Origin of the sequence: Streptomyces sp. cf386, from assembly GCF_900103585.1 — a bacterium.
GTDB lineage: Bacteria > Actinomycetota > Actinomycetes > Streptomycetales > Streptomycetaceae > Streptomyces.
The window spans coordinates 57,672-159,315 of the sequence record NZ_FNHV01000022.1; the positions used below are offsets into that span (position 1 = coordinate 57,672).

A 101,644-nucleotide genomic window follows, 5' to 3' on the forward strand; every position below is an offset into this window, starting at 1 on the left:
CCCTGGCCGCCTTCCTGACGGCCCTTCACCGGCCCGCTCCGGAGGGGGCGCCCGCCGGTCGGGGGCGCGGCGGTTCCCTGGCCGACTGCGCCGAGGGGTTCGCCAAGCAGCTCGCCTCGGCCGTCGAACAGGGACTGATCCCCGACCCGGACGCCGTCCGCGCGGTCTGGGAGGACGCCGTCGCAGCGCCCGAGTGGACGGGCCCGGCCGTATGGCTCCACTGCGACCTGCATCCAGCCAACGTCGTCACCGCGGACGGCACCTTCTGCGGGGTGATCGACTTCGGCGACCTGTGCGCGGGCGATCCGGCCTGCGATCTCGCCGCCGCCTGGATCCTGCTGCCGGACGGCGTGGTGGACCGCTTCCACGCCGCCTACCGTCCGGCCCCCGACGCCGCGACCCTGCGGCGCGCCCGCGGCTGGGCGTTGGGGCGCGCCCTCAGCGGCCTTCTCATCGGAGAGGCGGGTGTACGGGGCCTCCCCGGAGGGAAGCCCAGCTGGGGTCCACCGGCCCGGGCTTCCCTGCAGCGCCTCACCGGCTAAGGGGTGCCTGCACGGCGGCGTTGCGAACCAACCTCAGCTCGGTCGACGGCCGCTGGCGCACCTCCTGCAGCGTCCAGCCGTACTCACCGGAGCGCTGCGCCGCATGACCGGCGCCCACGGCACGGTACTTGCGCACGGGAATGTCCATGTCCCGCTGGTTCGGATCGGCCGAGAACTTGGTGAGCTTGGCCTCGAGACGTGCCTGGTAGAAAGCGGCGTCGCCTTCGTGGCCGAGCTCGGGCAACGTGACGAACCAACGGGGCCAGATCGGGATGACCCTGAACACCGCGTCCATCAGCTTCAGATATCCCTTCTCCACGCCGGGTATCAGGCTGAGCAGTTCGATCACGAAGCCGAAGGCCAGGAGAACGAGGAAGAGCGCCAAGCACAACAGCCAGTGCACCGGCGCGTACACCGTGGTGAGCAGGAACTGGCACGTCAGGCGAGTGGTGCCGCGGACGGGCAGGGGTTCCCAGGACGGGTCGCGGTGCATGGGCTTCTCTCAGGTGTGGGGGGACAGAGGGACACGGGCCAGGTGGATCATGGCGGCCGATCACATTGTGCAATGCGCCGCCGACCGGACCGTATTCAGCACTGCCTCCCCCCACCACGCCACCACCCGCGCCACATCCACCGTCAGCCGATCGGCGCGTACAGCACCCCCAGCTTGTCGATCTCGTCGCCCGCCCGCCCCGTGAAGCCGACGATCTGCCAACCGGACGGTGCCGTGAAGGTCTTCGCGTCCGACGTCGCCGTGCCGGAGGCCAGCGTGCGGCCCTTGTCCGTCGTGAACGACGCCGAGAAGATCCGCGTACGGCCGTCTTTCTGACCCTGCGTCAGCTTTAGGGCGGTGAGGTGCTCGCCGGAGGCCAGGGTCAGGGACGTCGCCGTGCCGCCCGTGCCGCCGTGGGTGAGGGTCGTGCCGCCGTCGTGGGCGAGGGAGACCGCGTCGAGGCGGGAGCCGCCGCGCAGGGTGAGCGTGCGGGGCGCGGAGGTGGCCGGGAGGTCGTCGGCGTCGTTGAAGGCGGTGCCGTGCGGGCCGCCGAAGAAGTCGCTCGCCCTCAGGGAGAAGTTGAGGGTGTAGGAGAAGTCGACCGTGTGCGGGAAGTGGTCGGAGAGGTGCTCGCCGTCCTCGCGGAGGAACTTGGCCCAGTCGTTGTTGTAGCGGGTGGCGTTCAGGGTCAGCAGCTTGCTGCCGCGGTAGAGGACCTTGTCCACGACCTCGCAGTCGTTGGTCGGCGCGGTCGCGTCGCAGAGCAGCGCGTCGCCGCCCGCCGCCGGGGGCGTACCGCCCTTGACGAGCTGCACCCAGGCGTCCGTGAGGCCGTTCTCGCCTACGAGGGTGCGGATGTTGTCGCCGGTGCGGGTGTAGCGGGTGTTGGTGTCGCCCATGACGATCACCGCGTTGCCGGCCGAGTTGGCCTGGATGAAGTCCGAGAGCTGCTCGACGTTGGCGCGGCGGGCGGCGAGCGCGGCGTCGTCGGAGTCGGCGTTGGTGTGGACGTTGTAGAGGTCCACGAACACGCCCTCGGCCAGCCGCACCCGGGCCAGCGTGAAGCCCTTCGGCGTCAGGCAGTTGGTGCCGGTGCAGTCGTTCCACTTCACCCGCTCGAAGTCCTCGAAGGCATGGTCCGAGAGGGTGTTGAGGCCGTCGCCGATGCCCGCACCGCCGCTGGTCGCCGTGCGGTACGGGTGGGTGTCGTTGGCGTACAGCGAGGCGTGGTAGTTGAAGTCCTCCTGGACGTTGACGATGTCGTACGGGGCCAGGCGCTGCCCGATGAGCGGCGTGTTGGTCTCGGGGTCGCTGTCGCCGAGGCCGAGGGGGAGGCCGGCGATGTTGTACGTCAGGACGTTGAAGGTGCCGGAGGTGGCGGCCGTCGCGGACGGGGCCGCGGCGGTGGTGAGGCCGGTGAGGGCCAGCGCGGCTGCCGCGAGGGTGCCGATCAGTCTTCTCATGGTGGGGGTGTCTCCGCTGGGGGTGAGGAACGAGAAGGTGAGCGTTGCTCAGGTTCGATGTCAACCAGGGTGACGTACAAGGGCGGTTGAGGAAACAGTGAGAGACGTGGCGATCCGCCGTGTCCGGGGCACCCGGTGGCCACGCGGCGCTCGTTCAACGTTCATGTTTCGCCTTGATCCTCCACAGACGGCGCAGAAGCGCCGGAGCGGGCGGCCACAGACGGCAGCCGTCAGGCAGCCGTGGAAGGCAGCGGCAATGGGGAGGCGTTCATGGGACACGGGCACGCGCACGGCCATCACCACCACGGACACGGGCACAGCCACGGTCACTTGCACGGAGACGACCACTCGCACGACGCGCAGGCGTCCGGTGCCCTGCCCGCCGCCTTCGACACCTCCGTCCCCGACGAGGCCCTGACCCCCGAACAGCAGTCGCGCCGCACGCTGCTGCGCCGGGCTGGCCTGCTGGGCGCCGGACTGGCCGCCGGCGGCGTCGTCGCCCCGACCGCGGCCGCCACCACCTCCACCGCGTCCCCCGCCTCCGGCGGCCGCAGGGCGAACGGCTTCCTGTGGCTGGCCGGCGACCACCACATCCACACCCAGTACAGCAGCGACGGCAAGTACCGCGTCGTCGACCAGGTCCGCCAGGGCGCCAAGCACGGCATGGACTGGCTGGTCATCACCGACCACGGCAGCACCACCCACGCCAAGATAGGCGTCGACAAGGTCAACCCGGACATCAAGGCGGCCCGCGCCGCCTACGAGGACACCCTCGTCTTCCAGGGCCTGGAGTGGAACATCCCGGGCGCCGAGCACGGCACCGTCTTCGTGCACCCCGGCACGAACGAGGTCTCGGTCCTCAAGCAGTTCGAGACCGACTACGACGGCAGCGTGAAGGGCGCCTCCGACTCCACGCCCACCAACGAGGCACTGGCCATCGCGGGCCTGAACTTCCTTGCCGCACAGGTGGAGCGCCGCAAGGTCAAGGACGCGCTGATGCTCGCCAACCACCCGGCGCGGCGCGGCGTCGACTCCCCGCACGAGATCCGCGGCTGGCGTGACGCGAGCCCGACGCGGCAGATCGCCGTCGGCTTCGAGGGCGCTCCCGGTCACCAGGCCGCGGGCCTCCCCGCACCCCTCGGCATGGCCCGCGCCCGCGGCATCTACGACAACAACCCCAGCGCCAACTCCTTCGCCGGCTACCCGCTGGAGAGCTACCGGACCTGGGGCGGCTTCGACTGGATGACCGCCACCGTCGGCGGCCTGTGGGACAGCCTCCTCGCCGAGGGCAAGCCGTGGTGGATCACCGCCAACTCCGACTCCCACCAGGTGTACGCCGACACGGCCGTGCGCGGCACCGGCGGCGACTTCAACACCGACGGCCGCTACCCCGACCCGGTCTACGGCGGCCAGATCGACATCACCCAGGGCGACTACTGGCCCGGCCAGTACAGCCGTACGCACGTCGGTGCCGACGGTTTCTCGTACGCCGCCGTCATGGACGGCATCCGCGCGGGCCGCATCTGGGTCGACCACGGCGGGCTCATCAGCGGCCTCGACGCGCGCGTCACCGGCGGTCGCCGCTGGGCCACGCTCGGCGGAGCCCTGCACGTCAGGAAGGGCACGAACGTCACGCTGACGGTCGACGTGGCGATGGCCGGCGGCCCCAACTGGGCCGGTTTCGTGCCGAAGTTGGCCCGCGTCGACGTCATCCAGGGCGACGTCACCGGCCCGGTCACCGACAAGGACACCTTCATCGCGCCGACGGCCAGGGTGGTCAAGTCGTACGAGGTGAACAAGTCGACCGGCACGGTCCGCCTCACCTACGACCTCGGCAGGGTCGACCACCCGGTCTACGTCCGCCTGCGCGGCACGGACGGCAACCGGACGGCCCCCGGCGCGATGGGCGCCGCCGCCGACCCGGCCGGCCCGGCCATCGACGTCGTCGGCGACGCCGACCCGTGGCGCGACCTGTGGTTCTACTCCAACCCGGTGTGGGTCCTGCCCTCGTGACGCCGTACGACCTGACGGTGGACGCGGATGTCCGGGACCTCCGCACGGCCGATCATCTGCTCCACACCCTGGCGGCCGAACTGGCCCTCTCCGAGGGCGTGTTCGGGTGCACGCATCTGGTGAGGGGAGACCGCCCGAGGGTCCTCGTCTCCCTTCGTCTCCCGTCGGAGCCGCTCCTGCGTACCGCCCAGGAGCGGCTCACGGCCGGAGGTCACCAGGTGTCACCCGGGGTGCCGGACGCGGAGGGCAGGGCGGTGATCTACCCGGGCGTCGCGACGCTGACCGGCGCGGTGACCATCGCGGACGTGGTGTCCGGTTCGGCCATCGACCGCGTGGCGGTCCTGGGCATGTCCGGCCCACCGGCGCCGGACGCCGCCCTGGTGACGGGCGACCATGTTCGCCCACAGTGGCAGAACGGCGAACTGGTGCTGACCACCATGCCCGCCGTGGGCGGCACCCTCGTCCCCTTCGAGGTGCCGAATCCGACGCCGTGTTGCGCGGACCACTGATTCAGGCCGCCGGATTGAGCCCGTTCGACAACCCGGTGTAGGCGGGCTTCGCACCGTAGCTCTCGTTGTACGGCAGGGCTGCCCCGTACCCGCTGAAAGTCCCCGGCACCCACGAGTACTTGTCCGTCAGACCCCACGCGGTGACGCCCGCGCAGCGCGGCACACCCAGGCAGTTCTCGCTGGCCGTCTTGTAGTCCGTCGACTGCTGGGCGAGTTCGGCGGTGGAGGCGGGCAGGGGGATGCGGACGTCGAGTTCGGTGAGGGAGACCTCCAGGCCGAGGTCGGAGAAGCGCTTGAGGTTCCCCTTCATCGAGGATGGCAGCCCGCCGACGACGAAGTGCGACTGGAAGCCGATGCCGTGCAACGGGACGCCCTGGGCGAGGAGTTGCTTCGCGAGGTTGTACAAGGCGTCGCTCTTCGCGTTGTCCGCCTCGATGTTGTAGTCGTTGATGTAGAGCTTCGCGTTCGGGTCCGCCGCGTGTGCCCAGCGCAGGGCATTGGCGATATGGCCGGTGCCGAGCTTGTCCTGCCACAGCGAACTGCGCATCGAGCCGTCCTCGTTGAACGCCTCGTTGACGACGTCCCAGGCGTAGATCTTCCCCTTGTGGCGGCCGACGGTCGTGTCGATGTGCTTCTTCAGGAGCGTGTTCAGCTCGGACGCCGAGAAGTTGCCGTTCTTCAGCCAGGACGGCAGCTGCGCGTACCAGACGAGGGTGTGGCCCCGTACACCCTGGTTGTGCGCGGCGGCGTGGCTGACCAGGCGGTCTGCCGCCGCCCAGTTGTAGCTGTTCCGGCTCGGCTCCAGCGCGTCCCACTTCATCGCGTTCTCCGCCGTCACCGAGTTGAACTCCCGGTCCAGGACGGCGGTGTACGCCGACTCGCTCTGCAACGGCCCGTCGGCGACCGCCGCGCCGATCCGCACACCGCGTCCGTCGGCGTACCCGCGCAGGGTCGTCGCGGCCGAGGCGTCCGGGGTGAACTGGGGGACGGCGACGACCGCGGTCGCGACGAGGGCGCCCACGGCGGCGAGGGGGAGGGGGCGGAAGAGGCGTCGGCGGCGGTGGGCGCGAGGGGTGGGGGACACGGCTCCTCCTGGGGGTGGGGGGACGCGGGTGCGGGTGCGTTCTTTCTGGGTCGCCGCCAACGTCCTTAAGGTTGCCGGGGAATCGCGGCGCATTGGTGGTGTCGAGTCGACGGGGGGACGATGACGTACGAGGCACAACGCGAGGGTGATGCCGACAGCGGGACGCCTCGCGAGCAACCGCCCGGCCGCCCCTCGCGCCCGCTCTGGCGGCAACGGGACTTCGGTGTCTTCTGGGCCGCGCAGACCCTCTCCGTCCTCGGCGACTCCTTCGCGCTGATCGCCCTGCCCCTCCTGGTGCTGGAAGCGACCGGCTCGCTGGCCCGCATGGGCCTGCTGACGGCGGTCGGCGGGGCCGCCTCGGTCGTCGCGGCCGTGTTCGCCGGGGCCGTCGTGGACCGGGTCGACCGGCGCAGGCTGCTCATCGTGTGCGACCTCGTGCGGATGGCGCTGTACGGACTCGTCCCGTTGGTCTGGCTGTTCGGACCGCAGATCTGGCTGCTCTACGTGGTCCTGCCGCTGTGCGAGGCCGTCGGCATGCTGTTCGCCGTCGGCTACGTCACCGTCGTGCGCGGCCTGGTCGGCACCGACCAACTCACCGAGGCCAACGGCAGGCTGAACGCGACCGCCGCGGCGGCCGGTGTGCTCGGGCCGCTGTGTGCCGGCCTGGTCGCCGCCTGGTCCGGCCCGGCCGCGGCCGTCGGCGTGGACGCGGCCAGCTTCGGTGTCTCCGCCGCCTGTCTGGTCTTCGTACGGCTGCGGGGGCGCCCGGCGAAGTCGGCACAACGGTCGGGACTGTGGCGGGACCTGCGCACCGGCATCGCCTTCCTCCGCGGTCACCCGGTGCTGCGCGCCCTGACGGCCCTGCTGTTCGTCTTCAGCTTCCTCACCCTCGGCCTGAACGACCTGGTCATCTACCACCTCAAGCACGACCTCGGCCACGACGACGGCACGGTCGGCACCGTCATGGCCGTCGGCGCACTCGGCACCATCACCGGCGCCCTGCTGGTGGCCCGGGTCCGCCGCAGGCTCGGCTTCGGACCGACCTGGACCGGTGCGGTCGCGATGTGCGGGCTGTCCTTCGCCGGACTCGGCTGGGCCCGGGACGTCCCTGCCGTCGCGGCCCTGAGCGCGTGCTTCCTGGCCTGCGTCGCCATGGCGGGCACCTGCTCCATGTCCCTGCGCCAGGAGGTGACCCCGGAACCCCTGCTGGGCCGGGTCACCTCCGCCTTCTGGACCCTCCACTACTCGGCGGCCCCGATCGGCGCGGCCGTCCTCACCTGGGCCGCGGACCGGCACGGCACGGCCCCGGTGAGCCTGGTCGCGGGCGGCTGCTGCGTACTGATCGCAGCCGCCGCGCTCTTCACCCCGATCCGGAGCTCGGGCCACCGGCCCTGACGTGACCGACTCCCACGCCGACCCGTCCGATCACGTCATCCGTTCACTCCCGTGTAGTGCCGCAACGCCCACCGCCACACCACCCGCGACGCCAGATACCCGGCGACGCCGAGCAGCGGAGAGGCCGCCGCCAGCCAGTACGGCACGCCGATGTCGTGGTCGTGGCCGGTCAGTACGGCGGTCGGGAGGTAGGCGACGAAGGCGAGGGGAAGGGCGTACGTCAGGAAGCCGCCCACCGCCCGAGGCAGGACGTTCAGCGGGTAGCTGCCGAACGTGCCGAGCAGCTCCTCCAGCCAGCGGCTCCAGTAGTCGGCGGCCGGGAACCGCAGGCAGGCGCCGGCGATCGCGGTGAACAGGGCCGCCTCCAGCAGCATGCCGCCGATGATCGCGGCGATCAGATACGAGATCCGGCCCGCCGTCCAGTCCAGGTGACTGCGGCTGAGCGCGCCCACCATCAGGCCCGCCGCGACCGTCAGATCGCCGATCGCGTTGGTCGGGAAGTAGGCGAGCTGGACCTGGCGGTGCACCGGCATGGGGCGGAGGAGGTAGACGTCGATCCTGCCCTCCTGGACCTGCCGGCCGATGAAGTGCATCCGTCCCAGGAACAGCACGAACAGCCCGTGCGCGAGCATCCGGATCGCCGGGATGAGGAGGACGTCCGAGCTGTCCCAGCCGCCCATCCCGGTGAACCGCGCCAGCAGCACCGTCGCGAACACGATCACCGACACCTGCCAGATCGCGCCGATCGCGATGTTCAGCAGGAACTCCGCGCGGTACTCCATCGCGGCCCGGATGTTGAGCAGCGAGATGCGCCACACGATGCGCAGGGACTTCGCGGTCTTCGACGACATCTCAGCCTCCCTGCGAGATCACGCGCCGCGCGGCCCGCCGCCACACCCACCGGGTGAACAGCGCCAGCACGACGACCCACGCGGCCTGAATGGCCAACTGGACGCCCGCGTCGGACAATTCGATGCGGCCGACGTAGATCGACAGCGGCACGCTCAGCGTCGCCTGGAACGGCAGGAAGCCGCTCAGCGTGATGAACCAGTCCGGGAAGAACCACAGCGGCGCGTACACCCCGGACAGCAGGTTGTGCGCGAAGATCAGGATCAGCATCGCGGAGTTGTTGCGGAGGGTGAAGAAGCACAGCTGGTCGAGGGTGAGCATGACGTAGTACAGGACCCACTGGCCGAGCAGCATGCTCACCGCGAACACCGCGGCCACGGCCGCCGACTCGGGCGGTTCCACGACTCCCGCCACCAGGCACACCGTGTATCCGCCGAGCGCCCACGCCAGCCCGTACAGCTGCTCGCCGAGGGCGCGCAGGGCGTAGTAGCGCTGGGGCGGCAGCGGGCGCAGATACCAGTAGACGATCGTGCCGAAGTGCATGTGCTGCAGCACGGTGTCCCGGCCCGCGTACTGGTCCAACTCGCGTAGGCGGGAGGCGAGTACGGCCAGCATGGCGTACGTGACCGCCTGGTCGCGGCTCAGTCCGGCGGTGGTGCCCGTCTGGGCGTACAGGCCGCGCCACAGCGACGCCACCAGGACCACCTGTACGGTCAGCCGCAGCAGGACGGCCGTCATCCGGGGTGGTGTGTGCAACTCGCCGAGCGGCGTGACGCGGGCGGCGCGCCAGCCTTGCAGTACGGCGGCCATCTCAGGCCCCTTCCCGCGCCGGCTCGGCATGCGCGTACGCGGCCCGCATCACGTCCTCGAGGTCCGCCTCGTCGAGGGCGAGGTCCGTCACCTCGTACCGCTCGATGACCTGCTTGAGCGCCTGGTGCACGGTCGGCGCGTCGGGGCCGTCCGGCCCGAAGACCGCCTGTGGGCCCTCCCGCCGCAGCAGCGCGATGCCCGGCAGGGCGCCGACCTCGGTGTGCGGGTCGGCGAGCGTCACCCGCACCTGCCAGGTCGAGCCGAACTCGCGGCGGATCTCGTCGAGGGTGCCGTCCAGGACGAGGCGCCCGTGGTTGATCAGCACGACCCGCTCGGCGAGCCGCTCGACCTCCGTCATGTCGTGGGTGGTGAGCAGGACCGTACGGCCGCGCTGCTCCACCTGGTGCCGCAGGAACTCCCGCACCTGCTCCTTCACCACCACGTCCATGCCGATGGTCGGCTCGTCGAGGAAGACGACCGGCGGGTCGTGCAGCAGCGCGGCGGCCAGGTCGGAGCGGACGCGCTGGCCGAGGGAGAGGTGGCGGACCCGGGTGTCCCAGAAGGAGGAGAGGTCGAGGAGGTCGTCGAACTCCTTGAGGCGGGCGGCGTGTTCGGCCTTCGGCACCTCGTAGATGTCGCGCAGGATCGCGAACGACTCCCGCACCGGGAGGTCCCACCACAGCTGGGTGCGCTGCCCGAACACGGTGCCGATGTTGCGGGCGTTGCGCTCGCGCTCCTCGTACGGCACCACACCCGCGACCCGGGCCTCGCCCGCGCTGGGCGTGAGGATGCCGGTGAGCATCTTGATGGTGGTGGACTTGCCGGCGCCGTTCGGGCCGAGCAGGGCGAGGAGTTCGCCGGGGGCGACGGAGAAGGTCACGTCACAGACGGCGTGCTTGGCGACGCGCTCGGGGTTGACGAGAGAGCGCAGTGCGCCCGCGAAGCCGGGGCGGCGGGTCGTGGTGTGGAAGGTTCGGGACAGACCGCGAACCTCGATATTGCCATTCAAGCGACATCAACTCCCTTGATATAAACGCAAGTTGCGGCCGGTCGGCATCTCTGCCGACCGGCCGCTGGTGGCTCTCCGACGGTGTCGGAAAGTCGATCAATCGGTCTCGGCGATCGAGAACACGAACGAGAACTCCGTCGGCTCCGGCTTCAGGAAGTACTGCGGCAGCGGACCCGGACCGCAGGACTGCGAGCCGATGCCGTGCTGGCCGTGGTCGAGGTTGACCCAGACCGTGTCTCCCGGAGTGAGGTCGGTCAGGTGCCGGGCGGCGTCCAGCTGCTCGTTGGTCCAGCGGCGGGCGCTGAACCAGAACTCCGGGGCGCCGTCGATCCTCAGCCCGCCGAGCTCCACCCAGCGGACGTCGGCACGGGCGCCGTTCTCCTGCGGGCGGACGTACGGCGTCTGGAGTTCCTCGATGCTCGCGTCCCACTGAAGGTGCTTCGCCGCGGCCTTGGTGTCCGGGTACGCCTCGCCGCCACTGCCGTACCAGACCGCGGAGTCGGTGCCCTCCGCGGGCAGCCCGAAGCGGACGCCGAGTCGGGGCAGCGGCACCTTCCAGTCGCCCTCGGGGACAACCGAGACGGTGAGCCGCAGTCGCGTGCCGTCGGACGTCCACCGGTACACGGTGCGCAGGCCCACCTCGCGGGCGGCGGGCGCCACCCGGGTCCGGACGATCAGCGCGTCGCCGTCCGACTCCACGCCCTCGATCCGGTGCCGCATGCGGTGCAGGCCCAGCTGCCGCCACAGCACGCCCCACCGGGTGTCGTCCTGCCAGGACGCACCCTCGTCGTTGTCGGTGGTGGCGCGCCACACATCCAGGCGCAGGCCGGTGACGTCCACCCCGCCGACGGACTGCAGGGCACCGCTGCGGGCGTCGAACGTGGCCGGGCCGAGCGTGATCCGGTCGCCGTCGGCCGTGGGCCCGGCACCGGTGGCGGCCGGGAGGGGAGCGCGCGGCGTGATCGTCCGCTGCGCCCACGCCACCTCATGGCCCTTGCCCGCCCAAGGGGTGTCCTCGGCGAGCAGCGCGCGGACCGTCCACTGGACCTCGTCGCCGTTGCCGTCGGGTGCGGACGCCGGCAGCTTGACCTCCGCCGACTCGCCCGGTGCGAGCGGCGGCACGGCGAGCGTGTGCGCGCCGGTGGGGAATCCGTCCACTTGGTACGAGAACTCGAACCGAAGGTGCGAGAGATCGCCGAAGTCGTACGCGTTCGTCACGCGCACCGTGCCGTCGGCGCCGTCACCCTCGATCCGGACCGGCTCGATCACCTTCTTGTACTCGACGAGCCCCGGCGACGGCGTCCGGTCCGGGAAGATCAGCCCGTCGCAGACGAAGTTGCCGTCGTGCAGCTCCTCGCCGAAGTCACCGCCGTAGGCGTAGCCCAGCTCGGCGTGCTTGACGCCGTGGTCGATCCACTCCCAGATGAAGCCGCCCTGGAGCCGCTCGTGCCGCTCGAAGATCTGCTGGTAGTCCGCGATCCCGCCCGGTCCGTTGCCCATCGCGTGGCCGTACTCGCACTGGATGAAGGGCAGCTCGCGCCGCTTGTGCGTGCCGCCGTCCAGGTGCTGGCCGATGCGGTCGACCTCCTCGTGGGAGGCGTACATCCGCGAGTAGACGTCGGTGTCCCGGCAGTCCCAGTCGCCCTCGTAGTGCACCAGCCGCGAGGAGTCCCGGCCGTGGATCCACTCGGCCATCGCGGTCAGGCCACGTCCGGTGCCGGCCTCGTTGCCGAGGGACCAGAAGACGATCGACGGGTGGTTCTTGTCGCGCTCGACCATGCGGGCCGCGCGGTCCAGCAGGGCCGGGGTCCAGCGGTCGTCGTCGACGGGGTTGTCGCGCCAGGCCTGCTCGGTGAAGCCGTGGGTCTCCAGGTCGCACTCGTCGATGACCCACAGGCCGTACTCGTCGCACAGGTCGAGGAAGGCCGGGTGCGGCGGGTAGTGCGAGGTGCGCACCGCGTTGAGGTTGTGCCGCTTCATCAGCAGCACGTCCTCGCGCATGGTCTCCAGGTCGAGGGCGCGGCCCTTCTCGGGGTGCCACTCGTGCCGGTTGACGCCCTTGAAGAGGATCGCCTTGCCGTTGACCTTGATCAGGCCGTCTTCGAGGACGACGGTACGGAAACCGATGCGCAGCGGCACGCGCTCGCCCGCCGTGACCAGCTCGCCGTCGTACAGCTTCGGCGTCTCCGCCGACCACGGCTCCACCGCGACCGTCACCGGCTCGCCGGTTGCGACATCGATGTCGAGAGCGGGCACGGACACCCGCCCGTCGACGTCGGAGTCGACGCGCAGGGTGCCCTCGCCCGTGCCGTGGTCGTAGGAGGCGTGCACGAAGAAGTCGCCCGCGCTGCCCGTCGGGCGGTGCAGCAGGGTGACGTCACGGAAGATGCCGGGCAGCCACCACTGGTCCTGGTCCTCCAGGTAGGAGCCCGCCGACCACTGGTGCACCCGGACGGCGAGCACGTTGCCGGCCGGCTTCAGCAGCTCGCCGACCGTGAACTCGTGGGCCAGCCGGGAGCCCTTGAACTCGCCGAGCTCCGTGCCGTTCAGCCAGACGCGGGCGCAGGACTCGACGCCGTCGAAGCGGATGGCCGCCCCGCCGTCCGCCGGCCAGTCCGCCGGCAGGTCGAAGACGCGCAGATGGTCACCGGTGGGGTTCTCCGTCGGGACGTGCGGCGGGTCCACCGGGAACGGGTAGAGGTGGTTGGTGTAGATCGGCGAACCGAACGCGCCGTCGCCCTGCAGGACCCAGTGGCCGGGGACCGTGACCTCGGCCCAGGGGCTGCCGTCGTACCCCTCCGCGGCGAAGGAGTCGTCCTCGGCGTCGGCCGTCGCGGACAGCCGGAAGCGCCAGCTGCCGTTCAGGGACAGGGACTTCGCGTCCGAGGTGGCGTACCAGGCGCGGGGCGGGAGGGCCCCGCGGCCCGGGGAGACGTCCTCTACGTAGTCGACGGGCGGGGTGGTGCGGAAAGACATCGGTCTCCTTGCTCAGCCCTTGATGCCGGTCTGCGCGATCCCCTGGACCAGCCAGCGCTGGAGGAAGAGGAACACGAACACCAGGGGCAGGATGGAAATGGCCGTGGCCATGAAGATCAGGTGGTAGTTGACGGTCTGGTTCGTCATGTACGACGAGAGCGCGACCTGGACCGTCCAGGCGCTCGGGTCCTGGCCGATGACCAGCGGCCACAGGAAGGCGTTCCAGCCGTTGATGAAGGTGATCGTGGCGATCGCCGCGAAGAAGTTGAGCGAGTTCGGCACGACGACACGCCAGTACGCACCCCAGTAGCCGAGCCCGTCCACGCGTGCCGCCTCCTCCAGTTCTTTCGGGAACCCGAGGAAGTACTGCCGGAACAGGAAGCACGTGAAACCACTGAACAGGCCCGGAATGATGAGACCTCGGTAACTGTCCACCCAGCCGAGCGACGACACGAGGACGAAGCTGGGCACGAAGGTGACGGCCGTGGGAACCATCAGGGTCGCCAGGACGGCGTAGAACACCTTGTTGGCGTGCTTGTACGGGATCCGGGCCAGGCCGTAGCCGGCCATCGAGCAGATCAGCAGGATGCCCGCCGTGTGGAGGACGGCGACGACCACGGAGTTCCACAGGGACTGCGCGAAGTCGACCGTGACGTCGTCGAACGGCTCGGTGATGTTGCCCCACTGGATGGAGGTGGGGAACCACTTCCACTCCTCGCCCGTGATCTCCTGGTCCGTCATCAGCGCGTTGCGGACGATCAGGTAGAAGGGGACGAGGAAGAGGAGCGCGGCGACGCCGGTCGCGATGTACAGACCGGTGTTGCCCATGACGCCGCCGCGCCTGGCCTTGGCCTTCGCCGGCTTCGTGACCTTCCCGAGGTCGGGTGCAGTGGTGGTCACTTGGACTCCTCACCCCTTCCGAAGCCCATGATCTTGCCCTGGAACAGCGTGACGATGCAGATCAGGAGGGTCAGGACGACCGCGCCCGCGCTGCCCGCGCCGTAGTTCTGGTTCTCGCCGAGGGCCATCTTGTAGAGCTCGACCAGCGGGGGCTGGCCCCAGGTGGCCTTGGGGAGCAGATTGAAGAACTCGTCGAAGGCCTGGTAGGCGGCGATCAGCAGGAGCAGGATCACCGCGGTCGACGTGGCCCGCAGCTGGGGCAGTGTGATGTACCGGAAGGTCTGCCAGCCCGACTTGGCTCCGTCGATGGCGGCGGCCTCGTACAGCTCCCGCGGGATGTTCTGGAGTGCGGCCAGGAACAGGATCATGTAGAAGCCCGACTGGAGCCACAGGCGTACGGTCACGATGACCAGCCAGTACCAGGGCGGATCCGGGTTCGCCAGCCAGGCGATGTTGTCGATGCCGAACCAGCCGATGACCGTGTTCATCAGACCGAAGCGGACGCCGTTGAAGATGGACATCTTCCAGATCAGCGCGGCGGCGACATAGCTGACCGCGGTCGGCAGGAAGAACACCGACCGGAAGAACGCCCGCATGAACCGCAGCCGGTTGACCAGCAGTGCGAGGCCCAGCGACATGGCCCAGGTGGCCGGCACGATGAACGCGGCGAACACGGTGAAGGTGACGAGGGAGTTCCTGAAGTCGGCGTCCGTCAGGATCTGCTTGTAGTTGTCGAAGCCGACGAACTCGCTCGGTGTGACGGTGAAGCGTGCCTCGAAGAAGCTGAGATAGATGCTCCAGCCGATGGGCACGAAGACGAAGATCACCAGGCCGATCAGGAACGGACCGGTGAAGAGCCAGAAGTTGAAGGTGCTGTTCGCCCTGAGGCCCCGCCGCGGCCGGTCCTTGGAGACCTTGGCCGAGGCGGGGTTCTTGGCGACCCCGCGTGTGGTGGTGGTCGACATGTCGAGATCCGTCCGGCGGTCTATCCGAAGAGCTTCTTGAGCTCGGCGTCGACCTTCTTCTCGCAGGCGTCGAGTGCGGCCTTCGGGTCACCGTCCTTGCGGACGGTGTTGGCGATCACGTCCCAGAACGCGGCGATCATGGCCTGGGTCCAGCCGATGTTGTCGAAGTGACCGAACTCGTTGAAGAGCTTGACGCCCTCGGCCGGCAGGCCGGACTTCAGCTTGGTCGCGGACTCGGCGAGGGACGTGCGCGGCGGGATGTGGAAGCCGTAGGAGGTGGCGAAGTCCTCCTGGTACTTCTTCTGCTCGATCCACAGCCACTTGACGTATTCCTTGGCCGCTTCGACGTTCTTGCCCTTGGCGTTGACGAACATCGACCAGCCGCCGTTGTAGACCGACTGCTTGCCGGCGGAACCGACCTTCGGGAAGGGGAAGATGCCGATGTCGTCGCCGAGCGCCTGCTGCATGGCCGGCATGGCCCACATGCCGCACCACTGGATCGCGGTCAGGCCCTGGATCAGGGCCGACGGGTCCCACGAGTCGGCGGGGGCGTCGAGGAGCAGGTTGCCGCTGGTGAAGAGACCGCGCAGCTGCGTCAGGCCGTCGGCGACGGCGTCGGTGTTGAAGGCGGGCTTGTTGTCCGCGGTGAGGGTGTCGGCGCCGGCCGACCAGATCAGCGGGCGGTCCACCGAGGTCAGGTCGTTGCCGAGGAAGATGCCCTTGACCTTGCTGGTGGTCAGCTTGTCGGCGGCCTCGATCAGCTCTTCCAGCGTGGTCGGAACCTCGACCTTCGCCTTCTCGAACAGCGAGGGCCGGTAGAAGAGGAACTGCGGGTCGTCGATCATCCGGACGCCGTATATCTTGCCGTCGACCGTGTGCGACTTGATGTCGGCCGGATTGAAGTCGTCCTTGACCGGCTCGATGATGTCGGTCAGGTCCGCCACCTGACCGCTCTTGACCATCTGGATCTGCGGGTGGAACTCGAAGACGTCGGGCGCGTTGTCGGTGAGCAGCGCGGCGAACAGCTTCTGCTCGAAGTTGTTGCCGGTGATCCACTGCGTGGTCACGTCGGCCTTGTCGTAGGCCTTCGCGTACTTCTTGACGGCCTGCTCGACACCGGCCTCGCCGTACGCGTGGAAGTACTGGACGAGTCCGTCGCCCGAACCACCCCCGCTCCGCCCGGTGTTGCTCCCGCACGCGGCCAGTCCGCCGGCGGCGGCCAGACCCAGCGCGGCCCGCAGTGCGGTACGGCGGTCGAAGTTCCTGCTGCTCAATGCCGACATGCTGACGTCCTTGTCTCGAGTGCGGCTGCGCCCTGCGCCGAAGGCTGGAGCGGCTCAGCGCCAGTTGGCTCAAAAGGGGTTGCGGTGCGGGACGTTAACCTTCGGCTAAGGCTTCGGCAAGGGGTTGGACGAAGTCTGCACGAAGCGTTGCGCGACGTTCGGAATACCGGACGTAACGGGGCCGCGTCCCTGTCCGCCGTCATGCGGGTGGTGCGGTACGACTCCTTGCGTGGGCGGTGCGTTTCGCCGTCCTGTGCCCCACCGACGCGGTCTTCTGGCCGACCGACTGCAGCGCTCCCTCCAGCGCGAACGTCGCCGCGCCCAGGCAGACCGGGTCGGTGGGGATGGGGGAGAGGACGATCCGGGTGGCGGCCAGGGGCCGCCTGAGCGCGTGCCGGGCGACGGCCTCGCGCACCTCGTGCAGCAGCGGTTCGCCGAGGGTCGCGGCGACCCAGCTGCTCAGCACGACGACTTCGGGGTTGAACAGGTTCACCAGGTCGGCGATGCCCGCACCCAGATAGCGGGCGGTGTCCCGGACCACCTTGAGCGCCACCGGATCGTGCGCGGCGACCCCACGGGCCAGGGCGTCGATCGTGGCCGTCTGGTCCTCCGGGTGCAGCAGGGCGCTGTCGGCGGCCAGCTCCCGAAGGTTCACCATGATCCCGGGCGCGCCGACGTACGTCTCCACGCAGCCGTGGTTGCCGCAGTGGCAGAGCCTCCCGTCCAGCACGAGCGTCGTATGGCCCCACTCGCCGGCGCTGTTGCTCACCCCCCGGTGCAGCCCGCCGCCGAGCACGAGCCCGGCGCCCACACCGGTGCCGAGGTTGACCACCACGGCGTCCCCGCTGCCGCGCACGGCACCGAACCACAGCTCGGCCACCGCGCTGGCGCGCAACGGGTTGTCCATGTACAGGGGGTAGGCGATGTGCTCGGCGAGCAGGGCCAGCAGCGGCACGTCGTGCCAGTCCCAGTTGGGCGCGTACTCGGAGACGCCGGTGTCCCGGTCCACCTGCCCCGGCACGCTCACCCCGACGCCGAGCACCCGGGCGCCCTCCACACCGGCCTGCGCGACCACCGACCCGACGGCGGCGGCGACATGGCCGACGACCTGCTCGGGGCGGCTCTCGCCGGGGCGCATGTCCTCGTCGGCGCGGGCCAGGACGTTCAGTGCGAGATCGAACAGCTCGACGCGGACGTACGTCTCCGCGATGTCGACGCCGATCAGCGCCCCGCCGGACGCGTTCACGGCCACCAGCCCCCGCGGGCGGCCCCCGGCCGAGTCCTCGAACCCGACCTCCGTGATCATCCGGAGGTCGAGCAGCTCGCCCACGAGGGTGGCGACCGTGGCGAGACTGAGGCCGGTGGCGCCCGCCAGCTCCTGCCGGGAGGTGGGCGACGTGGCGATGATCTGGCGCAGCACCTCGTAGCGGTTCGCGGTGCGGATGTCACGTGATGTGCGCTTCACCGGGCGTGCCCCCGTCCCTTCGGGTCCAGGCCGGGTCGACGTCGGCACCGGCGCGGCGCAAGGCTATGGCGTGCGCCGCCTTTCGACAAGGGGTTAGGAAAGGGGCTGTAGAAAGTCTTTCCCCTGGAAGGACCCGGTGTGGGGGTACTGGCAAGTATCAGCCGTCGAGGACGTCCCGCACAAACACGTTGGCGAACTTCCCCGCCGGGTCCAGTTCCCGCGCCAGCGCCCGGAAGTCGGCCAGCCGCGGAAACCGCCCGCGCAGCACCTCCGCCGGCACCGCGAACACCTTCCCCCAGTGCGGGCGCGGCGCGAAGGCGTCCAGCGTGTCCTCCAGCAGCCGCACCACCGGCAGAACGGCCGCGGTGTCCTCGATCCAGGTGAAGTGCAGCGCCACGGTGTCCTGCCCGTAGGAGGGGCTGAGCCACTGTTCGTCGGCGGCGACCCTGCGCACCTCGCAGGTCTGCAGCACGGGGGCGACCGTCTCCCGGATCCCGTCGACGGCCCGCAGCGCCTCCACGGCGTACCGGCTCGCCAGCAGATACTCCGACTGCAGCTCGGCCCCGCTGCTCGGCGTGAACTCCGCCCGGAAGTGCGGCAGCCGCTGGTGCCACGGCCCCGGCACCCCGAACTGCTCGGTGCAGTTGACCGCGGGCATCCCCGGCACCGGGTGCAGCTTCTCGGTGGCGGGCGCGGCCCACGGGAAGTCGGGCAGCGGCTGGTCGGTGCGCCGCTTGAGCCACACCTGCCGGAAGCCGGGTTCGCGCCAGTCGGTGAAGAGGCTGACGCTGTACGCCGACGCCATCACCGTCTCGAACGCCGCCAAGTCCAGTCCGTCCAGGGGGAGTTCGGTGAAGAGGTGCTGCTCGACGTCGAAGGACGGCTCCAGGTCGAGGGTGAGCGCCGTGACGACACCGAGGGCGCCCAGCGACGTGACGGCGCCGCCGAACCGCGGGTCGTCCCGGCCGACGGTCACCACCGAGCCGTCCGCCGTGACCAGCTCCACCTCCCGCACGGACGTGGCCAGCGAGCCGTTGCCGACCCCCGACCCGTGGGTGCCGGTGGCGACCGAGCCGGCCACCGAAATGTGCGGCAGGGAAGCCATGTTGGGCAGCGCCAGGCCGTGCGCGTACACCGCGCGGGCGAGTTCGGCGTACCGTACGCCGCCCGACACCCGGACCGTACGGGCCTCGCGGTCCACGTCGATCGCCGGCGGCAGGGCGGCGATCGACAGCAGGACGCCCTCGGGGCCCGGCTCGGCGATCTCATTGAAGGAGTGCCCGCTGCCCAGCACCCGCACCCTCTCGCTCCCGGCCACCAGGGCGCGGATCGCGTCGAGCGAGTACGGCCGATGCAACTCCTTGGCGGAGTAGGTGATGTTGCCCGCCCAGTTGGTGATCGTCTCGGTCATCCTTGCCGTCCTTCAAGGTGAGTGCGTGTGCGTTGACCCTCTCATCTGCGGCTGCCTACGGTAGAGACCGCTTTCTCACTTCGCAGAGCCGGAGGCCACGTCCTTGACCCAGCGGCCGCACGCCATGTTCGCCATGTCCGCCGAGAACGTGCCGCAGGTCTTCCCGCCGGAGGTGCTGGCACGGCTGCGGGAGTCGGTGGACATCGACCCCGGCCTGGTGGCCGAGGACTTCACGGACCCTCGCCTCGCGGACGTCCTCGCCCGCACCGAGATCCTCGTCACCGGCTGGGGCTGCCCCCGCCTCGACGCCTCCGTCCTCGACGCCGCCCCGAAGCTGCGGGCGGTCCTGCACTCGGCCGGCTCGGTCAAGGGCCTCGCCACCCCCGAGCTGTGGCGGCGCGGCATCGTGGTGAGCTCGGCGGCGGTGGCCAACGCCGTACCCGTCGCCGAGTACACCCTCGCCATGATCCTGCTCGCCGGGAAGGACCTGTTCGCGGCCCGCGACCGCCTGCGCACCGAGCGCGCCTTCCCCGGCTGGGGCCTCGTCCCCGGCATCGGCAACCACGGCCGCCGGGTCGGAGTGATCGGGGCCTCGCGCATCGGTCGCAAGGTGATCGAGCTGCTGCGCCCCTTCGACCTGGTCGTCGGCCTGACCGACCCATACGTCGACGAGGCGGGCGCCACCGCACTCGGCGTACCGCTCCTCCCGCTGGACGACCTCCTGCGCACCTCGGACATCGTGACGATCCACGCCCCCGAGACCCCCGAGACCCGCCACCTCATCGGCCCCCGCGAGCTGGCCCTGATGCCCGACGGGGCGGTCCTGATCAACACCGCGCGCGGCCGCCTGCTCGACCACGACGCCCTGATCGCCGAACTCCGCACCGCCCGCCTCTCCGCGATCCTCGACGTCACCGACCCCGAGCCCCTGCCCGCCGACTCACCTCTGTACGACCTGCCGGGTGCCTTCGTCACCCCGCATCTGGCGGGCTCCCAGGGCAATGAGGCCGCCCGCCTGGGGGTCGCGGTGGTGGCGGAGGCGGAACGGCTGGTGGCGGGTGGGGAGGTGGCGTACGGGGTCGATCCCGCGGTGCTGGGGCGGGAGGCATGAGTCGCGGCGAGGACCCGCGTCGGTGCGCGGCGGGCTGACCGGCGGTCGCGGGGCACTGCCGGTCCCTCAAGAGGGCACCGGTCGGCCCAAGAGGCACCGATTGCCCCGGGCGGTCGCCCCATATCCGGCGCGCGGCGCTTCAACGGCTCGCCGGCCGCCGTGGACGGCGCACCCCCGTACGTCCGCCGGGGCCTCGTGGTCGTCGGAACGCCCCGCCTGCCGGTGCGGGCGCGGACGGACGGGAACTCGATCGACAGCGACCCGGGGGACATGGGCCCGAAGCCACCCCCACGACCACCCCGTACTCCCTCTCACGCCTCGCCACGACCGCCCGAAGGGGACCCGGCGCCGCTCACGCCCGGGCGGGGGCATACCGTGAGGAGTCGTACGCCAGAGAGCCTGTGTCATGTCCCCGACCGGGCGTGGAACATGACACAGGCTCTGAGCCGGGAGGAGATTACGGATGGGCAGCCGCACCGCACTGGTCGAGGATCTGATGGAGCGATTCCCGCACGTACCGCGGGAAGCCGTCTTCAAGGAGGATCTGCTCCGGGGTGGGGTGGCCTTCGATCCATCAGCCCTCAGTGACAACGAGGACGGCGAGGTCAAGCCGAAGTCGTACTTCATCTTCTCCTTCGACCACGGCACCCTGCCCGAGCTGGGCGAGGCCGCGCTGCGGCGACCGCCGGAGGAGATCATCCTGACCGGCGGGCCGTACGACCTGCGGCGCACCGTCGTCTCGGTGCGGGTGAACCCGGCGTCGCCGTATCGCGTCGCCGCCGATGACGACGGGGTCCTCGGCCTCTACCTCGACGGCAAGCGGATCGCCGACGTCGGTGTGCCGCCGATGCCGGAGTACTACCGGCACACCCTCGCCAACGGGAAGTCGGTCATGGAGGTCGCCCCGACCATCCAGTGGGGCTACCTCATCTACCTCACCGTCTTCCGGGTCTGCCAGTACTTCGGCGCCAAGGAGGAGTGCCAGTACTGCGACATCAACCACAACTGGCGCCAGCACAAGGCCGCCGGGCGCCCGTACACCGGGGTGAAGGACGTCGAGGAGGTCCTGGAGGCCCTGGAGATCATCGACCGGTACGACACGGCGAAGGCCTCCACCGCCTACACCCTCACCGGCGGTGCCATCACCAAGACGGTCTCCGGACGCGACGAGGCCGACTTCTACGGCCACTACGCCAAGGCCATCGAGGAGCGCTTCCCGGGCCGCTGGATCGGCAAGGTCGTCGCCCAGGCGCTGCCGCGCGACGACGTGCAGCGCTTCAAGGACTACGGCGTGCAGATCTACCACCCCAACTACGAGGTGTGGGACGAGTACCTCTTCAAGATGTACTGCCCTGGCAAGGAGCGTTACGTCGGCCGCGACGAGTGGCACAAGCGGATCCTCGACTCGGCGGAGATCTTCGGCGCACGCAACGTCATTCCCAACTTCGTGGCGGGCGTGGAGATGGCGGAGCCCTTCGGCTTCACGACCGTCGACGAGGCCATCGCGTCCACCACCGAGGGCCTGCGCTTCTTCATGTCCCAAGGCATCACGCCCCGGTTCACCACCTGGTGCCCCGAGCCGACGACCCCGCTCGGCAAGGCCAACCCGCAGGGCGCGCCGCTGGAGTACCACATCCGCCTGCTGGAGGCGTACCGCGCCACCATGGACGAGTTCGGCCTGTCTTCGCCCCCCGGCTACGGCCAGCCCGGTCCCGGCCGCGCGGTGTTCTCCGTCAGCTCCTTCATGGACAGCCTCCCGGCGGACGAGTCCGCGACGGTACAGACGGATTGAGACGGATTGAGACGGACTGAATTGGAGGATCGAAGGCACGGGTGAGACGGACGGGGCTCGCGTCCGTACAAGTGGCTGGAGTCGCGGGGGCGCGACGGTCTGTCATGACATCTGAACACAGCGCTTGTCAGTTGTGTTGAAGACGTGAAAAGCTCATGCCCTGCCGCGAGGTTCCCCCCAACTCCATTGCCGATATGGCGAGTTGACCTCGCACATGGATGCAGGAGTCTCATGCCCGACCTGCCGACCCCCCAGGACGCCACCGAGGCCGCGCTGTTCTCCGAGTGCTGGGACGCCGTGCTGTCTTACGCCGATCTGTGCACGGCCGGCTCCTCCGCGGCCGGCCAGCTGGCCGCGGAGGCGTTCTCGTCCGGCATACGCGAGGCCCGCGAGGCCGAGACCGTGACCTTCAGGAGCGCGGGCCGCCGCCCGGCCCGTCTACCCCGGATCCCTCTCCTCCTGACCGCCGTACGTACCACGGCGGCGGCGTGGGAGGAGGCGGGCCAGGGCCACAAGCTTGACCCAGACCTGCGCCTGTGGCTCAACTCCGACAAGGCCGCCCGCTACACCGGACCCCCGCTCCAGCGCCCGATCGCGCTGCGCGCACTGCGCGACATGCAGGAACCGGACGCCGCGCTGCTGTGGCTGGCCGAGGTGGAGGCGTTGCCGCTGTCCGTCGTGGCCCGCCGGCTCGGCCTCGACCCGGACGCCGTGTCCGAGGAACTCGCCCAGGTCCGGGGCCTGTTCAGGGACCGCAGCCAGCGCAACCACCTCGACACGCCGATGGACGCGCGCTGCCGCAGCTATGCCCGCCTCCTCGACGCCGTCACCCGCTCGACGGGCGCCGACACCCCGGACGACCTCTCCCGTCACCTCGCCACCTGCGTGCAGTGCGCCGAGGCCGCCGCCTGTCTGCGCCTGCACGGCGGCGGACTGCCCGGTGCCCTCGCCGGAGGTGTGATCGGCTGGGGCGGCCTCGCCTACCTGGAGCGCCGCCGCCGGGCCGCCGAGGTGCGCCTCGGCGCCGGACGCCCCGACCGGGGGGACTTGGACGCGGGCCCGCCGAACCCCGGGGCGCACAAGGCGCGCGTCGTGCGCAACGGCCTCCTCGTCGCCGCCGTCCTCGTCTCCGCGCTCGCCCTCGCGGTGTCGGTGATGCCCGCCGGCTCCACCGGCGACGGCGCCCCCGCGGGCGGTGACCCCGCCGACCGGCAGCCGGTCGCCGGCCCCGGCTTCACCGCACCGGTGACGTCCGCCACGCAGCCCGCGTCGGACTCGCCGGAACCGTCACAGACCACCCCGGGCGAGAAGTCCCCCGAGCCGAAGAACCCCGACCCGGAGCCCCAGGGCACCACGTCGTCCAAGGCCGAGGAGGACGCCCCGGACCCGTCCCCGAGCGAACCGTCGACCTGCAGCGTCCGGTACGACCTCGTCAACGAATGGCCCGACGGCTTCCAGGCCACCGTCACCGTCACCACCGAACAGGCCCTCGACGGCTGGCGCGTCGCCTGGTCCTTCCGCGACGGCCAGGAGGTCGGCCAGATGTGGGACGCGAGCTTCGCCCAGAACGGCTCCCGGATCACCGCCAAGGCCGCCGAATACAACAGGACGGTCCCCGCGGACGGCAAGCTCTCCTTCGGGTTCATCGCCTCTTGGGAGGGCGAGAACTCGGCGGCGTACGACTTCGCGGTGAACGGGCGCGACTGCGCGACGGCCGATACGGGTCAGTTCGACTGAGCGGTCGCGACCGCCAGGCGGACGTAGCGTGCAAGTTCGTCATCAGTGACGGGTGATCCCACGACAATGCGCACCGGTGGGGCGTCCGGATCTTCTCGGGGCACCTCGATGACGACTGAAGAAGAGACCGGTGGATAGGGAAGATCACTTCGTACCTCGCGCCACTGTCGCCATGCCCATCGGAGAAAACCGACAGCGGCGTCGGTCACGATGCCTACACCGATGGCCGCGATCAGCTCTATCCCCGTCTCGTGCTCGACAGCGAGCAGGTTCAGTTCTCCGTTGCTCACGTCCCAAGCCCGGTGTAACTCGCCGTGGCCCGGTCGTGAGGCATCTCGTGTCTCTATGCCGCCTATCTGTACGGCGTGCCAGTTGCCGAGGAGGTGAGTGAAGAACTGTGGGTAGCCGGCGTTCGAGTCGCTCAACAGGTTTCCGTGGGGATCGAGGGAAGCGAACTTGATGCGCAGGGGCGCTGCCTGCTCAAGCTTCCGTGCCTCGTCGAGAGTGATCATCAGGCCTCCTGGGACAGGACGAGCGCGCTGTACGGCCCGAGCCCGACCGTCCCGGAGCAGGGCAGGTCGTCACGCCCCGGCCCGTCCGCCGAGAGGTCGCCGTTCGACCCGGTCATCGGGGGAGCGTAGGGGTCGGTCCGCCACAGGTGGGCGCCGTCCGCCGCCGTGATCACGTACTTGTACTCATCACCCGGCTTCACCCCGGGCACGTCCGCGTACCAGTATCCGCCGTCCTCGTACGGCATGGATCCCATTCCGGGGCGGTGGGAAGGAGCCGACGTATGCGTATCGCTCATCACTGCCTCCGTTCGGAGAGCCGAAGTTCCGTCAGAAGCCGGAGAAGACACGTCGGAACAGGTCCGTGGCCTCGTCGGCCCAGCCGAGGACACCCAGGGTCGAGTCCAGGTTTCCCGGCGGCAGGTTGATCAGGGTGTCGTTGCGGATGAGGCGGTCGAAGTCGACGAGCACCGGGTCCTGGCGCGGGGTGCGTCCGTCGGGCCGGAAGAACCGGACACCGGCCAGCCGCATCACACTGATCAGTGCCTGGGCGAGGATGCCGTACCCGACCGTCGTCGGATGGACCCCGTCGAGCGAGAACAGGCCGCCGTCCACGCGCCGTTCTCCCTCGCCGGCGAGGAAGTGGGAGTTCGGCGGCGGGGTCAGCGCCCGCAGTGCCGGCGGCAACTCGTACGGCCGCCACCAGTCCGGACAGGCGGACGGGTCCTCGGCGTACCGGCGGGACGCGAGTCGGTCCAGCAGGCCGCAGGTTTCCAGCAGATACCAGTCCTTGCCCGTCCGCCGGGCGTTGCGGACCTCCGCGGTGATCGCGTCGTTGTACTCGTCGATGGCGTCGTCGACCTGCCGCGCCTGGTCACCGGTGATGTGCGGGTCCTGTCCGGGGTCGAAGTCGTCGTCGCCGATCCACGGGCGGGTGTAGTACGGGAAGTACCGCGAACCCCGCGCGGTCTTGCCCTGCACGCCGCGCGCGATCGGCGCGATGGTGACGTGCGGGACCGTGCACCAGATGACATGCCGCGCCTTGATCCCGGCGACCTCGGCCGCCACCTTGCGCAGTTCGGCCTCGAAGTGCTGTGGGCGCCAGACGGTGAAGGGCCCCTTGCGGGACAGGTCGTCGTAGCCGTCCTCGCTCCAGACCACCCTGAGTTCTGTCACGGCCCGCAGGGCGTTGTTCGCGCCGAGGAAGACGACCAGCGTCTCGATCCCGTGCTCGGAGCCGGTGCCGTCGGTCTCCTCCCCGAGCCGGGTTGCCGCGCCCAGTTGGGTCAGGGACCTTGCCGCCGGGGGCTGGGTGGGCAGTACCCGAAGGGCGGCGCGCTCGCCGGCGTTCTGGACGATCTGCTTGACCAGGTCGTCCTTCGGCACGTCGATGCTCTTACGGCACTCGTCCGCGGACTTCGAGAGCGCGTCCCGCAGATCCCACCCGAACACCGCGAGGTTGTGCATGATGGCGGTGGTCGAGGGGACGGTGAGGCCGTCCCCCCGCTCGTTGTAGTCCTCCACCTGGTCCATGAGCCTGCGGACCCGGAACAGCGCGAACGGCACCTCCCACAGGTCCACGGTCCGCCCGTAGCGGTCCTCCAGGTCACGCAGAAGCAGCTCGATGTTGAACGGCAGCCCGCCGAAGCCCTCGTAGAGGGGGTACCGGAACTTCTCGACGCACCCCAACTCGTACGCGACGATCGCCGGATACGACAGACCGGTAGAGAAGATCGCTCCGCTCTGGAAACCCTGCGTCAGGGAATCCCCTATCGCGACCAGACGGTGCTTCGGCTCTCCCTGCCAGTCGTTGTGCAGCTCGACCCCCACCCTGGGGTCGGTCTCGGGCGCCCGTGGCCCCTGGCGGCGTACGGAGTCGGCCATGATTCCCCCTGGCCCGTCGCGGCGCACCGACCGTGCCCTCGCGGGGCTTGTTCCTGCGTAGCGCAGCTCGGCGCGAGGCGGCACATCCCGGACCAGAGATACGCAAAACTCGGTGCCTCGCCGCGGTAAAAAATGGCTGGCCGTGCTCTGGAGCCTGTCGCTAGGGTGTCCATTGATCCGGTAGCGGCTGGTGGCCGCTGTTGTTCGCCGAGCATGGACTGGGAGGTGTGACCGATGGCTGTCGTTGCGATGGGCGCTGCCCGCATCCAGAAGTTCATCAAGTCCACCTCCGTGGCTTCCGGCTGACCTCACCTGATCTCTCCGCGTCCTGCGACGCGGCTGCCGGTGCCGCCCTTGTGAAGGGTCACCCGTTGACTTCCACCTCTGTTTCCGCGTTGGCTCCCTATGGCTGGGACTCGGCCTGGGCCGACGCGTTCACCCCGTACGACGCCGAGGGGTTGCTGCCCGGGCGCGTCGTGCGGGTCGACCGTGGGCAGTGTGACGTCATCACCGCCGACGGTGTCGTACGAGCCGACACGGCCTTCGTCACCCCGCACGATCCGCTGCGCGTCGTGTGCACCGGGGACTGGGTCGCCGTCGAACCCGCGGGCAATCCGCGTTATGTACGGGAGTATCTGCCGCGCCGTACCGCCTTCGTACGCTCCACCTCCTCCAAGCGGTCCGAGGGGCAGATCCTCGCCGCCAACGTCGATCACGCCATCGTCGCCGTGTCGCTGGCCGTCGAACTCGACCTCGGTCGGATCGAGCGGTTCCTCGCGCTGGCCTGGGAGTCGGGGGCGCAGCCCGTCGTGGTCCTCACCAAGGCCGACCTCGTGCCGGACGCGGTGACGTTGTCGCATCTCGTCCAGGATGTCGAGACCACGGCGCCTGGGGTGCCCGTGCTCGCGGTCAGCGCTGTGGACGGGGACGGGCTCGATGTGCTCGTCGCGCTCGTGTCCGGCGGTACGTCCGTGCTGCTCGGGCAGTCCGGCGCGGGCAAGTCGACGCTCGCGAACGCGCTGCTCGGCGAGGACGTCATGGAGGTCCAGGCCGCGCGTGACGTCGACGGCAAGGGGCGTCATACGACCACCACACGCAATCTGCTCGCCCTGCCCGGGGGCGGGGTCCTGATCGACACCCCGGGGCTGCGCGGCGTCGGGCTCTGGGATGCCGGGGCGGGCGTCGGCCAGGTCTTCTCGGAGATCGAGGAGCTGGCCGAGCGGTGCCGCTTCCAGGACTGCGCGCACGAGGCCGAGCCGGGGTGCGCCGTGCTGGCCGCGATCGACGCCGGTGAGCTGCCGGTACGGCGGCTGGAGAGCTACCGCAAGCTGGTGCGGGAGAACCAGTGGATCGTGGCCAAGACGGATGCGAGGGTCCGTGCGGAGCTCAGGCGGGACTGGAAGCGGAAGGGGGCGGAAGGGCGCGCGGCGATGGAGGCGAAGCGGGGGCGTTGGCGATAAGGGTTCCGGAGTCTGCGTGGCCGTATCTGGGGGCTGCCGCCCCCAGACCCCCGCTTCGGCCCTGAACGGGCCTCGTCCTCAATCGCCGGACGGGCGGGCCGGCCAGTGCCATGTCCGTTTTCCGCTAGCCGTACCCCTCGCTCACGGCGGACACTGGACACCGTGATGGACCAAGACACCAGGTACGAGGCGGTCCGCAGCCGGGACGGTCGTTTCGACGGCGAGTTCTTCTTCGCCGTCGAGACGACCGGCATCTACTGCCGCCCCAGCTGCCCGGCGGTCACCCCGAAGCGGCACAACGTGCGGTTCTTCCCGACCGCCGCCGCCGCGCAGGGCTCGGGATTCCGGGCCTGCCGACGGTGTCGGCCGGATGCCGTGCCGGGGTCCGCCGAGTGGAATGTGCGGGCCGATGCGGTGGGGCGGGCGATGCGGCTGATCGGCGACGGGATCGTCGACCGGGAGGGCGTCGCCGGGCTCGCCGCGCGGCTCGGCTACAGCGCCCGGCAGGTGCAGCGGCAGCTCACCGCCGAGCTGGGCGCCGGGCCGGTGGCGCTCGCCCGTGCCCAGCGGGCGCACACCGCGCGGGTGCTTCTGCAGACCACCGAGCTGCCGATCACCGAGATCGCGTTCGCCTCCGGGTTCGCCAGCGTGCGCCAGTTCAACGACACGATCCGGGACGTGTACGCGTCGACGCCGAGCGAGCTGCGGGCCGCCGCCGTACCGAAGGGCGGCCGAGGCGCCCGGCGTGCGGGCACTCCGTCGGCCGGGATACCGCTGCGGCTGGCGTATCGGGGCCCGTATCAGAGCGGCGCCGTCTTCGAGCTGCTGGAGCGCGAGGCCGTGCCCGGAGTGGAGGTGGTGACCGGGCTGCCGGGACGTCGGACCTACCGGCGCACCCTCCGCCTTCCCCACGGCACCGGAATCGTCGCCGTCGACGAGCGGACCGGTGCCTTCAGGGCGCAGGGCGGCGCCCACCCGGGCGGCTGGCTCGACGCCCGGCTCCACCTCACCGACCCCCGCGACCTGACCACCGCCGTCCACCGGCTGCGGCGCCTCTTCGACCTCGACGCCGATCCGTACGCCGTCGACGAGCGGCTCGGCGTCGATGCCCGGCTCGGGCCGATGGTCGCCGCCTGGCCGGGGCTGCGCTCGCCCGGTGCCGCCGACCCGGAGGAGCTGGCGGTTCGGGAGCTGGTCGGTCCGGCGGAGGCGGAGCGGCTGGTGGTGCGGTACGGCAAGGCGCTCGACTCGCCCTGCGGCAGCCTCACCCATCTGTTCCCCGAACCGGCGGTCCTCGCCGAGGCCGAGCCCGACGGCCCCCTGGGCGCGCTCGCCGCCGCCCTCGCCGACGGTGCCGTACGACTGGACCCGGGGGCGGAGCGGGACGCCGCGCAGGACGCGCTGCTCGGTCTGCCCGGGCTGGACGCCCGTACCGTCGCCGTCATCCGCACCCGTGCCCTCGGCGACCCGGATGTCGCCCCGCCCGGCGTCGAAGTCCCCGACAGCTGGCGCCCCTGGCGCTCCTACGCATGGCAACACCTGCGCGCAGCAGGGGAGTTGGAGTAAGCATGACCTCCCTGACCACCACCCACTGGACCGAGCTCGACAGCCCGCTCGGCCGCATCCTCCTCACCGCCGACCCGACGACCGGCGCCCTGACCTCCCTCTCCGTGCCGGGACAGAAAGGCGGCCGCACCGTCCAGGACGGCTGGCGCCACGACCCCGCGCTCTTCCACGCGGCCGAGGAACAGCTCGCCGCCTACTTCGCCGGTGAACTCAAGGAGTTCCAGCTGGAGTTGCACAGCGAGGGGAGCGAGTTCCGGGAGCGGGTCTGGGCCGCCCTCGGCACCGTTCCGTACGGGGCGACGACCACGTACGGCGAGATCGCCGCGCGGATCGGTGCGTCCCGCGCCGCCGTTCGGGCCGTGGGCGGCGCGATCGGCGCCAACCCGCTACTGGTCCTCCGTCCGTGCCATCGCGTGATCGGCGCCGACGGGTCACTGACCGGGTTCGCGGGCGGCCTCGAACGCAAGGTGCGGCTGCTCACGCTGGAGGGGGCGATTCAGGGCACCGGGTGACCCACCGCGGATGGATGCGGATGACCTCCTTCGAGGTACTGCGCGTGTGCGACCGGACGGGCCGGGATGCGGAGGTGCTGTCGTGGCACACGCTCCCCGTGCCGCCGGGGCCACATCGCGAAGATCTCCATTGCGAAGCACTGGCAGCGCCTGGGCCGGCGCCTGGTGCTGCGGCGCCATGCGGGGGACGGGGGACTTCCACTGGACGACGACCGGCCAGTCACCCGAAGCCCAGCGCTTCCTGCCGATCCTCGCCCGCGGGACCGGCGCGGCCTTCACACAGCGCGAGCCCGTCTGCGGCCATATGAAAGCCGCCGCCCACGGCCACCCGAAACCGCGGTTCGAGCGCCACTGATACGCCGGACAAGCCCTTCGGGGTCCGGGCTATGGCTCGGCCCTCGAAGTTCAACGCCGCGCCACAGCCCCGGTCGGGCTACGGCGGGCTCCGCATCACGGACTGTTACTGGCGTGGCTCGCGGTTAGCGTCTCTGCGGCGGCCGGACTGAAGACTCCTTGCCGCAGTGACATGCGTGCGTGGGCGGGCGAGACGTGCGTGGCTCTCCCGCGCCGACCGTTGCCGCGGTCGGCGACCAACAGCGCGCACACGCTCGGTGGCACCCGCCTCGTCCGCCTCGTCCCCCGGAAGTCTCCGCGGACCACCATGACGATCGTGGCAGCGATGGCACTCACGGACACGGCCAGTCCGCCCAGGCTGGTGATCGCGCCGGTCGCCCAGTGCCACAGGTCCACGATCCAGGAGAACGGACCGTTGTCGGTGGGTGGCGCTGCCACGTCGACGCGCGCCGTCACGGGCGGCTTCTCGATGAGCACCAGGCTGCTCTCGCGGAAGTAGGCGGTCACGGTGAGAGCAATGCTGACCTTCCCGGGACGCTGCGCCCTCACGTCCCACACCCAGGTTGCCTCGTCGCTTGCAGAAAGGACGTTCTGGCGTTCCGACGACAGCGGCATGCACCGCACCCCCGCGCCCGCACAGTGCCGTTTCACCCCGATCTGACCACCAGCACTCACCGGGGTCTCAGCCTCGCCGGGCCTGGTCCCGCGCCAACTGCCCAGGACGTCGACTCGGAACAAGCGCGGCTCAGTACCTGCCACAAGCCCCAAGGATCTGACATCCGTGTAGACCAACTGGCCCTCAAAGAGCTGCTGGCGGGCCCTGTTGATCTCCTCGGCGTAGCTCTTCTGATCTCCCAGCCCGCCACTGCGGTACACACGGAACACGCCAAAGGAAAGGGCGACCATGACGAGCACCGGCGCGGGCACGGCGCCATGTACGACGCGTTGAACCGCGGGAACGTCGATGTGTCCCGGCTGCGGCAGGTGCTGGCCGGTCTGCCCATGCCGCAGGCCGCCGACGGGCGCTTGGTCCTCGCGGTCGACATCAGCCACTGGCTCCGCCCGGACGCGCCGACCAGCGCCGACCGCTTGTTCTGCCACGTCTACGGCCGCAGCGGCCGGTCCTCGGAGCAATTCGTGCCCGGCTGGCCGTACTCCCTTCTTTGCCGCCCTCGAATCAGGCCGGACGTCCTGGTGCCAACTCCTGGACGCTGTCCGCCTGGGGCCGGCCGACGACGTCGCCGAGGTCACCGCCGCGCAGGTCCGCCGGGTGGTCACGGACCTCCTTGAGAGGGGGCGGTGGCACGTCGGCGACCGCGACATCCTGGTCGTCTTCGACGCCGGATACGACGCCCCGCGCATGGCCCACCTTCTGCGCGGGCTGCCGGCGGAGGCGCTCGGACCGGGTGATGCGCAAGCCGGTCCCGGTACCGTGGACCTCGCCGCCGCAGGGCGGGCACCCGCCGAAGCACGGCAAGGAGTTCCGCTTCACCAAGCCGGAGACCTGGGGCGCTCCGGACGCGGCGACGACGCAGGTCACCGACAGGTATGGCACCGCCCGCGCGATGGCCTGGAACCGCATCCACCCGAGGCTGACCACCCGCTCCGCGTGGATCGACCACACCGGTGAACTCCCGTTCATCGAGGGCACGTTGATCCGCCTTCAGGTCGACCGCCTGCCCGGCGGCAATGACCCGCTGCCCGTCTGGTTGTGGTCCTCCGTCACCGGCCTGACCGGCGAGGGCGTCGACGTGCGCTGGCAGGCGTTCCTGAGGAGGTTCGACCTGGAGCACACCTTCCGGCTGATGAAGCAAACCCTCGGATGGACCCGACCGAAGCTCCGCACCCCCGAGGCCGGCGACCGCTGGACGTGGCTCGTGATCGCCGCCCACACCCAACTCCGGCTCACCCGCGAAGCCACGGCGGATCTCCGCCGCCCCTGGGGGAGGCCGGCCGAGCCCGCACGGCTTACCCCAGCCCGAGTCCGCCGGGGGTTTCGGAACCTCCGTCCGCACCTCGCCTGTCCGGCCCGTGCACCGAAACCCTCAACACCCGGACCGGGAAGGCCACTTGGCTCCAGGAATCGCCGCCCGGCGACCCGCTGTGACGTCGGGAAAACGACCAGGCGACCCGAGAGCATCATCGAGCGCGACAGCCTCAGAGGTTAAAAGACAAGCTGAGAAGCTGTGTCAGAACCGGTGATCTGTGACGGTCCATGACTGGTTGACCGGTCGGTGGAGCCGGGCGTCGCAGGTCCTGTGGGGGCCGGAATCGGCCATGCCGGCTCGGAGTCTGGTGATGTTGGTACGCGGTCGAGGGTCAGTGTCGGCCTGTTACGGCGTGCCGGTGGATCGCCGCCGTGAGCGTCGTGGCGGGACCCGTCAGGCTGCCGTGGACGAGTTCGGTGCGCTGGACGAGGTGGGGAGTCGAGAGCGGGACACCGGTCACATCGGGTTCGCCCTCTCGGTGGTGTTGCACGGCGGACGCGGGAAGCAGGGCGAGCCCGGCGCCGGCCGCGACGAGGGCTAGGAGACCGCGCAGATCGGTGCCGTCGCAGCGGAGGCTGGAGTGGAACCCGTCGGTGCGTGCGAGGGCCCGCAGCCGGTCCAGCGGTGTGGCGACGTCCGGTGCGTCGATCCAGACAGCGTCAACGAGATCCTCCAGACGGAGCCAGCTACGGCTTGCCAGGGGGTGCGTGCCGGGCAGGGCCACAGCGACGGATTCTTCGGTCAGGGCGACCGTGGTGAGCGGACCGCTGTCGAGCAGGCGGAGCGGGTCGCTGGCGGCGGTGACTCCGTCGACGAGACCAAGGTCCGCGTCGCCGTTGGCGACGGCCTCGAGGACACCATCACGGCCCATGGTTCTCACGACGATCGTCAATCGCGGCATCGAGCGCTGCAGTTCGGTGAGTCTGGCGATGGTGTGCCGGACGTCGGCGAGCGGCGACGCCCCGAGGGTCAGACGGGCCGGCGGTTCGCCTGACAGGCGCTGGACGTCGGTCCGGGCGGCGTTGAGACGCAGCAGGATCGGCGTGGCGTGCTCCAGCAGGCGCTGCCCGGCCTCGGTCGGGATGACCGGGCGACGATGCAGCAGTTGCACCCCGAGGTCCTTCTCCAACGCGGCGACCTGCTGGGAAACCGCGGACTGGGTGTAGCCGAGGTCGCATGCGGCGTCGGAGAAAGACCCTTTACGGGCTACCGCCACGAAAGTGCGCAGGAGGTTGACGTCCATGACTATAAGTATCTCTGATACTTCAACGACGATTTCTCGTTGGACTAATAACTGCGGCCTGCGCACGATGAGCCCATGGAGAGCAACGACGAGACACATACGGCGAAGGTGGCACTCGTGGGCGACCGGTCGCCGCACGTACGGTCCCACACGCGGATACCCCTCCTGCTGGAAGCCCTGCGGCAGCGGGACGGAATTGCCTTGGACGCCTACTGGGTACCGACCGAGGAGGCGCACGCCACCAGGCTGGACCAGTTCGACGGCATCTGGCTGCTGCCCGGCAGCCCGTATCGCAGCGAGACCGGCGCGCTCCAGGCGGCCCGTACCGCCCGGGAAAACGGCATCGCCTACCTCGGTACCTGCGGTGGGTTTCAACACACACTGCTGGAGTTCGCGCGCAACGTCTGCGGGCTCACCACCGCCGGGCACGCCGAGAACACTCCGAACGCAGAGAGCCCGCTGATCGCACCCCTGGCCTGCTCCCTCGTCGGGCACGAGGGCATGGTCAGCATCACCCCGGGCTCGGCGGCCGAACGTATCCTCGGCGTGGACCGGACCGTGGAGCGCTACCACTGCGGGTACGGGCTCAATCCCCAGTACCTGGATGTCCTGTCCGCGCACGGCATGCGGTTCACCGGTCACGACGGCCCCGAGGTGCGCATCGCCGAACTACCAGGACATCCCTTCTTCCTGAGCACGCTCTTCCAACCCGAACTCGCCATCGATGACGGGCGGCGTCATCCGATCGTGCGCGCCTTCGCCTACGCCGCCGTCGCACACGCTGTGGGCGGGGCCGTGCCTGTCACAACCGGCAGAGGGTAAGGCGATGCGACCAGGAACGCTGGCCGCGATCGGCAACACGCCGCTCGTGGAACTGCAGCATCTCGCGCCCTCCACCGGTGCCCGGGTGCTGGTGAAGCTCGAATACCTCAACCCAACTGGCGCCATGAAAGACCGGCTGGCGTTGGCGATGGTCGAGGGAGCCGAACGTGACGGCAGGCTCATGCCGGGGATGACGATCGTCGAGTACACCGGCGGCAGCACCGGCCCGGGGCTCGCGCTGGTCTGCGCGGTCAAGGGGTACCGGCTCAAAATCGTCACGTCGGCCTGCTTCAGCGACGAGCCGCGGCGGCTGATGCGGGCACTCGGCGCCGACGTGGAGGTGCTCGACGCCGCCATCGCACCCGGTACGGTCACGCCGGCCGACATCGACGCGATGCGTGTCCGCGCGGCCGACCTCGCCCAACAACCGGGCCACTACTTCACCGACCAGTTCAACAACCCGTATGTGGTCGCCGGTCTGCGCGACGGACTCGGCATGGAGATCCTGAACCAGAGCGCGCACCTGCCAGTGACAGCGTTCTGCACCGGTATCGGCAGTGGCGCGTCCCTGCTCGGTGTGGCAGCAGCGATCCGTCGACGCGACCCGCGCACCCGAATCGTCGGCTTGGAGCCGGCCGGATCGCCAGGTATCACCGCCGGCACCCAGGGCGTCTTCGCGATGCAGGGCTGGAGTGGCTTCGCCCCACCGCTGTTCGACATTGACGCCGTCGACGCGGTCGACATCGTCAGCGACGACGACGCGTTTGCGACAACGTCCCGCCTGGCCGAGGAGGAAGGCATCTTCACCGGTGTCTCAGGCGGTGCCAACGTCCATGGGGCGGTGCGCCTCGCGGCCCAGCTGCCGCGAGAGACAGCCGTCGTCACGCTGGCACCCGACTCCGGCTACAAGTACCTGGGTAGCGGCCTCTTCGGTTAAGCCAGTCGTCAACGGGTGCAGTTTCTCAGCTCTCCCTTGGCGAGACTGGCTGAGCCGGCAACTTGAACCTCTGGCTGCGCTTCTGGCGGTGGTCTCCTACGGTGTCGTCACGACCTTGGGGTGGCGATGGGCTCGTTGTCCGAGATGGACCGCCGCACTCCCGGCGGCGGAAAGGCGACCGTCATGTACGCCCGCGACAAGCGCCACGCCGGCAACGGTCCCAAGCAGGCAATGAGCCTTTTCAGCGTTGCCGCTCCAGGGTGAGAACCGCTGCCGCGATTGACGTCATTCGATTCGGGCTGCACCGGGACCTGCGGAAGATCCGCCACGGCCATGGCGTGGAATGTCTCGGGAGCCCCGGTCACCCAGTCGCGGGGGGCCTTGTTCCCGGAAGACATCCATGGCCTGTTCATCACTTGGAGTGCGGCCTGGCAGGCGATCGCGAGCTTGTCCGTTCGCGTGGCAAGGCCGCGCCACTGCCCCAGGCGATTGATGCACCGCTCGACGGTGTTCCGCTGCTTGTATGCCTCGGCATCGAAACCGGACGGACGGCCGCCTCGGCGTCCCTGTCGCTGGCGGTGGCCGATCTGGTCGGACGGCTGTGGGATGACCGCGCGGATGCCCCGGTGCCGCAGGTGGCCGCGGATGGCACGGGAGGAACACGCGCGGTCGGTCAGGGCAACCAGTGGCCGGGTCCGTGGCCTGCCCACGTCGCCTCGGGGCACGTGGGTGCGGGGCATCACCGTCTCGAAGGCGGGTACGTCACCAGCCTGGCCCGCGGTGACGGTGAAAGCTAAAGGCCGTGCTCCGGCAGCGTGCTGGTGAGCCCGGACGACGGTGGAGTCCATCGGCACCGTCCAGTCGATGTCGTCGTCGGCGTCCGCGCTGCCAGGACGGCGGCGAGGATCATCTCCCAGGTGCCGTCGACGGCCCATCTGATCGGCCGTTTGCGGGCGGTCTGGAACGAGCCGGGCTTGTCGGGGAGGTCCCGCCAGGGTGAGTTGGTGCGGTACTTCCACGTGATGGCCTCAAGGGCGCGGCGGTGGTCGGCCCAACGCCGTCCGCGGACTGGATCTGCCGGCATCAGCGGCTCGATCCGGTCCCACATCGCATCGGTGATCACTAACCGGACAGGCGCATCCGATCAACTGACCAACCCATCGGAGGGACACGCGCTAGGTCCGTCGGCCTACTCCGTGCGCGGCAGCCCCCACGGGGGTGCCTCCGCGTTCGGCCGCACCGGGGCGATCCTCAGGTCCGGGCGGTCGCCGCGCGCGGTGATCAGGGCCGACCGGCCCTTCGGCAGGGCTATGCGGATCGCCCCCTCGTCGGTGTCGGAGTGCCGCAGTGGCCGGCCTCGGTCGTCCCGCACCTCGACCGGTCCGGTGATGCCGTGCCGTACGACGCAGGGGGCGCCCGCCTCGCTGGTGAGCCGCACCCAGCGGGTGGCCCCGCCCTCGCGGACCGCCGACAGCAGGAAGGCGCCCTGCGTGCGGAAGTCCTGCACCGTCAGGTCGGCCCAGGCGGCGGGGAGGGCCGGGAAGACGCGGATCACTCCGCCCCAGGACTGGCAGACCATGTCGTGCAGGGACTGGGCCGCCGACAGCGGGGTCTCGATGACCGGGCCCGACTCCTGGTACATGGTGTTGGGCTGGACGAAGCGGGACATCAGCTCGCCCAGGTACCTCAGCGCGTCCTCGCCCTTGCCGAGCAGCGCCGACATCGACGCCGCGCCGGTGAAGGTGTAGCCCTGCAGGGCACCTTCGAAGCCCACCCAGTGGGCCAACGACCGCTCGATCAGGGCGCGTTCGTCGGGCGTGCGGCCGGTCAGCTCGTACAGGGGGTACACCGCGAGCAGGTGCGAGTAGTGGCGGTGGGACTTCGCGAAGGGGATGTCCGCGCCGATCATGAAGCCGTTCGCGTCGGTCGGGTACGGCGCCCGCCTGGCCAGCACCTCGCGCCAGCGCGGCGCCGACTCGTCGTCGATGCCGAGGAGTTCGGCCGAGTCGAGGAGCGTGCGGCAGCCCCAGGTCAGCAGCATCAGGTCGTAGTTGCAGTCCCGTGAGTTGCCGCCGTACTCCGGGGAGAAGGTGGCCGGGAGGTGGAGTCGGCCGTCCGGGCCGGGCTCCAGGAAGTGCAGGTAGTAGGCGATCGCCTTGCGGAGCAGGGGGAAGAGGACGTCCCTGAGGATCGACTCGTCCATCGTGTGGCGGTAGCTGAGCCAGACGTTGTGCAGTGCCCAGGTGAGGTTGCCGACCTCGGGGGTCGGCGGATCCTGGCCGGGGATGCCGACGCCGTAGCCCATGAGGGTGCTGGTGGCGCCGTTGACCAGTTGGGGATCCGTGGTGCGCGGGATGCCGAGGGAGTCGGCGCGGTACGGGGCCGCCGTCTCCTTGGCCAGGTTGTCCCGGAACTCGCCGAGCGACCGGGTGATCGCGTCGAGTTCGAGATGGTTGGAGCCGTGGATCAGCCAGTACTCCAGCTGGGCGTTGAGGTTCCACCAGGTGTTGGGCCAGGGCGTGGGCTCCAGCCAGGGGCCGCAGGTCGCCATCACCGGGGCGTCGCGGCGGGCGGCGGAGGCGGTCTTGTAGAGCTGGATCCAGTAGAAGCGCTGGAGGCGGGCGTCGGGGACGGAGAGGAAGCTCTTGCGGTAGTAGGCGTGCCACCAGGCACGGTGCGTCAGCGCCAGGGCGGAGTAGGGGAGCGGACTCGCGCTGCGTACGGCCCTGAGCGCCCGGTCCAGCGCCGTCGTCCCCGGGTGCGAGTGCGCGACATGGACGTACAGCGTCCGCGCCGCGCCCCGGCGTCGCTCCCGCCACGCCGTCACGTGCTGCCCGCCCGCCAGCAGCGGCTGTACGGCGGCTGACACTCCGTCGTACTCGGCGACCTCGGCGGGTGGATTGCCCCGGTAGCCGTCGGGGAGCGGTTTGAAGGCCGCGCGGGGGCTGATCGCGTCCGCCGGGTGGAACACCCACCGGAAGCCGCGCTCACCCGCGCTCGGGGTGACCTCGATGGCGAGGACCGAGCGGTCGGTGTGGACCAGGGCGCGCAGGGCGAGCGTGCCCCGGTCCGTGGTGAGCGTGCCGGTCAGTTCGGCGTCCCGCAGGCCGAGCCGCCAGTCCAGGCCGGTGATCGTGCCCACCGGCTCCAGCGTGAAGTGGCCGATCGGGAGGCGGGCCAGCCCGAAGAGCGAGCCGTACTCGGGGCGGTGGTCCTGCACCTCGGAGTGCTGGACGTTGAAGCGGACGGCGCTCGTCTCGGCGCCCGGCTCGGCGTAGATGCCGGAACCGAGGAAGCCGTTGCCGAGGAAGGGGCCCTCGTACCAGGTCGTGGGCATGCGCTGCCAGACGAGGTCGGCGTCGGCGAGGACGGTGCGCCAAGGGTCGGAACGGGCGTCGTAGGTGGCCTTGCCGTCGGTTTCGGGGTCGGCCGCGCTTGCCTGGGCGGGGAGCCCGCCGGTGAGGAGGGTCCCGCCGAGAGCGGATCCGGTGGCGAGCACGGTACGTCTGGACGGGCTGGGCATTGCGCCTCCATCTGCACGGCGATTCATCGGAGCTATCTCGCGACGCAACGTAGAGAAGGGGTGTCGAACCGTCAATACAGCAGGAGAGACCCGATGTATCAGCCCCAGATCACCGCACCCAACCACGCCCCCGCGATCAGCTCGCAGGTGAACAGCTCCGTCAGCACGCTCGACCCGCCCGACCGCATCGCCGTCCGCAGCGCGGCCATCGCCTCGCCGTGGCGGCCGAGGCGGAGGCGTTCCTCGATGTAGATGCCGGCCATGAAGCCGGGGATCGCGCCCAGGACGGGGATCAGGAAGAAGCCGAAGAAGGATCCCGCTCCGGCGTACGCCGCCATACGACGGCTCGCCCAGCTCGGGCGCAGCCGGCGGGGCGGCAGTGCCCAGCGCACCACCTGGGCGAGGAACAGCGCGACGGTGGCCCCCACGAGCACCCCCCACGCGACCGGCTGGGGGTCCTTCAGCGCCCACCACATGATCGCCGCCCACACCAGCCACGACCCCGGCACCCCGGGCACCAGTACTCCGCACAGGCCGAGCAGGAGGACCAGGCCGACCAGCAGGAGGTCCCACACTCCCATCTGACCAGAGTGCCGGAGCCGACGAGAACGCGCAGATCAGCGATCACGCCGTCGGCGCATCCCCGTCATCCCCGATATCCGTGCTATCCCCGTTACCCCGCTATCCCCGTCACCCTTGTCGCTCCCGGGCCACCCACCCCCGCTCGTACGCGTGCCACCCCAGCTGCAGCCGAGTCGTCACCCCGGTCAGCTCCATCAGCCGCTTCACCCGGCGCTGCACGGTCCTGAGGCCCAGGTCCAGCTGCTTGGCCACGCTCGCGTCGGTCAGGCCGGCCAGCAGCAGGGAGAGCACCTCCAGGTCGGTCTCGTCGGGCCCGTCCGGCTGCTGCTCGGTGACGCCGGACGTGCCGAGCCGTACCGGCAGAGCCTCCCGCCACACCGACTCGAACAGCCCGGAGAGCAGCTCCAGGAGCCCGCTCGCGTGGACGACCAGCGCGGCCGGCTCCGAGGTGTGCGAGGTGAGCGGCACGAGGGCGAGGGTGCGGTCGGCGATCACCAGCTTGGTCGGGACCTGGTCCACGACCCGTACCTGCTCCTCGCGGCCGAGCGCGGCGGACAGCTCGGTGATGCCGTGCGGCTGGTCCAGGACGGAGCGCTCCAGGACCACCCGGTAGCGCACGCCGCGGTCGGCGGCCTGCTCCTCCGCGTCGTTCTCCATGCCGGTGACGGCGACGGGGCTGCCGGTGACCAGCGCGCACACCTCCTCGCTCGCCCCGAGCTGGAGCTGCAGAAACCGCTGCGACACCGCGGCCGCCCCGATCACCACCTCGACCAGGTCGTGCACGGCGGGCTCGCCGGCCCCCGCCCGGTACTCCTCGGCGAGCATCGCGGCGGCCAGCTCCGCCTTCTCCAGCTCGTGCCGCTGCTGGGTGAGCAGCGCGCCCAGCGCCACCCCGGGCGGTGCGGCGACCCAGCGGCCGGGGCGCGCGGAGGACTGGGCCGCGAGCCCGTGCCGCTCCAGTCGGCGCAGGGCGCGCTCGGTGTCGTACTCGCCGAGCGTCAGCCGCCGCGCGAGATCCGGAATGTCGGCGGCGCCCACGGACACCAGGGCCCGGTACGCGGACTCGTGCGTCTCGTCGAGACCAATCGCTCCCAGCATCGGGCCGCGCCCCTCCCCAAGTCGAACACCGGTGTCCGGTCCGTGGCGGAAAACGGCCACGGCGTAAAACCGCCTCTACACATCATCGTCGCACCACCCGTCACTCTGCCAAGGTGTCGCCACCGCAGCATCAACCAACGCCCGCTTTGCCCGACTTGGGCCTTCTTGGCCTGCGCTTTCGCGCCGCCGGGCAGACGGCAGCACGGGAAGAGACGATCTTGGGGAGAGCGATACCGCGTACGGCGCTGGGCGCGGCGACCGCCGCCATCCTGGCCGTGACGACAGCCGTACCCACGCACACGGCAACCGCCGCATCCACGCACGCGGCGACCGCCGTACCCGCACCCGGGGCCACCCCCGACACCGGCGCCGGATCCGTCGTCACCCTCGTCACCGGTGACCGCGTCCTCGTCACCCGGGACGGGGCGGTCGCCCTGCCCGGCGCGGACGGCACGACGCCGTTCACCCAGACCCGCCGGTCCGGCGACGACCTGTACGTCTACCCCGAGGCCGCGGTCGAGGCGATCGCCGACGGCCGGGTCGACGAGGAGCTCTTCAACGTGACCGGCCTGGTCCGCCAGGGCTACGACGACGCGCACCGCCGCACGCTCCCGCTGATCGCGACCTACGACCGCTCCGTCGCCCGAGCCGTCCCGCCCACCCCGCGCGGCGCCGAACGCGGCCTCGTTCTCGACCCGATCGACGCGGTCGCCCTGGAGGCCGACAAGAAGAAGGCCGCCGACTTCTGGGCGGATCTCACCAACCCCCGTTCCCGCGCGGCCGGCGACCTGAAGAAGCTGTGGCTCGACGCCAAGGTCGAGGCCACCCTCGACCGCTCGACCCGCCAGGTGCACGCCCCCGAGGCCTGGGCCGCCGGATACGACGGCAAGGGCACCAAGGTCGCCGTCCTGGACACCGGCGTCGACGCCGAACACCCCGACCTCAAGGGCCGTATCACCGCGTCGAAGAACTTCACCGACTCCCCGGACGACGTGGACCACGACGGCCACGGCACCCACACCACCTCCACCGTCGGCGGCACGGGCGCCGCGAGCGACGGCAGGAAGAAGGGCGTCGCCCCCGGCGCCGACCTCCTCAACGCCAAGGTCCTCAACGACTACGGCTCCGGCGAGACCTCGTGGATCATCGCCGGCATGCAGTGGGCCGTCGACCAGGGCGCCGACGTCGTCTCGATGAGCCTCGGCAACCCGGCCCGCACCGACTGCACGGACCCGATGGCCCAGGCGACGGAGGAGCTGGCCCGGGCCGGCGAGGACACGCTCTTCGTCATCGCGGCGGGCAACACCGGACCCGGCAACAACACGGTCTCGTCCCCGGGTTGCGCCCCGAGCGTCCTCACCGTCGGCGCCGTCGACCGCGACGACTCCACGGCCTCCTTCTCCAGCCGCGGCCCGGCGTACGGCTCGCACACCCTCAAGCCGGAGATCGCCGCACCGGGCGTCGGCATCTCCGCGGCGCAGGCCGGCGGGCGCGGCGTGTACGCGTACCGAGCCATGAGCGGTACGTCGATGGCGACCCCGCATGTCGCGGGTGCGGCGGCCATCGTCAAGCAGCGCCACCCCGACTGGAGCGCCCGGCGGATCAAGGCGGCCCTCGTCGCCTCCGCCGACCCGGACGTCCCCGGCGACGTGCGCGAGACGGGCGGCGGGCGCCTCGACGTGGGCGCCGCGATCGGACAGAAGGTGCTGGGCGCACCCGCGCTCCAGGCCGGCGCCTTCGCCTGGCCGCAGGACGCGAGCGACCGCACGACGGTCGCCGTGCCCTACACCAACACCACGGACAGGGCGGTGGAGTTGAACCTGACGGTGCCCGCCGTCACCGGCAACGACGGCTCCACCGTCCGCTCCACCGTCGCCCGGCTCGACGCCCGCTCGGTCACCGTCCCGGCGGGCGCGACGGTCGAGGTCCCGCTGCGGATCGACCCGACGGCCACGCTTCTGCGGGCCCAGTACGGCGACATCACCGGGCGCGTCCTCGCCACGGCCGACGGCGGCGTGACCGTCTCCACGCCCTTCGCGCTGTACGTCCAGCCCGAGACCGTCACCCTGCGCGTCAAGCTGATCGACCGTCTCGGCAAGCCCGCCGACGGAGCCTCCTCCGTCGACCTGATCGGCACCGACGACGCGACCGGCGAGCGCCGCTTCAACGGAGGCGCAGGCGATCAGACGTACCGGGTCCGCCCCGGCGCATACTTCCTGTCCAGCTTCGTCACGACCCCCGAGGCCGAGGGCGCGCTCCTCGACTCCCTCACCTACCTCGGCCGTCCGCAGCTGGGGATCCGCGACGACACGACCGTCGTCCTCGACGCCCGCAAGGCCCACCGCCTGTCCCTCCGCACGGACCGGCCGACCGAACTCCGGGGCGCCACCCTCGGGTTCGCCCGCAGCTGGGACGACACCTGGCTGCACGCGGGCACCGCGGCCGGCGGACGCGAGCTGCGCGGCTACTACACCTCCGTCACGGGCGGGGCGAGCGACGGGGACTTCGAGTTCGACAGCTTCTGGCGCGCGGCGGCCCCACAGATCACCGAACTCGCGGTGGCGGGCGGCCGCTCCCTGCACCCGACCACCGCCTCCTTCAGCTCGGCCAACCTCGACGGCACGGGCCGGGCGCCGCTCTTCGACGCCAAGTCCGGTACGGAGGAGGAACTGTCGGGAGCGGCCGGAAAGATCGCGCTCGTCGGGATCCCGGACGGCGGGAGCGCGTACGAGGTCGCGACGCGTGCGAAGGCGGCGGGCGCCGTGGCGGTCCTCGTCCACCGTGACGCCCCGGGCCGCTGGTACCCGTCGGCCGGTTTCACCGGCGGCCCGCTGCCGGTGCTCGCCGTCCCGGCGGACGAGGCAGCGGCGCTGCTCGGGGCCGGGGACGTGACCCTGCGCTGGAAGGCCACCGCCAACAGCCCGTACGTCTACAACCTCGCCTTCCCGGAGAGCGGCCCGATCGGCGGCGACCGCACCTACCGCGTCCGGGACCGGGACCTGGCGGCGACGACGGCGACGTACCGCTCGATGGCGTCCGCCGCCACCGACCACATCGACTTGACGTCCATGACCCGTCCGAACGGCCTGACCGGCTACTTCGGCGCACTGGAGACGGTCCCCGCGCCCTTCCGGCGCACCGAGTACCACTCGCCGGGCACCACCGGCTGGGAGCACGAGGTGTCCAGCAGCTTCCCGTGGGGCGAGTTCATGATCGACCCCATGCGGACGTACGAGAAGGGGGAGCGGCGGACCGAGGAGTGGTACGGCGGTGTCCTCGTGCCGACGGCCCCGCTCGACGACAGCGGCCGCCCGGCCCTCGCCGCCGAACGGCAGGGCAACCTGATCGGCGTGGCGCCCGGCTTCTGGGGCGACGGCCAACACCAGGGCGTGCAGGGGAGCTTCGGTGACATCGGCAGCATGACGCTGCGGCGGGGCGGCGAGACGATCGGCCAAAGCCCCTATCCGTTCGGGGTGTTCACGGTCCCGGCAGAGGAGTCGACGTACGAACTCACCCTCGACACCGCGAAGATCGGCCCTCCGTCCCGCGCCTGGAATCGCTCGACGAGCACGACGACGACCTGGTCCTTCCGCTCGGCCGCGGCCGAGGACACGTACTCGCAGGGCATACCGCTGCTGTTCCCGCGGTACACGCTGCCTGAGGACGGCCTGAAGACCCTCCCCGCAAAGGACGGTCAGGCGATCACCCTCACGGCGACGGGGCATGCGGGCTACGAGCCCGGCAAACTGACCGAAGCCGGGCTCGCCTACTCGTACGACGATGGCGCGACCTGGACCGAGGCGCGCACGGAACGGCAGGACGACGGGAGCTGGAAGGCGGTCGTGAACCACAGCGGAACGACAGGAAAGCCGGTCACACTCAAGGCCGTCCTGACCGACGCCAACGGCACTTCGGTCACCCAGATGGTGACCCGGGCCTACGACGTGCGCTGACGCGCGCGAAGGGGATCGGGGCCCGGGTCACACAGCAGTCGCCGGGCGGCTCTCCCGTGGGGGGTGGGGCTGCCCGGCGACATGTATCGCCTCTTGGGGTCGGATTTTCCGGATGCCCCGTTTTCATCCGGCCCGAGCGGTGGACAATTGGGGGCATGAGCCAGCAGGGGGGAAGGCCCACCGGTCACGAGGACGACTGGTGGGGGCAGCTGTACGGCGACTACGCCGAGGACACCGGCCCTACGGCCGCGCCCGACTCACTGGACGACCGGTTCGCCTCGGCGGCGGGGGTGTCGGGGAAGGGGCCCGCGCTTCCGTCGCCGCGGACGGGCGCGGACGCCGTGGAGGTTCCGTCGACCTTCCCGGCGGGCCTGCCGAAGCCGCCGGGATTCACGGTGGAGGCGCCGCCCCCGCAGCGCGCGGCGCCGCCGCATGACGTCGACGAGCCCCGCACCGCGACCCAGGTCGACGTCCCCACCCTCCCTCCGCCCTCCCTCGACTACGTGGGCAGCGGCCCGCCCACCTACGCCCCCGAACCCACCGCACTCCCACCCGCGGACCCGGACGACCTCGACGACCTGGTCGCCGACACCGTCCTGGACGGCGCGCACTACGGCGCCTGCACCCTGCGCGCCGTCTCCACACGCGGCGACTCCGCCCGCTACCGGGGCGAACCCCGCCGCGACTCCCTCCTCACCGCCCGCTTCGGCACCGGCGACCACGCCCTGATCCTCGTGGCGATGGCAACCGGCGCCCGCGCCACCCCGAACGCGCACCGCGCCGCCACCGAGGCCTGCCACTGGATCGGCCGGGCCGTCGGACGCAGCCACCCGAGGCTCGCCGAGGACATAAGGGCCGCGCGGCGCGGCGACCTGAAGTCCGGCCTGCACCGCCTCACCGACCGCAGCCTCGGCAAACTCCGCGCCAGCGCCGCGGAACAGGGCATCGAGCCGGAGGAGTACGCGGCGACCCTGCGCTGTCTGCTGCTCCCCGCCGACCCCGAGTGCCGTACGCGCGTCTTCTTCGGCATGGGAGGGGGCGGACTCTTCCGCCTGCGGAACGGCGAGTGGCAGGACATCGAGCCCCGCGTCACCGATGCCACCGGCGAACCCGTCCTAGGCTTCGGCTCCTTGCCGGCCGAGACCCCCGAGGGCGACCGCCTCACCATGGACCTCGGCATCACCACACCCCCGAGCCCCTACGACCCGGCCCTGGAGGAGCCCCGCGAGCCCTTCCGCTTCCGCGCCTCGGTGGCCCGCCCGGGCGACACCCTCCTCATGTGCACGGGCGGCCTCGCCGACCCCCTGCGCGGCGAACCCGAACTCGCCGCCCACCTGACCGGCCGCTGGTCCGACCCCCAACCACCCGGCCTCGCCGAGTTCCTGGCCGACACCCAGGTCCGCGTGAAGGGCTACGCCGACGACCGTACGGCGGCCGCGGTGTGGGAGGCGTGACGGGGCGCGCCTAGCTGTAAGCCCTCCATGCACGGGCCGAGGTGTCGTACTCGTAGCGCGGCAGCCCCTTGATGCCCGTCGTGCGGAACGGGCGGCCGTGGTCGTCGATGCGGACCGTGCCGGTACGGCCCTGCGAGGACCAGTCGAGTTCGAGGTACCAGTCACAGGTGCAACCGGTCGTCTGCGCGTCGACCACCAGCACCTCAGGGTCCTCGGCGGACACGCGGTACGGCAGCCGCATCGCCGGGATGGTGACGCCCGAGTCGTTGCCGTCGACCGGGCGGGCGATGGGCCGGTCCTTGTCCAGGTCGACGTCGAAGTAGCGGGGCGTCAGCGCGCCACCGCAGCCGTTGTTCATGGCGTACGAGTTGCCCTCAAGGGGCGCCGAGCGGCCCACGACGCGCACCCGGAGCGCCTCCAGGACGACGGCCGTCGACGTCCGCCCCTGCACGCTGATCTCTACCATCGTCTGCCGGCCGTGCACCGCGCTCTGGCTCGCCGCCCAGACTGCGGCGTCCTGCGGGACCGGCGGCGGGGGCACCTGCTGCGGGGACTTGGCGGTGACGTAGTCATGGCCGCAGCCCGCGTTCCAGACATGGGAGTCGGCGCTCCAGGTGAGGGGAACGCCGGACGAGGGCTGCTTGTCGTCGGCTTCCTTCGGGGGCTGTCCGGCGGTCTCGGTGGGCTTCGCCGAAGACTCCTTCGACGTGCCGACCGAGGGCGAGGGCGAGGGATTGGTGGGGGAGGCGTTCGGGGACTTGGCCGACTTCGGGCGGGGGGTGCCCGACTCCGTCGTACGGGTCGGATCGGCGCCCTGGACGGAGTCGCTCGCCCGGGGACGGTCGTTGTCCGGCAGGGCGGAGAGGCTGCCGAGCGTGGCGAGGAGTGCCGTCGCCACGGCGGCGGAGACCAGGAGGTGTCGGCGGCGGTACCAGGGGCGGCGGGGAGGCTCGGTCGGTGTCGGTGCCGGTTCGTCGGGCAGTTCGGAGAGGGAGTCGTCAGCGGGTGAGGGGACGCTGTCCGCCGTAGGAGAAGCCGCAGCAGCAGAAGCTGTTGTGGAATCGGCCGTCGCGGGAGGACTCGCCGTCCGTGCCCGCTGGCGCGCCGCCACCGCCAGGATCCACAGCCGGTGCAGCTCCAGCCGCTCCTCCGCTGTCGCCCCGCACAGCGCCGCGAAGCGTTCCACGGGCGCGAAGTCGAGAGGGACCGCGTCGCCCGCGCAGTAGCGGTGCAGCGTGGAGGTGTTCATGTTCAGGCGGCGGGCCAGTTGGCCGTAACTGCGATCGGTGCGTTCCTTCAGGCGGCTGAGCGACGCCGCGAACTCCTGGACGTCGTCGTCCTGTACTTCCGACACAGTTCCCCCGCGTCCTCCCCGTCCCGGGACGGCATCCCAGGCACTCCATATACCTGCACGTCAGAAGGGCTGGGATGGTTCCACCGTCGCGGATCGGGCGGCAGCGCTTGCGGCCGCCCGCTGTGACGGCTGATGCTTTTGGTGTCGCACCGACCAGGGCCACAGGCTCCAGCCGGACGGACCATCCGGCGTCGGTGACGGCCGCGTTCCGATCGTTCACGCTCTCATCTCACTCACGGGGGACAACCATGCCCAAGCGCATCCGAGCCGGCGTGCTCGCCGCACTCGCTGTCGCCGGCCTCACCGCAGGCGCCGCACTCTCCGCCGCACCGGCCGGCGCGGCGACCAAAGCGCCCGCACCGAAGTTCCTCGCGGCGTCCGAACTCCCGCCGCACCCCTCCTCCGCCTGGACCGCCGGCAAGGTCACCGACGGCATCCCGGAGGAGATGCAGTACTGCTTCGGCGAGGCGCTGCTCGCCTACGACCTGCGCCACCGCACCTTCCGCACCGACCTCGAGACCAACGCCCAGCAGCTCAACGTCGTCGTCGGCGACAACGCCAAGGCCAAGGCCCTCGCCACGCGCCTCAACAAGGAGATCCGGTCCTGCGTCGAGCGCAGCGACGCCGATCCCGACATCGAGGCCGAGTACCGCAGCTTCGGCAGCCTGCCGGTCGAGGAGGGTGCCCGCGTCCACGGCGTGCACACCCGGGCCTCCTGGGGCGCCATGGACATCGGCCTCGTCTCCGTCGGCCGGGACGGCGGCACCGTCACCGTCGTGCAGTGGGGACAGATGGGCGACTTCACGAGCGCGCCGGTGAAGGCCTTCAAGAAGACGACCACCACCGCGGTCAACAAGCTCTACTGACCGACGCGCCACCACCGGACCATCACACCAGCGGGGCCGCCCTCCCGGACGGGGGTCGGGCGGGCGGCCCCGCACCCATGGCACCGAATTCCAGCCAGTTTTCGCCACCTTCGGCACCGGGCCGACAGCGCGTCCGCGTCGAGCCCCGACCGTCACGGCTCTGCGTCGAGTACGCCGGTATCCGCAGGCCGGTGTCGGCGAACGGACCGATCCTCCACCGTCAGGACGCCGCCGTGGCCGTCGGCACGTAACCGTGCGGCACCGCCCTGGTCGGCCGTCCCGTCCAGAAGCAGATGACCCGCCTCGCCTCCCCTCGCCGGAGACCCGCCTCGGCCCGGTGGCAGCGTACGTCGCCGGTGGTCGACCCGGTTCGGTCGTCGCGTACGGCGACTCCCGGGCGGCCGGTGGATGACGTTCCAGGTTTCATCCACCGCACCCGGGCCGCCCCAACCGTGGCCGAACACCCGGTCGTTGACGATTCGACATGACTGTCGGGGGTCCGACTGGGAAATGGTTCCCGTGAACGTGTTCGAGCAGGAGGGGAACCGACATCGGCACGCGGGCGGGGGTCATGAAGAGGCAAGTACGGGGAGGCGGTCCCATAGCGATCGGGGCCTTCTCGGTGGAGATGGTGGAGGACAGGGCCGCGAGCACGGGGGAACACAGCCAGACGTCTCAACTCAGGCGCAGACTCGGGCGGGCGGACCTGCGGGCCGTACCGGAGGCACGCAGGGCGCTGCGCGACCTGTTACGGACGTGGGGGAGGCCCGGACGATCGGACATAGCCGAACTGCTCACCAGCGAGCTCGTCACCAACGCGATCGTGCACACCGACGATGACGCGGTCCTGACGGCCACAGTGGGACCGGGTGGACTCCGGGTGGAGGTGCGGGACTTCGTGGCCCGCCGGCCCAGACTGCGCGTACCGAACGCCGACGACGGTACGAACGGCAGGGGCCTGGTCCTGGTCCAGTCCCTCGCGGACGCCTGGGGTGTGCGGGCGCACGGCGTGGGGAAGGCGGTGTGGTTCGAACTCGACGCGGATGCCGCGTGATGCCGTACGACAACCTATGACGCCGTACGACAACGGGAAGGGGCGCGACCCGAGTTGCGGGTCGCGCCCCTTCCCGTCGACGAGAGGCATGCGGCGTGTCAGCCGAACTGCTGCTCAAGATCCTTGAGCTTGCGCTCCAGGGAGTCGAGTCTCGGCAGCGCCATGGTGTCGTCCTCCGCGGTGAGGTCGACGGTGACCGGATCAGAACCGGTGCGGACGGGCTGCAGTGAGGGACGTGACCGCAAGGGCAGTTGTTCCGGCGTCGATATGGCAGGCTCCGCGGAGACTTGGGCCGAGGCGCGCTCCAGGGCCGCCTGCGGCTCCACCTGCCGTCCGGTGCCGCGGCCGACGAAGCCGCGGTGGCCCCGGCTGATGGCCTTCAGCTGGGCGCGCTCCATGCGCTGCTGCTCGCGGCGGCGCAGGCGGGCGGTCTCCTTCTGCCGCATGTCCTCGCGGACCTCGTCCACCGCCTCGTCCAGGCTGCGCACGTTCTCCAGGAGCATCAGCGACCAGGCCTTGTAGGTCTCGCGGGGGGCCCGCAGCCAGCGGACGATCCGGATCTGCGGGAGGGGCCTCGGGACCAGACCCTGCTCGCGCAGGGCGGCCCGGCGGGTCTGCTTCAGCGCCCGGTCGAACAGCACGGCCGCGGACAGGGACATGCCGGCGAAGAAGTGCGGGGCGCCGTCGTGGCCGAGGCCCCTGGGCGCGTGCACCCAGTTGAACCAGGCCGCGGCGAACGCGAACGTCCACACGAGTATGCGGGAGCCGAGCGCCGCGTCACCGTGGCTGGCCTCCCGGACGGCGAGTACGGAGCAGAACATGGCCGCGCCGTCGAGGCCGAAGGGCACGAGGTACTGCCAGCCGCCGGTGAGGCCGAGGTTCTGCTCACCGAAGCCGACCAGGCCGTGGAAGGAGAGGGCCGCGGCGACCGCCGCACAGCAGAACAGCAGGACGTAGGAGACGGTGCCGTACATGGCCTCCTTGCGCCTGCGACGCTCCTCGCTGCGCTCCCACGAGTCGTCCGCGCTCGTGTCCTTCCCCGAGGCCTTCCCGCGCCGAAGCACCGCTATCGCCGCCAGCAGGCCCAGGAGCAGGACGGCGCCCGGAAGCAGCCAGTTCAGCGATATGTCGGTCAATCTCATCTGGGGTCCCTTGCATTGGGATAGGGCGTAACGCCCGCCATAGTGGCCCAATCCCAACGGCCCTCAGGGGGTTTCGGGGCAAGAGGCCGCCAAGGAAGTGCAAGGGGATGCCCAGGGCGGCGATCTGCTCGAACTGCCGCTTGAGGGGCGGGAGTTGAGTTCGAGCAACACTACCCGTACGGGTGGTTCCAGGAAAAGTTCCTGCGCGAAGTGAGGAATTTGTGAAACGCATGTAACCGTAACGGGTGTCGCGCTCGCGAGTGATCTTACGGCACGGCGGGTTACAGCCATGCCTGAGGGGGCCTCAACTCGCGGCGGCCAGAAGCTTGGTGACCCGATCCGCGTCGCAGGTGCGCGGGCAGGTGGCGCAGGTGTCCTCGGGGCGCAGTGTGTAGAACATGCAGCAGCTCGCCCGGTCCCGGGTGGGCAGCGACTCGCCGTTCGGGCCGGTCAGTTCGCGGAAGGCGGCCGAGCCGACATACGGCTGTGTCGCGCCCGGCAGGAGCAGCTCCAGCTCGCGCCGCGCCCGGTCCAGCTCGCCGTCGCCGAACAGATGGGCGACGTACCACAGGCCCTCGACGACCTCGTCGGTCGCCATGCCCCACAGTGCGCGTCCACGTCGCCGCATACGGGGCCCGAAGCCGGCGAGGACGGGTTCGAGGTGCTCGGCGACGGCGGCCCGGACCTCGGAGCGCAGCGCCTCCTCGTCGGGGACGACCCTGGCGCCGGGCAGCAGGGCGGCCGGGTCGTCGGGGAGGCAGGCGAAGGTGGCGGGGCGGGCGGCCAGGCGGCCTATGGCCAGGCCGGGGGCCGTGCGGTCGTACGAGACATGCGTCACGGGGAAGCGCGGGACGCGGCGGAGCAGGAACCAGGGCACGGTGATCAGCAGGCAGACGGGCCAGGCGTACCGGTGCAGGCCGAAGCTGGCGACGACGTCAGCCCGTGCGGACTGTCCGTAGTCCCGCAGTACCTGTGCGTCGTCCCAGGCCAGGAAGGCATCGAGGCCGGTGCCGCCCTCCGCGAGCGTGGTGGCGGTGACCCAGCCGTCGTGCCGGGGGAGCTCCTCGTCGGCCGTCGGCTGGGTGATGGCGAGCCCCGGGAAGGCCTCGGCGAGACGGGTGTACGCGTCCTCGAGGGCTATGGGGGGCACGGACATGGTGGCCGCCGATTCGCTCGACTTCAGAGGTAAGGCTTACCTTACCCAAGATCGCTGAGGTTTGAACTGTCGAGTTCTGCGCCTAAGGTGCTTGACGGGCGAGTAACAACCCGCCGTAATGACCCCAAGTACCGACACGTCCGGAGGAGGACCCGTGAGGCAGGGCGCGCAGGGCTCCGCGGGCACGGGGATTCCTCGGGAGTCGGATGTCCCGTCGGCTGCGCCGAGGGTGCCGGCGCAGGGTGGGGCCGTGGGCGTGGACCGGGGCCCGGGTTCGGGTCTGGGACCGGGTTCGGGTTCGGGTTCGGGGCAGGATCGGTCCCGAGGAGCCTCGGGGGTGCCGGCGGCTCGTGGTGAGCACACCCACAGCGAGCAGCCCATTCCGCGTCCGGTCGTGCAGCGGGCCTCGGTCCGCGGGCAGATCCTCGACGCGCTGCGCACGGCGCTGGTCACCGGTGAGCTGGCTCCCGGCGAGGTCTACTCGGCTCCCGCGCTCGGTGAACGCTTCGGCGTCTCCGCGACGCCGGTTCGCGAGGCCATGCAGCAACTCGCGCTGGAGGGGGCCGTGGAGGTCGTTCCCAACCGCGGGTTCCGGGTGGTCGAACGCGGGGCCCGGGAGCTGGCCGAGCTGGCCGAGGTCCGTGCGCTGATCGAAGTGCCGGTGATGCTGCGGCTCGCGCGCAGCGTGCCCGCCGAACGCTGGGCGGAACTGCGGCCGTTGGCCGAGGCGACGGTCCGTGCGGCGGCCACGGGATGCCGGGCGACGTACGCGGAGTCGGACCGTACCTTCCACCGCGCCGTGCTCGCCCTCTGCGGCAACGACCAACTCGTCCAGATCGCCGACGACCTCCACCGCCGCGCCCAGTGGCCCCTGATGACCCCCACCCGCCCGTCCGGCCGCGGCCACGCCGACCTCATCGCCGACGCGGCGGAACACGCGGCGCTGCTGGACGCCTTGATCGGCGGGGAGCTGGAAGTCGTGCGGTCGTTGGTGGGAGAGCACTTCGCCGGGGCGGCGGGCTGAGGGCAGGCTTCTCAGCCCGTGGGGGTGCCCCCTCTGGGAGAGTTCGAGGACGAGGCCCCTACGCCGTGGCCGCGCCCGTTGCCGGAGGGATCGGGGCCAGCTGCCGGGCCAGCCACGTGGGCACGCCGCCCAGGAGGCGGAACAGCCGCCGGGCCTCCTCGCGCAGGCGTGACGCCTCCGGCTCGGCCTCCGCGTCGGCCAGCGACGCCAGCGCGGGCGCCGTACCCACCAGATAGCCCAGCTCCTCGCGGATGCGGAGGGATTCGGCGAAGCCGTGGCGGGCCTCCGCCAACTCGCCCTCGCGCAGGGCGAGTCCGGCCAGGTGGCGCCAGGTGAAGGAGAGCAGGAGCGGGTCGGCGTGGGCGGTCGCGCCGGCGTGGGCCCGGCGGTAGGCCGCACGGGCCGCCTGGGGGGAGTGCGCGAGGTTCTCCGCCAGCAGCCCCCGCCGGAAGTCCAGCAACGCCCGCCCCGCCGCCCCCGGAGGGATCAGCGCCGCCGCCCGCCCCAGCGCCGCCCGCGCCTCGTCGGCCCGGTCGCGCACTGAGTGCAGGGTCGCGGCGTACGCAAGTTGCCCCCGTTCACAAGCGGCCGCCCCGCGCTCGTCGTCGCTGTGGGCGAGCGCCTCGGCCGTGCGCAGCGCGTCCTCGGCCTCCTCCCAGCCCTGCTCGGTGTAGAGACACCGCTCCACCTGCAGCGCGGCCCGCTGGAGCGCGGCCTGAGCGGTGACCGGCTGGAGCAGCGCCGCCGCGTCCGCCCAGCAGGCGCGTGAGCGCAGCCGCCATACCGCGGTCTGGAGTGGATCGTCACCGGCGGTCGTTCCGTTACCAGACATGGCGGTATGTGCCACCTAGCCCTCCCCAAGGTCCTGTCCTGCGGATCAGCTCGGGGTCGCGGGGCATCGTCCCTGGATACCCGGCCTGATCCGAGGAACAGGCCCAGCGCGCCATCGAGCTGTTGAGTGGTGGCGGCATCTCAGCACGAATCTCCGCGCCCGGCCAAGAGGGTGGGTGAAGGATTTCACAAAGTCGTGGGACAGCGGCGGCACTTGGTGCCATCCGGATGCCGTCCGCGCGAGGGCTTCCGGGGGCTCAACTCATCCGCAATGCCAAGAAGAAATCCAGCTTGTCCTCCAGGCGGGAGAGGTCCCGGCTCGTCAACTGCTCGATCCTGCCGACTCGGTAGCGCAGCGTGTTGACGTGCAGGTGGAGGCGGGTCGCGCAGCGGGTCCAGGAGCCGTCGCACTCCAGGAAGGCCTCCAGGGTGGGGATCAGTTCGGCGCGATGGCGTTGGTCGTAGTCCCGGAGCGGGTCGAGCAGTCTCGCCGTGAAGGCCCGGCGGACGTCGTCCGGCACGAAGGGCAGGAGCAGAACGTGTGACGCCAGCTCCTGGTGGCCCGCCGCGCAGACCCGGCCCGTGCGGGCCGCCGCCACCCGGCGGGCGTGCCGGGCCTCCTCCAGGGCGCCGCGCAGGCCCTCCGCCGAGTGCACGGCCGCACTCACGCCCAGCGTGACCCGGCCGTCGTCGTCCAGGCCCGCCGACAGCGGGTCCCGGATCGAGTCCAGGAGCGCGTCGGCGAGGATCCCGGCCTCGGAGCCGTCGTGCTCGGTGGAGACGGCGGGGAGGGGGACCAGCGCGATGGCCTCGTCGCCCGAGTGGGCCACGGCGATGCGGTCGGAGGGTTCCGTGCCCGTCGCCAGCGGGTCGACCAGGATCTCCTCCAGGAGGGACTGGGCGATCGGGCCCGCCTCGGTCTCCGCGCCCTCCCATTCGACGCGGGCCACGACCACCTGCCAGTGCGGGGCCGCTCCCAGGCCGGGCAGCAGCACCGGGGCCGCGACCCGCAGGCGCGCGGCGATCTCGGCGGGGGCCGCGCCCGTCTGGACCAGTTCGAGGACCTCCTGCGCGAGCCGGCGGCGGACGGTGCGCGCCGCGTCCCTGCGGTCCCGCTCCACCGCGATCAGCTGCGTGACCCCCTGGAGGAGGTCGAGCCGCTCCTCGGGCCAGTCGCCCGCGTCCGCCTCCACGGCCAGCAGCCAGTCCGACAGCACCGTCTCGCGCACGTCCCGCGAGGCCTGCGGGGAGCGGCCGCTGCTGCGGATCGGGAACAGGGAGTACGTCGTCGAGCCCAGCGTCAGCCGGTGCGGACCGCGCCGGCCGGTGCGGGCGGCCGACAGATGCTCCGCCGCCAGCTGCGCGCACACGTCGGCGGGCAGCGCCGGGCCCGCGACCTTCGAGCCCGCGATCAGCCGACCCGTCGGCGACAGCACCAGCGCCCGCAGGTCCAGGTCCGACCCGAGCAGGTCGAGGACCACGTCCGGGCCGCCGCCCGCCGGGCCCGACGTCATCATCCGGCGGTGCCGGTCGACGACGGCCGCGAGGTCACCGGCCCGCTCGCCGCTCACCTGCCGGACGACATGCTCGGTGATCGTCGCGAACGCCACCGACTCGTGCACGGCGAACAGGGGCAGGCGGTGCCGGGCGCAGGCCAGGACCAGGTCGTCGGGTACGTCCCCGAGCTCGGCCTCGCCGGCCGCCAGCGCCACCACCCCGTTCTGCACGAGGAGGTGCACGAAAGGGTCGGAGTCCGCGGCGTCGCGCCGCCAGGCCAGCCCGGTGAGGACCAGCTCACCGCCCGAGAGATAGCGGCTGGGGTCCCTGAGGTCGGTGGTCATCACACCGCGCACGGTGCGGTCCAGCTCGTCCTCGCCGCCGAGCAGCTTGAGGCCCAGCGCGTCGGTGTCCAGCAGTGCGCGCAGCCGCATTCTCGTCGCCGCCGTTCTTTGTCTCGAAATCTACGATGGATCAGGGAGGGGGTGTGGTGAGAGGCCCGTCCGACGGGCCGGTGAGTGGTGACCGGCTTCTGCCGGGCTGTGTTCCGGCTGTGTCCCTGGTCACAGGGGCTGTAACTCACGTTTCCACGGAAAAACGAGGAGGTTACTGGTGGCCTCCGTTCATATGAATCTACAAGATGCCCGCCCTGGCCAGCCAACTCCTTCATGGTTTCCGTGACTGACCGGGTCGGAGCACGGCGCTGTGTACTGACGTCAGTGCTCGTTAACAACACATGAACGAGCCGGGCCCGGAGCACCTGATCTGGCTCAAACCGTACGACCCCCGAGACGAAGAAGAGAGTCGGTCATGGACTTCCTTCGCCCCGCCAGCTGGGAGGAGGCGCTCGCCGCGAAGGCCGAGCACCCCACCGCTGTGCCGATTGCGGGTGGCACCGACGTGATGGTCGAGATCAACTTCGACCACCGCCGGCCCGAGTACCTCCTCGACCTCAACCGCGTCGGCGACCTCTACGAGTGGGAGGTCGGCGAGGAGACGGTGCGGCTCGGCGCCTCCGTGCCGTACACGAGGATCATGGAGAGCCTGCGCGCCGAGCTGCCCGGTCTCGCCCTCGCCTCGCACACGGTCGCCTCACCTCAGATCCGCAACCGCGGCGGTGTAGGCGGCAACCTCGGCACCGCCTCCCCGGCCGGTGACGCCCACCCCGCCCTCCTCGCGGCCGGTGCCGAGGTGGAGGCCGAGTCGGTGCGCGGCAGCCGCCGTATCCCGATCGACGAGTTCTTCACCGGCGTGAAGCGCAACGCGCTCGCCGCCGACGAGCTCATCCGGGCCGTGCACATCGAGAAGGCCGACGGGCCGCAGCAGTACTCCAAGGTGGGGACCAGGAACGCCATGGTCATCGCCGTGTGCGCCTTCGGGCTCGCGCTGCACCCCGAGACGCGGACCGTCCGTACCGGGATCGGTTCGGCGGCGCCCACACCCGTGCGGGCCAAGACCGCCGAGGAGTTCCTGAACGCGGCGCTCGAAGAGGGCGGCTTCTGGGACAACGGCAGGATCATCACCCCGTCGGTCGCCAAGCAGTTCGCCGAGCTGTGCTCGGGCGCCTGCAACCCGATCGACGACGTCCGGGGCACGGCGAGCTACCGCCGGCACGCGGTCGGCGTCATGGCGCGCCGCACGCTGACCTGGACCTGGGAGTCGTACCGCGGCGGCCGCCGCCTCACGGAGGGAGCCGCGTGATGCGAGTCAACTTCACCGTCAACGGACGTCCGCAGGAAGCCGACGACGTGTGGGAGGGCGAGTCCCTGCTGTACGTGCTGCGGGAGCGGATGGGCCTTCCCGGGTCCAAGAACGCCTGTGAGCAGGGCGAGTGCGGTTCCTGCACGGTCCGGCTGGACGGCGTTCCGGTGTGTTCCTGCCTCGTCGCCGCCGGCCAGGTCGAGGGCCGCGAGGTCGTCACCGTCGAGGGCCTGGCGGACTACGCCAAGCAGCGCGCCGAGCATGGCGGCTGCGCCACCGGCGCCTGCGGTACGTCGCTCCAGGACGCCCAGCTGGGGGTCCCCCCGGGCGAAGCCTGGGGGAGGGCCGCCAAGGGGCAGGACTCGCAGACCGGCGAGGGCGTCGGACTCTCCACGATCCAGCAGGCGTTCATCGACGCCGGCGCCGTGCAGTGCGGCTTCTGCACGCCGGGTCTGCTGGTCGCCGCCGACGAGATGCTGGAGAACAACCCCAACCCGACCGACGCGGACATCCGCGAGGCCCTGTCGGGCAACCTGTGCCGCTGCACCGGCTACGAGAAGATCATGGACGCGGTCCGCCTCGCGGCTGCCCGGCAGGGAGAGGCGGTCTGAGCAGCATGCCCACCAACGGCGCTCCCACGAAGATCACCCAGGGCTCCCGGACCAAGGGCGGCATCGGCGAGTCCACGCTCCGCCCGGACGGCACCCTCAAGGTCACCGGCGAGTTCGCGTACTCGTCCGACATGTGGCACGAGGACATGCTCTGGGGGCAGATCCTCCGCTCGACCGTCGCGCACGCCGAGATCGTGTCCATCGACACGAGCGAGGCACTGGCGATGCCGGGTGTCTACGCCGTCATGACGTACGACGACCTGCCGACCGACGTGAAGAACTACGGCCTGGAGATCCGGGACACCCCGGTCCTCGCCCACGGCAAGGTCCGCCACCACGGCGAGCCTGTCGCGATCGTCGCCGCCGACCACCCGGAGACGGCCCGCCGCGCCGCCGCCAAGATCAAGGTCGACTACCGCGAGCTGCCCGTCATCACCGACGAGGCCTCCGCGACCGCGCCGGACGCGATCCTCGTCCACGAGGGCCGCGACGACCACCACAGCGGTCATGTCCCGCACCCGAACATCGTGCACCGCCAGCCGATCGTGCGCGGCGACGCCGAAGAGGCCGCCGAGAAGGCCGACTTCATCGTGAAGGGCGAGTACACCTTCGGCATGCAGGACCAGGCCTTCCTCGGCCCGGAGTCCGGCCTCGCGGTGCCGGACGACGACGGCGGCGTCCACCTGTACATCGCCACCCAGTGGCTGCACAGCGACCTGCGGCAGATCGCCCCGGTCCTCGGCCTGCCCGAGAGCAAGGTCCGGATGACGCTGTCCGGCGTCGGCGGCGCCTTCGGTGGCCGCGAGGACCTGTCGATGCAGATCCACGCCTGCCTGCTGGCGCTGCGCACGGGCAAGCCCGTCAAGATCGTCTACAACCGGTTCGAGTCCTTCTTCGGGCACGTCCACCGCCACCCCGCCAAGCTCTCCTACGAGCACGGCGCCACGAAGGACGGCAAGCTCACCCACGTGAAGTGCCGCATCGTGCTGGACGGCGGCGCCTACGCCTCCGCCTCCCCGGCGGTCGTCGGCAACGCCTCCTCGCTGTCGATCGGCCCGTACGTGGTCGACGACGTCGACATCGAGGCCATCGCCCTCTACACCAACAACCCGCCCTGCGGCGCCATGCGCGGCTTCGGCGCGGTCCAGGCGTGCTTCGCCTACGAGGCGCAGATGGACAAGCTGGCCGACGAGGTGGGCATGGACCGGGTCGCGTTCCGGCAGCTGAACGCCATGGAGCAGGGCACGATCATGCCCACCGGCCAGCCGGTCGACTCCCCGGCGCCGGTCGCCGAACTCCTGCGCCGCGTCAAGGCGATGCCGATGCCGCCGGAGCGCCAGTGGGAGAGCAGCGAGGGCGCGGACGTACGGCAGCTGCCCGGCGGTCTGTCCAACACCACCCACGGCGAAGGTGTCGTACGCGGTGTCGGCTACGCGGTCGGCATCAAGAACGTCGGCTTCTCCGAGGGCTTCGACGACTACTCCACCGCCAAGGTGCGCATGGAGGTCATCGGCGGCGAGCCCGTCGCGACCGTGCACACGGCCATGGCCGAGGTCGGTCAGGGCGGTGTCACCGTCCACGCGCAGATCGCCCGCACCGAGCTGGGCGTCGCCCAGGTGACGATCCACCCGGCGGACACACGGGTGGGCAGCGCCGGTTCGACGTCCGCGTCGCGTCAGACGTACGTCACCGGCGGCGCCGTCAAGAACTCCTGCGAACTCGTCCGGGAGAAGGTCCTGGAGATCGGGCGCCGCAAGTTCGGCTCCTACCACCCCGCCTGGGCCACCGCCGAACTGCTCCTGGAGGGCGGCAAGGTCGTCACCGACGGCGGCGAGGTCCTCGCCGATCTGGTGGACGTACTGGAAGGCGAGACGGTCGAGATCGAGGCCGAGTGGCGGCACCGTCCGACCGAGGCCTTCGACCTGCGCACCGGCCAGGGCAACGGCCACGTCCAGTACAGCTTCGCCGCGCACCGAGCGGTCGTCGAGGTCGACACCGAGCTCGGCCTGGTCAAGGTCATCGAGCTGGCCTGTGCCCAGGACGTCGGCAAGGCCCTCAACCCGCTGTCCGTCCTCGGCCAGATCCAGGGCGGCACCCTCCAGGGCATGGGCATCGCGGTGATGGAGGAGATCATCGTCGATCCCAGGACCGCGAAAGTCAGGAACCCGTCCTTCACGGACTACCTGCTCCCCACGATCCTCGACACGCCGACCATCCCCGTCGATGTGCTCGAACTCGCCGACGACCACGCCCCGTACGGGCTGCGGGGCGTCGGCGAGGCACCCACCCTGTCGTCGACCCCGGCCGTCCTCGCGGCGATCCGGGACGCGACCGGGCTGGAGCTGAACCGGACGCCGGTACGTCCCGAACACCTCACGGGAACGGCGTAAGTCTCTCCGGGCGGCGCCGGGAACGTCACACTTCGCCGCGCCGCCCGGAGTACCCAAGTGCCGCACCGCTCGCGGAACTTGAAACACCAGCAAGTACCAGCACCAGAGATTCTGTTCGTTCGTCTCGGGCCGTCCCCCGGGTCGTGCGGCCGAAGCACCTTCCCAAATCCCGTAGAGCACAAGGCAGCTGTTACGGGTGTCCCTTTGAACCTTGGGAGTAGGCCCACATGACCCAGCAGTCACTTGAGCCGAAGACCGTCGCCGACGACGCGGGAGAAGGCACCCGCGTCCCGGCCGGACGGGCTTGGCTCGACCGGTACTTCCACATATCCAAGCGAGGATCCACGGTCGCGCGCGAGGTGCGCGGCGGCATCACCACCTTCATGGCGATGGCGTACATCCTCCTGCTCAACCCGCTCATCCTGTCCGGCAAGGACGCGGCAGGGGACACCCTCGCCCAGAAGGCCCTCATCACCGCGACCGCGTTCGCGGCGGCCTTCACCACGCTGCTGATGGGCTTCTTCGGCAAGGTGCCGCTGGCCCTCGCCGCCGGACTCTCCGTCTCCGGCGTCCTCGCCTCGCAGGTCGCCCCGCAGATGACCTGGCCGCAGGCCATGGGCATGTGTGTGATGTACGGCGTGGTCATCATGCTGCTGGTCGTCACCGGCCTCCGCGAGATGATCATGAACGCGATTCCGCTCGCGCTGAAGCACGCGATCACCATGGGCATCGGCCTGTTCGTCGCCCTGATCGGCCTCGTGAAGGCCGGCTTCGTGCACCAGGGCGAGGCGACCCCGCTCAGCCTCGGCCCGGCCGGTGAGCTGGCCGGCTGGCCGGTGTTGCTCTTCGCCGCCACGCTCCTCGCGATCTTCATGCTCCAGGCGCGCGGCATCCCCGGCGCGATCCTGATCGGCATCGTCGGCGGCACCCTCGTCGCCGTCGTGCTCAACGCCCTGGACGTCATCAACCCCAAGCAGTGGGCCAGCGGCGCTCCCGAACTGCACGGCAGCGCGGTGTCCATGCCCGACTTCTCCATCTTCGGCAACGTCGAGTTCGGCGGCTGGGGCGAGGTCGGTGCCATGACGGTCGGCATGATCGTGTTCACGCTCGTGCTCGCCGGGTTCTTCGACGCGATGGCGACGATCATCGGCGTCGGCACCGAGGCCAAGCTGGCCGACGACAAGGGCCGGATGCCGGGCCTGTCCAAGGCGCTGTTCATCGACGGCGCCGGCGGTGCCATCGGCGGTGTGGCCGGCGCGTCCGGACAGACGGTGTTCGTCGAGTCGGCGACGGGCGTGGGCGAGGGTGCCCGTACGGGCCTCTCCTCGGTCGTCACCGGTCTGTTCTTCGCGGCCTGTCTGTTCTTCACGCCGCTCACGGCGATCGTGCCGGGCGAGGTCGCGGCGGCGGCCCTGGTGGTGATCGGCGCCATGATGATGATGAACGCGCGGCACGTGGACTGGGCCGACCGGGCCACCGCGATCCCCGTGTTCCTCACCGTCGTGATCATGCCGTTCACGTACTCCATCACGGCCGGTGTCGCCGCCGGCGTCATCTCGTACGTCGCCATCAAGATCGCTCAGGGCAAGGCGCGGGAGATCGGGGCATTTATGTGGGCCCTGACAGGCATCTTCCTGGTCTTCTTTGCCCTCAATCCCATTGAGAGCTGGATGGGCGTGCACTGACCGTATGGAGGGCAGTGTGAACCGCCCTCCGCACAACCGCTGTGAAGGAGACCGACTGATGCTGGACATCGCCGAGGAGCTGCACCGGTGGGTCGAGCAGGGACGCGACTTCGCCGTGGCCACCGTGGTGGCGGTCGGCGGCAGCGCACCCCGTCGGCCCGGTGCCGCGCTCGCGGTGGACGCCGACGGCACGGCGATCGGGTCGGTCTCCGGCGGTTGTGTGGAGGGCGTGGTGTACGAGCTGTGCCAACAGGCGCTGCAGGACGGCGAGACGGTCCTGGAACGCTTCGGGTACAGCGACGAGGACGCCTTCGCGGTCGGCCTGACCTGCGGGGGCGTCATCGACATCCTCGTCACGCCGGTACGGGCCGCCGATCCGGCCCGCCCGGTGCTCGCGGACGCGCTGCGGGCGGCCGCGGGCGGTGAGGCGGCGGCGGTGGCGCGGATCGTGTCGGGGCCGCGGGACCTGTTGGGCCTCGCCCTTCTGATCGGCCCCGACGGCACGTACGAGGGCGGCTTCGGCGCCCACCCCGAACTGGACCGCACGGTCGCGGCGGAGGCGGTCGCCTTCCTCGACGCGGGCCGTACCGGCACCCTGGAGATCGGCGAGCGGGGCTCGCTCTGCGGGGCCCCGCTCACGGTCCTGGTCGAGTCCTCGGTCCCCGCACCCCGGATGATCGTCTTCGGGGCGATCGACTTCGCGTCGGCGCTGGTGCGGATCGGCAAGTTCCTCAACTACCGCGTGACCGTGTGCGACGCCCGCCCGGTCTTCGCGACGAAGGCCCGCTTCCCGGAGGCCGACGAGATCGTCGTGGAGTGGCCGCACCAGTACCTGGAGCGGACGTCCGTCGACGCCCGGACGGTCCTGTGCGTGCTCACCCACGACGCCAAGTTCGACGTACCCCTGCTCCAGCTGGCGCTGCGGCTGCCGGTGGCGTACGTCGGCGCGATGGGCTCACGCCGCACGCACCTCGACCGGAACGAGAGACTGCGCGAAGTCGGCGTCACCGACCTGGAGCTGGCCCGACTCCGCTCCCCGATCGGCCTGGACCTCGGCGCCCGTACGCCCGAGGAGACGGCCCTGTCGATCGCCTCGGAGATCGTCGCCAACCGGCGTGGCGGCAGCGGCGTCTCACTGACGGGCGCGCACACGCCGATCCATCACGACGCGACGTCGACGTCCTTGCCGGCGGGGCGGATGGGGTCGGTGGCCTGAGCCCGCGGCACCGGCTGGTCGGGCCAGGCGAAGGCGTACGCCGGGTCGCCGCCCCGGCCGATCCTGACGTACCGCAGGAGCTCGCGGACGATCCCCGCGTTGCCCATCGCCCACCCGGTCTGCGGTTCCAGGCCGCTCGGGGTGGCCCGGTGCTCGACGTTGGACCAGCGGGCGCCGTCGGCGTCGTGGGTGGCGTGGGCGGTGATGTCAGCGACGAGGAGTTGGGCGAATTCCGGGCTGTCGCCCTGCTCGGCGATACGGTCGCAGGCGAGGGCCAGGACGCCTGCGGTGCCGCAGCAGCGGCCGTTGTTGTCCCAGAAGCCGGGGCGCAGGCGGTTCGGCAGGCCCGAGTGGGTGACGGTGTGCCAGCAGCGGTCGGCGAGGGTCGACCAGGAGGGGTCGGCGGTGACGTCCCGCAGCAGCCGGAAGGCGTGCGCGTCGCCTGCCGGGCCGTGGCACCAGCCGTAGCTGTGGCGGTCGATCAGGTCAGGAAGCCGCTGCGGGTCGGAGTGCGGCACGAGGAAACCGTCGGGGCCGCCCTCGTCGCGGGCCACGACATCCGCGACGCCGGCCCGCCCCAGCTCCACGAGATCCGCACGGCCGGTGGCCGACCCGACGGCGGCCAACGCGTACGCGATCCCGAGCGTGCCGTGCGACATGTGGTGCAGCCGCGAATCGATACCTCGCCGGTACTCCCACGTGACACCCGCCGCGGTGACCTCGGCCGTCCGCGCGTACGGCTCCAGCGCCCGTACGGCCAGCTCGGCGTCGCCCGCCGCCAGCGCACCCAGCCCGATGCCCGCGTTGCCGCCCATCAGCTCGAACAGGTCACCCCAGCGTGTCCCGTCGAACCGTGACCGCACCCGTTCGAGGGCACGATCCGCGGCCAAGTCGGCGTCCGCGTGCCCGAGTTCACGGTGGACGGTCCGCAGGACGAGCGCGATGCCGGTGAGACCGAAGTAGAGCGAGTCGTTCGGGTGCTCGTCGACCACGTCCACAAGGGAACGCGCGGCGCGCAGCGCGACGTCGGCATACGCGTCGTCGCCGAAGTGCCGCCACGCCTCCAGCAGCACCGGCACGACCCCGGCCGTGCCGTTGTAGAGCATCGGGTCGACGTCGTCGTCCGAGCCCCTGACGGGCCAGCCGAGTCCACCGTCCCCCGTCTCCCGCGCACCCGAGACCATCCACCGCAGCCCGTCCACGGCGAGCGCCTCGACCTCGCCCAACTCCACTTCCACAGCCATGACTTCCTCCCCATCGACCTGCTCGACAGTCGTCATGCCCGCCGCAGCAGCCGGTTCATCGCCCGCCCGAACACATACCGGGCCGTACGCTCCACCACCCCGTCCAAGCCCCCCGGCACGATCCGCACCCGCAGCTCCTCCCGCCACACCACCCGCGCCCGTCCGCCGGGACCGGGCCGTACCTCGATCTCGGCCCAGCCCGTGATCACCCGACCCCGCTTCTCCAACCGGCACAGGCCAGGCGTGTCGTCGTCCTGCGGGGGCTGCCACACCGTCACCTCCATCGGGTCGTCGATGGAGAGCGGGCCGAGGCCGGAACGGGCGACGAAACGCGTGCCCACGCCCGTCGGTTCGGGGGTCGTGACGCGGACGCGGGTCAGGGGGACGACCTCGGCGTGGCGGGGCCACTCCGTCAGGCGGCGCCACGCCTCGGTGAGGGGGAGCGGAACCGTGCGTTCGAGGAGGAAGTTCGCCACGGGGGTGATCTTACGGAACGGTCCTGTGGAATCCGGGCTGGTCACGGCGCGGTCGTATACGGGTCGTGCAGGCGGTCCAGCCGGCCGTCGGCGGGCAGGCGTACGTGAGGTGAACTCGGCGTCGGGCGCCGTGCCCAGCCCGTACCCTTCCTCCCAAGAGCGGGCAATCCGCCCACCTCCAGGGGGAGTTGATCATCATGCCACTGAAGACCTACGGCGTACTGATCGGACGGGCCGTCGACACCCGGCGCGAGGGCGGCGACGACTCGCCGCACTACCAGATCCATCTCACCGACGATCACGGCACGCACTACCGCGCCGCCGTCAACGTCCTCTCCCAGCAACAGCCCTCCGAGCTGCTGTACTTCGTCAGCGAGGACCTCCGGCATCCCCTCACGGACCGGCTGGCGGGACTCGCGAGCGGCTGGAACACCCTGCCGCCCGGCCCCGGCGGCCCGAACCTCGACTACGTGCGCGGCAACCTCTTCGACCCTGCCCTGATGCGGAAGCTGCCCCCGGACCTAGAAGGCCCCGACAACGACCTCGCCGACCTCCTCGACCACTCCGTCCGCCGCGCGGTCGCCGACCCGGAGGCCCGTGTGTATCTGTTCGGCGAGCGCTGGGGGCCCGAGGCCGGGGTCAAGGACAAGGTCTTCGGCTTCCTGCCCGGCAACGGCGTGCACGACATCCATATGAACCAGGGCAACAGCCGCCGCTTCCGCGGCGACGACGGCGTCTGGCAGGACGGCGGCCTGCTCGTCCACTTCCCGGCGCAGTCCCGCTGGGTCGGCACCTTCCTCGCCTTCCAGAGCCAGTCCTGGAAGACGGACGACGCCACCGGCCACGCCATCGAGGACGTCGACGGCTCGCGCCCCGTGCCCGGCACCCGGCCCGTCCGGATCGTCGCGGCCCTCGTCAACCCGCGCGGCCCCGCCCCCGAGGCCGAGACCGTGACCCTCCTCAACGCCTCGCCCGCCCCCGTCGACCTGACCGGCTGGCACCTCCAGGACCGGCTGGGGCAGCGCTCCGCCGTGCCGCCCGGCCCGCTCGCGGCCGGTGCCTGCCGCGCCGTCCCCCTCGGTGCGGGCGCCCAACTCGGCAACCACGGCGGCGAGATCAGCCTCCTCGACGACCGGAGTACCAAGATCGACGGCGTTTCCTACACCGCCGAGCAGGCCGGGCGGGAGGGCTGGTCCGTCGTCTTCTGACCCCGTGGGCGCGGGGTCTTCATGCGGTGCTGTCGCGGGTGTCCGACCACGCCTTCCACAGGGCCGCGTACGGCCCCGCGGCGGCGCGCAGTTCGTCGTGGGTGCCGGTCTCGACGATGCGTCCGGCGTCCATGACGACGATGCGGTCGGCGGTCGCCGCCTGGCTGAGGCGGTGGGCGACGATCAGCGCGGTACGGCCGTCCACGGCCCGGACGACCGCCTTCTCCAGGGCGCGCGCGCCTGCGCTGCCGGCCTCGGCGGTGGCCTCGTCGAGGATCACCAGCGGTGGATCGGCGAGGATCAGCCGGGCGAGCGCCAGGGCCTGCGTCCGGTCTCCGCCGATCCGGTGGCCGCCGTCGCCGACGACCGTGGCGAGACCGTCGGGCAGCGCGTCGGCCCAGGCAAGGACGTCGACGCGGTCGAGTGCGGCCCGCAGTTCGTCATCGGTGGCGTCGGGTTTGGCCAGGCGGAGGTCGTCGGCGAGGGTCCCCGCGAAGACGTGGGTCTCCTGGGTGATCAGGGCGACCGTGCGGCGGGCGGTCGCCGCGCCCAGCTCGCTCGGCGGGACACCGCCGATCAGGACCGTGCCGGTGGTGGGCGGTTGGATGCCGGCGACAAGCCTGGCCAGCGTGGTCTTGCCGGCTCCGCTCGCGCCCACGAGGGCGACCCGCTCGCCCTGCCGGATCGTCAGGTCGATGTCGTGCAGCACGAGATGCCCGGGCCGGTACGCGTGGCTCACCTCGCGCACGGTGACCTCGGCCCGGCCCGCCTCGACCGGGCGGACGGACGGCGGGGCAGGGGGCTGGTCGGTGACGCCGACGAGCCGGGCCAGGCCGGCGGTGGCCGACTGGGCGTCGTCGAGGAGGACGAGGGCGGCGTTGATCGGGGTGAACAGACTGTGGAAGTACAGGGCCGCCGCGGTCGCCGTACCGATGGATGCCGAGCCCTGCCGCACCAGCCAGTAGCCCGTGATCAGTACGGCGGCCAGCCCCGTGTACTCGGCGATGTGCAGCCGGCTGTAGAAGCCCAGGACCAGCCGGATCCCGCGCATCGTCAGCGCCACCACCGACCAGGACCGCTCGGTGACCCGCTCGGCGTGCTCCCGCTCCAGCCGGAACGCCCGCACCGTGGAGCTGCCAGCGACCGTGTCGAGCAGTTGCTGCTGCTGGGCGCTCGCCGCCGCGCGCTGCTCGGCATAGAGCGGCACGGCCCGGGCGATGTACCAGCGCGCGGTGGCCGCCTGTACCGGCACCGCCAGCAGCGCGGCCAGCAGGAACCGCCAGTCGAGCAGCGCCATCGCCCCGAGCGTGAGGACGATGGTCAGCAGCGAGCGGACCAGCTCCGGCAGGGCGCTGCGCACCGCCTCGGCGATCAGGGACACGTCGGCGGTGACCCGGGCGGTGAGATCACCGGCGCCGGCCCTCTCGACCCGCTCCAGCGGCAGACCGAGTGCCCGCTCGACGAACCGCTCACGCAGCCGGGCCAGCGTCGTCTCGCCCAGCCGTGAGATCAGCGACAGCCCGAACCCGGCGCTGACGCCCTGCACCACGGCCACGGCCACGAGCAGCGCCGCCGTGACGGTGATGGCGTCGACGGACGCGCGGTCGGCGGCCAGGTCCACGATGCGGCCCAGCAGCGGCTGCACCAGCAGACCGACGGTCGTGGAACCGACCAGCACCGCGAACCCGGTCAGGGCCAACCGCCGGTGCGGGCGCACCAGTTCCCTCACCGCCGCGCGGGTGCGCGCGGACGTGGCGACGGGGAGCAGGTGCGCGCCGCCGGCCGGCGCACCGGCTTCGGACCGGCTCATGCGAGCACCGCCGTACGGTAGGCCGCGCACTCATGGACCAGCTGCTCATGGCCACCGCTCGCGGCGACCCCGCCTCCGTCGAGCAGGACGACCCGGTCGGTCACGGCGAGCAGGGCCGGGCTCGTGGTCACCACGACAGTGGTACGGCCCGCGCGCAGGTCCCGGATCCCGACGGCGATCCGTGCCTCCGTGACCGCGTCGACGGCCGTGGTGGGCTCGTGCAGGACGAGGACCGGCGCGTCGGCGGCCAACGCCCGTGCCAGTGCGACGCGCTGCCGCTGCCCTCCGGAGAGCGAATGACCGCGGGCGGTGACGGCCGTGTCGAGGCCGTCGGGGAGGGCGCGTACGACGTCGTCCGTGCCGGACGCGGTGATCGCGGCGGTGGTGGCCGTATCTGTGCGGGCGCCGGCGGTGACGTTGTCCAGGACCGTGCCCTCGAACAGGTCCGCGTCGTGTTCCGCGACGAGGAGCGCGGTCCGCAGCTCCGCCAGGCCCAGTGCGGACAGGTGCGTCCCGTCCAGTGCGACGGTCCCGGCGTCCGGGTCGGCCCGGCGGCCGAGGCAGTGCATCAGCGCCGACGCGTCGGCCGGGTCGGTGGTGACGACGCCGACCGTCTCGCCGGGCGCGATGTCCAGGTCCACGGCGCGCAGGGACCCGTACGACAGGCCGCGCAGCCGCAGCCGGCCCTCCACTCGGTGCAGGACGGCGCCCCCGGACGACGGGTCGGCTGACACGGCGTGCTCGGCACCGAGCACTTCGGCGATCCGGGCCGCGGAGGCCCGCCCCTGGGCCAACTGCGCGTTGACCCAGGAGAACCCGGAGAGCGGGCCGATGAGGAACAGGGCCAGCGCGACGCAGGAGACCAGCTCGCCGAGGCCGATGTCGCCGCGTGCGGCAAGGCGTCCGCCGACGAGCACGACCAGGGCCAGGAACGCGCCGGTGAGCATGGTCACGACCCCGCTCTGCCACGCCTCGGCGCGGGCCGCGCGCAGGGTGGCGGCCAGCGAGTCCCGGCTGACCCGCCGATAGCGGGCGACGGCGGCCTGCTCGGCGCCGATGCCCTTGAGTACGCGCAGCCCGGCCACGAGGTCCGCCGCGACGCCCGAGGCCCGCGCGGCGCGCTCCTGTTCGGTCTCGCTGCGCCGCTCAAGTGGCTTGCTCAGCAGGTGGACCAGCCACAGCAGCAGGGGGGTGCCCAGCAGGACGAGGACCCCGAGGGGCACGGACACCCGCAGCAGCACGACCGCGCCGACCGCCAGCCCGGTCGCCGCCGCGACCCCGACGACGAGGGCCATCACGACGGCACCGACCCGCCGGGCGTCCTCGGTGGCGATGGTGGCCAGCTCGCCGGGCAACCTGCCTTCGTCCGCGCCTCCTTCGGGGGCGAGGGCCCGGTCGATCAGGTCGGTTCTGAGGCGGTGGGCGGCGGTCACCGAGGCCCGTTCGCCGGCTCGGGCGCCGTAGCGGTAGCTGACGGACAGCCCGACGTAGACGACGGCCAGCGCCCCGAGCCACCACAGCAGACCGGCGAGGTCCCCTTCCACGACGCCCCGTTCGACGGCCACGCCGATGAGCACCGGCACCAGCGCCTCGCCCGTCTGATGAGCCATGGCCAGCACCGCACCGACCACGAGGTCACGGCGCTGTCCTGCCACCGCCCGCCAGAGAACGCCCCGTCCCGGCAGGTCCGCTCTTCTCACGCATCCCCCCGGAGCGGGGAATCACGGCGCCCCCGCGTCATACAGTGCGAACTTAGGTAAGCCTAACTCTAGCTCCCCTGGTCGACCAGGGCGGGCCGGGCACCCCGTCCCGCCCTGGTGAGGGCCCCTACTGGGCGTAGAACGTGGCGTCCGCCCTGTCCGTCGCCGTGCTCGGTGTCTGCAGCTGCAGCAGGTAGTTGTAGTGCCGGATGTAGCGCCCGGCGTTGTTGGACGACTCGTACGACACCCCCGCCGAGTCGGACAGCCCGGCCCGCTTGAAGAAGCTCGCGTCGGCCGCGAACTGCGCCGTGCCGTCGTTCTTCTCCAGCCACACCTCGAAGTTCTTGTGCCGCAGGTAGTAGCCGGGGAAGTTGGCCGACTCCAGGGAGACCGTGCCGCTGCCGGTCAGTCCGGTGACCACACGGAACTGCGAGTCCGCCAGCGGGGAGACATTGGCCTCGATACGGGCCCGGTACTCCCAGTGCCGGATGAAGCGGTCCGCGAAGTTGTACGACGAGAAGCGCTGCGGCGTGACCCCGTCGGCCACCGGGATGCCGAAGTCGGGGGTGCCGTCGGCCTTCCAGTACAGCTTCTGGACGCGGGTGCGGCGGTTGGGGTCGCCCAGCGGGTCGCCGCTGATGTCCTTGTAGCTGCGGTCGTGGTAGACGAGGATGTCGGACTTCCCGTCCTCGGAGACGGTGAAGGAGTTGTGGCCCGGACCGTACTGGCTGGTCGAGGCGTTGCTGGTGAACACCGGCGTCGAACTCTTCGTCCAGTTCGCCGTGTTGAGCAGGTCGGCGCTCGCGGAGGCGGACAGCAGCCCCAGGCAGTAGTTGCTGTCGGTGGCGCTGGCGGAGTACGACATGAACACCTTGCCGCCGTGCTGGATCACCGCCGGGCCCTCGTTGACCTTGTAGCCGACGGTCTCCCACGAGTAGGTGGGCCGCGACAGCATCACCGGAGTGCCGGTGATGGTCCAGGGGTTGGCCATCTTCGCGAGGTAGATGTCCGTGTTGTTGTTCACGGACGGGTCGCGCTGGGCCCAGGACAGATAGCGCACGCCGTTCACGACGAAGGTCGTGGCGTCAAGCGAGAAGCTCTCCCACTGGGTCTTGATCTGCCCCTTCTCCGTCCAGGTGGCGGTCAGCGGGTTGGCGCCCGAGCCCTCCAGGACGTACATCCGGATCGCCCACACGTCGTTGGTGGCCCCGGCGGCGAAGTAGACGTACCACTTGCCGTCGATGAAGTGGATCTCCGGCGCCCAGATGTGCGCGCCCATCACACCGCTGGTGTGCTTGGTCCAGATGGTGACCTCCTGGGCCGTGGACAGGCCCTGGATGGTCGTCGCCCGGCGCAGCACGATGCGGTCGTACTCGGGGACGGTCGCGGTGAAGTAGTAGTAGCCGTCGGTGTGTTTGAAGATGTGCGGGTCGGCCCGCTTCTCGGCGATCGGGTTGGTGTAGGTCACGGCGGGGGAGTCCGGGACGGCGGCTTGGGCGGCGGGGGCGGGCCCCACGAGGCAGGCCGCGAGGCCGACGAGGACGGCCATGAGCAGCCGTACGGCTATGCGTCTCAAGGGAGTTCTCCAGGTGCGCAGAGGTCGGTCAGGTGGTGGGGACGAGGCGCCACTGCTGGCAGTTGTTGTTCAGCCACGTCCACTGCCGTACGTCGGCCCCGTTCGCGGTGGAGCAGTCGGCGACGTCGGCGACCTTGCCGGTGGACTCGTTGACGATCCGGACGTGGTCGCCGGAGGCCGTGAACACCAGGCGGTAGCGCTGGCACTTGTTGTTGAGCCACGACCACTGCCGGATGTCGGCGCCGTCGGAGGCGGAGCAGTCGGCCACGTCGGCGACCTTGCCGGTGGCGACGTTGACCAGCCGGTTGGTGTCGTCGCCGAGGTCCTCGACCTTCCACTTCTGGTTGGATCCGCCGGTGCAGGTCCACTGGAAGATGTTCGTGCCGTCGGCGCTGTTGCCGCCGTTCACATCCAGGCACTTGCCGCTGTTGCGGTTGACGAGGGTGTACGACGTCGGGGTCGCCGCCGTCTCGCCGGACGGGCCGGGGTGGGTGGTGCCGAGGGCGACCGGCGTACCGAAGTTGGGGGTGCCGTCGGCGTTCCAGGTGAACTTCTGGGCGCGAGTGGTGCGTCCGTTGCCGCAGCCGCCGTTCGACGCGGAGTTGGCGTGGTAGACGATCCAGTTCTCGGTGCCGTCGGGCGAGGTGAAGAAGCCGTTGTGGCCGGGGCCGTACACACTGTTGGCATCACTGCGCTGGAAGACCGGCGTCTGCTTCTTGGTCCAGGAGGCGGGGCTGAGCGGATCGGAGCCGGTCAGCTCCAGCTGGCCGAGCTTGTAGTCGGCGGTCTGGCAGGAGCTCGCGGAGTACGACAGGAAGGTGCGGCCGCCCCGGTACAGCGGCTCGGGGCCCTCGTTGACGGGGTTGCCGGAGCGCTCCCAGTCCAGGGTCGGGCTGGAGATGATGGTGAAGTTATTGCCGGCCAGGGTGTACGGATTGGTCATCGGCGCGATGACCAGGCTCTGCGTACTGCCGTTGATGAACCCGCTGCCGACCAGGTACAGCTTGTTGTTGGCCTGGAGCACGCTCGCGTCGATCAGCCAGCCGCCCGGCGTGAGGTTCGCCCCGGTGAGCGAACCCTTGTAGGTGTACGGGCCCATCGGGTCGGTGCCGGCGCTCTCCAGCACATGGGTGCGCTGGGAGTCGCAGCAGGCGACGCCGCTCTGGCCGGCCGAGTAGTAGACGTACCAGCGGCCGTTGAGCAGGTGCATCTCCGGCGCCCAGAAGTTGGTGTTGCGCGTCGACGTGGTGTCCGAATAGACCTGCACGTTGGGCGCGGTGGCGAGGCCCGCGAGCGTCGGCGACTTGCGGATGCCGAGGATGCCGGTGAACGTCGTGGTGATCAGGTAGTAGTTGCCGTCGTGGTACTGCAGCCACGGGTCGGCGCCCTTGAACGACTTCAGCGGGTTCGTGTACGGGCGGCCCTCCGCCGCGGACACCGGCTGCGTGGTCGCCACCAGGGCCAGCAGCGCGGCGAGCACACACAGGATCAGCGATCTGCGGCGATTCCTGAACGGCGGGTGAGACATCCGGGGCATACGAGACCGTCCCTGTCCGTGATCCATGTCGACCACGATTGTCCGTAATTTCGAACGGAGTTCGTGATTCCGATCGTGACTGGGTCAGAAGATAAAAGTGGGACATGTTCCCGTCAACGGTTTCGTCATATGTGCTTTACAAACCCGCGCGCGGACGCACACCCGGCGCGGGTGTGTGATGGTGCGCTTGCCCGTTCAGGTGATCAACCGGCGAATGGGCTCCCAGACCTCAACTGCCCCCGTATCCAAGGCACATGGAAAATCACAGTGCGCCAGTCGGCCCGACTTCCCTGTCCCGACGGAAGTTCACGACCGCGTCCGCCACGACGGCCGCCGCCCTCGCCGCGTTAACTCCCGCACAGGCGGCCGCCGCACCCACCGCCCCTCACCGGCCGAAGTCCACCGCCGACTGGGACACCTGCCTGGCCGTCGCCCGCGCCCTGCTGGTGGTCGACGAGCACGACCGGCCGCTCGTGCCGGAGTACCGGAAGGTCCTCGACTCCGGGCTCCCGCGCAGGGCGACGAAGACCGCGAGAAAGATCCTCGTCGTCGGCGCCGGACCGGCCGGACTGGTCGCCGCCTGGCTGCTGAAGCGAGCCGGGCATCACGTCACGCTCGTCGAGGCCAACGGCAACCGCGTCGGCGGCCGCATCAAGACCTTCCGCACCGGCGGGCACGAGCAGGCGGCGCAGGCGTTCGCCGACCCGGCCCAGTACGCCGAGGCCGGCGCCATGCGCATCCCCGGCAGTCATCCGCTGGTGATGCAGCTGATCGACCAACTCGGCGTGAAACGCCGCCCGTTCCACCTCGTCGACGTCGACGGCGAGGGCAAGCCCGTCAACAACGCCTGGCTGCACGTCAACGGCGTCCGCGTGCGCCGCTCCGAGTACGCGAAGGCACCCAGCAAGATCAACCGCTCCTTCGGCGTGCCCCGCGAGTACTGGGACACCCCCTCCGGCACCATCCTGCGCCGGGCCCTGGACCCCGTACGTGACGAGTTCAGCACCGTCGGCCCGGACGGCAAGCGCGTCGACAAGCCGATGCCCGAGCGGGTCAAGGGCTGGGCGCGGGTCGTGCAGAAGTACGGCGACTGGTCGATGTACCGCTTCCTGACCGAGGAGGCGGGCTTCGACGAGCGGACCGTCGACCTGATCGGCACGCTGGAGAACCTCACCTCACGGCTGCCGCTCTCCTTCATCCACAGCTTCATCAGCCAGTCGCTGATCAGCCCGGACACCGCGTTCTGGGAGCTGGTCGGCGGCACGGCGACCCTTCCGGACGCGCTGCTGAAGGAGGTCGCCGACGTCCTGCGCCTCGACCGGCGGGCCACGCACATCGAGTACTGGGGCCCCGGCCGGCCCGGCGCCGACGACACCTCCCACGTCGACGCCAAGGGACCGCACGTCTGGATCGACACCGTCTCCGAGGGACGCGACGGCAAGGTCGTGCGCGAGGAGTTCACCGGTGACCTGGCCATCGTCACGGTGCCGTTCTCGGGGCTCAGGCAGGTGCAGGTCAGCCCGCTGATGTCGTACAAGAAGCGGCGCGCGGTCGCCGAGCTGCACTACGACAGCGCGACCAAGGTGCTGCTCGAATTCGGCCTGCGCTGGTGGGAGTTCACCGAGGCCGACTGGAAGCGGGAGCTCGACGCCGTACGCCCCGGCCTCTACGACGACTACCGCAAGGGCAAGGCACCCGCCGACGGCAGCCTCCTCGGCGCCCACCCCTCGGTCCCGGACGGCCACATCAGCGACGCGCAGCGTGTGCACTACGCCGCGAACCGCTGGGGCACCCGCGACCAGCCCGAGGCGGCGCACATCATCGGCGGCGGCTCGGTCTCCGACAACTCCAACCGCTTCATGATCAACCCCTCCCACCCGATCGAGGGCAGCAAGGGCGGCGTCGTCCTCGCCTCCTACAGCTGGGCCGACGACGCCTCCCGCTGGGACTCCCTCGACGAGGACGCCCGTTACCCGCACGCGCTGCGGGGCCTGCAACAGGTCTACGGTCAGCGCGTCGAGGTCTTCTACACCGGGGCCGGGCGCACTCAGAGCTGGCTGCGCGATCCGTACGCGTACGGGGAGGCGTCCGTGCTTCTGCCCGGCCAGCACACGGAACTCCTGGCCGACATCCGCACCCCCGAGGGTCCGCTGTACTTCGCCGGGGACCACACCTCGGTGAAGCCGTCGTGGATCGAGGGTGCCCTCGAATCGGGCGTGCGGGCGGCGCTGGAGGCGCACGGGGACTGAGCCCCCCTGCGGCTACGCGGCGTCCGCCTCCGCCCTGGCCCGTACCGCGTCGGCCGGATCCCATCCCCGGCGCGGTACGGAGGCCAGGAGGAGGCGGGTGTACGGGTCCTCGGGGGCGTCGAGCACCCGGTCCGTGGGGCCCTGCTCGACCACGCCGCCCCGGCGCATCACCACCGTCTCCTCGGTGATGTGCCGGACCACGGCCAGGTCATGGCTGACGAACACCAGGGCCACGCCCGTCTCCTGGCGGATCTCGCCGAGAAGACCGAGGATCTGCGCCTGGATCGACACGTCCAGGGCGGCCACCGCCTCGTCCAGGACGAGGACGCGTGGATCGACGGCGAGGGCACGGGCGATGGCCAGCCGCTGGCACTGACCGCCGGACAGCTCGTGTGGGCGCGCGTCCGCCTCCCGGGTGCCGAGCCCCACCTGGTCCAGGAGGGCGGCGATCCTCTGGTCGTCGGCGTCGCGTCCGTGCAGGCGCAGGGAGGTGCGCAGGCACAGGCGGGCGGTCAGGCGGGGGTCGAGGGAGACGTACGGATCCTGGAAGACCATCTGGATCTCGCGGGCACGGGCCAGCCGGTGCGCCGCCCGGCCCCTGGCGAGAGCCGGCGGTCGCGCCGCGCGGTCCCGCCCGTCCACCGTGACCGTGCCGGCGTCCGGGCGGACCAGGCCGACCAGCATGCGGGCGACGGTGCTCTTGCCCGACCCGGACTCGCCGACGATGCCGAGCGAGCCGCCGCGCGGGACGGTGAACGAGACGCGGTCGGCTGCGGTGAGGCGGTCGCCGCCCGGCAGGCGGTACGTCTTGGTCAGGCCGTCGGCCACGAGCAGGGGAGCCCCGGGCCGGTTCTCGGTCGTGGTCACAGCGTGCTCCTCTTGGCCGGGGACGACTTGACCAGGGACGACGGGACGGTGGCGAGCGGCGGCTCGGTGGGTTCCTCCGAGGCCTCGGACAGGTCGGCGAGTCTCCGGCACGCGGCCGTCCCACCGCCCGGCACCGGCACGGGCTCCGGGAGCCAGATCGAGCACTCCGGCTCGGCGTGCTCGCAGCGTGCCGCGAACGGGCAGCCCGTGAACGCGTCGGACAGGGACGGGGGTCGGCCGGGGATCGGCCGCAACGCGCGGTCGGTGTCGCCGAGTTCGGGTGAGCAGGCGAGCAGGCCGCGTGTGTACGGGTGCCGGGCGTGGGTGAAGAGGCGGTCCGCCTCCTGCTGTTCGACCACGCGGCCGGCGTACATGACGTACACCCGGTCGCAGAACGCTGCCGCCAGATGCAGGTCGTGGGTGATGAACAGCATCCCCAGGTCCCGCTCCTCGCGCAGGGCGCGCAGCAGGGCGAGGATCTCCGCCTGCGTGGTGACGTCCAGCGCGCTGGTGGACTCGTCGGCCAGCAGCAGCCGAGGTTCGGCGGCGAGCGCGCCGGCGATGACCACGCGCTGGAGCATGCCGCCGGACATCTCGTGCGGCCGTTGGCTGAAGCGCCGCTCGGGGTCCGACAGGCCCACGGTGCCGAGGAGTTCGACGGCCTTGGCACGTGCCGTGCGCCGGTCGACCGTGCCGCCGGCGCGGACCAGGCGTTCGACGAGGAAGTCGCCGACCCTGCGGACCGGGTTGAGGGCGGAGCGCGGGTCCTGGTGGACCATCGCGACCGTACCGGCCCGGTGTTGACGCAGCCCCGCCCCGCTCAGGGCGAGCACGTCGGTGCCGTCGACCAGCACGCGGCCCGCGACCGACGCCTCTTCGGGCAGCAGCCGCAGCACCGCCTTCGCGGTCGTCGACTTGCCCGAGCCGGACTCGCCGACGAGGCCGACGGTCTCTCCGGAGCCGACGCGCAGACTCACGTCGGCGAGCAGCGGCCGGGCCGCACCCGGCAGGCCCAGGGTCAGGTTCTGGATGTCGAGCAGCATCGCGGCTTACCTCCTGGCGCCGAGCCGGTCGGCGGCCCAGACCCCGACCACGTTGAAGGCCACCACGACGGCGGCGATGGCGGTGCCCGGCACCAGCGCGGGCAGCAGGGCGCCCTGGACGATGGCGGCCTGGCCCTCCTGGACCATCAACCCCCAGTCCGAGCTGGGTGGTTGGGAGCCGAACCCCAGATAGCTGAGGGTGGCCAGGCTCATCAGGGCCTCGCCGAACAGCACGACGAGGTACCCGACGATCGACCGGGCCAGGTTGGGCACCAGGTGACGTACGCAGATGCGCAGCCCGCCCATGCCCTGCACCCGATAGGAGTCGACGTAGGGCTTGGCCCGCTCGGCCAGCGCCACGCTGCGGGTGTACTTGGCGATCGTCGGCGCGAAGGCCAGCCCGAGGCCCAGGACGGACGTGGTGATGCCCGCCCCGAACACGGCGATGATCAGCACGACGAACAGCAGCCCCGGGAAGGCGTACATCACGTCGGTCACCCGGGACACCAGCGTGTCCACCCAGCCGCCGCGCCAGGCGGCGACCGTGCCCAGGGTCACGCCGAGCAGCGCGGCGATGGCCAGCAGCGCGAGCGGGGCGATCAGGCTGGTGCGGGCGCCGTGCAGGACCCGGGAGAGCAGGTCCTGTCCGGAGGAGTCGGTGCCGAGCAGGTGGTCGCCGCTCGTGCCGACCAGGGACGCCGACAGATCGATGGCGTCGGGGGTGTACGGCGCGAGCAGCGGGGCGAACGCGGCGGCCAGGACCACCAGGACGAGGAAGACGGCACCGGTGATGACGAGGACCGGGCGGCGTGCGCGCTTGCGGCGGGCCGGGAGCAGCACATCGGCGGGGGCGGCGGCGGTCATGCGGGGCTCCTCACGGACTTCAGACGCGGGTCGAGCAGCGGGTGCACGAGGTCCACGAGGGTGGTGACGGCGATGTAGCAGGCGACCATCAGCAGCAGCACCGCCTGGGCGACCGGGAAGTCATGGCTGTTGACCGCGCCGACCAGCAGCGAGCCGATGCCGCTGAGTCCGAAGACCGTCTCGATCGCCACCGTGCCGGCCAGCATCCCGGCGGTGACCAGGCCGCACATGGTGACGACCGGGCCGAGCGCGTTGCGCAGGACGTGCCGGCGGATGATCTGACGCTCCGGCAGCCCGGCCGTGCGGGCCACCTCCACATGGTCGGCCGAGCCCGCCTCGACCATCGCCTGCCGGGTGACCCGGGCGATGACGGCCACCGCGCCGAGCGCCATGGCCAGGGCGGGCAGGGTGAGGTGGTGGAGCGTGCCGCCGAAGCCCTCGCCGCTGCCCGTCACCGGGAACCAGCCGAGCCGTACCCCGAAGAAGGCGACCAGCGCGATACCGCCGACGAAGGACGGCACGGACGCGGTGAGGGTGGTGGTCCCGACGACGGCGGAGTCCACCCAGGTGCCACGCCGCACGGCCGCCAGCACTCCGGCGCCCACACCCGCCACGACGAACAGGACCGTGGCGTAGCCGACCAGCGCGAGCGTCGTCGGGAAGCGGGACGCCAGCAGGTCGGAGACCTGGTCGCCGTACTGGAAGGAACGGCCGAGGTCGAGATGGAGGCAGTCCCACAGCCAGCGGCCGTACTGGACGACCAGCGGCTCGTCGAGGTGGTACTGCTCCCGCACGGCCGCCAGCCGCTCCGGGGTGAGCTTGTCGCGGCCCCCCGCCAGGAACACGGCGGGGTCGCCGGGAGCTGCGTAGACGGCGGCGAAGATGACGAAGGACGAGGCCAGCAGCGTGGCCAGCAGTCCCGCGAGCCGCCGTCCGATCGAGGCGAACATCGGTGCTCAGCCCTTCTTCGCGCCGAGCTGCGCGGCCCAGGGGTGGTAGAGGTACGCCATCGAGGCGGGCGGACCGGTCAGCTTGTCGTCGATGACGAGCGCGGTCGGCACCTGTGCGACGGGGATCCACACGGCCGCGTCCGCGAACCGCCGCTGCACCTCGATCGCGATGTCGGCGCGCTTGGCGTCGTCCAGCGTACGCAGGCCCTCCTCGACCTTGGCGTCGTACGCCGCACTCTTGAACCCGACCCAGTTGTTGGAACTGTCCGACAGGCCGTTGTCGTAGAAGCCGAGCGGATCGCTCTTGGAGATGTACCAGTCGGCCACCAGGACGTCGATGTCGGCGCGTGCCTCCTTGTCGCCGTAGAACTCGCCGTACTGGGCGGCCGGGACGGTCTTGATCTGGCCCTTGAGCCCGATCTGCGTCAGCGCGGCACGCACGGCGTTGGCGATGACCATCCGGCCCTGGCTGCTGTCGGTGCCGATGACGATCGGCTCGGTGGGTGCGTTCTTGGCTGTGTTCACCAGCTCCTTGGCCCGGGCGAGGTCCTGCGGGCCGGGGCCGGCCGGGGCGCCCGTCAGCTTCTTCTGGGCGGCGGCGAAGGCGTCCTTCGCGTAGCCCCAGGCGCCGGAGCCGACCGGGGTGGCCCACGGCTCGATCAGGCCGCCGTAGCCGGACTTGGCGATGCCCGAGCGGTCGAGGACCAGGGAGAGCGCCTTGCGGATGTCGGGGTCGGCGAGGCCGCCGCGCTCGGTCGGGATCAGCGCGAGGGTGGAGGTGCTGGGGCCGAAGTACTCGTCGAGGCCCTTCTTGCCGCGCAGGGCGGCCGCGGTGCCGATGTTGTCGGCGTAGGTGCCATCGGCGGCTCCGGTGGCCAGGGCGTTGACCATCGCGCTGTCGTCGGCCCAGCGGAAGACGACCTTGCCGGTGAGCGGCTTCTCGCCCCAGTAGGAGTCGGCGCGGGTCAGCGTGATCGAGTCGCCGGACTTCCAGCCGGACAGCTCGTACGGCCCGGAACAGGCGTCGCCCTGACCGGGCGTGCCGAACTCCTTGCCGGCCTTCTCGACCTGCTCCCGGTTGTAGACGAGCCCGGCGTCACCGGCCAGCGCCTTGGTGAACAGGGCGTCGGGCTGCTTGAAGGTGATCGTGACCTCGTTCTCGCCGGTCTTGCGCATCGCGGAGACGTTGCCGAACTCGTCCGACTGCTCCATCTCCGGTGCCGCGTGCCGCTTGAGGCTGAAGAGGACGTCGTCCGCCGTCATCTTCGAGCCGTCGTGGAAGGTGACGTCGTCGCGGAGGGTGAGGACCAGATGGGTCGCGTCGGGGCGGGCCACCTGAAGGGCGAGGAAGGGCTGTACGGACATGTCGGGCTGGAGCTGGTAGAGGCGCTCGCAGACGTTGGTCAGCACGGTGCGGCCCGCACTGCCGCCCTGGGTGTCGAGGTCCAGGGAGTCGGGCTCGTCCTCCAGCAGCCAGTTGACGGCGGCGACGGGCCCCGCGGCCTGCGGGGTGGTGGGCGTGAGTCTGAGGTCGGCGACGCCGGCGGCCTTGCCGGCGCCCGCGGAGGCGCCGGTGGTGGCACCGCTGCACGCGGCGAGGAGAGCCATGGTCCCGGCGACACCGGCGGCGGTTGTCACGGTCTTGAGCTTCATTGCTGGGGCTCCTGAGCGGGGAGGGAGAACGGGAGCGGGGGGTGTCGGGCACATTCGGTGACGGGCCGTCAGTTCGGGGCGTGGGGGCCGTCGTAGAGGTTCCAGGGAACGTGCTGGTACTCGCGGTCGCAGGGGGTGCCCGCGGTCACGTGGTAGTCGCCGGTGGTGAGGTCGACGCAGGAGGAGACGAGGGTCGTCCAGTGCCGGACCGCGGGCCTGCGGGGGTCGGCATGGGTGCACAGCGACTCCGGGAAGCCGAGGTGGTCCGACATGGCGTCCTTGATCAGCTTGCGGGACTCGTCGGCGCCGGTGGAGTCGCGCAGCCGCCGCAGACCCGCCTCGGCGCGGGGTACGCGCACCAGGGAGTCGGCGGAGATCGGCCGGTAGCCGTCGGCCAGGGCGACGGGGATGCCCGCCTGGTAGTGGTTGCCGTGCACCAGGAGCCCGTCGTCGGGGTACAGCCAGCCGTGGCCGGCCGGGGTGGTCTCCAGGTCGATGGCGAAGCCCTCGCGGCAGGTGAGGAGGGCGTTGCTGGCGATGTGCGCCCGGGTGCGGCACAGCACGTCCAGCGCGTCGGTGATGGAGGTCTGGTCGAGGACGCTGCGCCGGACGACGGTCTGCGGCAGGCCGACGGCCTCGCCGAACCGGCCGCCGAGACCGTTGGCGTTGAGCGCGATCCCGGCCGAGTTGGCGCCCTGGCGGCCGATCTGGCCGGCCTCCACCTGCATGATCAGGGTCGGCTTGGGCGGCTGGACGATCCGGAGCATGACGACGGTGTCGGCGACGCCGGCCCGCCAGTCCCAGTTCTGCCCGGCCCACACATGCCCGTCGCCGCTCGCCGGCCCGTACGCGGCGAAGGAGGTGCAGCCCTCGGCGGGCTCCTCCTGCGCGGCCATCCGGACGAAGGAGTCGTCGTAGATGACCTCGCCGCGGGCGTTCAGGGCGAGCACGTCGAGCAGGTCGAGGCCGGCGCCGTCCGCGATGCCCTGCATCTCCTCCAGCAGGTGCGGGGCGTACTCGCGGACCGGTTTCAGCCACCGGGCCGCCCGAGCGGTCACCTGGCTCCAGGTCAGCCCCGAGGACGCGCCGAAGGCCTCCGTGTAGTAGCCGAGCGCGATCCCGAGTCGGGGGGCCACGGCCTCGCCGTACTGTCGTCCCCGTTCCAGGGGGGTCCCCGAGATCTCGATGACCGGCAGGCTCTGTTTCATCAGCGGGGCTCCTCGGGGCATGCCGGTGCCGTGACCGGTGCTGTAACATCCGTTCCGAAAGTTCATCTTCTTGGAACGAGTTGCTCAGAGCGTAATGGTCGAAACGTGAGAGTCAATACCTGTAATGAAGAATCCAGAATCCGGTAGCGCCGGACCCGGGGGGCTCACGCGGCTACGGGCCGCCGTCCGTGACATGTGGGACGAGCTGTCCGCCTCGGAGCGCACCGTGGCCCAGTACCTCGCCAGCGCCCCCGCCGAGCAGGTCATGTTCGCCAGCGCCCAGGAGCTGGGCGCCGCCAGCGGCACCAGCAACGCCACCGTCGTACGCGCCCTCCAGCGCCTCGGCTACGCCGGCCTGCCCGCGCTCAAGCGGGAACTCGCCGCCGACTTCACCTCCGCACTCGCCCCCGAGGTGCGGCTCCAGCAGCGCATCGCGCATGTGGGCCGGGACCTGGAGGGCATCTGGAACGACGTCTTCGACGAGACGCAGGAGCGCATCGAGCAGTGCCGGCGGCTGACCGGTGCCGACGAGCTCAAGCGGGCGGTCGAGGTGCTCGCCGAGGCCCGTGAGGCGTTCTGCTACGGCGTCGCCGCGTGCGAACTCGCCGCCCGGCACCTCGCGTTGGCCCTCGGCCGGATCGGACGCCGGGCACGCTTCGTCGGGGAGACCGGCTTCGCCCTCGCCGACCCGCTGCTCACGCTCGGGCAGGGCGATGCCGTCGTCGTGTTCCAGCCGGGGCGGCACCTTGCCGAGCTCAACGTGGTCGTCGAGCGGGCGCGCGCGGTCGGGGCCCGGATCGTCTTCGTCACCGATGAGCTGGGGGAGGTCTTCGAGGACCGCGTCGACGCCGTCCTCACCGCGCCCCACACGCCGACCGGCAACACCAACGAGGCCCTGACCGGCCTGGTCGTCGCCGACGCCCTCGTCCTCGCCCTCACCACCCTGGACGAGACCCGGGCGGTGGAGCACTCCCATCAGCTGACGGCACTGCGGGAACAGCTGCTGGCGCAGAAGGAGCCGCGTACGCGCAAGACCTGAGACGACCGCGCCGTATCGCGCGTTACGGCCGTCACGGCTCAGGTCGTGCGTCACGTTACGGCCGTTACAGCCCGGTCGGCCCGCCCGCCGGGTCCGCCAGCGGCTGTTCCGTCCAGATCACCTTGCCGTTCGCCGAGTACCGCGTGCCCCAGCGCTCGGCGAACTGGGCGACGAGGAACAGCCCCCGGCCGCCCTCGTCCGTGGCGGCCGCGGTGCGCAGGTGCGGGGCGGTGCTGCTGCCGTCGGAGACCTCGCAGATCAGGGCGCGGTCGCGGATCAGACGGACGCGGATGGGGCCGGTGGCGTGGCGCAGGGAGTTCGTGACCAGCTCGCTGAGGATCAGCTCGGTCGTGAACGCCTCCTCCGTCAGCCCCCAGTCGTCCAGCGTCCGCGTGGCCGCCGCCCGGACCCGGGCCACGGCGGCGGGGTCGTCCGGGACGTCCCAGGACGCCATGCGGTCGGCGGGGAGCATCCGCGTCCGGGCGATGACGAGGGCGACGTCGTCGCGCGGCCGCTCGGGCAGCAGGGCCTCCAGCACCGCCTTGCAGGTGGCCTCCGGCGTCCGGCCGTGCGTCGGCGGCGTCGCGGCGAGCGCCTCGCGCAGCAGCCCCAGCCCTACGTCGATGTCCCGCCCCTGCTGCTCGACCAGCCCGTCCGTGTACAGGACAAGACCGCTGCCCTCGGGCAGTCGCAGCTCGGCCGTCTCGAAGGGCAGGCTGCCACCCAGGCCCAAGGGCAGCCCGACGGGGACGTCGGGGAACTCGACGTCCCCGTCGGGGTGGACAAGGGCCGGTTCGAGATGACCGGCACGGGAGAGGGTGCACAGCCCGGAGGACGGGTCGTACACGGCGTACAGGCAGGTCGCCCCGGTGACCGGCGCGCTCCGGTCGTCGCCCTCGTCCAGGTCGATGCGGGCCACCAACTCGTCCAGATGGCCGAGGAGTTCGTCGGGCGGGAGGTCCAGGGTGGAGAAGTTGTGGACCGCCGTACGTAGCCGTCCCATCGTGGCCGCCGCGTGCAGGCCGTGTCCCACGACGTCCCCGACGACCAGCGCCACCCGCGCGCCCGGCAACGGGATGACGTCGAACCAGTCCCCGCCGACGCCGCCCTGCGCCGCGTGCGCGGGGAGATAGCGGTAGGCGACGTCGAGGGCGCTCAGTTCCGGCAGGGCCCGGGGCAGCAGGCTGCGCTGGAGCGTGTCCGCCAGGGTGTGCTCGCGGGTGAAGCGGCGGGCGTTGTCGATGCTGACGGCGGCGCGGGCCACCAGCTCCTCGGCCACCGCGACGTCGTCCTGCTCGAAGGGCTCGGACCGGTCCGCGCGCCAGAAGGTGGCCATGCCCATGATCACGCCGCGGGCGCGCAGCGGGACCGTGAGCATCGCGTGGATGCCGAAGTCGACGATCCTTCTGGCGTTCTCGGGATCCTGCTCCTGCCAGCCGGAGAAGGCGGGCATGTCCGCCTCCAGCACCGTCCTGCCCGTGCCGAAGCCGAAGGCCTGCGGGGTGGCCGGAGCGAAGTGGATCAGCTCCCCGATCGGGAAGAGCGGGCTGCCATCCCGCACCCCCTGGAACGCGACCCGGCGCATGTCGGTGCGGCCCTGCTTCGGCTCCCCGCCGCGCAGCACCGGATCCGCGAGATCGACGGAGACGAAGTCGGCGAACCGCGGCACCGCGAAGTCGGACAGCTCCTGTGAAGTACGCGTGACATCGAGGGTGGTGCCGATCTCCAGTCCCGCGTCGTACAGCAGCTTCAGCCGCTCCTGCGCCACGTCCGCCCTGCCGGTCATCGTCCGCAGCTCGGTGGTGTCCCGCAGCGTCGCCACGCTGCCCGGCGGCCCGCCGTCCCGGTCGGTGGAGCGCTGGCTGACCGCCAGCAGCCGGCCCTGCGCCAGGTGCACCTCGTCGGTGGCGTCCCGGCCGGAGGTGAACAGCCCGGCGAGGTCGCGCCCGATGCCCAGGGCGAAACAGGGCCGCCCCTCCGCGTCCGCGGCCAGCCCGAGCAGCCGGCGCGCCTCGTCGTTCGCCAGCGCCAGGCGCCGCTTGCCGTCCAGGATCAGCACACCCTCCCGCACGGCGTGCAGGACCGCGTCGTGATGCTCGTACATCCGGGTCATCTCGACGGGCCCCAGCCCGTGCGTCTGCCGCAGCAGCCGCCGGCTGACCAGCGCGGTCCCGGCGGTGGCGAGGGCGAGCGCGGCCGCCGCCGCGCCGAGCAGCATCGGCAGCTGGTTGTCCACGACCCCGCCCACGCTGGCCAGCGTCACCCCGGCCGCCACCAGCCCCACGACGTCGCCGTCACCGTCGGTCACGGGGACCACGGCCCGTACAGAGGGACCGAGGGTTCCGGTGTACGTCTCCCGCACGATCCCGCCCGCCGCTGCCGGGGCGATGGTGCCGACGAAGCGCTTGCCGATCTGGTCCGGGTTGGGGTGGGTGTAGCGGATCCCGTCCCTGCTCATCACGACGATGAAGTCCACCTCGGTCGCCCGGCGAGCAGCCTCGGCGCGCGGCTGGAGCAGCGCGGGCGGATCCGGATCAGCCAGCGCCTCGACCACGCCCGGCGCGTTCGCGAACACCTCGGCCACGGCGAGGGACCGGTTGCGGGCCTCCCGCTCGGTGTCGGTGCGGACCTGCAGCACGAGGGCCACCACCGCGGCGACGACGAGGAGCGCGACGATCGCCGCCTGCAGGACGAATACCTGCCGGGCGACGGTACGCGCGCTCAACAGCGAGCGCAGGCGGCCGAGGAATCCGGCCATGCCTCTGTTTTAACACCGTTGGGTGGAGGTGGGCAGGGTGGCGGCAGGTGACTGGTTCCCGCGGTCGCTGTGGGTGACGGGAGCCGTCGGCTTGTGCAGCAGGAGCAGGGCCGCGTCGTCGTGGAGACGGCCGCCCACGTGGGCGAGCAGTTCGTCGTGCAGGGCGGTGACCGTGCGGGATGGCTCGTCGGACGTGTGCCGGGCCAGGCTCTCGGCGAGCGGGTAGAACTCGCGGGCGTGGTTGCGGGCCTCGGTGACGCCGTCGGTGTACAGCAGCAGCTGGTCGCCGTCGGCGAAGGGCAGCACCTGGAGTGCGGGCGTCTCGCCCGAGAGGGTGCGCAGCCCGAGGGGCGGGGCCGGACGCTCCGGGTCCACCGGGACGACGGCGGAGTCGCGCACCAGCAGCGGCGGCGCGTGGCCGCAGTTGACCACTTCCAGGTGCCCGTCCCGGGGGTAGCCCGCCACCACGGCGGTGACGAAGTCGTCGCTGCTGCCCAGGTTGCGCGCCAGGCTCCGCTCGATCCGCGCGACGACGGCGAGGAGGTCGGGCTCGTCGTAGGCGGCCTCACGGAAGACCCCGACGACAAGGGCGGCCAACCCCACGGCGGGCAGCCCCTTGCCGCGCACGTCGCCGACGATCATCCGGACCCCGTACGGCGTCGACACGAGCGCGTAGAGGTCGCCGCCGATCCGGGCCTCCGCCGCGGCGGCGCTGTAGCGCACGGCCACCCGGAACGGACCGACCGTCGCCGGTATGGGCTGCAGCAGCGCGTGCTGAGCGGCCTCGGCGACGGAGCGGACCGCCGCCAGCACCCGCTCGCGCCGCCCGCGCAGCGTGCTGGCCAGGCAGGCCGCCAGGGTGACGGCCAGCAGCGCGGCCAGGACGACCGCCAGCTCGTCGCTGGGAGCGTCGTCGCGGACGCCGAGGACCGCGCCCACGGTGGCGCCGAGCAGCCCCACACAGAGGACCCCGCGCGGTCCGTTCGTCGTCGCGGCGAGTGCCGGTCCCGTGGCGAGCAGGGGCAGCCAGGTCATCCCGGAGCCGCCGATGAGGTCCACGAGCACGACGGCGGAGACGATCAGAAGGGGCAGCAGGGGCAGTAGGGGCAGAGCGGCGACCAGTCGCCTCGGCCAGTGATCGTGACCATGGTGTGGGGCCTGGCTCATGTCTCGTCCGCTGTCCTCACCTGTGCGGGGGAGCCTGCACCCGGGGTGGGGGCGCACGAACCCATGGAAATGTCCGTTTCGTCTAGGAAACGGGTTCGACCCGGGGCGGGACAAGGCACTGATTTTCAGATAGTGAGCGACAGCCCTCTGGTCACGTGGTGAGCGACAGCCCCCTGGTCACGCGGCCCGCGGTCGGGAGCAGCCGCGCCGTGACCTCCTCCAGCCGGGAGAGCCGGTCGGCCCGCAGCGAGACGCCGAGCGAGCCGAGCGTGGTCCCGCTGTAGACGGGCACCGCGACACAGACCGTACCGAGGGCGTACTCCTCCAGGTCCGTGACGGCCGGGGCCAGGGGCGAGGAGGCGAGCCGCCGCAGCAGCTCCGGGGTGTCGGTGATCGTCCTGGGCGTGAGGTCGGCGAGCGTGTGCCGGGAGAGGTAGTCCTTGCGCGCCTCCTCGTCCAGCTCGCGCAGCACCGACTTGCCCAGCGCCGTGGCGTGCCCGGCGTCCTCGAACCCCACCCACAGATCGACCCGGGGAGTGCGCGGCCCGTCGACGATCTCGGCGACCCGGATCTCCCCCTCCTCGTAGAAGGTGAGGTACGTGGCGGCCGACAGCTCGTCCCGCAGCGCGGCGAGCGTGGGGCGGATCCGGCTGAGCAGCGCCTGCGTCCGGCCCGCGGTGTGCAGCGTCTGGAGCCGCTCGCCCAGGATGAACCCGCCGTCGGCGAGCTTGCGCACGTATCCGTCGTGGACCAGCGTCCGCAGCAGGTGGTACGCCGTGGCCAGGGGCAGGCCCGTCTCCCGGGCCAGTTGCTTGGCCGGCGCGCCGTTCTCGTGCGCGCTCACCGCTTCCAGCAGGCGGAACGCGCGCTGGACGGAGCTGATGAGCGTAGGGCCGGGGCCGTCGTCAGCACCCATAGGAACAGGGTGCGCCGGGCGCGGCGAGGGAGCAACTAAAGAACCCGCGCGACGAGCAGCGCGACATCGTCGTGGTCGTCGGGATGCCGTAGGCCGTACAGCAGGAGGTCGCAGGTCTCCTCCAGGGGGCGGCGGGGTTCGTCGAGGAAGCCGAGGAGGACGTTCAGGCGGTCGTCGATGGGGTGGTGGCGGGTCTCGACCAGGCCGTCGGTGTAGAGGACCAGCAGGTCGCCGGGGTCGAGACGGACGCTGGTGGTCCCGAAGGGGACGCCGCCGACGCCGAGCGGGGCTCCGGTGGGCAGTTCGAGCAGTTCGGGCGGTCGCCCGGGGCGGGCCAGCGCGGGCGGCATGTGTCCGGCGTTGGCGATGTCGCACCGCCCGGTGCGGGGGTCGTACGCGGCGTAGAGGCACGTGACGATGTAGTGCTCCAGATCGCAGGTGATCTTGTCCAGGTGCTGGAGCACGGAGCCGGGTTCGAGGTCGAGGTCCGCGTAGGCGCAGGTGGCGGTGCGCAGCCGGCCCATGGTGGCGGCGGCGTCGATGCCGTTGCCCATGACGTCGCCGACGACGAGGGCGGTCCTGTCGTCGGCCAGCGGGAGGACGTCGTACCAGTCGCCGCCGACCTCGCTGGTGGCCTGGGCGGGCTGATAGCGGGAGGCGAGCTCCAGACCGGTGTGGTGCGGGGGATGGTCGGGCAGCAGGCTGCGCTGCAGGGTGAGGGCGGTGTTGCGCACGCTCTGGAACCAGCGGGCGTTGTCGATGGCCACGGCGGCCCGGCTGGCCAGCTCGCTCGCCAGGACCACGTCGTCCTCGTCGAACGGCACCGGGTTGCGGGTGCGCTTGAGGTCGAGGGCGCCGAGCACCTCGCCGTGGGCGATCAACGGCACCGCGAGATACGAGTGGACACCGGCCCGCGCCAGCAGCGAGGTGGCCTCGTCGTCCCGGGCGATACGCCGCAGATCGTGCTCGCCGACATGGCGCACCAGCACCGGCCGGGCGGTGTGCACGCACAGGGTGACCAGGCGGTCGCCGTCATAGGCGGCGAGGTCACCGGGCGGGTCGGCGGCGCGCAGGGCCACGCTGGGGTAGGCCGCCTTGAGGGCGAGGGCGCGGAACAGCTCGGGGCCGTTGTCGGGCCGGCGCATCCGACGGCAGGCCAGGGCCGAGTCCAGGACGTCCACGGCGACCACGTCGGCCAGCTCGGGGGCGGCGATCTCGGCCAGTTCGCGGGCCGTCTGCTCCACCTCCAGCGTGGTGCCGACACGGGTGGAGGCGTCGGCGACGAGGGCGAGGCGACGCCGGGCCCGGTCGGCCTCGGCCGCCGCGCGGTGCCGTTCGGTGACGTCGACGAACGAGATGGCCGCGCCCAGGACCCGCCCGCCGGGGTCGTCCAGCCGGTAGAAGGACAGCGACCAGGCGTGCTCGTGGTCGGGGTCGGCCGGCGGTCGGCCCACGTGGTACTGGTCCAGCAGCGGGGTACCGGTGGTGAGCACCTGACGCAGGCAGGACTCGATGGTGTCGATGTCGGGCAGCGGCAGGGTCTCCCGCAGCCGACGGCCGATGTGGTCCTCGGCCGGGGTGGCGTCGATGCGCTCCAGTGCCGGGTTGACCAGCAGATAGTGCAGGTCGGGGTCGAGGAGGGCGATGCCGATCGGGGACTGGTTGATCAGCCGCTCGCACAGCGCCAGATCGGTCTCGACCCGCTTGAGCAGGGAGTGGTCGGCCGCGATGCCCAGCGCGTAGACGTCGCCGAGATCGTCCAGCAGCCGCATGTTGCGGAACTCCGTCACCCGGGTGCTGCCGTCCTTGTGCCGCACCGGGAAGGCGCCGGCCCAGCTCCGGCCCGTCTCCAGCACGTCGGCGAACAGCTTCGCCACCGCCGGCAGGTGCTCGGGGTGGATGAACAGCCGCGCCGCGTACGTGCCGAGCGCCTCCTCGGAGGTGTAGCCGAACAGCTCCTCGGCCTGCGGGGTCCAGAACACGATGCGCCCGGCGGCGTCGACGACCACCGCGGCCACGCTCAGCACGTCCAGCAGGCCGGTCGGCCGGGGCGGCTGCGGGCCGTACCCGCCGCCGTCGGGCTCGTACGATTCGGATTCAGCTGTCATCCCAGCTCCTCCGCCACCGGCCGACGCCGCCGCCGACCTCCGGCCACACCCGGGTACCACGCCTGCCCCGACCGGCACCTCCATGCTCTCTCCGGGGCGGCGCATTGCCCAGTCCGGCCGGGACCCCGTGTTCCAGGTCCCAGCGGATCGCCACCCACTCCGAGGAGAACTCGGCCGGCCGCCTCCAACGCCGCCCACCCCCACCACGCGTCCCCGCTCCCCGGAAGGGACAACGGCCGTCGGCCCGTGCACATCCGGCGGACTAGCAGGAACATGGTCGTGTACGGGATGGGACCCATGGACGCTGCGTGAGGACCCATGGATGCTCCGCGAGATGAACCGGACGCGCCCACGTCCGAAGGACCGCGCGCGCTCTTCGACGCGTCCTCCGACGCGGCGGCGGTGGTGTCCGGGCATGGCGTGGTGCTCGGCTGGACGCGGGTCGCCGAGGAGCTTCTCGGCCATCCGGCGGCGGAGATCGTCGGCGGCTCGGCCGCGCGGCTGCTGGCGGTGCCCGGCGATCCGATGCGGGTGGCCGGCGTCGCGGAGCGGTGCCGGGCCGGCATGGGGTGGAGCGGGCTCATCCCCCTGAGGCACCGCGACGGCCGCCGCGTCGACGTGGACCTGCGGGTCTCCGCGTCCTTTCGGATCGGCGCGGACGAGTGCTTTCTGATCTCCGCACGCGAGCAGCGCCAGCAGTGGACGGTGGGACAGTCCATCCTCGACGGCTTCCTGACCCGCTCGCCGGTCGGCATGGCCGTGATGGACACCCAGCTGCGCTACGTCTGGCTGAACGACACCCTGGAGCGCTTCGGCGGTGTGCCCCGTGAGCAGCGCCTCGGCCGACGGCTCAGCGAACTGCTGCCGGGGCTGCAGGCGGAGACCATCGAGGGCCTGATGCGCAAGGTCCTCGACACCGGCCTCCCGGTCACCGACTACGAGTACGTCGGCTGGAGTTGGGCCGATCCGCATCGCCGGCACGCCTACTCCACGTCCTTCTTCCCGCTCGTGGACCCCGACAACTCGCTCACCGGGGTCTGCTACATGGTCCTGGACGTCACCGAGCGGTGGAACGCCCGCCAGCTGCTGGCGCTGGTCAACGAGGCCGGCACGCAGATCGGCACCACGCTGGATGTGCTGCGCACGGCCCAGGAACTCGCCGACTTCGCCGTCCCCCGCTTCGCGGACTTCGTCGTCGTGGACCTGCTGGAGCCCGTTCTCAGCACCGAGGGACACGGAACATGGCTCACCGACGCGGGACCGGCCCCCGCCAAGCCGGTGATGCGCCGGGCCGGCCTGAGCTCGGTGCGCGAGGGTGCCCCCGAGGCCGTGGCGCAGGTCGGGGACCGGGTGGACTTCGTGCCCCCGCCGCACGACGCGCATCTGCTCATCGACGGCGAGCCGATCCTCATCCCGGTCCTCGACCCGTCCGACGAGCTGTGGGCCACCGAACAGCCCGCGCGCGCGGCCAGCATGCGCGAGTTCGGCCTGCACTCCCTCATCTCCGTGCCGATGCGGGCCCGGAACACGATCCTCGGGCTCACCACGTTCGTACGGTCGCTGAACCCCGTGTCGTTCCAGCCCGACGACGTCCTGGCCGCCCGTGAGCTGGTGGCCCGCGCGGCACTGTGCGTCGACAACGCCCGCCGCTACACCCGCGAACACACGGCGGCGGTCACCCTGCAGCGCAGTCTGCTGCCCCAGGCCCTGACGGGCGGTACGGCGCTGGAGGTGGCCTCCTCCTATCTGCCGGCGGACGCGACGGGCGGGGTCGGCGGCGACTGGTTCGACGTGATCCCGCTGTCCGGCGCCCGGGTGGGCCTCGTCGTCGGGGACGTCGTCGGCCACGGCATCACGGCTGCCGCGACCATGGGCCGGCTGCGCACCGCCGTACAGACCCTCGCCGACATGGAGATGCCGCCCGACGAACTGCTGGCCCACCTCGACGACCTGGTGCTCCGGCTCAGCGAGGAGCAACCGGACGAGAGCGCGGCGGGGGTGGCCGGGCCGGCCGGGGCGGGCGAGGCGGCCCACCGAAGCACGACCGCCTTCCTGGGCGCGACCTGCCTGTACGCCGTCTACGACCCGGTCACCCGGCGCTGCACCATGGCCCGTGCCGGCCACCCGCCCCCCATCGTCGTCGCACCCGACGGGCAGGTCTCCTTCCCCGAACCGCCCGCCGGGCCGCCGCTCGGGCTGGGCGGGATGGCGTTCGAGGCAAGCGAGATCGAGCTCGCCGAGAACAGCCTGTTCGGTCTCTACACCAACGGCCTCGTCGGGGCGGCCGACAGCGACATGGAGAGCGGCATGTCCCGGCTCGGCGACCTGCTGTCCCGGCACGAACCCGACCTCGCCGAGCTGTGCTCGTCCGCGGTCCGCCGGCTCGTGCCGGTACCGCAGCTCGACGACATCGCCCTGCTCCTGACCCGCACCCACACCCTGGGCGCCGAGCACGTCGTCTCGTGGGAGGTGCCCGTGGACCCGGCCGCAGTCGCCGACATCCGGGGCCGGGCGACCCGCCAGGTGGAAGCCTGGGGCTTCGGGGAACTGGCCATGACGACCGAGCTGATCGTCAGCGAGCTGGTCACCAACGCCATCCGCTACGCCGACCCTCCCATCCGCCTACGCCTCCTCCGCGACACCCGCCTGACCTGCGAGGTGGCCGACGCCAGCAGCACTGCCCCACGACTGCGCCACGCCCGCAGCACGGACGAGGGCGGCCGCGGCCTGTTCCTGGTGGCACAACTGGCCCATCGCTGGGGCGCCCGCTACACGCCCGACGGAAAGATCATCTGGGCGGAGCAGGAGATTCCCTGACGGGGCTGCCGGCCCCGCCCCACGAGGCCCCAGAAGGGCCGATGTCAAGGGTTTTGAGACTCACGAACGCAGCGCGTCCGAAAGGGACTTGACGCCGCCGTGCGCGGTGAGACCCCCGTCCACGGGGATCTCGGCGCCGGTGATGAAGGACGCCTCGCCGGAGAGCAGGAACACCACGAGCGGGGTGATCTCGTCGACGGTGCCGGTGCGGCCGAGCGGGGTCTCGCGGATGTTGGCCTCGCGGAAGGCGGGGGCCGCGGAGGCGGTCATCTCGGTCTCGATGTAGCCGGGGTGGATCGTGTTGACGCGGATGCCGCGCGGTCCGAGCTCCACGGCGGCCGCCTTCGACAGCCCACGCAGCGCCCACTTGCTGGCCGTGTAGGCGACCGGGTAGTGGCCGGTGAGCGCGGCCGTCGAGCCGACGTTGACGACGGACGAGCCCGGCGGCATCAGCGGGGCGAGGTGCTGGATGCCGAGCAGCGGGCCGGTGACGTTGACCGCGTGGACACGGTCGAAGTCCTCCGGACGTACCTCGCCGAGGCGGGCCCGCCAGGTGACGCCCGCGTTGTTGACCAGGCCGTGGACATGGCCGTACGACTCCCTGAGCTCGGCGGCGAGTTCGGCCCACTCCTTGTCGCTGGTGACGTCGAGGCGTCGGCAGCCGGGTGCCTCGGTCACATCGGTGGCGATCACCCGGGCGCCCTCGCGGGTCAGCGCCTCGGCCTCGGCGGCGCCCTGGCCGCGGGCCGCGCCCGTGACGACCACGACCTTGGCGAGGAGCCTCATGGGGCGCGGGTCGGTCACGGCCGCTCCCGGGGTCGACGTCGGGCGACCGGAACCGGCACCGGATCGGTGCCGGCCACCACGGTGTTGGACACCGAACCGATGCCCTCCACGGTGAGGGTGACGGTGTCGCCGGGCTTCAGCGGCGGCGGGTCCTGTCTGCCGCGCACGCCCCACAGCTCGGCCAGACAGCCGCCGTTGCCGCACGTCCCGGAGCCGAGCACATCCCCGGGACGCACCCACGTCCCGCGCGAGGCGTAGGCGACCATCTCCTCGAAGGTCCAGCTCATGTGGGACAGCAGGTCCTCGCCGACCACCTCGCCGTTCACGGAGGCGGTCAACGCGAGCCGCAGGAACCCGTCGGCGTCGCGGTAGGGCTCCAGCTCGTCGGCGGTGACGAGGTACGGCCCCAAGGTCGTGGCGGTGTCCTTGCCCTTGCAGGGGCCCAGCCCCACCTGCATCTCCGCCGACTGCAGGTCGCGGGCCGACCAGTCGTTGAAGACGGTGTAGCCGACGATGTGCTCGCGCGCCTGCTCCGGGGTCAGATCGCGGCCCTCGCGGCCGATCACGGCGGCGACCTCCAGCTCGAAGTCGAGCACGGCGGAGCCCGGCGGCACGGGGATGTCGTCGTGCGGGCCGTACACCGCGTAGGGGTTGGTGAAGTAGAAGGTCGGGGCCGCGTACCAGCGCTCCGGCACCCCGGCGGCCCCGTCCACGGACCGCCGTACGCCCTCCACATGCTCCTCGAAGGTGACGAAGTCCCGCACGGTGGGCGGCTGGAGGGGCGGCAGCAGGGTCACGTCCGACAGCGGGACGGCCGCGCCCACGGGGCGGACGCCGACGGCGTCGAGGGATGAGGTGCCGTCCGGCAGGGCCCGGACGACGGCACCCTCCACGACCCCGCAGTGACGGCGCCCCTCGTACTCGTAAGTGGCGATGCGCATGTGTCGGCGCCCCTTACACCGGCGGGGCGACGAAGCAGCCGCGGTCGACGTCGTTGAACGACTCCTTGGCGACCAGCTCGTTCATCGGGTTCGCCGTGCCCCACTGGTCGGTGACCTCGGGCTGGGAGAAGTCGTAGACGTGGGGGTGCCAGGTGTCCTCGTCCAGCTCCTCCAGCTCGGTGGTGTACTCGACGGTGTTGCCGTGCGGGTCGAGGAAGTACGTGAAGGTGTTGTCCCCGGCCATGTGCCGCCCGGGACCCCAGATCTTGCGCGCGCCGGACCGCATCACCCGTCCCGATCCGCGCATGTACTCGTCCAGGCCGCGCATCTCGAAGGAGATGTGGTGCAGGGAGGTGTGCGGGCACTGGGCGATGGCCATGGAGTGGTGCTGGTTGCTGATCCGCATGAAGTGCATGACCTCGCCCATGTGCGGCGAGCTGAGCGTGTCGGAGAGACGGAAGCCGAGGTGGGTCTCGTACCACTCCCGGGTCCTGTTCAGGTCCGGGGAGTTGAGCACCACGTGCGACAGGCGGACCGGGATGGCCTCCTTCTCCTCGATCCGACGGTGCCGGCGCGCCGCCACGTCCGCGGAGACCTCGATGGTGCGGCCGTCGCCGTCGAAGAAGCGGAAGCCGTAACCGCCGCCGGGGGTGTCGAGCTTCCCCGGCTGTGACACCAACCGCACGCCGTGCGCGAGGAGTTGCTCGGCGAGCGTGTCCACGTCGGCCGGGCTGCCCGCGCCGTAGGAGACCAGGTCGAGGCGCTTGTCGTCGGCCTTGCGGAGCCGTACGACGTACTGCTCGGGGCTGCCCTCGGCGGCGAGGAAGGAGATGCCGGAGTCCTCGGCGACCTTGGTCAGGCCCCAGACGCCGGCGTAGAAGTCGAGCTGCTTGTCGTAGTCGGGTACGGCGAGGTCGACGTGGCGCAGATGGGTGAGCAGACGCATGATGTCAGTCCTTCCTCAGGAGTGCGGCGGCGTTGCCGCCTCGTACGGCGTCGAAGTCGGCAGCGGCGAGCCGCGCGGCGCGCAGTGCGCCGACGGGGTCCTCGGTGCCCATGTCGAAGGGGAAGTCGGAGCCGAGCAGCACCCGGTCGGCGCCGGCGACGCGGATCAACTCCCGCAGGACGTGCGGGTCGTGGACGAGGGAGTCGAAGTACAGCCGCTTCAGGTAGCTGCTGGGCAGGTGGGCGCAGCCCGCACCCGCGTCGGAGCGCGCGGACCAGGCGTGGTCGGAGCGGCCGAGGTGTGTCGGCAGATAGCCGCCGCCGTGCGCCGCGATCAGCTTCAGCCCCGGATGGCGGTCCAGGACGCCCGAGAAGATCAGATGGGACAGCGCGACCGCGTTCTCCGTCGGCTGCCCGACGGTGTTGGACAGGTACCACCGGTCCAGACGCTCGTCGAGCGTGCAGCCGAAGGGGTGCAGGAAGAGGATCGCGCCCGTCTCCTCGGCCCGCGCCCAGAAGGGTTCGTACGCCGGGTCCGACAGCTCGCGGCCCGGCGCGTGCGAGGAGATCTCGACTCCCAACAGGCCCAGCCCCATGGCATGTTCGAGGGCGCGCACCGCCAACTCCGGGTGCTGCAGGGGAGCGAGACCGAGGCCGTGGAGCCGGCCGGGGGCCCGGGCGCAGTGCGCGGCCGTCGCCTCGCCCGCGAGCAGGCAGAGCTTCTCGGCCGTCTCCTCGTCCGCCCAGTAGTGGTAGTGCGACGGGGAGGGGCTGACCAGCTGTACGTCCACGCCCTGCGCGTCCATCGCGGCGAGGCGTACGGCGACGTCGGTCAGGGCCGGGACACGCTCGCGCACCATGGGGCCGTTCACGGCGAGTGCGTCCGGGCCGTTGCGCCGGGCGTCCAGTGCCCTCGCCTCGGCGAGACCGGGCAGGTCGGCCACCAGGGCGTCGACCTCGGGGAGCAGGACGTGCGCATGCACGTCGACGGTGGGCGCCGTCACGGCCGCTCCTTCAGGAAGGTCATCGTGCGCCCGATCAGCCCGGCGACGTCGGCGTCGCGCACGCCGTCCAGCTGCCACTGCCCGATCCGCACCGACGCCTCGACCACGGTGCGCACCCGGGGGATGCGGCGATCGTGGTAGGCCTGGAACAGTGCGTCGTCCCACTCCCGGCCGCTGGTCAGCAGCTCGGCGAGCACGGAGGCGTCCTCCAGCGACATGGCCGCGCCCTGCGCGATGGTGGGCGGGCAGCAGTGGGCGGCGTCGCCGACGAGCACGACCCGGCCCCGGTGCCAGGAGCCCTCGACGAGCAGCCGGTCGAACCAGGTGTAGTTGACCTTCTTCGGGTCGGTGATGTGCGCGGTGATCTCCGGCCAGACCCCGCCGTAGGCCTGCGCCAGACGGCGCATCTCGGCGGCATAGGAGGTGGGGTCGATGGCGGAGCGGTCGCGGCATGCCTCGACGACGTAGGCGTAGAGGGTGTTCTCGCTGGTGGGGGTGTAGCCGGCGATATAGGCGGGGCCGCCGTAGGCGAGGTCGGTGCGCGTCACGCTCGCGGGCCGTGGTGCGGCGATACGCCAGATGGCCATGCCGGTCGGCTCGGGTTTCTCGGTGATGCCGATCGCGGCACGGGTGGCGGAGCCCAGGCCGTCGGCGGCGATCACCAGGTCGTAGCGGCCCGCGCCGCCGTCGCTGAAACGCACCGAGACACCGTCGGCGTCCTGTTCCAGGGACTCGGCGGTGGTGCCGAGCCGGATGCGGGCGCCAGAGGCGCGGACCGCGTCGATGAGGATCCGCTGGAGCTGCGGACGCTGCATGCCGAGGGTGGCGGGCAGGTCCTCCCCGCCGGTCTGGATGTCCTCGGCGACGAAGAGAACGGTGCCGTCCGGGGCGGTCACGCCCAAAGAGCCGTACGGGTACCCGGAGGCGGCGATCCGCTCCCACACACCCAGTTGGCGCAGGACCCGCAGGGCATTGCCCTGGAGGGTGATGCCGGAGCCGGTGGTGGCGTTCCAGTCGGGCCTGGCCTCGATCAGGTCGACGGCGATGCCCGCACGGCGGAGCAGGATGGTGACGGCGTTGCCGGCGGCGCCACCGCCGATGACGAGCACGGTGGGGCTGCCCCCGGCCGGCGGCTGGGGAAGAGTGCGGCTGTCGGTCATGTCGGGGGTCCCTCCCGAGGTGGGGCCGCGCGGCGTCGGGCGGCTGGGGTGCGGGGATGTGGAGATGCGGGTGCGCGGGGGTGCGGGGTGTGCGGTTGATCCGCTCCGCATGCGAGCCGGACGATTCCGGCGGATAGTGGGTGGCGGTGGTGTGAGCGGCCACCCGTCAGTGAGCGGACTGACGGGTGGCCAGGGGCCGGACGGTCCGCCGTGGCGGCGGCGAAGAGCGCACCCGGCAGGCCTCAGCGGGCGGGGATACTTGAACCTTGCGGGGGCTACTTGACGGCGATGGGGTTGACGGGGGAGCCCACGGCCCCGGTGATCGGCAGCGGAGCGGCGGTCAGCCAGAACTCGTACACGCCGTCCGCCGCGCAGTCCCCGGCGAGCGCCTCCAGGTCCCACATCTCGCCGATCAGCAGTCCCATGTTGGGGATGACGACCTGGTGCAACGGCTGGAAGGCGTTCTCGAACTCGTTCGGCCGAACCTCGAACCCCCAGGTGTCCGTGGCGATCGCGGCGATCTCGGTACGGTGCAGCCAGCCGGCCGTGGTGAAGGACAGCCCCGGCGCGGCCCCGCCCGCGTAGTCGCCCCAGCCGTCCCGGCGCACCCGGGCCAGCTGCCCGGTCCGGACGACGACGAGGTCACCGCGGCTCACACTCACCCCGTGCGCCTCGGCGGTCGCGGTGAGGTGCTCCTCGGTGACGGCGAACCCGTCGGGCAGCTCGCCGTTCGCGCCGACCACACGGCCCACATCCAGTAGCACGCCCCGCCCGGCGACGTACGGCGCCATGTGCTCGATGCCGGTGACGAGGTCGCCGTCGGAGGTGACGACCTTCTCCGCCGCCCGGCCGTTCCAGGCGTGGCCGTGGTCGAAGATGTGCCCGAGCCCGTCCCACTGCGTGGAGCACTGGAGCGGCATCGCGATCACGTCGTCGGCGCCGCCGATGCCGTGCGGGAAGCCCTGGTTGCCCAGCGCCGCGTCGGTGCCGGTGTCGAGCATCGTGTGTACCGGGTTGGTGCGCCGGCGCCAGCCCTTCTGCGGCCCGTTCATGTCGAACCGCTGCGACAGCGAGAAGCTCACGCCCCGCCGCACCAGCGCGGCACCCTCCCGGCGCTTGGCCGCGTCGAGAAAGTTGAGGGTGCCGAGCACGTCGTCCGCACCCCAGCGCCCCCAGTTGGAGTACGCCTTGGCGGCCTCGGCGATCGCGCCCTCGGGATCGTGCCGGTCCACGCTCATGACGCCGCCTCCCCCACACACCGCGTGCGCTGCACGCCCAGCCCGGTGATCGCCCCCTCCATGACGTCGCCGTCGCGCAGCAGCCGCCCCCAGTGGAGGCCGTTCCCGGCCGGGCTGCCGGTCAGCACCAGGTCACCCGGCAGGAGTCGCGCGGTCTGCGAGATGTACGACACCAGCCGCGCGACGCCGAAGAGCATGTCCTTGGTGGACTCGTCCTGCATGGTGTCGCCGTTGAGCTTGAGGGTGACCCGCAGCTCACCGGGATCGGCGACCGACTCGGCCGGCACGAGCCACGGCCCGAGCGGGGTGAAGCCCGGGGCGTTCTTGCAGCGCAGCCAGTCGGTGCCGATGGCCTTCATGTCCCGGCGGAAGACCGTGGCCCGGTCGGTGAGGTCGTTGGCGATCGTGTACCCGGCGACGTGGTCGAGCGCCTCCTCGACGGACACCCGATAAGCGGGCTTGGCGATTACGGCCGCCAACTCCAGCTCCCAGTCCGGCTGTTCGGCCCACGCGGGCAGGACGACGTCGTCGTACGGACCTGCGACGGTGCTCGGCAGCCCGATGAACACATACGGCAGGTCCTCGGCGGCCCGCCGGTCCATGACCGCGGCGATCTCGGCCCGCGCCTCCTCCACCGTGCGCGGGTCGTCGGGGGAGCGGTGGGCGACCTCCAGGTCAATGACGTGCTGCCGGTAGTTGGCACCGGACTGGAAGATCTGCCGGGGCTCGACGGGTGCGTGCACCCGCAGTCCCTCCAGCGGCTGCCACTCCCCGGCGTCGTCATCGGCCAGGGCGCGCAGCACGGGGAGCGTGTCCTCCCACCGTTCCAGTACGGCACGCAGCTCGGCCGGCGCCGAGTCCAGGGCACGGCCCAGGTCGAGCACCCGGCCCTTGGCCAGCAGACCGGGGAACGGCTCCCCGTCCGGGGCGGAGAACGTGCCGAGCGCGAACGGGCCGACAGGTTGCACAAGTGTTGCCATGAGATGTCCTCCCGCTGGGTTGCGGTCTACTCTGACCCCGATCGGCGGATCACGGAAATCAATCTTGTGAATGTGCCGAATCCACGGCATGGATGGCTCTCGCTCGCTAGGTGGTGCCCGGTGAACCTGTCCCGACTCGACCTCAATCTGGTCGTAGCCCTGCGCGCCCTGCTGGAGGAACGCAACGTCACCCGGGCCGGCGAGCGCATCGGACTGAGCCAGCCGGCGATGAGCGCGGCCCTGTCCCGGCTGCGCCGCCATTTCGACGACGAATTGCTCGCCCGGACCGGCAACGCCTACGAACTGACGCCGCTCGGCGTGGCGTTGCGGGACCGCAGCGCCACCGCCTGCGACCTGCTGGAGCGCGTCTTCGCCAGCCAGGCCGACTTCGACCCGGCCGCCGAGTCACGCGAGTTCACACTGCTCGCCTCCGACTACAGCGCCGCCGTGTTCGGCTCCGCGCTCGCCCGCGCCATCCACCACGAGGCCCCCGGTATCCGGCTCGCCTTCCAGCACCCGGCGCCCTCCGTCGACGAGAACACGGCCGTCCTGCTGAGCACGGTCGACGGACTGCTGATGCCGCACGGTGTCATCGACGGCTTCCCCGCCACCGACCTCTTCCAGGACCGCTGGCTGTGCATGATCGCCGACGACCACCCCGAGGTCGGCGACGCCCTCACCCTCGACCACCTGGCCCGCCTCCCCTGGGCCGTCTACCAGCGCCCCTACGACGCCCCCGCCGCCCGCCAGCTGAGCATGCTCGGCATCAGCCCTCAGGTGGAGGTCTCCGTCCAGACCTTCCAGCTGCTGCCGTACATGGTCGAGGGCACCCGCAGGGTCGCGATGATCCAGGAGCGCCTGGCGCGCAGGGCGGTGCGGTCGGCGGGAGTGCGTGTGCTGCCCTGCCCGTTCGAGGCCGTGCCGGTGCAGGTGGCGTTGTGGTGGCATCCGGTGCATGCGCAGGACGCGGCGCACATCTGGCTGCGGCAGAAGGCGGCGGAGGTGGGGGCGGGGCTGATGGTTGAGGGCAAGGGTTGAGCAACGCCCCGAAGGGGCGGGGGACTGTATCGATGTGCGGCTCCGCCGCGTGGGCCCGACCGGCCACGACGGAGCCGCACTCGCCCGACAATCCGTCGTGGCACGCACCGTGGGTCGTTCGGCAGCTCGACCGGCCGTCAGGCCAACCGCTCCGGCAACGGTCGCGCATCAACCGCCCCCACCCGCCCCGCCCGCCGCCGGGCGGCCGCCCACAGCCCCGCCGCGACCAGCGCCGCAGCCACGCCCAACACACCCACCGCCCCCGCGAGCGAGCCCACCCCCGCCTCCACGGCGAGCAGCACCAGCGGACAGACGAACTCCCCACCGAAGAAGGCCGCCGTCCACAGCCCCGTCCCCCGGCCACGGTCCTCGAACGCCAGCCGGGACATGGCGCTCGTCAACAGGGCAGGCAGCAACATGCCCGTGCCCAGGCAGTTGATCACCGCCCCGGCGACCAGCAGCGGAACGTTCTCCGCCACGAACATCACCCCGAACCCGGCCGCGCAGAGCGCGAACACGGCGGGCAGCATCGGATCGGGGGAGCGCTTCAGACGGGCGAAGACGACGGCCCCGCCCACGGTGGCGGCGCTCGCGATCGCGGTGGCCAGGCCGATGACGCCGGAGTTCGCCACGCCGAGATCGTCGAGCAGATACGCCATCTCCACCGGGACGGTGTAGAAGACCATCGCCCCGAAGAAGGTGAGCGCACAGATGCCCGCCAACTGCCGCCAGGGGAAGGGGCGTCGGGGCGCCGACGAGACGGCGGCTCGGGCGGTGGCCTCGTCGGTGGCCGTGCGGGCCGCCGGGTGGGGCAGGTTGGGCAGGGCGGAGGCCATCAGCGGGGCGAGGATCAGGCTGACGGCGTAGATCCAGAAGGGCACCTTCCAGCCCGCCGCGCCCACGGCGCCGCCGAGCGCGAAGAAGACGGTGGCCGACGCGGAGGCGCACATCGTCTGCAGCGCGAGGTACTTCACGCGCCGGTGCCCGGAGTAGTAGTCGCAGATCAGAGTGGTGCAGCAGGTCATGATGGCGGCCTCGGCGACCCCGACCAGGGCCCGGCCGGCGATGATCGCGCCGAGCGAGTCCAGCCAGAGAGGCGCCGTGCCGAACACGGCGTACAGGACGGTCGTGACGACCAGCAGCCGCTTGCGGCCCAGCCGGTCCACGATCACCCCGGCGAACGGGGCCAGCAGCGCCAGCGACAGTGCCGGGACGGTCAGCGCGAGGGGGACGAGGGCCTTGGCGCCCGGCGTCGAGGCGAAGTGGTCCTGCATCTTGGGCAGCACCGGGGCTATCAGCACGGCCCCCAGGATCGGCAGACAACTGCCCGCCATCAGCAGGGCCACGCGCACCAGATGGGCGGGGCCCGACACAGCGACGGGCGACGGAGCGGCGTCGTCGACCGGGGCGGACGGGGTCGGGGACATGGATCCGGGCATGGCGACTCCAGGGGACGGTGTACGGGAGCGGGCATGCCTTTTACGGGCGCCGACGACGCACGGCATGCTGTGGATCCCCGCACGGCGGATGCGGCGGACGGCCGTACGCCGGCGGCTGGTCCGGACAGCGGCGTGCGGGTAGGGACGACTATGAGCCGTCCGGCTTCCTGTCGCCATCCTCCACGCGATCCGAATCCCGGATCCGGCTCATCCACGCGGTGGATGACCTCCGACCTGCCTGCTCAGGTCACCGCGAGGCGATCACGACGCCGCGGCCGAAGTCCCGCACTCGCCAGACACGTCCGCCCGGCACCTGGCCCCCGCCCCCGTGCCGCGAACAACTCCGCCTTCGCCCCCGACAGTCCGCGCCGACCCCCGAGACGCGGCCCGCGCACCTGGCCCCGGACAGCGTAGTGCCGGGCCCGGACAACCGGGCCCGGCACTACGGCCGACCTGTGCGGTCCCCCGAGGGACCGGGGATCAGCTTCTCCTTGCCGTTGTCACCAGCCGTGCTTCGAGTGCCCGTGGTGGTCTGACTTCTTGGGGTAGTCAGGCTTGGACGGGAGTGAGGGCTTGGACGGCTTCTCGGGGATGGAGGGCTTGGAGGGTAGCTCCGGCTTGGAGGGGAGTGCGGGCTTGTGGGGGATGGAGGGCTTGGCCGGGAGCTCCGGCTTGGAGGGGAGTGCGGGCTTGTGGGGGATGGA

Annotated in this window: 77 protein-coding genes and 4 pseudogenes (1 of these 81 running past the window's edge); 29 read left to right on the forward strand and 52 right to left on the reverse strand. The window is 71.4% G+C overall.

Annotation, left to right across the window (positions count from 1 at the left end):
• Nucleotides 1-542: the 3' portion of an aminoglycoside phosphotransferase family protein gene (locus BLU79_RS39085; protein ID WP_093910781.1), read on the forward strand. It extends 364 nt beyond the left edge of the window; only the last 542 of its 906 coding nucleotides appear in the window; its start codon lies off the left edge, out of view; it ends in the stop codon at nt 540-542.
• On the opposite strand, the gene BLU79_RS39090 is transcribed toward BLU79_RS39085, so the two are convergent.
• Both BLU79_RS39090 and BLU79_RS39095 read right to left on the reverse strand, forming a co-directional pair.
• Nucleotides 532-1,035, reverse strand: a complete 504-nt coding sequence (locus BLU79_RS39090; protein ID WP_093910782.1) for a hypothetical protein — start codon at nt 1,033-1,035, stop codon at nt 532-534. The genes BLU79_RS39085 and BLU79_RS39090 overlap by 11 nt on opposite strands.
• A 143-nt stretch (nt 1,036-1,178) precedes the next feature.
• The gene (locus BLU79_RS39095; RefSeq protein ID WP_093910783.1) at nt 1,179-2,498 is read right to left on the reverse strand and encodes a jacalin-like lectin; all 1,320 of its coding nucleotides are present in this window, start codon (nt 2,496-2,498) and stop codon (nt 1,179-1,181) included.
• A gap of 270 nt (nt 2,499-2,768) precedes the next feature.
• Here BLU79_RS39095 and BLU79_RS39100 point away from each other — a divergent pair, with 270 nt between their 5' ends.
• Nucleotides 2,769-4,511, forward strand: coding sequence for a PHP domain-containing protein (locus tag BLU79_RS39100; protein ID WP_093910784.1), 1,743 nt, complete (start codon nt 2,769-2,771; stop codon nt 4,509-4,511).
• Nucleotides 4,508-5,020 (forward strand): hypothetical protein, encoded by a 513-nt coding sequence (locus BLU79_RS39105; protein WP_093910785.1) that lies wholly within the window; start codon nt 4,508-4,510, stop codon nt 5,018-5,020. Before BLU79_RS39100 ends, BLU79_RS39105 begins: the two co-directional genes overlap by 4 nt.
• A gap of 1 nt (nt 5,021) precedes the next feature.
• Here the strand turns inward: BLU79_RS39105 and BLU79_RS39110 are convergent, their stop codons facing one another.
• Nucleotides 5,022-6,104, reverse strand: a complete 1,083-nt coding sequence (locus tag BLU79_RS39110; protein ID WP_256333629.1) for a glycoside hydrolase family 10 protein — start codon at nt 6,102-6,104, stop codon at nt 5,022-5,024.
• A 120-nt stretch (nt 6,105-6,224) separates the two neighbouring features.
• Between BLU79_RS39110 and BLU79_RS39115 the strand changes: the two genes are divergently transcribed.
• A complete protein-coding gene (locus BLU79_RS39115) occupies nt 6,225-7,499 on the forward strand; it encodes an MFS transporter (protein ID WP_093910787.1) in 1,275 nt (424 codons plus the stop codon).
• 35 nt (nt 7,500-7,534) lie between these two features.
• Here the strand turns inward: BLU79_RS39115 and BLU79_RS39120 are convergent, their stop codons facing one another.
• The 9 genes from BLU79_RS39120 to BLU79_RS39160 all read right to left on the reverse strand — a co-directional run bounded on the left by BLU79_RS39120 (nt 7,535) and on the right by BLU79_RS39160 (nt 19,167).
• On the reverse strand, nt 7,535-8,350 hold the full coding sequence (locus tag BLU79_RS39120; RefSeq protein WP_093910788.1) for an ABC transporter permease: 816 nt from the start codon (nt 8,348-8,350) through the stop codon (nt 7,535-7,537).
• Nucleotide 8,351: 1 nt separating this feature from the next.
• On the reverse strand, nt 8,352-9,158 hold the full coding sequence (locus BLU79_RS39125) for an ABC-2 family transporter protein (protein WP_093910789.1): 807 nt from the start codon (nt 9,156-9,158) through the stop codon (nt 8,352-8,354).
• Between the two features lies 1 nt (nt 9,159).
• Entirely contained in the window at nt 9,160-10,167 is a 1,008-nt protein-coding gene (locus tag BLU79_RS39130) for an ABC transporter ATP-binding protein (protein ID WP_093910790.1), read from the reverse strand.
• Between the two features lie 96 nt (nt 10,168-10,263).
• A complete protein-coding gene (locus BLU79_RS39135; RefSeq protein ID WP_093910791.1) occupies nt 10,264-13,143 on the reverse strand; it encodes a glycoside hydrolase family 2 TIM barrel-domain containing protein in 2,880 nt (959 codons plus the stop codon).
• Between the two features lie 12 nt (nt 13,144-13,155).
• Nucleotides 13,156-14,043, reverse strand: a complete 888-nt coding sequence (locus BLU79_RS39140; protein ID WP_093910792.1) for a carbohydrate ABC transporter permease — start codon at nt 14,041-14,043, stop codon at nt 13,156-13,158.
• Nucleotides 14,040-15,008, reverse strand: coding sequence for a carbohydrate ABC transporter permease (locus BLU79_RS39145; protein WP_093910793.1), 969 nt, complete (start codon nt 15,006-15,008; stop codon nt 14,040-14,042). The genes BLU79_RS39140 and BLU79_RS39145 overlap by 4 nt, the downstream gene beginning before the upstream one ends.
• 20 nt (nt 15,009-15,028) lie before the next feature.
• Nucleotides 15,029-16,291, reverse strand: a complete 1,263-nt coding sequence (locus tag BLU79_RS39150) for an ABC transporter substrate-binding protein (RefSeq protein WP_093910794.1) — start codon at nt 16,289-16,291, stop codon at nt 15,029-15,031.
• Nucleotides 16,292-16,490: 199 nt separating this feature from the next.
• Nucleotides 16,491-17,756: an ROK family protein gene (locus BLU79_RS39155; protein ID WP_093910795.1), complete on the reverse strand. Its 1,266-nt coding sequence runs from the start codon at nt 17,754-17,756 to the stop codon at nt 16,491-16,493.
• A 157-nt stretch (nt 17,757-17,913) separates the two neighbouring features.
• The gene (locus tag BLU79_RS39160; protein ID WP_093910796.1) at nt 17,914-19,167 is read right to left on the reverse strand and encodes an FAD-binding protein; all 1,254 of its coding nucleotides are present in this window, start codon (nt 19,165-19,167) and stop codon (nt 17,914-17,916) included.
• A gap of 103 nt (nt 19,168-19,270) precedes the next feature.
• Here BLU79_RS39160 and BLU79_RS39165 point away from each other — a divergent pair, with 103 nt between their 5' ends.
• The 3 genes from BLU79_RS39165 to BLU79_RS39175 all read left to right on the forward strand — a co-directional run bounded on the left by BLU79_RS39165 (nt 19,271) and on the right by BLU79_RS39175 (nt 23,807).
• Nucleotides 19,271-20,278, forward strand: a complete 1,008-nt coding sequence (locus BLU79_RS39165; protein WP_093910797.1) for a hydroxyacid dehydrogenase — start codon at nt 19,271-19,273, stop codon at nt 20,276-20,278.
• Between the two features lie 463 nt (nt 20,279-20,741).
• A complete protein-coding gene (locus BLU79_RS39170) occupies nt 20,742-22,070 on the forward strand; it encodes a radical SAM protein (protein ID WP_093910798.1) in 1,329 nt (442 codons plus the stop codon).
• A gap of 231 nt (nt 22,071-22,301) precedes the next feature.
• Nucleotides 22,302-23,807, forward strand: a complete 1,506-nt coding sequence (locus tag BLU79_RS39175; RefSeq protein WP_093910799.1) for a cellulose-binding domain-containing protein — start codon at nt 22,302-22,304, stop codon at nt 23,805-23,807.
• Here the strand turns inward: BLU79_RS39175 and BLU79_RS47920 are convergent.
• Genes BLU79_RS47920 through BLU79_RS39185 form a run of 3 tightly spaced genes read right to left on the reverse strand, consistent with a single transcriptional unit; the run spans nt 23,795 to nt 26,200 of the window.
• Entirely contained in the window at nt 23,795-24,319 is a 525-nt protein-coding gene (locus BLU79_RS47920; protein ID WP_143052556.1) for a hypothetical protein, read from the reverse strand. The two genes, BLU79_RS39175 and BLU79_RS47920, sit on opposite strands and share 13 nt — an antisense overlap.
• Nucleotides 24,319-24,615, reverse strand: coding sequence for an early set domain-containing protein (locus BLU79_RS39180; protein ID WP_093910800.1), 297 nt, complete (start codon nt 24,613-24,615; stop codon nt 24,319-24,321). The genes BLU79_RS47920 and BLU79_RS39180 overlap by 1 nt, the downstream gene beginning before the upstream one ends.
• A 31-nt stretch (nt 24,616-24,646) precedes the next feature.
• Nucleotides 24,647-26,200, reverse strand: coding sequence for a hypothetical protein (locus tag BLU79_RS39185; protein ID WP_093910801.1), 1,554 nt, complete (start codon nt 26,198-26,200; stop codon nt 24,647-24,649).
• A 371-nt stretch (nt 26,201-26,571) separates the two neighbouring features.
• On the opposite strand from BLU79_RS39185, the gene rsgA reads away from it, so the two are divergent.
• The 4 genes from rsgA to BLU79_RS48435 all read left to right on the forward strand — a co-directional run bounded on the left by rsgA (nt 26,572) and on the right by BLU79_RS48435 (nt 30,093).
• On the forward strand, nt 26,572-27,660 hold the full coding sequence (gene rsgA, locus BLU79_RS39190; protein ID WP_093910853.1) for a ribosome small subunit-dependent GTPase A: 1,089 nt from the start codon (nt 26,572-26,574) through the stop codon (nt 27,658-27,660).
• Between the two features lie 165 nt (nt 27,661-27,825).
• Nucleotides 27,826-29,226, forward strand: a complete 1,401-nt coding sequence (locus tag BLU79_RS39195; RefSeq protein ID WP_093910802.1) for a DNA-3-methyladenine glycosylase 2 family protein — start codon at nt 27,826-27,828, stop codon at nt 29,224-29,226.
• Nucleotides 29,227-29,228: 2 nt separating this feature from the next.
• Nucleotides 29,229-29,738, forward strand: coding sequence for a methylated-DNA--[protein]-cysteine S-methyltransferase (locus tag BLU79_RS39200; RefSeq protein ID WP_177001343.1), 510 nt, complete (start codon nt 29,229-29,231; stop codon nt 29,736-29,738).
• Between the two features lie 178 nt (nt 29,739-29,916).
• The gene (locus BLU79_RS48435; protein ID WP_177001344.1) at nt 29,917-30,093 is read left to right on the forward strand and encodes a hypothetical protein; all 177 of its coding nucleotides are present in this window, start codon (nt 29,917-29,919) and stop codon (nt 30,091-30,093) included.
• Between the two features lie 95 nt (nt 30,094-30,188).
• On the opposite strand, the gene BLU79_RS48440 is transcribed toward BLU79_RS48435, so the two are convergent.
• On the reverse strand, nt 30,189-30,707 hold the full coding sequence (locus BLU79_RS48440) for a hypothetical protein (RefSeq protein WP_177001345.1): 519 nt from the start codon (nt 30,705-30,707) through the stop codon (nt 30,189-30,191).
• Between the two features lie 294 nt (nt 30,708-31,001).
• On the opposite strand from BLU79_RS48440, the pseudogene BLU79_RS39210 reads away from it, so the two are divergent.
• Nucleotides 31,002-32,260: pseudogene (locus tag BLU79_RS39210) on the forward strand (NF041680 family putative transposase); the annotation flags it as partial.
• A 151-nt stretch (nt 32,261-32,411) separates the two neighbouring features.
• Here BLU79_RS39210 and BLU79_RS39215 read toward each other — a convergent pair.
• A complete protein-coding gene (locus tag BLU79_RS39215; RefSeq protein ID WP_093910804.1) occupies nt 32,412-33,323 on the reverse strand; it encodes a LysR family transcriptional regulator in 912 nt (303 codons plus the stop codon).
• 75 nt (nt 33,324-33,398) lie between these two features.
• Here BLU79_RS39215 and BLU79_RS39220 point away from each other — a divergent pair, with 75 nt between their 5' ends.
• Nucleotides 33,399-34,145, forward strand: a complete 747-nt coding sequence (locus tag BLU79_RS39220; protein ID WP_093910805.1) for a CTP synthase C-terminal region-related (seleno)protein — start codon at nt 33,399-33,401, stop codon at nt 34,143-34,145.
• Nucleotides 34,146-34,149: 4 nt separating this feature from the next.
• Nucleotides 34,150-35,082 (forward strand): PLP-dependent cysteine synthase family protein, encoded by a 933-nt coding sequence (locus BLU79_RS39225; protein WP_093910806.1) that lies wholly within the window; start codon nt 34,150-34,152, stop codon nt 35,080-35,082.
• A 241-nt stretch (nt 35,083-35,323) separates the two neighbouring features.
• Here the strand turns inward: BLU79_RS39225 and BLU79_RS47630 are convergent.
• From BLU79_RS47630 to BLU79_RS39245, 5 genes and pseudogenes are all read right to left on the reverse strand, one after another.
• Nucleotides 35,324-35,410 (reverse strand): annotated as a pseudogene (locus BLU79_RS47630) (IS5/IS1182 family transposase); the annotation flags it as partial.
• A gap of 85 nt (nt 35,411-35,495) precedes the next feature.
• Nucleotides 35,496-36,190: pseudogene (locus BLU79_RS39230) on the reverse strand (transposase); the annotation flags it as partial.
• Nucleotides 36,191-36,271: 81 nt separating this feature from the next.
• Complete coding sequence (locus BLU79_RS39235; protein ID WP_093910807.1) at nt 36,272-38,605, reverse strand: glycosyl hydrolase family 95 catalytic domain-containing protein; 2,334 nt, start codon at nt 38,603-38,605, stop codon at nt 36,272-36,274.
• A gap of 98 nt (nt 38,606-38,703) precedes the next feature.
• Nucleotides 38,704-39,186, reverse strand: coding sequence for a DUF456 domain-containing protein (locus tag BLU79_RS39240; RefSeq protein WP_093910808.1), 483 nt, complete (start codon nt 39,184-39,186; stop codon nt 38,704-38,706).
• 109 nt (nt 39,187-39,295) lie between these two features.
• Nucleotides 39,296-40,285, reverse strand: a complete 990-nt coding sequence (locus BLU79_RS39245) for a helix-turn-helix transcriptional regulator (protein WP_093910809.1) — start codon at nt 40,283-40,285, stop codon at nt 39,296-39,298.
• 218 nt (nt 40,286-40,503) lie between these two features.
• Between BLU79_RS39245 and BLU79_RS39250 the strand changes: the two genes are divergently transcribed.
• Both BLU79_RS39250 and BLU79_RS39255 read left to right on the forward strand, forming a co-directional pair.
• On the forward strand, nt 40,504-44,238 hold the full coding sequence (locus tag BLU79_RS39250) for a S8 family peptidase (RefSeq protein ID WP_093910810.1): 3,735 nt from the start codon (nt 40,504-40,506) through the stop codon (nt 44,236-44,238).
• 155 nt (nt 44,239-44,393) lie between these two features.
• Nucleotides 44,394-45,692: a protein phosphatase 2C domain-containing protein gene (locus tag BLU79_RS39255; protein WP_093910811.1), complete on the forward strand. Its 1,299-nt coding sequence runs from the start codon at nt 44,394-44,396 to the stop codon at nt 45,690-45,692.
• A gap of 10 nt (nt 45,693-45,702) precedes the next feature.
• Here BLU79_RS39255 and BLU79_RS39260 read toward each other — a convergent pair whose 3' ends face one another.
• Complete coding sequence (locus BLU79_RS39260) at nt 45,703-47,046, reverse strand: helix-turn-helix domain-containing protein (RefSeq protein ID WP_093910812.1); 1,344 nt, start codon at nt 47,044-47,046, stop codon at nt 45,703-45,705.
• Nucleotides 47,047-47,294: 248 nt separating this feature from the next.
• Between BLU79_RS39260 and BLU79_RS39265 the strand changes: the two genes are divergently transcribed.
• Nucleotides 47,295-47,912, forward strand: coding sequence for a hypothetical protein (locus BLU79_RS39265; protein ID WP_093910813.1), 618 nt, complete (start codon nt 47,295-47,297; stop codon nt 47,910-47,912).
• Between the two features lie 628 nt (nt 47,913-48,540).
• On the forward strand, nt 48,541-48,966 hold the full coding sequence (locus BLU79_RS39270; protein ID WP_371132024.1) for an ATP-binding protein: 426 nt from the start codon (nt 48,541-48,543) through the stop codon (nt 48,964-48,966).
• A gap of 98 nt (nt 48,967-49,064) precedes the next feature.
• Here BLU79_RS39270 and BLU79_RS39275 read toward each other — a convergent pair whose 3' ends face one another.
• Together BLU79_RS39275 and BLU79_RS39280 are read right to left on the reverse strand one after the other, a co-directional pair.
• Nucleotides 49,065-50,108: a DUF2637 domain-containing protein gene (locus BLU79_RS39275; RefSeq protein ID WP_093910815.1), complete on the reverse strand. Its 1,044-nt coding sequence runs from the start codon at nt 50,106-50,108 to the stop codon at nt 49,065-49,067.
• Nucleotides 50,109-50,412: 304 nt separating this feature from the next.
• Nucleotides 50,413-51,264, reverse strand: a complete 852-nt coding sequence (locus BLU79_RS39280) for a (2Fe-2S)-binding protein (protein WP_093910816.1) — start codon at nt 51,262-51,264, stop codon at nt 50,413-50,415.
• Nucleotides 51,265-51,418: 154 nt separating this feature from the next.
• Between BLU79_RS39280 and BLU79_RS39285 the strand changes: the two genes are divergently transcribed.
• Entirely contained in the window at nt 51,419-52,288 is an 870-nt protein-coding gene (locus tag BLU79_RS39285; protein ID WP_177001346.1) for a GntR family transcriptional regulator, read from the forward strand.
• A 58-nt stretch (nt 52,289-52,346) separates the two neighbouring features.
• Here BLU79_RS39285 and BLU79_RS39290 read toward each other — a convergent pair whose 3' ends face one another.
• Entirely contained in the window at nt 52,347-53,135 is a 789-nt protein-coding gene (locus BLU79_RS39290) for a hypothetical protein (RefSeq protein WP_093910818.1), read from the reverse strand.
• 241 nt (nt 53,136-53,376) lie between these two features.
• The gene (locus BLU79_RS39295) at nt 53,377-55,050 is read right to left on the reverse strand and encodes a PucR family transcriptional regulator (protein ID WP_093910819.1); all 1,674 of its coding nucleotides are present in this window, start codon (nt 55,048-55,050) and stop codon (nt 53,377-53,379) included.
• A gap of 376 nt (nt 55,051-55,426) precedes the next feature.
• Here BLU79_RS39295 and BLU79_RS39300 point away from each other — a divergent pair, with 376 nt between their 5' ends.
• From BLU79_RS39300 to BLU79_RS39320, 5 genes are all read left to right on the forward strand, one after another.
• Nucleotides 55,427-56,317 (forward strand): FAD binding domain-containing protein, encoded by an 891-nt coding sequence (locus tag BLU79_RS39300; RefSeq protein WP_093910820.1) that lies wholly within the window; start codon nt 55,427-55,429, stop codon nt 56,315-56,317.
• A complete protein-coding gene (locus tag BLU79_RS39305) occupies nt 56,317-56,928 on the forward strand; it encodes a (2Fe-2S)-binding protein (protein WP_093910821.1) in 612 nt (203 codons plus the stop codon). Before BLU79_RS39300 ends, BLU79_RS39305 begins: the two co-directional genes overlap by 1 nt.
• A 5-nt stretch (nt 56,929-56,933) precedes the next feature.
• Nucleotides 56,934-59,318, forward strand: coding sequence for a xanthine dehydrogenase family protein molybdopterin-binding subunit (locus tag BLU79_RS39310; protein WP_093910822.1), 2,385 nt, complete (start codon nt 56,934-56,936; stop codon nt 59,316-59,318).
• Nucleotides 59,319-59,545: 227 nt separating this feature from the next.
• Nucleotides 59,546-61,003 carry an NCS2 family permease gene (locus tag BLU79_RS39315; protein WP_093910823.1) on the forward strand — a complete coding sequence of 486 codons (1,458 nt, stop codon included), beginning with the start codon at nt 59,546-59,548 and terminating at the stop codon, nt 61,001-61,003.
• A gap of 58 nt (nt 61,004-61,061) precedes the next feature.
• Nucleotides 61,062-62,219: an XdhC family protein gene (locus BLU79_RS39320; protein WP_093910824.1), complete on the forward strand. Its 1,158-nt coding sequence runs from the start codon at nt 61,062-61,064 to the stop codon at nt 62,217-62,219.
• Here BLU79_RS39320 and BLU79_RS39325 read toward each other — a convergent pair.
• Nucleotides 62,165-63,463 (reverse strand): lanthionine synthetase LanC family protein, encoded by a 1,299-nt coding sequence (locus BLU79_RS39325; RefSeq protein WP_093910855.1) that lies wholly within the window; start codon nt 63,461-63,463, stop codon nt 62,165-62,167. The genes BLU79_RS39320 and BLU79_RS39325 overlap by 55 nt on opposite strands.
• A gap of 32 nt (nt 63,464-63,495) precedes the next feature.
• On the reverse strand, nt 63,496-63,939 hold the full coding sequence (locus tag BLU79_RS39330) for an SRPBCC family protein (RefSeq protein ID WP_093910825.1): 444 nt from the start codon (nt 63,937-63,939) through the stop codon (nt 63,496-63,498).
• A gap of 197 nt (nt 63,940-64,136) precedes the next feature.
• Between BLU79_RS39330 and BLU79_RS39335 the strand changes: the two genes are divergently transcribed.
• The gene (locus BLU79_RS39335) at nt 64,137-65,147 is read left to right on the forward strand and encodes a DUF2278 family protein (RefSeq protein ID WP_093910856.1); all 1,011 of its coding nucleotides are present in this window, start codon (nt 64,137-64,139) and stop codon (nt 65,145-65,147) included.
• 19 nt (nt 65,148-65,166) lie between these two features.
• Here BLU79_RS39335 and BLU79_RS39340 read toward each other — a convergent pair whose 3' ends face one another.
• From BLU79_RS39340 to BLU79_RS39355, 4 genes are all read right to left on the reverse strand, one after another.
• Complete coding sequence (locus tag BLU79_RS39340) at nt 65,167-66,957, reverse strand: ABC transporter ATP-binding protein (protein ID WP_093910826.1); 1,791 nt, start codon at nt 66,955-66,957, stop codon at nt 65,167-65,169.
• Nucleotides 66,954-68,657, reverse strand: a complete 1,704-nt coding sequence (locus BLU79_RS39345) for an ABC transporter ATP-binding protein (protein ID WP_093910827.1) — start codon at nt 68,655-68,657, stop codon at nt 66,954-66,956. Before BLU79_RS39345 ends, BLU79_RS39340 begins: the two co-directional genes overlap by 4 nt.
• A 127-nt stretch (nt 68,658-68,784) precedes the next feature.
• Complete coding sequence (locus tag BLU79_RS39350; protein WP_093910828.1) at nt 68,785-70,206, reverse strand: family 43 glycosylhydrolase; 1,422 nt, start codon at nt 70,204-70,206, stop codon at nt 68,785-68,787.
• Nucleotides 70,207-70,261: 55 nt separating this feature from the next.
• Entirely contained in the window at nt 70,262-71,770 is a 1,509-nt protein-coding gene (locus BLU79_RS39355) for a family 43 glycosylhydrolase (protein WP_256333630.1), read from the reverse strand.
• A gap of 254 nt (nt 71,771-72,024) precedes the next feature.
• Between BLU79_RS39355 and BLU79_RS39360 the strand changes: the two genes are divergently transcribed.
• Complete coding sequence (locus tag BLU79_RS39360; protein WP_093910830.1) at nt 72,025-74,019, forward strand: flavin monoamine oxidase family protein; 1,995 nt, start codon at nt 72,025-72,027, stop codon at nt 74,017-74,019.
• Nucleotides 74,020-74,031: 12 nt separating this feature from the next.
• On the opposite strand, the gene BLU79_RS39365 is transcribed toward BLU79_RS39360, so the two are convergent.
• The 6 genes from BLU79_RS39365 to BLU79_RS39390 all read right to left on the reverse strand — a co-directional run bounded on the left by BLU79_RS39365 (nt 74,032) and on the right by BLU79_RS39390 (nt 80,604).
• Nucleotides 74,032-74,886, reverse strand: coding sequence for an ABC transporter ATP-binding protein (locus tag BLU79_RS39365; protein WP_093910831.1), 855 nt, complete (start codon nt 74,884-74,886; stop codon nt 74,032-74,034).
• Nucleotides 74,883-75,929 (reverse strand): ABC transporter ATP-binding protein, encoded by a 1,047-nt coding sequence (locus tag BLU79_RS39370; RefSeq protein ID WP_093910832.1) that lies wholly within the window; start codon nt 75,927-75,929, stop codon nt 74,883-74,885. The genes BLU79_RS39365 and BLU79_RS39370 overlap by 4 nt, the downstream gene beginning before the upstream one ends.
• 6 nt (nt 75,930-75,935) lie before the next feature.
• Nucleotides 75,936-76,793 (reverse strand): ABC transporter permease, encoded by an 858-nt coding sequence (locus BLU79_RS39375; RefSeq protein ID WP_093910833.1) that lies wholly within the window; start codon nt 76,791-76,793, stop codon nt 75,936-75,938.
• Nucleotides 76,790-77,743, reverse strand: coding sequence for an ABC transporter permease (locus BLU79_RS39380; protein ID WP_093910834.1), 954 nt, complete (start codon nt 77,741-77,743; stop codon nt 76,790-76,792). Before BLU79_RS39380 ends, BLU79_RS39375 begins: the two co-directional genes overlap by 4 nt.
• A 6-nt stretch (nt 77,744-77,749) precedes the next feature.
• Nucleotides 77,750-79,396 carry an ABC transporter substrate-binding protein gene (locus tag BLU79_RS39385; RefSeq protein WP_093910835.1) on the reverse strand — a complete coding sequence of 549 codons (1,647 nt, stop codon included), beginning with the start codon at nt 79,394-79,396 and terminating at the stop codon, nt 77,750-77,752.
• 68 nt (nt 79,397-79,464) lie between these two features.
• Nucleotides 79,465-80,604 carry a C45 family autoproteolytic acyltransferase/hydrolase gene (locus BLU79_RS39390; RefSeq protein WP_093910836.1) on the reverse strand — a complete coding sequence of 380 codons (1,140 nt, stop codon included), beginning with the start codon at nt 80,602-80,604 and terminating at the stop codon, nt 79,465-79,467.
• 124 nt (nt 80,605-80,728) lie between these two features.
• On the opposite strand from BLU79_RS39390, the gene BLU79_RS39395 reads away from it, so the two are divergent.
• On the forward strand, nt 80,729-81,643 hold the full coding sequence (locus BLU79_RS39395; RefSeq protein WP_093910837.1) for a MurR/RpiR family transcriptional regulator: 915 nt from the start codon (nt 80,729-80,731) through the stop codon (nt 81,641-81,643).
• A 64-nt stretch (nt 81,644-81,707) separates the two neighbouring features.
• On the opposite strand, the gene BLU79_RS39400 is transcribed toward BLU79_RS39395, so the two are convergent.
• The 4 genes from BLU79_RS39400 to BLU79_RS39415 form a co-directional block, all read right to left on the reverse strand.
• Complete coding sequence (locus tag BLU79_RS39400) at nt 81,708-84,401, reverse strand: SpoIIE family protein phosphatase (RefSeq protein WP_093910838.1); 2,694 nt, start codon at nt 84,399-84,401, stop codon at nt 81,708-81,710.
• A gap of 9 nt (nt 84,402-84,410) precedes the next feature.
• Nucleotides 84,411-85,568, reverse strand: a complete 1,158-nt coding sequence (locus BLU79_RS39405) for a PP2C family protein-serine/threonine phosphatase (protein ID WP_093910839.1) — start codon at nt 85,566-85,568, stop codon at nt 84,411-84,413.
• Between the two features lie 151 nt (nt 85,569-85,719).
• Entirely contained in the window at nt 85,720-86,484 is a 765-nt protein-coding gene (locus BLU79_RS39410) for an IclR family transcriptional regulator (RefSeq protein ID WP_093910840.1), read from the reverse strand.
• A 35-nt stretch (nt 86,485-86,519) separates the two neighbouring features.
• Nucleotides 86,520-88,592 carry a SpoIIE family protein phosphatase gene (locus BLU79_RS39415; RefSeq protein ID WP_093910841.1) on the reverse strand — a complete coding sequence of 691 codons (2,073 nt, stop codon included), beginning with the start codon at nt 88,590-88,592 and terminating at the stop codon, nt 86,520-86,522.
• Nucleotides 88,593-88,910: 318 nt separating this feature from the next.
• On the opposite strand from BLU79_RS39415, the gene BLU79_RS39420 reads away from it, so the two are divergent.
• Nucleotides 88,911-91,409 (forward strand): SpoIIE family protein phosphatase, encoded by a 2,499-nt coding sequence (locus BLU79_RS39420; RefSeq protein ID WP_093910842.1) that lies wholly within the window; start codon nt 88,911-88,913, stop codon nt 91,407-91,409.
• A 60-nt stretch (nt 91,410-91,469) separates the two neighbouring features.
• Here the strand turns inward: BLU79_RS39420 and BLU79_RS39425 are convergent, their stop codons facing one another.
• The 7 genes from BLU79_RS39425 to BLU79_RS39455 form a co-directional block, all read right to left on the reverse strand.
• Complete coding sequence (locus BLU79_RS39425) at nt 91,470-92,195, reverse strand: SDR family NAD(P)-dependent oxidoreductase (RefSeq protein ID WP_093910857.1); 726 nt, start codon at nt 92,193-92,195, stop codon at nt 91,470-91,472.
• A gap of 14 nt (nt 92,196-92,209) precedes the next feature.
• The gene (locus BLU79_RS39430; RefSeq protein WP_093910843.1) at nt 92,210-93,136 is read right to left on the reverse strand and encodes a fumarylacetoacetate hydrolase family protein; all 927 of its coding nucleotides are present in this window, start codon (nt 93,134-93,136) and stop codon (nt 92,210-92,212) included.
• Nucleotides 93,137-93,149: 13 nt separating this feature from the next.
• A complete protein-coding gene (locus BLU79_RS39435) occupies nt 93,150-94,082 on the reverse strand; it encodes a VOC family protein (protein ID WP_093910844.1) in 933 nt (310 codons plus the stop codon).
• A 4-nt stretch (nt 94,083-94,086) separates the two neighbouring features.
• Entirely contained in the window at nt 94,087-95,085 is a 999-nt protein-coding gene (locus BLU79_RS39440) for an amidohydrolase family protein (RefSeq protein ID WP_093910845.1), read from the reverse strand.
• The gene (locus tag BLU79_RS39445) at nt 95,082-96,245 is read right to left on the reverse strand and encodes an FAD-dependent oxidoreductase (protein ID WP_093910846.1); all 1,164 of its coding nucleotides are present in this window, start codon (nt 96,243-96,245) and stop codon (nt 95,082-95,084) included. Before BLU79_RS39445 ends, BLU79_RS39440 begins: the two co-directional genes overlap by 4 nt.
• A 275-nt stretch (nt 96,246-96,520) precedes the next feature.
• Entirely contained in the window at nt 96,521-97,483 is a 963-nt protein-coding gene (locus BLU79_RS39450) for a cyclase family protein (protein ID WP_093910847.1), read from the reverse strand.
• Entirely contained in the window at nt 97,480-98,463 is a 984-nt protein-coding gene (locus BLU79_RS39455) for a fumarylacetoacetate hydrolase family protein (protein WP_093910848.1), read from the reverse strand. The genes BLU79_RS39450 and BLU79_RS39455 overlap by 4 nt, the downstream gene beginning before the upstream one ends.
• A gap of 120 nt (nt 98,464-98,583) precedes the next feature.
• Here BLU79_RS39455 and BLU79_RS39460 point away from each other — a divergent pair, with 120 nt between their 5' ends.
• The gene (locus BLU79_RS39460) at nt 98,584-99,501 is read left to right on the forward strand and encodes a LysR family transcriptional regulator (protein ID WP_093910849.1); all 918 of its coding nucleotides are present in this window, start codon (nt 98,584-98,586) and stop codon (nt 99,499-99,501) included.
• 137 nt (nt 99,502-99,638) lie between these two features.
• Here the strand turns inward: BLU79_RS39460 and BLU79_RS39465 are convergent, their stop codons facing one another.
• Nucleotides 99,639-100,940: an MFS transporter gene (locus BLU79_RS39465; RefSeq protein WP_093910850.1), complete on the reverse strand. Its 1,302-nt coding sequence runs from the start codon at nt 100,938-100,940 to the stop codon at nt 99,639-99,641.
• A 500-nt stretch (nt 100,941-101,440) separates the two neighbouring features.
• Nucleotides 101,441-101,644: pseudogene (locus tag BLU79_RS48685) on the reverse strand (hypothetical protein); the annotation flags it as partial.

Bases quoted from the DNA above. Each gene is read 5' to 3' on its own strand.
- BLU79_RS39090 (WP_093910782.1), bottom strand. From the start codon at position 1,035: ATGCACCGCGACCCGTCCTGGGAACCCCTGCCCGTCCGCGGCACCACT.
- BLU79_RS39095 (WP_093910783.1), bottom strand. From the start codon at position 2,498: ATGAGAAGACTGATCGGCACCCTCGCGGCAGCCGCGCTGGCCCTCACC.
- BLU79_RS39100 (WP_093910784.1), top strand. From the start codon at position 2,769: ATGGGACACGGGCACGCGCACGGCCATCACCACCACGGACACGGGCAC.
- BLU79_RS39115 (WP_093910787.1), top strand. From the start codon at position 6,225: ATGACGTACGAGGCACAACGCGAGGGTGATGCCGACAGCGGGACGCCT.
- BLU79_RS39120 (WP_093910788.1), bottom strand. From the start codon at position 8,350: ATGTCGTCGAAGACCGCGAAGTCCCTGCGCATCGTGTGGCGCATCTCG.
- BLU79_RS39125 (WP_093910789.1), bottom strand. From the start codon at position 9,158: ATGGCCGCCGTACTGCAAGGCTGGCGCGCCGCCCGCGTCACGCCGCTC.
- BLU79_RS39135 (WP_093910791.1), bottom strand. From the start codon at position 13,143: ATGTCTTTCCGCACCACCCCGCCCGTCGACTACGTAGAGGACGTCTCC.
- BLU79_RS39145 (WP_093910793.1), bottom strand. From the start codon at position 15,008: ATGTCGACCACCACCACACGCGGGGTCGCCAAGAACCCCGCCTCGGCC.
- BLU79_RS39150 (WP_093910794.1), bottom strand. From the start codon at position 16,291: ATGTCGGCATTGAGCAGCAGGAACTTCGACCGCCGTACCGCACTGCGG.
- BLU79_RS39160 (WP_093910796.1), bottom strand. From the start codon at position 19,167: ATGACCGAGACGATCACCAACTGGGCGGGCAACATCACCTACTCCGCC.
- BLU79_RS39170 (WP_093910798.1), top strand. From the start codon at position 20,742: ATGGGCAGCCGCACCGCACTGGTCGAGGATCTGATGGAGCGATTCCCG.
- BLU79_RS39175 (WP_093910799.1), top strand. From the start codon at position 22,302: ATGCCCGACCTGCCGACCCCCCAGGACGCCACCGAGGCCGCGCTGTTC.
- BLU79_RS47920 (WP_143052556.1), bottom strand. From the start codon at position 24,319: ATGATCACTCTCGACGAGGCACGGAAGCTTGAGCAGGCAGCGCCCCTG.
- BLU79_RS39180 (WP_093910800.1), bottom strand. From the start codon at position 24,615: ATGAGCGATACGCATACGTCGGCTCCTTCCCACCGCCCCGGAATGGGA.
- BLU79_RS39185 (WP_093910801.1), bottom strand. From the start codon at position 26,200: ATGGCCGACTCCGTACGCCGCCAGGGGCCACGGGCGCCCGAGACCGAC.
- BLU79_RS39195 (WP_093910802.1), top strand. From the start codon at position 27,826: ATGGACCAAGACACCAGGTACGAGGCGGTCCGCAGCCGGGACGGTCGT.
- BLU79_RS39200 (WP_177001343.1), top strand. From the start codon at position 29,229: ATGACCTCCCTGACCACCACCCACTGGACCGAGCTCGACAGCCCGCTC.
- BLU79_RS48435 (WP_177001344.1), top strand. From the start codon at position 29,917: ATGCGGGGGACGGGGGACTTCCACTGGACGACGACCGGCCAGTCACCC.
- BLU79_RS48440 (WP_177001345.1), bottom strand. From the start codon at position 30,707: ATGCCGCTGTCGTCGGAACGCCAGAACGTCCTTTCTGCAAGCGACGAG.
- BLU79_RS39215 (WP_093910804.1), bottom strand. From the start codon at position 33,323: ATGGACGTCAACCTCCTGCGCACTTTCGTGGCGGTAGCCCGTAAAGGG.
- BLU79_RS39220 (WP_093910805.1), top strand. From the start codon at position 33,399: ATGGAGAGCAACGACGAGACACATACGGCGAAGGTGGCACTCGTGGGC.
- BLU79_RS39225 (WP_093910806.1), top strand. From the start codon at position 34,150: ATGCGACCAGGAACGCTGGCCGCGATCGGCAACACGCCGCTCGTGGAA.
- BLU79_RS39235 (WP_093910807.1), bottom strand. From the start codon at position 38,605: ATGCCCAGCCCGTCCAGACGTACCGTGCTCGCCACCGGATCCGCTCTC.
- BLU79_RS39240 (WP_093910808.1), bottom strand. From the start codon at position 39,186: ATGGGAGTGTGGGACCTCCTGCTGGTCGGCCTGGTCCTCCTGCTCGGC.
- BLU79_RS39245 (WP_093910809.1), bottom strand. From the start codon at position 40,285: ATGCTGGGAGCGATTGGTCTCGACGAGACGCACGAGTCCGCGTACCGG.
- BLU79_RS39255 (WP_093910811.1), top strand. From the start codon at position 44,394: ATGAGCCAGCAGGGGGGAAGGCCCACCGGTCACGAGGACGACTGGTGG.
- BLU79_RS39265 (WP_093910813.1), top strand. From the start codon at position 47,295: ATGCCCAAGCGCATCCGAGCCGGCGTGCTCGCCGCACTCGCTGTCGCC.
- BLU79_RS39270 (WP_371132024.1), top strand. From the start codon at position 48,541: ATGGTGGAGGACAGGGCCGCGAGCACGGGGGAACACAGCCAGACGTCT.
- BLU79_RS39275 (WP_093910815.1), bottom strand. From the start codon at position 50,108: ATGAGATTGACCGACATATCGCTGAACTGGCTGCTTCCGGGCGCCGTC.
- BLU79_RS39280 (WP_093910816.1), bottom strand. From the start codon at position 51,264: ATGTCCGTGCCCCCCATAGCCCTCGAGGACGCGTACACCCGTCTCGCC.
- BLU79_RS39295 (WP_093910819.1), bottom strand. From the start codon at position 55,050: ATGCGGCTGCGCGCACTGCTGGACACCGACGCGCTGGGCCTCAAGCTG.
- BLU79_RS39300 (WP_093910820.1), top strand. From the start codon at position 55,427: ATGGACTTCCTTCGCCCCGCCAGCTGGGAGGAGGCGCTCGCCGCGAAG.
- BLU79_RS39305 (WP_093910821.1), top strand. From the start codon at position 56,317: ATGCGAGTCAACTTCACCGTCAACGGACGTCCGCAGGAAGCCGACGAC.
- BLU79_RS39310 (WP_093910822.1), top strand. From the start codon at position 56,934: ATGCCCACCAACGGCGCTCCCACGAAGATCACCCAGGGCTCCCGGACC.
- BLU79_RS39315 (WP_093910823.1), top strand. From the start codon at position 59,546: ATGACCCAGCAGTCACTTGAGCCGAAGACCGTCGCCGACGACGCGGGA.
- BLU79_RS39320 (WP_093910824.1), top strand. From the start codon at position 61,062: ATGCTGGACATCGCCGAGGAGCTGCACCGGTGGGTCGAGCAGGGACGC.
- BLU79_RS39325 (WP_093910855.1), bottom strand. From the start codon at position 63,463: ATGGCTGTGGAAGTGGAGTTGGGCGAGGTCGAGGCGCTCGCCGTGGAC.
- BLU79_RS39335 (WP_093910856.1), top strand. From the start codon at position 64,137: ATGCCACTGAAGACCTACGGCGTACTGATCGGACGGGCCGTCGACACC.
- BLU79_RS39340 (WP_093910826.1), bottom strand. From the start codon at position 66,957: ATGAGCCGGTCCGAAGCCGGTGCGCCGGCCGGCGGCGCGCACCTGCTC.
- BLU79_RS39350 (WP_093910828.1), bottom strand. From the start codon at position 70,206: ATGGCCGTCCTCGTCGGCCTCGCGGCCTGCCTCGTGGGGCCCGCCCCC.
- BLU79_RS39355 (WP_256333630.1), bottom strand. From the start codon at position 71,770: ATGCCCCGGATGTCTCACCCGCCGTTCAGGAATCGCCGCAGATCGCTG.
- BLU79_RS39360 (WP_093910830.1), top strand. From the start codon at position 72,025: ATGGAAAATCACAGTGCGCCAGTCGGCCCGACTTCCCTGTCCCGACGG.
- BLU79_RS39370 (WP_093910832.1), bottom strand. From the start codon at position 75,929: ATGCTGCTCGACATCCAGAACCTGACCCTGGGCCTGCCGGGTGCGGCC.
- BLU79_RS39375 (WP_093910833.1), bottom strand. From the start codon at position 76,793: ATGACCGCCGCCGCCCCCGCCGATGTGCTGCTCCCGGCCCGCCGCAAG.
- BLU79_RS39380 (WP_093910834.1), bottom strand. From the start codon at position 77,743: ATGTTCGCCTCGATCGGACGGCGGCTCGCGGGACTGCTGGCCACGCTG.
- BLU79_RS39385 (WP_093910835.1), bottom strand. From the start codon at position 79,396: ATGAAGCTCAAGACCGTGACAACCGCCGCCGGTGTCGCCGGGACCATG.
- BLU79_RS39390 (WP_093910836.1), bottom strand. From the start codon at position 80,604: ATGAAACAGAGCCTGCCGGTCATCGAGATCTCGGGGACCCCCCTGGAA.
- BLU79_RS39395 (WP_093910837.1), top strand. From the start codon at position 80,729: ATGAAGAATCCAGAATCCGGTAGCGCCGGACCCGGGGGGCTCACGCGG.
- BLU79_RS39400 (WP_093910838.1), bottom strand. From the start codon at position 84,401: ATGGCCGGATTCCTCGGCCGCCTGCGCTCGCTGTTGAGCGCGCGTACC.
- BLU79_RS39405 (WP_093910839.1), bottom strand. From the start codon at position 85,568: ATGAGCCAGGCCCCACACCATGGTCACGATCACTGGCCGAGGCGACTG.
- BLU79_RS39410 (WP_093910840.1), bottom strand. From the start codon at position 86,484: ATGGGTGCTGACGACGGCCCCGGCCCTACGCTCATCAGCTCCGTCCAG.
- BLU79_RS39415 (WP_093910841.1), bottom strand. From the start codon at position 88,592: ATGACAGCTGAATCCGAATCGTACGAGCCCGACGGCGGCGGGTACGGC.
- BLU79_RS39420 (WP_093910842.1), top strand. From the start codon at position 88,911: ATGGATGCTCCGCGAGATGAACCGGACGCGCCCACGTCCGAAGGACCG.
- BLU79_RS39425 (WP_093910857.1), bottom strand. From the start codon at position 92,195: ATGAGGCTCCTCGCCAAGGTCGTGGTCGTCACGGGCGCGGCCCGCGGC.
- BLU79_RS39430 (WP_093910843.1), bottom strand. From the start codon at position 93,136: ATGCGCATCGCCACTTACGAGTACGAGGGGCGCCGTCACTGCGGGGTC.
- BLU79_RS39435 (WP_093910844.1), bottom strand. From the start codon at position 94,082: ATGCGTCTGCTCACCCATCTGCGCCACGTCGACCTCGCCGTACCCGAC.
- BLU79_RS39445 (WP_093910846.1), bottom strand. From the start codon at position 96,245: ATGACCGACAGCCGCACTCTTCCCCAGCCGCCGGCCGGGGGCAGCCCC.
- BLU79_RS39450 (WP_093910847.1), bottom strand. From the start codon at position 97,483: ATGAGCGTGGACCGGCACGATCCCGAGGGCGCGATCGCCGAGGCCGCC.
- BLU79_RS39455 (WP_093910848.1), bottom strand. From the start codon at position 98,463: ATGGCAACACTTGTGCAACCTGTCGGCCCGTTCGCGCTCGGCACGTTC.
- BLU79_RS39465 (WP_093910850.1), bottom strand. From the start codon at position 100,940: ATGCCCGGATCCATGTCCCCGACCCCGTCCGCCCCGGTCGACGACGCC.